General features: G+C 44.0%; 114 protein-coding genes and 6 pseudogenes (2 of these 120 cut by a window edge). 55 read left to right on the top strand and 65 right to left on the bottom strand.

What is annotated here, in order from left to right; all coding sequences use genetic code 11:
* On the top strand, positions 1–727 hold the final stretch of the coding sequence (gene ppk1 / locus M5J74_RS14280) for a polyphosphate kinase 1 (RefSeq protein WP_250017038.1). It extends 1,445 nt beyond the left edge of the window; the window shows 727 of its 2,172 coding nt (coding positions 1,446–2,172); the start codon falls outside the window, past its left edge; it ends in the stop codon at positions 725–727.
* A 226-nt stretch (positions 728–953) separates the two neighbouring features.
* On the top strand, positions 954–1,364 hold the full coding sequence (locus tag M5J74_RS14275) for a response regulator transcription factor (RefSeq protein ID WP_015154756.1): 411 nt from the start codon (positions 954–956) through the stop codon (positions 1,362–1,364).
* Between the two features lie 115 nt (positions 1,365–1,479).
* Here M5J74_RS14275 and M5J74_RS14270 read toward each other — a convergent pair whose 3' ends face one another.
* From M5J74_RS14270 to M5J74_RS14260, 3 genes are all read right to left on the bottom strand, one after another.
* A complete protein-coding gene (locus M5J74_RS14270) occupies positions 1,480–1,662 on the bottom strand; it encodes a hypothetical protein (RefSeq protein ID WP_015154755.1) in 183 nt (60 codons plus the stop codon).
* Between the two features lie 113 nt (positions 1,663–1,775).
* Entirely contained in the window at positions 1,776–2,303 is a 528-nt protein-coding gene (locus tag M5J74_RS14265; protein ID WP_250017037.1) for a hypothetical protein, read from the bottom strand.
* A gap of 178 nt (positions 2,304–2,481) precedes the next feature.
* The gene (locus tag M5J74_RS14260) at positions 2,482–4,617 is read right to left on the bottom strand and encodes a cation:proton antiporter (RefSeq protein WP_106166244.1); all 2,136 of its coding nucleotides are present in this window, start codon (positions 4,615–4,617) and stop codon (positions 2,482–2,484) included.
* Positions 4,618–4,752: 135 nt separating this feature from the next.
* Between M5J74_RS14260 and M5J74_RS33455 the strand changes: the two are divergent.
* Positions 4,753–4,863, top strand: a pseudogene (locus M5J74_RS33455) (M48 family peptidase); the annotation flags it as partial.
* A 2-nt stretch (positions 4,864–4,865) separates the two neighbouring features.
* Here the strand turns inward: M5J74_RS33455 and M5J74_RS14255 are convergent.
* The 7 genes from M5J74_RS14255 to M5J74_RS14230 all read right to left on the bottom strand — a co-directional run bounded on the left by M5J74_RS14255 (position 4,866) and on the right by M5J74_RS14230 (position 11,122).
* Positions 4,866–6,956, bottom strand: coding sequence for a cation:proton antiporter (locus M5J74_RS14255; protein WP_250017036.1), 2,091 nt, complete (start codon positions 6,954–6,956; stop codon positions 4,866–4,868).
* Between the two features lie 46 nt (positions 6,957–7,002).
* Positions 7,003–8,283, bottom strand: a complete 1,281-nt coding sequence (locus M5J74_RS14250; RefSeq protein WP_371934042.1) for a DUF2254 domain-containing protein — start codon at positions 8,281–8,283, stop codon at positions 7,003–7,005.
* Positions 8,244–8,351, bottom strand: coding sequence for a hypothetical protein (locus M5J74_RS33450; protein WP_342669322.1), 108 nt, complete (start codon positions 8,349–8,351; stop codon positions 8,244–8,246). The genes M5J74_RS14250 and M5J74_RS33450 overlap by 40 nt, the downstream gene beginning before the upstream one ends.
* A complete protein-coding gene (locus M5J74_RS14245) occupies positions 8,317–8,646 on the bottom strand; it encodes a hypothetical protein (protein ID WP_250017034.1) in 330 nt (109 codons plus the stop codon). The genes M5J74_RS33450 and M5J74_RS14245 overlap by 35 nt, the downstream gene beginning before the upstream one ends.
* A gap of 9 nt (positions 8,647–8,655) precedes the next feature.
* A complete protein-coding gene (locus M5J74_RS14240; protein WP_250017033.1) occupies positions 8,656–9,102 on the bottom strand; it encodes a hypothetical protein in 447 nt (148 codons plus the stop codon).
* Between the two features lie 2 nt (positions 9,103–9,104).
* The gene (locus tag M5J74_RS14235; protein WP_250017032.1) at positions 9,105–10,259 is read right to left on the bottom strand and encodes a hypothetical protein; all 1,155 of its coding nucleotides are present in this window, start codon (positions 10,257–10,259) and stop codon (positions 9,105–9,107) included.
* A 140-nt stretch (positions 10,260–10,399) separates the two neighbouring features.
* Positions 10,400–11,122: a signal transduction histidine kinase LytS gene (locus M5J74_RS14230; RefSeq protein ID WP_106547683.1), complete on the bottom strand. Its 723-nt coding sequence runs from the start codon at positions 11,120–11,122 to the stop codon at positions 10,400–10,402.
* A gap of 17 nt (positions 11,123–11,139) precedes the next feature.
* Here M5J74_RS14230 and M5J74_RS14225 point away from each other — a divergent pair, with 17 nt between their 5' ends.
* From M5J74_RS14225 to M5J74_RS14210, 4 genes are all read left to right on the top strand, one after another.
* Entirely contained in the window at positions 11,140–11,292 is a 153-nt protein-coding gene (locus M5J74_RS14225) for a hypothetical protein (protein WP_181824330.1), read from the top strand.
* A gap of 647 nt (positions 11,293–11,939) precedes the next feature.
* Positions 11,940–14,360, top strand: a complete 2,421-nt coding sequence (locus tag M5J74_RS14220; protein WP_250017030.1) for a DEAD/DEAH box helicase family protein — start codon at positions 11,940–11,942, stop codon at positions 14,358–14,360.
* A gap of 55 nt (positions 14,361–14,415) precedes the next feature.
* Complete coding sequence (locus M5J74_RS14215) at positions 14,416–14,583, top strand: hypothetical protein (protein ID WP_250017028.1); 168 nt, start codon at positions 14,416–14,418, stop codon at positions 14,581–14,583.
* Positions 14,568–14,906, top strand: a complete 339-nt coding sequence (locus tag M5J74_RS14210) for a XisI protein (protein ID WP_106166249.1) — start codon at positions 14,568–14,570, stop codon at positions 14,904–14,906. The genes M5J74_RS14215 and M5J74_RS14210 overlap by 16 nt, the downstream gene beginning before the upstream one ends.
* Positions 14,907–14,930: 24 nt before the next feature.
* On the opposite strand, the gene M5J74_RS14205 is transcribed toward M5J74_RS14210, so the two are convergent.
* Both M5J74_RS14205 and M5J74_RS33445 read right to left on the bottom strand, forming a co-directional pair.
* Entirely contained in the window at positions 14,931–15,470 is a 540-nt protein-coding gene (locus M5J74_RS14205) for a DOMON-like domain-containing protein (protein WP_250017027.1), read from the bottom strand.
* Positions 15,467–16,605 (bottom strand): annotated as a pseudogene (locus M5J74_RS33445) (phosphotransferase enzyme family protein). The gene M5J74_RS14205 and the pseudogene M5J74_RS33445 overlap by 4 nt, the downstream one beginning before the upstream one ends.
* Before the next feature lie 222 nt (positions 16,606–16,827).
* On the opposite strand from M5J74_RS33445, the gene M5J74_RS14195 reads away from it, so the two are divergent.
* Positions 16,828–17,490, top strand: coding sequence for an NUDIX hydrolase (locus M5J74_RS14195; RefSeq protein WP_250017025.1), 663 nt, complete (start codon positions 16,828–16,830; stop codon positions 17,488–17,490).
* A gap of 93 nt (positions 17,491–17,583) precedes the next feature.
* Here M5J74_RS14195 and M5J74_RS14190 read toward each other — a convergent pair whose 3' ends face one another.
* Both M5J74_RS14190 and ald read right to left on the bottom strand, forming a co-directional pair.
* On the bottom strand, positions 17,584–18,456 hold the full coding sequence (locus M5J74_RS14190) for an MBL fold metallo-hydrolase (protein ID WP_250017023.1): 873 nt from the start codon (positions 18,454–18,456) through the stop codon (positions 17,584–17,586).
* A gap of 316 nt (positions 18,457–18,772) precedes the next feature.
* Positions 18,773–19,864: an alanine dehydrogenase gene (gene ald / locus M5J74_RS14185; protein WP_015154742.1), complete on the bottom strand. Its 1,092-nt coding sequence runs from the start codon at positions 19,862–19,864 to the stop codon at positions 18,773–18,775.
* A gap of 50 nt (positions 19,865–19,914) precedes the next feature.
* Here ald and M5J74_RS14180 point away from each other — a divergent pair, with 50 nt between their 5' ends.
* The 3 genes from M5J74_RS14180 to M5J74_RS14170 all read left to right on the top strand — a co-directional run bounded on the left by M5J74_RS14180 (position 19,915) and on the right by M5J74_RS14170 (position 20,925).
* Complete coding sequence (locus M5J74_RS14180; RefSeq protein ID WP_146138866.1) at positions 19,915–20,112, top strand: hypothetical protein; 198 nt, start codon at positions 19,915–19,917, stop codon at positions 20,110–20,112.
* A 152-nt stretch (positions 20,113–20,264) separates the two neighbouring features.
* Positions 20,265–20,438, top strand: coding sequence for a chlorophyll a/b-binding protein (locus tag M5J74_RS14175; RefSeq protein ID WP_015154741.1), 174 nt, complete (start codon positions 20,265–20,267; stop codon positions 20,436–20,438).
* Positions 20,439–20,625: 187 nt separating this feature from the next.
* Positions 20,626–20,925, top strand: a complete 300-nt coding sequence (locus tag M5J74_RS14170; protein ID WP_015154740.1) for a hypothetical protein — start codon at positions 20,626–20,628, stop codon at positions 20,923–20,925.
* 83 nt (positions 20,926–21,008) lie between these two features.
* Here the strand turns inward: M5J74_RS14170 and M5J74_RS14165 are convergent, their stop codons facing one another.
* From M5J74_RS14165 to M5J74_RS14140, 6 genes are all read right to left on the bottom strand, one after another.
* A complete protein-coding gene (locus M5J74_RS14165; RefSeq protein ID WP_250017022.1) occupies positions 21,009–21,596 on the bottom strand; it encodes a TetR/AcrR family transcriptional regulator in 588 nt (195 codons plus the stop codon).
* A 95-nt stretch (positions 21,597–21,691) separates the two neighbouring features.
* A complete protein-coding gene (locus M5J74_RS14160) occupies positions 21,692–22,561 on the bottom strand; it encodes an ABC transporter ATP-binding protein (RefSeq protein WP_015154738.1) in 870 nt (289 codons plus the stop codon).
* A 112-nt stretch (positions 22,562–22,673) separates the two neighbouring features.
* Complete coding sequence (gene ntrB / locus M5J74_RS14155) at positions 22,674–23,510, bottom strand: nitrate ABC transporter permease (protein ID WP_250017021.1); 837 nt, start codon at positions 23,508–23,510, stop codon at positions 22,674–22,676.
* A gap of 8 nt (positions 23,511–23,518) precedes the next feature.
* Positions 23,519–25,120 (bottom strand): CmpA/NrtA family ABC transporter substrate-binding protein, encoded by a 1,602-nt coding sequence (locus M5J74_RS14150; protein WP_106169485.1) that lies wholly within the window; start codon positions 25,118–25,120, stop codon positions 23,519–23,521.
* Between the two features lie 258 nt (positions 25,121–25,378).
* Positions 25,379–26,533 (bottom strand): acyl-CoA dehydrogenase family protein, encoded by a 1,155-nt coding sequence (locus M5J74_RS14145; protein WP_250017020.1) that lies wholly within the window; start codon positions 26,531–26,533, stop codon positions 25,379–25,381.
* 198 nt (positions 26,534–26,731) lie between these two features.
* A complete protein-coding gene (locus M5J74_RS14140; RefSeq protein ID WP_015154734.1) occupies positions 26,732–27,274 on the bottom strand; it encodes an OsmC family protein in 543 nt (180 codons plus the stop codon).
* Positions 27,275–27,327: 53 nt separating this feature from the next.
* On the opposite strand from M5J74_RS14140, the gene M5J74_RS14135 reads away from it, so the two are divergent.
* From M5J74_RS14135 to M5J74_RS32725, 3 genes and pseudogenes are all read left to right on the top strand, one after another.
* Positions 27,328–27,519 (top strand): hypothetical protein, encoded by a 192-nt coding sequence (locus tag M5J74_RS14135; RefSeq protein ID WP_250017018.1) that lies wholly within the window; start codon positions 27,328–27,330, stop codon positions 27,517–27,519.
* Between the two features lie 158 nt (positions 27,520–27,677).
* Positions 27,678–28,444 (top strand): annotated as a pseudogene (locus M5J74_RS33440) (peptidase).
* A 198-nt stretch (positions 28,445–28,642) separates the two neighbouring features.
* Positions 28,643–28,777: a hypothetical protein gene (locus tag M5J74_RS32725; protein ID WP_015154731.1), complete on the top strand. Its 135-nt coding sequence runs from the start codon at positions 28,643–28,645 to the stop codon at positions 28,775–28,777.
* 53 nt (positions 28,778–28,830) lie between these two features.
* On the opposite strand, the gene M5J74_RS14120 is transcribed toward M5J74_RS32725, so the two are convergent.
* Together M5J74_RS14120 and M5J74_RS14115 are read right to left on the bottom strand one after the other, a co-directional pair.
* Positions 28,831–29,814, bottom strand: a complete 984-nt coding sequence (locus tag M5J74_RS14120; RefSeq protein WP_106167690.1) for a Rieske 2Fe-2S domain-containing protein — start codon at positions 29,812–29,814, stop codon at positions 28,831–28,833.
* A gap of 80 nt (positions 29,815–29,894) precedes the next feature.
* Positions 29,895–30,164, bottom strand: coding sequence for a hypothetical protein (locus M5J74_RS14115; protein ID WP_015154729.1), 270 nt, complete (start codon positions 30,162–30,164; stop codon positions 29,895–29,897).
* A gap of 56 nt (positions 30,165–30,220) precedes the next feature.
* Between M5J74_RS14115 and M5J74_RS14110 the strand changes: the two genes are divergently transcribed.
* The 5 genes from M5J74_RS14110 to M5J74_RS14090 are packed head-to-tail and all read left to right on the top strand — an operon-like array spanning position 30,221 to position 31,944.
* Positions 30,221–30,487 (top strand): type II toxin-antitoxin system ParD family antitoxin, encoded by a 267-nt coding sequence (locus M5J74_RS14110; RefSeq protein WP_015154728.1) that lies wholly within the window; start codon positions 30,221–30,223, stop codon positions 30,485–30,487.
* A complete protein-coding gene (locus M5J74_RS14105; RefSeq protein ID WP_015154727.1) occupies positions 30,484–30,789 on the top strand; it encodes a type II toxin-antitoxin system RelE/ParE family toxin in 306 nt (101 codons plus the stop codon). The genes M5J74_RS14110 and M5J74_RS14105 overlap by 4 nt, the downstream gene beginning before the upstream one ends.
* Before the next feature lie 5 nt (positions 30,790–30,794).
* The gene (locus M5J74_RS14100) at positions 30,795–31,424 is read left to right on the top strand and encodes a TetR/AcrR family transcriptional regulator (RefSeq protein WP_250017015.1); all 630 of its coding nucleotides are present in this window, start codon (positions 30,795–30,797) and stop codon (positions 31,422–31,424) included.
* A 57-nt stretch (positions 31,425–31,481) separates the two neighbouring features.
* Complete coding sequence (locus tag M5J74_RS14095) at positions 31,482–31,733, top strand: type II toxin-antitoxin system HicA family toxin (protein WP_199755403.1); 252 nt, start codon at positions 31,482–31,484, stop codon at positions 31,731–31,733.
* Positions 31,726–31,944 carry a type II toxin-antitoxin system HicB family antitoxin gene (locus M5J74_RS14090; protein WP_015154725.1) on the top strand — a complete coding sequence of 73 codons (219 nt, stop codon included), beginning with the start codon at positions 31,726–31,728 and terminating at the stop codon, positions 31,942–31,944. The genes M5J74_RS14095 and M5J74_RS14090 overlap by 8 nt, the downstream gene beginning before the upstream one ends.
* A gap of 1 nt (position 31,945) precedes the next feature.
* On the opposite strand, the gene M5J74_RS14085 is transcribed toward M5J74_RS14090, so the two are convergent.
* Entirely contained in the window at positions 31,946–33,199 is a 1,254-nt protein-coding gene (locus M5J74_RS14085; protein WP_015154724.1) for a VWA domain-containing protein, read from the bottom strand.
* Positions 33,200–33,461: 262 nt separating this feature from the next.
* Here M5J74_RS14085 and M5J74_RS14080 point away from each other — a divergent pair, with 262 nt between their 5' ends.
* The 3 genes from M5J74_RS14080 (at position 33,462) to M5J74_RS14070 (ending at position 35,244) form a co-directional block, all read left to right on the top strand.
* Positions 33,462–34,121: an ATP-dependent Clp protease proteolytic subunit gene (locus M5J74_RS14080; protein WP_015154723.1), complete on the top strand. Its 660-nt coding sequence runs from the start codon at positions 33,462–33,464 to the stop codon at positions 34,119–34,121.
* Positions 34,122–34,201: 80 nt separating this feature from the next.
* Positions 34,202–34,795, top strand: a complete 594-nt coding sequence (locus M5J74_RS14075) for an ATP-dependent Clp protease proteolytic subunit (RefSeq protein ID WP_015154722.1) — start codon at positions 34,202–34,204, stop codon at positions 34,793–34,795.
* Between the two features lie 137 nt (positions 34,796–34,932).
* Positions 34,933–35,244, top strand: a complete 312-nt coding sequence (locus M5J74_RS14070) for a MoaD/ThiS family protein (protein ID WP_250017014.1) — start codon at positions 34,933–34,935, stop codon at positions 35,242–35,244.
* Here the strand turns inward: M5J74_RS14070 and M5J74_RS14065 are convergent.
* Positions 35,241–35,936 (bottom strand): 2,3-bisphosphoglycerate-dependent phosphoglycerate mutase, encoded by a 696-nt coding sequence (locus M5J74_RS14065; RefSeq protein WP_015154720.1) that lies wholly within the window; start codon positions 35,934–35,936, stop codon positions 35,241–35,243. The two genes, M5J74_RS14070 and M5J74_RS14065, sit on opposite strands and share 4 nt — an antisense overlap.
* Positions 35,937–36,020: 84 nt before the next feature.
* On the opposite strand from M5J74_RS14065, the gene M5J74_RS14060 reads away from it, so the two are divergent.
* Complete coding sequence (locus M5J74_RS14060) at positions 36,021–36,704, top strand: Uma2 family endonuclease (RefSeq protein WP_106167687.1); 684 nt, start codon at positions 36,021–36,023, stop codon at positions 36,702–36,704.
* A 111-nt stretch (positions 36,705–36,815) separates the two neighbouring features.
* On the opposite strand, the gene carB is transcribed toward M5J74_RS14060, so the two are convergent.
* From carB to M5J74_RS14030, 6 genes are all read right to left on the bottom strand, one after another.
* Entirely contained in the window at positions 36,816–40,187 is a 3,372-nt protein-coding gene (gene carB, locus M5J74_RS14055; protein ID WP_250017013.1) for a carbamoyl-phosphate synthase large subunit, read from the bottom strand.
* A 161-nt stretch (positions 40,188–40,348) separates the two neighbouring features.
* A complete protein-coding gene (locus tag M5J74_RS14050; RefSeq protein ID WP_250017012.1) occupies positions 40,349–41,605 on the bottom strand; it encodes an argininosuccinate synthase in 1,257 nt (418 codons plus the stop codon).
* Between the two features lie 49 nt (positions 41,606–41,654).
* Positions 41,655–41,897, bottom strand: coding sequence for a hypothetical protein (locus tag M5J74_RS14045; protein ID WP_015154716.1), 243 nt, complete (start codon positions 41,895–41,897; stop codon positions 41,655–41,657).
* Positions 41,898–42,035: 138 nt separating this feature from the next.
* Positions 42,036–42,554 (bottom strand): GNAT family N-acetyltransferase, encoded by a 519-nt coding sequence (locus tag M5J74_RS14040; protein ID WP_199755404.1) that lies wholly within the window; start codon positions 42,552–42,554, stop codon positions 42,036–42,038.
* A 104-nt stretch (positions 42,555–42,658) separates the two neighbouring features.
* Positions 42,659–44,050 carry a malic enzyme-like NAD(P)-binding protein gene (locus M5J74_RS14035; protein ID WP_250017011.1) on the bottom strand — a complete coding sequence of 464 codons (1,392 nt, stop codon included), beginning with the start codon at positions 44,048–44,050 and terminating at the stop codon, positions 42,659–42,661.
* Between the two features lie 254 nt (positions 44,051–44,304).
* The gene (locus tag M5J74_RS14030; protein ID WP_250017009.1) at positions 44,305–44,466 is read right to left on the bottom strand and encodes a hypothetical protein; all 162 of its coding nucleotides are present in this window, start codon (positions 44,464–44,466) and stop codon (positions 44,305–44,307) included.
* An 83-nt stretch (positions 44,467–44,549) separates the two neighbouring features.
* Here M5J74_RS14030 and M5J74_RS14025 point away from each other — a divergent pair, with 83 nt between their 5' ends.
* The gene (locus M5J74_RS14025) at positions 44,550–46,697 is read left to right on the top strand and encodes a response regulator (RefSeq protein WP_250017008.1); all 2,148 of its coding nucleotides are present in this window, start codon (positions 44,550–44,552) and stop codon (positions 46,695–46,697) included.
* Positions 46,698–46,751: 54 nt separating this feature from the next.
* A complete protein-coding gene (locus M5J74_RS14020) occupies positions 46,752–48,980 on the top strand; it encodes a PAS domain S-box protein (protein WP_250017007.1) in 2,229 nt (742 codons plus the stop codon).
* 262 nt (positions 48,981–49,242) lie between these two features.
* Here M5J74_RS14020 and M5J74_RS14015 read toward each other — a convergent pair whose 3' ends face one another.
* The 7 genes from M5J74_RS14015 to M5J74_RS13985 all read right to left on the bottom strand — a co-directional run bounded on the left by M5J74_RS14015 (position 49,243) and on the right by M5J74_RS13985 (position 57,776).
* Positions 49,243–49,713 carry a hypothetical protein gene (locus tag M5J74_RS14015; protein ID WP_015154710.1) on the bottom strand — a complete coding sequence of 157 codons (471 nt, stop codon included), beginning with the start codon at positions 49,711–49,713 and terminating at the stop codon, positions 49,243–49,245.
* Positions 49,714–49,824: 111 nt separating this feature from the next.
* Positions 49,825–50,754 carry a hypothetical protein gene (locus M5J74_RS14010; RefSeq protein WP_015154709.1) on the bottom strand — a complete coding sequence of 310 codons (930 nt, stop codon included), beginning with the start codon at positions 50,752–50,754 and terminating at the stop codon, positions 49,825–49,827.
* Between the two features lie 610 nt (positions 50,755–51,364).
* On the bottom strand, positions 51,365–51,679 hold the full coding sequence (locus tag M5J74_RS14005; RefSeq protein WP_371934041.1) for a hypothetical protein: 315 nt from the start codon (positions 51,677–51,679) through the stop codon (positions 51,365–51,367).
* Between the two features lie 37 nt (positions 51,680–51,716).
* Complete coding sequence (locus tag M5J74_RS14000) at positions 51,717–54,323, bottom strand: EAL domain-containing protein (protein WP_250017005.1); 2,607 nt, start codon at positions 54,321–54,323, stop codon at positions 51,717–51,719.
* Positions 54,324–54,606: 283 nt separating this feature from the next.
* Positions 54,607–55,647: a DUF1611 domain-containing protein gene (locus tag M5J74_RS13995; protein WP_015154706.1), complete on the bottom strand. Its 1,041-nt coding sequence runs from the start codon at positions 55,645–55,647 to the stop codon at positions 54,607–54,609.
* Positions 55,631–56,677, bottom strand: a complete 1,047-nt coding sequence (locus tag M5J74_RS13990; RefSeq protein ID WP_250017004.1) for a dipeptide epimerase — start codon at positions 56,675–56,677, stop codon at positions 55,631–55,633. The genes M5J74_RS13995 and M5J74_RS13990 overlap by 17 nt, the downstream gene beginning before the upstream one ends.
* 250 nt (positions 56,678–56,927) lie before the next feature.
* Positions 56,928–57,776, bottom strand: coding sequence for a fatty acid desaturase (locus M5J74_RS13985; protein ID WP_015154704.1), 849 nt, complete (start codon positions 57,774–57,776; stop codon positions 56,928–56,930).
* 133 nt (positions 57,777–57,909) lie between these two features.
* Here M5J74_RS13985 and M5J74_RS13980 point away from each other — a divergent pair, with 133 nt between their 5' ends.
* Positions 57,910–59,100: a TetR family transcriptional regulator gene (locus M5J74_RS13980; protein WP_250017003.1), complete on the top strand. Its 1,191-nt coding sequence runs from the start codon at positions 57,910–57,912 to the stop codon at positions 59,098–59,100.
* A gap of 157 nt (positions 59,101–59,257) precedes the next feature.
* Here the strand turns inward: M5J74_RS13980 and M5J74_RS13975 are convergent, their stop codons facing one another.
* From M5J74_RS13975 to dndC, 4 genes are all read right to left on the bottom strand, one after another.
* Positions 59,258–60,730 (bottom strand): DNA phosphorothioation-associated putative methyltransferase, encoded by a 1,473-nt coding sequence (locus tag M5J74_RS13975; protein WP_250017001.1) that lies wholly within the window; start codon positions 60,728–60,730, stop codon positions 59,258–59,260.
* Positions 60,717–61,115: a DNA sulfur modification protein DndE gene (gene dndE, locus M5J74_RS13970; protein ID WP_015154701.1), complete on the bottom strand. Its 399-nt coding sequence runs from the start codon at positions 61,113–61,115 to the stop codon at positions 60,717–60,719. The genes M5J74_RS13975 and dndE overlap by 14 nt, the downstream gene beginning before the upstream one ends.
* Before the next feature lie 93 nt (positions 61,116–61,208).
* Positions 61,209–63,203 carry a DNA sulfur modification protein DndD gene (gene dndD, locus M5J74_RS13965; protein ID WP_250017000.1) on the bottom strand — a complete coding sequence of 665 codons (1,995 nt, stop codon included), beginning with the start codon at positions 63,201–63,203 and terminating at the stop codon, positions 61,209–61,211.
* The gene (dndC, locus tag M5J74_RS13960; RefSeq protein WP_106216089.1) at positions 63,200–64,786 is read right to left on the bottom strand and encodes a DNA phosphorothioation system sulfurtransferase DndC; all 1,587 of its coding nucleotides are present in this window, start codon (positions 64,784–64,786) and stop codon (positions 63,200–63,202) included. Before dndC ends, dndD begins: the two co-directional genes overlap by 4 nt.
* A gap of 325 nt (positions 64,787–65,111) precedes the next feature.
* Between dndC and M5J74_RS13955 the strand changes: the two are divergent.
* Together M5J74_RS13955 and M5J74_RS13950 are read left to right on the top strand one after the other, a co-directional pair.
* Positions 65,112–66,685: pseudogene (locus M5J74_RS13955) on the top strand (DGQHR domain-containing protein).
* Positions 66,686–66,933: 248 nt separating this feature from the next.
* The gene (locus M5J74_RS13950) at positions 66,934–67,980 is read left to right on the top strand and encodes a DNA sulfur modification protein DndB (protein ID WP_250016999.1); all 1,047 of its coding nucleotides are present in this window, start codon (positions 66,934–66,936) and stop codon (positions 67,978–67,980) included.
* Between the two features lie 21 nt (positions 67,981–68,001).
* Here the strand turns inward: M5J74_RS13950 and M5J74_RS13945 are convergent, their stop codons facing one another.
* The 6 genes from M5J74_RS13945 to M5J74_RS13920 form a co-directional block, all read right to left on the bottom strand.
* The gene (locus M5J74_RS13945; RefSeq protein WP_250016998.1) at positions 68,002–68,481 is read right to left on the bottom strand and encodes a DNA phosphorothioation-associated protein 4; all 480 of its coding nucleotides are present in this window, start codon (positions 68,479–68,481) and stop codon (positions 68,002–68,004) included.
* A gap of 271 nt (positions 68,482–68,752) precedes the next feature.
* Positions 68,753–69,322, bottom strand: coding sequence for a Uma2 family endonuclease (locus M5J74_RS13940; protein ID WP_106216085.1), 570 nt, complete (start codon positions 69,320–69,322; stop codon positions 68,753–68,755).
* A gap of 6 nt (positions 69,323–69,328) precedes the next feature.
* Positions 69,329–69,979: a Uma2 family endonuclease gene (locus M5J74_RS13935; RefSeq protein WP_250016997.1), complete on the bottom strand. Its 651-nt coding sequence runs from the start codon at positions 69,977–69,979 to the stop codon at positions 69,329–69,331.
* Positions 69,972–72,041, bottom strand: a complete 2,070-nt coding sequence (locus M5J74_RS13930; RefSeq protein WP_250016996.1) for an AAA family ATPase — start codon at positions 72,039–72,041, stop codon at positions 69,972–69,974. The genes M5J74_RS13935 and M5J74_RS13930 overlap by 8 nt, the downstream gene beginning before the upstream one ends.
* Positions 72,041–72,196 carry a hypothetical protein gene (locus M5J74_RS13925; protein WP_181245259.1) on the bottom strand — a complete coding sequence of 52 codons (156 nt, stop codon included), beginning with the start codon at positions 72,194–72,196 and terminating at the stop codon, positions 72,041–72,043. Before M5J74_RS13925 ends, M5J74_RS13930 begins: the two co-directional genes overlap by 1 nt.
* 476 nt (positions 72,197–72,672) lie before the next feature.
* On the bottom strand, positions 72,673–73,290 hold the full coding sequence (locus M5J74_RS13920) for a lipopolysaccharide assembly protein LapB (RefSeq protein ID WP_106544519.1): 618 nt from the start codon (positions 73,288–73,290) through the stop codon (positions 72,673–72,675).
* A gap of 332 nt (positions 73,291–73,622) precedes the next feature.
* On the opposite strand from M5J74_RS13920, the gene M5J74_RS13915 reads away from it, so the two are divergent.
* The 4 genes from M5J74_RS13915 (at position 73,623) to M5J74_RS13900 (ending at position 77,847) form a co-directional block, all read left to right on the top strand.
* A complete protein-coding gene (locus tag M5J74_RS13915; RefSeq protein ID WP_106216083.1) occupies positions 73,623–74,513 on the top strand; it encodes a hypothetical protein in 891 nt (296 codons plus the stop codon).
* Positions 74,514–74,689: 176 nt separating this feature from the next.
* The gene (locus M5J74_RS13910) at positions 74,690–75,181 is read left to right on the top strand and encodes a 2TM domain-containing protein (RefSeq protein WP_015154688.1); all 492 of its coding nucleotides are present in this window, start codon (positions 74,690–74,692) and stop codon (positions 75,179–75,181) included.
* A 544-nt stretch (positions 75,182–75,725) separates the two neighbouring features.
* Complete coding sequence (locus M5J74_RS13905; RefSeq protein WP_250016995.1) at positions 75,726–76,526, top strand: hypothetical protein; 801 nt, start codon at positions 75,726–75,728, stop codon at positions 76,524–76,526.
* A gap of 235 nt (positions 76,527–76,761) precedes the next feature.
* Entirely contained in the window at positions 76,762–77,847 is a 1,086-nt protein-coding gene (locus M5J74_RS13900) for an A/G-specific adenine glycosylase (protein WP_250016993.1), read from the top strand.
* Between the two features lie 46 nt (positions 77,848–77,893).
* Here M5J74_RS13900 and M5J74_RS13895 read toward each other — a convergent pair whose 3' ends face one another.
* Positions 77,894–79,408, bottom strand: coding sequence for a family 10 glycosylhydrolase (locus tag M5J74_RS13895; RefSeq protein WP_015154685.1), 1,515 nt, complete (start codon positions 79,406–79,408; stop codon positions 77,894–77,896).
* A gap of 399 nt (positions 79,409–79,807) precedes the next feature.
* Complete coding sequence (psb27, locus tag M5J74_RS13890; RefSeq protein ID WP_041462465.1) at positions 79,808–80,203, bottom strand: photosystem II protein Psb27; 396 nt, start codon at positions 80,201–80,203, stop codon at positions 79,808–79,810.
* A 105-nt stretch (positions 80,204–80,308) separates the two neighbouring features.
* Here psb27 and M5J74_RS13885 point away from each other — a divergent pair, with 105 nt between their 5' ends.
* Entirely contained in the window at positions 80,309–80,905 is a 597-nt protein-coding gene (locus M5J74_RS13885; protein ID WP_015154683.1) for a nucleoside triphosphate pyrophosphatase, read from the top strand.
* Positions 80,906–80,991: 86 nt separating this feature from the next.
* On the opposite strand, the gene M5J74_RS13880 is transcribed toward M5J74_RS13885, so the two are convergent.
* The gene (locus tag M5J74_RS13880) at positions 80,992–81,249 is read right to left on the bottom strand and encodes a hypothetical protein (protein ID WP_015154682.1); all 258 of its coding nucleotides are present in this window, start codon (positions 81,247–81,249) and stop codon (positions 80,992–80,994) included.
* Between the two features lie 231 nt (positions 81,250–81,480).
* Between M5J74_RS13880 and M5J74_RS13875 the strand changes: the two genes are divergently transcribed.
* Complete coding sequence (locus tag M5J74_RS13875) at positions 81,481–82,233, top strand: phycocyanobilin:ferredoxin oxidoreductase (RefSeq protein ID WP_015154681.1); 753 nt, start codon at positions 81,481–81,483, stop codon at positions 82,231–82,233.
* Between the two features lie 50 nt (positions 82,234–82,283).
* Here M5J74_RS13875 and M5J74_RS33435 read toward each other — a convergent pair.
* The 3 genes and pseudogenes from M5J74_RS33435 to M5J74_RS13860 form a co-directional block, all read right to left on the bottom strand.
* A pseudogene (locus M5J74_RS33435) lies at positions 82,284–82,637 on the bottom strand (DUF5615 family PIN-like protein).
* Positions 82,634–82,936, bottom strand: coding sequence for a hypothetical protein (locus M5J74_RS13865; protein ID WP_146139684.1), 303 nt, complete (start codon positions 82,934–82,936; stop codon positions 82,634–82,636). Before M5J74_RS13865 ends, M5J74_RS33435 begins: the two are co-directional and overlap by 4 nt.
* Positions 82,937–83,039: 103 nt before the next feature.
* Positions 83,040–83,558 (bottom strand): adenine phosphoribosyltransferase, encoded by a 519-nt coding sequence (locus tag M5J74_RS13860; RefSeq protein WP_015154679.1) that lies wholly within the window; start codon positions 83,556–83,558, stop codon positions 83,040–83,042.
* Between the two features lie 360 nt (positions 83,559–83,918).
* Between M5J74_RS13860 and M5J74_RS13855 the strand changes: the two genes are divergently transcribed.
* The 3 genes from M5J74_RS13855 (at position 83,919) to M5J74_RS13845 (ending at position 86,167) form a co-directional block, all read left to right on the top strand.
* Positions 83,919–84,545, top strand: coding sequence for a DUF3038 domain-containing protein (locus M5J74_RS13855; RefSeq protein WP_015154678.1), 627 nt, complete (start codon positions 83,919–83,921; stop codon positions 84,543–84,545).
* Positions 84,542–85,519 carry a DUF4335 domain-containing protein gene (locus M5J74_RS13850; protein WP_106216079.1) on the top strand — a complete coding sequence of 326 codons (978 nt, stop codon included), beginning with the start codon at positions 84,542–84,544 and terminating at the stop codon, positions 85,517–85,519. The genes M5J74_RS13855 and M5J74_RS13850 overlap by 4 nt, the downstream gene beginning before the upstream one ends.
* Positions 85,520–85,600: 81 nt before the next feature.
* Entirely contained in the window at positions 85,601–86,167 is a 567-nt protein-coding gene (locus M5J74_RS13845; RefSeq protein WP_015154676.1) for a Uma2 family endonuclease, read from the top strand.
* A gap of 42 nt (positions 86,168–86,209) precedes the next feature.
* On the opposite strand, the gene lnt is transcribed toward M5J74_RS13845, so the two are convergent.
* Both lnt and gyrA read right to left on the bottom strand, forming a co-directional pair.
* On the bottom strand, positions 86,210–87,892 hold the full coding sequence (gene lnt / locus M5J74_RS13840; protein WP_371934040.1) for an apolipoprotein N-acyltransferase: 1,683 nt from the start codon (positions 87,890–87,892) through the stop codon (positions 86,210–86,212).
* An 82-nt stretch (positions 87,893–87,974) separates the two neighbouring features.
* Positions 87,975–90,554: a DNA topoisomerase (ATP-hydrolyzing) subunit A gene (gyrA, locus tag M5J74_RS13835; RefSeq protein WP_015154674.1), complete on the bottom strand. Its 2,580-nt coding sequence runs from the start codon at positions 90,552–90,554 to the stop codon at positions 87,975–87,977.
* Positions 90,555–90,824: 270 nt separating this feature from the next.
* On the opposite strand from gyrA, the gene M5J74_RS13830 reads away from it, so the two are divergent.
* From M5J74_RS13830 to M5J74_RS13820, 3 genes are all read left to right on the top strand, one after another.
* Positions 90,825–91,064 (top strand): hypothetical protein, encoded by a 240-nt coding sequence (locus M5J74_RS13830; protein ID WP_015154673.1) that lies wholly within the window; start codon positions 90,825–90,827, stop codon positions 91,062–91,064.
* A gap of 110 nt (positions 91,065–91,174) precedes the next feature.
* On the top strand, positions 91,175–92,089 hold the full coding sequence (locus tag M5J74_RS13825; protein WP_250016991.1) for a histone deacetylase: 915 nt from the start codon (positions 91,175–91,177) through the stop codon (positions 92,087–92,089).
* A gap of 198 nt (positions 92,090–92,287) precedes the next feature.
* Positions 92,288–92,440 carry a hypothetical protein gene (locus M5J74_RS13820; protein ID WP_015154671.1) on the top strand — a complete coding sequence of 51 codons (153 nt, stop codon included), beginning with the start codon at positions 92,288–92,290 and terminating at the stop codon, positions 92,438–92,440.
* Positions 92,441–92,583: 143 nt separating this feature from the next.
* Here the strand turns inward: M5J74_RS13820 and M5J74_RS13815 are convergent, their stop codons facing one another.
* On the bottom strand, positions 92,584–93,216 hold the full coding sequence (locus M5J74_RS13815; RefSeq protein WP_106216076.1) for an FMN-dependent NADH-azoreductase: 633 nt from the start codon (positions 93,214–93,216) through the stop codon (positions 92,584–92,586).
* A 182-nt stretch (positions 93,217–93,398) separates the two neighbouring features.
* Between M5J74_RS13815 and M5J74_RS13810 the strand changes: the two genes are divergently transcribed.
* From M5J74_RS13810 to murF, 3 genes are all read left to right on the top strand, one after another.
* Positions 93,399–94,295, top strand: a complete 897-nt coding sequence (locus M5J74_RS13810; RefSeq protein WP_106216075.1) for a helix-turn-helix domain-containing protein — start codon at positions 93,399–93,401, stop codon at positions 94,293–94,295.
* A gap of 142 nt (positions 94,296–94,437) precedes the next feature.
* Positions 94,438–94,815, top strand: a complete 378-nt coding sequence (locus tag M5J74_RS13805) for a hypothetical protein (protein ID WP_015154668.1) — start codon at positions 94,438–94,440, stop codon at positions 94,813–94,815.
* A 103-nt stretch (positions 94,816–94,918) separates the two neighbouring features.
* Positions 94,919–96,277: a UDP-N-acetylmuramoyl-tripeptide--D-alanyl-D-alanine ligase gene (murF, locus tag M5J74_RS13800; RefSeq protein ID WP_106216074.1), complete on the top strand. Its 1,359-nt coding sequence runs from the start codon at positions 94,919–94,921 to the stop codon at positions 96,275–96,277.
* 59 nt (positions 96,278–96,336) lie between these two features.
* Here the strand turns inward: murF and M5J74_RS13795 are convergent, their stop codons facing one another.
* Positions 96,337–96,690 (bottom strand): DUF4288 domain-containing protein, encoded by a 354-nt coding sequence (locus M5J74_RS13795; RefSeq protein ID WP_106216073.1) that lies wholly within the window; start codon positions 96,688–96,690, stop codon positions 96,337–96,339.
* 78 nt (positions 96,691–96,768) lie between these two features.
* Here M5J74_RS13795 and M5J74_RS13790 point away from each other — a divergent pair, with 78 nt between their 5' ends.
* The gene (locus M5J74_RS13790) at positions 96,769–98,295 is read left to right on the top strand and encodes a tetratricopeptide repeat protein (RefSeq protein ID WP_250016990.1); all 1,527 of its coding nucleotides are present in this window, start codon (positions 96,769–96,771) and stop codon (positions 98,293–98,295) included.
* A pseudogene (locus M5J74_RS33430) lies at positions 98,286–98,399 on the top strand (DNA polymerase III); the annotation flags it as partial. The gene M5J74_RS13790 and the pseudogene M5J74_RS33430, both read left to right, overlap by 10 nt.
* 46 nt (positions 98,400–98,445) lie before the next feature.
* Here the strand turns inward: M5J74_RS33430 and M5J74_RS13785 are convergent.
* On the bottom strand, positions 98,446–99,027 hold the full coding sequence (locus M5J74_RS13785; protein ID WP_015154663.1) for a Crp/Fnr family transcriptional regulator: 582 nt from the start codon (positions 99,025–99,027) through the stop codon (positions 98,446–98,448).
* A gap of 393 nt (positions 99,028–99,420) precedes the next feature.
* Positions 99,421–101,340 (bottom strand): 4-Cys prefix domain-containing protein, encoded by a 1,920-nt coding sequence (locus M5J74_RS13780; protein ID WP_250016989.1) that lies wholly within the window; start codon positions 101,338–101,340, stop codon positions 99,421–99,423.
* 142 nt (positions 101,341–101,482) lie between these two features.
* Between M5J74_RS13780 and M5J74_RS13775 the strand changes: the two genes are divergently transcribed.
* From M5J74_RS13775 to M5J74_RS13755, 5 genes are all read left to right on the top strand, one after another.
* Entirely contained in the window at positions 101,483–102,460 is a 978-nt protein-coding gene (locus M5J74_RS13775; RefSeq protein WP_250016988.1) for a Gfo/Idh/MocA family protein, read from the top strand.
* A 214-nt stretch (positions 102,461–102,674) separates the two neighbouring features.
* Complete coding sequence (locus M5J74_RS13770; protein WP_371934039.1) at positions 102,675–104,123, top strand: AmpG family muropeptide MFS transporter; 1,449 nt, start codon at positions 102,675–102,677, stop codon at positions 104,121–104,123.
* Between the two features lie 85 nt (positions 104,124–104,208).
* Positions 104,209–104,442, top strand: a complete 234-nt coding sequence (locus M5J74_RS13765) for a hypothetical protein (protein WP_015154659.1) — start codon at positions 104,209–104,211, stop codon at positions 104,440–104,442.
* 1 nt (position 104,443) lies between these two features.
* On the top strand, positions 104,444–104,986 hold the full coding sequence (locus tag M5J74_RS13760) for an N-acetyltransferase (protein WP_250016986.1): 543 nt from the start codon (positions 104,444–104,446) through the stop codon (positions 104,984–104,986).
* Between the two features lie 146 nt (positions 104,987–105,132).
* Positions 105,133–106,470 (top strand): hypothetical protein, encoded by a 1,338-nt coding sequence (locus M5J74_RS13755; protein WP_106166060.1) that lies wholly within the window; start codon positions 105,133–105,135, stop codon positions 106,468–106,470.
* A 75-nt stretch (positions 106,471–106,545) separates the two neighbouring features.
* On the opposite strand, the gene M5J74_RS13750 is transcribed toward M5J74_RS13755, so the two are convergent.
* The 3 genes from M5J74_RS13750 to M5J74_RS13740 all read right to left on the bottom strand — a co-directional run bounded on the left by M5J74_RS13750 (position 106,546) and on the right by M5J74_RS13740 (position 109,884).
* Positions 106,546–107,895: a DUF3370 domain-containing protein gene (locus tag M5J74_RS13750; protein ID WP_250016985.1), complete on the bottom strand. Its 1,350-nt coding sequence runs from the start codon at positions 107,893–107,895 to the stop codon at positions 106,546–106,548.
* Between the two features lie 99 nt (positions 107,896–107,994).
* Entirely contained in the window at positions 107,995–109,371 is a 1,377-nt protein-coding gene (locus tag M5J74_RS13745) for a serine hydrolase (RefSeq protein WP_250016984.1), read from the bottom strand.
* A complete protein-coding gene (locus M5J74_RS13740) occupies positions 109,372–109,884 on the bottom strand; it encodes a hypothetical protein (RefSeq protein WP_015154654.1) in 513 nt (170 codons plus the stop codon). It abuts the gene before it with no gap.
* Positions 109,885–110,017: 133 nt separating this feature from the next.
* On the opposite strand from M5J74_RS13740, the gene hisH reads away from it, so the two are divergent.
* On the top strand, positions 110,018–110,653 hold the full coding sequence (hisH, locus tag M5J74_RS13735; RefSeq protein WP_250016983.1) for an imidazole glycerol phosphate synthase subunit HisH: 636 nt from the start codon (positions 110,018–110,020) through the stop codon (positions 110,651–110,653).
* Positions 110,654–110,737: 84 nt separating this feature from the next.
* Positions 110,738–111,313 carry a 16S rRNA (guanine(966)-N(2))-methyltransferase RsmD gene (gene rsmD / locus M5J74_RS13730; protein WP_015154652.1) on the top strand — a complete coding sequence of 192 codons (576 nt, stop codon included), beginning with the start codon at positions 110,738–110,740 and terminating at the stop codon, positions 111,311–111,313.
* 68 nt (positions 111,314–111,381) lie between these two features.
* Here rsmD and petG read toward each other — a convergent pair whose 3' ends face one another.
* The gene (gene petG, locus M5J74_RS13725) at positions 111,382–111,498 is read right to left on the bottom strand and encodes a cytochrome b6-f complex subunit V (RefSeq protein WP_015154651.1); all 117 of its coding nucleotides are present in this window, start codon (positions 111,496–111,498) and stop codon (positions 111,382–111,384) included.
* Positions 111,499–111,754: 256 nt separating this feature from the next.
* On the opposite strand from petG, the gene M5J74_RS13720 reads away from it, so the two are divergent.
* The 3 genes from M5J74_RS13720 (at position 111,755) to M5J74_RS13710 (ending at position 113,018) form a co-directional block, all read left to right on the top strand.
* Entirely contained in the window at positions 111,755–112,129 is a 375-nt protein-coding gene (locus M5J74_RS13720; RefSeq protein ID WP_015154650.1) for a cytochrome c, read from the top strand.
* Positions 112,130–112,245: 116 nt separating this feature from the next.
* Positions 112,246–112,656, top strand: a complete 411-nt coding sequence (locus M5J74_RS13715; protein ID WP_106166066.1) for a putative toxin-antitoxin system toxin component, PIN family — start codon at positions 112,246–112,248, stop codon at positions 112,654–112,656.
* A 29-nt stretch (positions 112,657–112,685) separates the two neighbouring features.
* Positions 112,686–113,018, top strand: coding sequence for a YlcI/YnfO family protein (locus tag M5J74_RS13710; RefSeq protein WP_015154648.1), 333 nt, complete (start codon positions 112,686–112,688; stop codon positions 113,016–113,018).
* A gap of 22 nt (positions 113,019–113,040) precedes the next feature.
* Here M5J74_RS13710 and M5J74_RS13705 read toward each other — a convergent pair whose 3' ends face one another.
* Complete coding sequence (locus M5J74_RS13705; RefSeq protein WP_015154647.1) at positions 113,041–113,499, bottom strand: hypothetical protein; 459 nt, start codon at positions 113,497–113,499, stop codon at positions 113,041–113,043.
* A gap of 134 nt (positions 113,500–113,633) precedes the next feature.
* Positions 113,634–115,343: the 3' portion of an ABC transporter ATP-binding protein gene (locus M5J74_RS13700; RefSeq protein ID WP_250016982.1), read on the bottom strand. Its footprint extends 27 nt past the window's final position; only the last 1,710 of its 1,737 coding nucleotides appear in the window; its start codon lies off the right edge, out of view; the stop codon is at positions 113,634–113,636.

The raw sequence follows: 115,343 nt of genomic DNA, 5'->3' as shown, positions 1-115,343 counted from the left end.
CCGACGTTACGTCCATATCGGCACTGGTAATTATAATCCCAAAACAGCCAGAATTTATACTGACATGGGACTCTTTAGCTGTCGGGAGGAATTGGGAGCCGATCTGACAGACTTATTTAATTACTTAACTGGATATTCGCGCCAACAATCATATCGCAAGCTATTGGTTGCACCAGTTAATTTGCGCGATCGCATGGTGGCTTTAATTAAGCGCGAAACTGAGTGTTGTAGAAATGGTGGTACTGGTCGGATCGTAGCGAAAATGAATGCTTTGGTCGATCCGCAAATTATTGCTACCCTCTACGAAGCCTCTCGCGCTGGCGTGCAAATCGATCTAATTATCCGAGGAATGTGCTGTTTGCTACCCGGACTTAAGGAAGTAAGCGAGAATATTCGTGTTATAAGTATCGTTGGGCGCTTTTTAGAACACTCCCGTATTTTCTATTTCCACAACAATGGGGAAGAAGAGATTTATATCGGCAGTGCTGATTGGATGCCACGCAATCTCGATCGCCGGGTTGAGGCTGTCACCCCAATTGACGATCGCCATCTTGCCAAAGATTTACAAGAAATTCTCGGAGTCATGCTTGCCGATAATCGCCAAGCTTGGGACTTACAGCCTGACGGACGTTACATTCAGCGCCGTCCTGCCCCTAATACTCCCCAATCGAGTTCTCAGAAAATATTTATGGAAATGGCTCTCAACCCAGGGACAACCAGTGACTAGGTATGAGTGGTGCATGATGCGTGGTTTAATTATGAATTGAATCGTCTTCCTTGTCTTCCTTGTCTCCCTTGTCTCTTACTAACAATCAACAACTATCAACCATTAACTATCAACAGTCCTCCCTACATTCCACCATAGGACAGAGGTAATTTTACCTCGAACAAAAATATACTGTGAAAATCAATAATTTATAATCGTCCGCCCTGGTAATCTTATTCGGTTTAAAATGCTGATGTTATCTTGCGAACCTTCCATTGTCAGAGTCTTGGTTGTAGACGATCACGAACTTACTCGTCTCACTCTGAAGCTAGCGATCGCTCACCAGGAAAATTTAGAACTAGTAGGATTAGCCAGTAACGGCAAAGAAGCTGTTGAAATGACGCAGCGCTTTCATCCAGATGCGATTGTGCTTGACTTGCAAATGCCAGTTATGGATGGTTGGAGTGCTGCTGCCAAGATTAAAGATATTCAGCCAGAAACTCAAATTATCGCCTATTCTTCTGTAGAAGATCCAAAACTCCACGACCGTCAAGCAATTGCCTGCTTTGATGCAATCTGCAAGAAAGACATCGCTACTCCAGAACTAATCAACATCATTAAAGAATTAAAACAACAACAAGAAATAAATCGCTCGTAAACAATGGTTTGAAAAAGATGAGTTTGTAGCGGGCAAGAAGATTTGTTAGCACTGGAAAGCGATTCTAGAAATCGGCTTCCGGTGCTTTTTGTTTAGAAGGGGGGCAAATAATAGATTAGTTAGTCGCGTTGTCAGGAAAAGTGCGCTTAAATTCATCAAGTAAGTCGTCCATTTCTTCTAAAGCTTGATTGACATCTATTCTGAGCGTACCTAAGTTAGGTTGTTCTAACAAGCGCAACAATGATTCGCGTTTTTCTTCAACTAACACAATTCTTGCTTTCAAAGTTTCAATATCCATCGTTGAGTCCTTATTTGATTCTGCCCTTATTGTAGTAGAAATCAAAAGTTAAAAGTCAAAAGTTAAAAGTTAAAAGCAGAAGTTGTTTCATCTCATCTGCACCTGAAGCTCCCCTACTCCCGACTCCCGACTCCCGACTCCCGACTATTTGATTCACCAGATTCTAGTCGTTTGGCAGTAAAAGCAATTTCTCTAGCTGTCGTACCTATATCGAGTTTACCTACTATCCTTTCTGACTGAAACTGACTAGAAATTGCGATCGCATTTACAACTGCTGCTACAGGTCGGCGACAGATTGTCGCTAAAGGGACATTACCAGTTAATTGCAAGGTGCGATCGCTTAGTTTTCCTGTGAGAGTCGGTCTTTTTTCTCCAACCCTAGCCTTATGCGAACTACTCTCTGCTAACAATAAAGACCCGTTTAAGTAAATACCAGATTGCTGTATGTCTAACACCAAGTTTGATAATTCCAAACAATCAGGTAAATTTTGGTCGAGAGACAACAGATAACGCCCTTGAATTGATGTTTGTGCTTTAAGATTAGCCTCCCCATAGGCAGAAACAACTTTAAATAACAGTAAAACCGAACTAATTGCAACACCGTAAAAAGCTAAAGATTTGAGATTGAAATGGTTTTTCATTGTTACTTGTCATTCGTCATTGGTCATTTGTTATTTATGAATAGCTAGTCACCGAATTTTTATCTAGTCACTAGCCACCAGTCACTAACCACTAAGTTACTTGTCATTCGTCATCGGTCATTTGTTATTTATGAATAGCTAGTCACCGAATTTTTATCTAGTCACTAGCCACCAGTCACTAACCACTAATAACATCAAGGTGAGAACTGACTTGACTGTGGCGACGGGCAATTAGTAAAGAAGATTGACACTGGATTGCTAATTCATCTGTGTACCTGCCTAGAGTTTGTCGTTCAATTCCCCAAGCACGACTCATGCCAACTATAGTTAAATCGACACGGGCTGATGCTTCTACGACTGCGAGAATCGGTTCAGAAGTTTCTTTTGGTTGGATTATAGAAATGCGATCGCGCACTTTCTGCGGCAGTTGTTGCATGATGTTGCGTAACTCGTTACTGAACTCGCTTGGCGCTGGTGTTGCTTGCAGCACTGACAAACATGCCGTGTCGCAATTCGCTAGCAGCCGCAGGGCGATGACTAATGCTAAGTCGTCGTGAATATTGCCAATATAAGGCACTAGCAGCGATTCTAAGTTTTGTTTGTCGCGATCGATGTATACGGCTACGTCTACTGGAGCAAGGCTGAGAATTTGACCGACACGCCCGCCTAATCGATTGTTACTAAAAGCCGGACGATGCCAACCGACAACGATTAAACTAACGCTGTCAAGTTTGGCAATCTCGGTTGTCGCTCTGGCAACGTCGTTGCTGACGCGAACGATGGGATGAATCAGAGAACGAATTGACGGTGGTTCTAAAGTTTGGATTAATTCTTCTAGCTGTTGATAGCGCTCTTGAATTAACCTGTCAGCGGCTTCTGGCGTGCTTTGGAAAGCGTAGTCTTCTTCGATTTCGATCAAACTGAGCGGATGGACGATCGCAGCAGCCGATCGCCCGCCAGCGATCGCTGCTGCTAATTGCAACAGTCCTTGTTGAGTACTGGGATTTGCGACTGGGACTAAAATTCTATACGCCGGAGTTACAGGCTCTATATCACCTGCTTGTGGTGGTTCTGGTTCTACCAAATCTAATTTAATCAGTCGCTTCGGATACGTCCATTCCAGCAGTGGTGAGGTCATAAACGTTGTCACCAATGCCATAATCACCAGCATGGTAAACAGTAAAGGCGAGATGACACCTAAGCTCAAACCAATGTTGAGGACGATCAACTCTGTCAAGCCACGGGTATTCATTAACCAACCCAAGGCTGATGCTTCTCGTTTATCGATGCCACTGACACGCGCCGCTACATAAGTACCGATGTACTTTCCGGCGATCGCCACTACCAAAACTAATAAACACAACAGCCACAATTCCGGACGATTGAGCAAGCCAATTTGGGTTCTGATCCCGCTGTAGGCAAAAAAGACGGGGAGTAAAAAGATTAAAACGAAGTCTTCTGTCTTTTGGGCAATCTCCCGCACCAGATCGTGATCTTTGGGCATGACTGCACCGACTAAGAACGCCCCAAAAATCAAGTGGATACCAATGACTTCGGTAATTAAAGCAGAGATTACCACTCCCATGTAAATGCAAGCTAAGAGCAATTGCGTCAAACGTCCAGTACGATGAAAGAGTTTGGCAAGATACCGTAAACACCAGCGCCCTGCTGTCACCATCAAGCCTATATAGACGATCGCGGCAATAATTGTCGGGATAGCCTTGACAAAATCACCCTCTTTTGCAACTGCGATCGCCACTGCCAAAACGCACCAAGCCGTGACATCATCTACTGCGGCGCACGTCAGTGCCAAAGTTCCCAAGCGCGATCGCTGTAAGTTATTTTCGGTAATAATCCGCGCTAAGACGGGAAATGCCGTAATTGACATTGCTGCGCCTAAGAACAAAGCAAAGGCAGTAAAGGAAACACTCCCATCAGAGACTAGAGGATAGAGGATGATGGCTGAGAGCGTCCCTAAAGAAAAAGGGACTAAAATACTGACGTGAGAAGTAAGAATTGCTATATCTAACTGTCCGCTCAAGTATTTAGGATTTAGCTCTAAGCCAATCAAAAACATGAAAAATATCAGTCCGATCTGAGACAGCACGTTTAAGTAAGGAAGTGTTTCAGAGGGAAACAATGCTGCGGCAAGATCTGGGGCAATTAAACCAAATAGCGAGGGACCAAGCATAATTCCCGCGATGATTTCACCTATGACCAGCGGTTGCTTGATCCAGCGGCATCCCATTCCCACAATCCGCGAGAGTGCTATGACGATCAGCACTTCAATTAAAACGAGAATGACTGCGTGCATAACTTCCTCCAGCAGCAGATGCCCCTACGATGATCTTTTAATCATCTCTGTAGTGTCAACTAATTTTGAATTTTGGATTTTAGATTTTGGACTGGAGATTAGACTAGTTTTCGGTGCGAAACCTAGTCTAATCTCCAGGCAGTTAACATTGGTGTAGAAGTAGCACTGCGCCGTCCTAACAGTCGTCAAGCTGAATTTGAAGCCGATGATGTCGGACTGCAAGCTTTAACAAAGGCTGGTTACGCTGATTAGATCCGTTGGGGAAAATGAATCACAATAATCGAAACTTCTGGATGACTCCGAGCGATCGCCTCTGGTGCAACCCCCAACGCTGGTAGACCTCTAATATCTGGATGAGTTCCAGCCGTTAAGATTAATAAGTCATCCTGCTGAAGCATTTTGGAAACTCGACCGATAAAGTTGCCCCTGACTTGTTGAATTTGAGTGTCTGGACTCAATCCTAATTCTTCTGGATTAAAGGACGTGCGTTTGCGGGGACTGGCTGTTACCTGCAACAGTTGTAGCGATGCCTTGAGTTCGTCAGCGAGAGACTTAGCAAGCGACACCGTTTGTCCAAAAGTGGACGCTGATTTTTCAATATCGGCTATTGCCAAAAAGACGCGATGAGTATTTTCAATTGGCTGGGCAAATCGGGCAATTAATACAGGGACTGTAGCGCGACGTATGACGTTATCGATCGCACTACCAAAAAAATTTTCGCGATAAGTTGAAAACCCTTTCCAGCCACAAACAATCAGATTGGCATCGCGTTCTAAGGCAGAGCGTAAAATTCCTTTATCGACTGAATCATCAATGCGTCCGATCGGTTCGACTGCCGTTACAGCTGCATGAGCGATTGTTTCTGCTGTGGCTAATAACTGGCTTTGCTGAATTTTTGCTTCTGGCGCGATCGTTCCCTGTTTATCTGGCAAAATATGTAAAGGTAGTAAAGTTCCCGCTGTTTTTTTGGTTAGAATTAAAGCTAAATGAAGTAAATTATCTTCCGTACTAGGGTTAGCAACAGGGACTAAAACGCGAAGATTTTGAGCTGCGGCAAAGCCTTGTTGTACTTGCTTTGTTCTCCCCTTGCTAGTAGGATTTGCTGCTTCAACTTTCACTCCTTGACCCCAACGACTAGTAACCCAAGGAGAAGCAATACAGGTGACTAAAATCATGGCAACAGTGCCGTTAACAGTTGCTTGGTCTACAAGTTGAATCTGAAAAGCAACTGTAATTGCTGCTAGCGTCGATGCAGCTTGAGCAACAGAAAGACCGAACATGACCATAATGCCAGAGGACTGAAAGCCAAATAGCTTACCACTGCCCCAAGCTGGAACAAATTTGGCAACGAGCGCCACGACAATCATCACTCCTGCTACCAATAGCGATCGCGGATCGCTAACTAATAGCCTCGGATTAATCAACATTCCTACTGAAATTAGAAAAAATGGCACGAATAAAGTATTACCAATAAACTGAATGCGATTCATTAGCGGACTCAGTTGGGGAATCAGTTGAGTAATGGCAATTCCCGCTAAAAATGCCCCCACAATTGGCTCAATATCAATTAGTTCTGCCGCATAAGAAACAACAAATAAAGTTGCGACGACAAACGTAAACTCAGCCCCTTCGTCATGCCCAAAACGGCGAAAGAACCAACGACCGATTTTAGGAACTCCCCATAAAGTAGCAAAGGTATAAATAGTTAAAGCCGGAATCAGAAATAACCAAAAACTGAGGGAGAGGCTGCCTTGATGTGCCTGGACAACAACGGCGAGAACGAGTAAAGCTAAGACATTGGTAATTAAAGTTGCTCCCAAAGTCGCCGTGACTGCCTGAGTCCGCATAATTCCCAATTTAGTCGCTACTGGTAACGCCAAGAGCGTGTGGGAAGCAAAACAGGAAGCAACGAGTATCGCTGCCAAGAAACCGTATCCGATTGCCAGCATCGCCACCGTACCCAGTGCCATCGGCACGATAAAGGTAGCAATGCCAAAAATTACTGCTTTGTCTGCGTTGTATTTTAGGTCGTCGAGGCTGGTTTCTAGCCCAGCCATAAACATGAGAAACAACAAACCCACAGTACCGAGCAGGATAATCGTGCTATCTCGCTCTAAAACTCCTATTCCGTAGGGTCCTACCACCACTCCCGCTAAGATTAAGCCGACAATTCCTGGTAGCCTCACCCGCTCGAATAACAGCGGTGCAACCAGCATAATCGCCATAATTGTCAGGAAAACTGGTACTGGATCGGTAATTGGACCAGCGAAGACTGAGGGAGTCAAAAATTCACGAGCGCGATCGCCCCACATTTGCAATTGTTGCCAAAAATTTGTCATAAATTTGGAGATAATGCAGACAATGACGCTCGAAATAGCAACGTGCTTATCCCGATCGAAGTGATTTTTCCACTACTAAGTATTGCTCATCGATATCTTGTTTATCCAACTTATCCGATACGTTCTCGTAGCTATCGCGTTTAATCGCCGCCGCATGACGCAGCAACACTGCACGGTCTTTGCGATCGCAGGTATATTCAGCTATGGTGGCGATCGCTTCTAGCAAGCGAATTATCACTGCCACATCTTGTTTACCATACTGGCGAATTTGGTTAAAAGCAGCATCGACTAGACCTTCAAACGTGACTGGCTCAGCAATGACGCGCAACTCGTGCCGTTCGTCGTAGCGGTAAGGAGAGGGAAACTGACGCTGAACCAAGCGAGATAGCCCTGCACTCAGTTGGTCGATACACCGGATTGCGGTAAACGGATCGTTGACAGAGGGAGAAATGGCGCGTAAAGTAATTTCTACTAATTGGTTGATGGGAAACTCTACATCCTGCTGTTCGGTGCGTTGTTTACCTAAAATAAAGGCATCGTTAATTTTATTGGTTAATTGGCGATTTACCCGCTCTGGAGGATATGCCGTGACTAATGCCTGGTCTTTTACGACAAATTTTCCTGGGCGATAGTTGATGCGTAGCAATAGCCGCTCCCGACAGGCAATTTTCATTAATTCTTCGTCGTCGATCGCTTGCACGTAGCCACTGTTATTCGCTTTAATTTTGCAGGCTTCGGTATCAAAATTATCTGGAATTTCTGTTAGTGGTTGTTTGAATTCCGGCTGGTTAACACCAATATGTTCGGGAAATAAGCGATCGACTGCGCGGTCTAGATCGGCTCCAGCTTCAGAAATAACGTGCGATGCTTGAATAATTGTCGAGGCATGATGGATGAAGTAAATTAACATCCCGATACTAACTAATGCTAGCCCTGTAGCAACTGTAATCGAGATTTGCGGTATGAAGCGATCGTAATCATCTCCATCGCCGCGAATCGTTCGCAGCACCAGCAAGCAGTAAATAAATGTGGCAATAAACGTGCCGAGAACCACCTGATTGCCAGTGTCTTGCATGAAGTTACGCAGCAATCGCGGTCCAAAATTGGCAGCAGCTAGTTGAAGTGCGACAATCGTAATCGAAAAAGCGGTTGCCGCAACTGTAATCATCGAACCAGAAACAGCTGAAAGTACCTCTCGCGCTCCATCTGTGCTACCAACGTAAATCCAACCCCAACTTTCTAGAGGTCCATAATAGCCTTCGCGATCGAGCGTTAGCATCGTCACTGCTAAGGCGATTGTGCTACCAGGGAAGTCATTTCTAAAAATGGCAAACGGTGAGAATTTACCCAAAATCTCACCTCAATATTGACTGTACTCGCTCCTAGTTCGCGCACAAAAATGTCTGGCTGGGGTTCTGCTTCGACTCCGGCAACTCCCAAAACGGCAGCAAAAATACACTAAACGACTGACCAAAATTTTAGAGTTGCGATCCACTTCCCAACGTTGCGCCCCTACCAAAGTCAGACGACGCAAGCTAGCAGCAATCAACCAAGCAACAGCGATCGCTAGCAAAGCTCCCAAAAAGGCAGGTAAATTGTCGATCGCATCCCGCTGAAACTGTCGTAAAGTAATCCAAAGCCGTTGTCCGACATCAATCGCTAATGGCGGACGCTCGAACGCTTGATTCAACTCTGCTGCCTACTGCTGCGCCAGCTTGTCTACAGGCAGATTAAAATCTTGGGCATCCTGTTGCGTTACGGTCATCAATACCCGATTATTCACCTGCAAGGTGGCAATACCTCTTCCAGGATCGGGAACAACGGTGACGGCGCTGCCAGTTTGTGACTGCGCCAAAATACCAGCAATGCGCCGATTTACAATTTGCGCTCGTTCGGTGGCGCTAAGTTCGCCCAAACTGCCAATTTGAAACACGGGCTGTCCTCTGACAATAACATCGGCAAAAAACAGCCCGTCGCTAGGAATTTCTTCTGGAGTGCTGGTTTGGGGGGTGACAGGTAAAGGAGAAATTTCCTCCTGCACTAATCCTTTGCTGGCTGGTAAAAGTAGAAAAATTGCGATCGCGATCGCAGTTGGAATGTTACGGGTGATGATGGAACGATTACCTGGTAAAAACAGAGTTGGCATTTCTAATAACGCAACACCGCAGCTAAAGAATTATTCCCAGGCACTTGCTCTGGCTCTACTGCATATACCGTACCGCCGTTAAAAAGTGTATGTAAAGCCGCTAAATCCATCAAGTCCTCATCCCCAGGCTGATGTTCTTCGTGTAACTCTACCTCGCTGGTATCGGGATGAAAGCGTCCCCACTTTTGCAACCCTACGGGAACAAACAAAGACTCAACTCGTTGGTAATAAGCAGAAGGAACGACTTCCCGAATGTTAGTTGCAGTTTTTCCCGTTCCGGCTAGTTCTTGATAACGGGCTGCGGTTTCTTGTTGCGATCGCTCGAAATGAGGCTGGACGATCTCCCACGCCTGTGCGTGTAATTCCTCTGCTTTGAGTTGGTCTGGATTTCCGGTCACGCCTTCATCGAGCAAGTAGGGATATGTGTTTGCCTGCTGATAAATTGGCAAGAGATAGTCAACACCTGCTAAAACTAAAGGCGATCGCCGATCTTTGAGCAATTCCTGCAAACCACTATCTACCTTGCGGAAGTAGCGCAGGATGTTTTCTTTTTGGTCGTCATTGCCAGCACCTTGACCGTGAAACATGGCAGCGCGATCGCCTCCTTGCCCTCCAGATGTCCCTGTATGGAACTGGAGGCTCTTTTCGGGGTCGTCGTACCGCAATGCCTCAGCAATACTAGTTGGCACGTCCTCTAACTCAATTTCGCTGACGCTGTAGCGCGTCCCTTGGAATAATCTCACTTGGTTTTGACTCAGTGCCAAGATGTAGAATTGTCCATCACCTGAAAGTAAAGGTAATATGGGCTTGAAGTGAAAGCGATCGGTGACTACTACAAGTTCGTCAAAATTGAGCGGCAAGCAGTAGTAACCAAACATATCTGCCGAGATGAAAATTGCCAGTCCATCACTCTGATGTTGCCAAAACTGGAAATCATCGAGCTGTTGCGCTCTTGCGAGTAAATCTCTGGCATCTTGCGCCCGCATTCCAGTGGCAATCAATTTTTCTTCTGCTTGGCGCATCAGATTCTTGAATCGAATCGGGTCTTGTTGCGTCTGCGTCCCCAGCTTATGAGTTGGCATGTAAATGGAAACGCAAGTCCCCGATTTATCAGATGCCAAAGTCAATAGCTCGTCAACTGAAATTAGTGAATTCATCTTTCCCCAAAATTGCGATCGAGCTGTAAATTTTACGTAGATGTAAATTGGTTGAGTTCGTGTAGAGACGCTATACGTAACGTCTCTACTTGAGATTGGTGCAGAACGAGAAGGCTAAATCTTAGCAGTAGAGATTTAAACTATCGAATCTCTTCACGTCGATCGACAATCTTTACTTCTGGATCGCCCGTCGTTGTATCGATAACATCGCGATCGGTTGTGGTTCTATCTACATATCGCTGCGTATCGCGATTGACAGTGGCGGAACCAACACTAGGCTGGGAATCGGATCCCCCAGCGGCATTGTATACCTTCCACTCATGAATGCCGCGATTCCTTAAGACATTGCCAGCTCGCTCGATCTGGGCTTGAGTACCTTCTAATATCACTAGGTAGTCCCCTTGGGAAATCCGCTTGTCATAAGCTTTGGCATCTTCTTCTGGAATACCCAACCCAGTCAAAGCTCCAACTATTGCCCCTCCTGCCGCACCGATGCCAGCACCAGCTAGAGTAGCTGCGATCGTCCCGCCTGCCAAGAATGGACCTACCCCAGGAATAACTAAAGCTTCCAGACCGACGAGTAAGCCACCGATACCACCCAACGCCGTACCAGTAACAGCACCAATCCCAGCACCTTCTTGAGCTTCAGTATTACCGCGTTCCGCTTCGGTGCGATTTCTTTTCAGCTCGTCACGATCTCGAACATCAACCCCAGAGATTGCTTCGTTACGGTCTGCATCTTTAGCCAGTAGAGAAACTTTATCCATCGAGAAGCCTGATTCTCTCAGTCCATTGAGAGCTGCTTCTGCTTCGTTTCTGCTAGAAAACGTACCAACAGCACGCTTGTATTGTTGAGTTACCATTTTTTCTCCTGAAACAATTGCAATTGTGCTTTCGCGAACTTAATTTTCTCAGTGGTGGCTTTCACGCGATCGCGCTGATTCGAGCAGATTTATTGCTCAAAGCGATCGCGTTAAACAAACAGTTATCCCACCTACTTCTAGCTTCAAACCTCAATGTGACCAGAAAATGACATAAGAGCGATCGAGATTGAGATTGAGATTTGAAAAACTCCTCAATTCGAGTGAACATCTAGCTTCGTCTGAAAATGGCTTAGAGAATTTAACGAAATTTAGACTTAGGGGTGATGCAACTGCATACGTTCAATTTATTCTATTAGTAAAGTAATAAATCCTTGGTTTTATATCAGTTACAAGCATTGGATTCAAGCCAAAATCTCTTTAGTAGTTGCTGCATGACTAGTCGAAAGCTAATGAATTAGCTTCTCATTTCCACTCTTTTGGCAAAAAGTATTGGTCAGTTCGAGCGGATTTAGATTACCGAGCTTTAGGTATTGAGGTGGAAGGTGGTATCTTGTGGTTTTGGATCGGGAGCCATGTAGAGTACGACAAGTTAATCGATCGGCTATAGTCAGCGCATAACAACCGTGTTGTAGCGAACAGAACTCAGATTCTAGCGACAATCGTACAAAGATTACTAGCAGCCGCTCAACCGCACTCGTTCCTTCATTCTGCTAATTGCGATCGCGGGATCGAACACGAGTTTCAAGGTTACTTACCTCTAGATGCTCAACTGCAAACCACAACCATCGTAATTGTAGGTCTAGTTGTAGGACATCTATCAATGTGGGAATTTGGTAATGGGTAATGGGTAAAGTGTTTGTCTACGTTTGTCTACTTTAAGTCTAGCGATCGCACTAAACTTGGTGTTGATTACATGCAATTTGGGAATACTGGGATCGAGGGTGCTGAAAGGTTATCAACACTTGGACAAGCCCCAGATTTCCAACTATTTTTATGTTCCAGTATTATGCAAACTGTTCAAGTTGAGTACTCAGGTCAAATCCAAGTCAATACAGGCAAAAACCCTAGAGAACTTTACGCTCATCAAAACGAGGCAATCAAGGCATTGGATCAAAAAAATAAGCTTCCTTTTGAAGGTTTATTGGTTTTGCCTACAGGTGGTGGAAAGACCTTAACAGCCGTTCATTGGTTACTACGTAACTTTATTGATAAGCGCAAAAAAGTTTTGTGGATTGCTCATCGACATGAGTTACTCGATCAAGCATTGGAAACATTAAAATTTAGTGCTTATTCCTCGTTATTGAACGATATCGAAAAATTTAGATACCGCGTGATTTCCGGTCATCCTAAGCACGATCGCCCTGTCAACATCAAACCAACTGACGATATTATCATTGCTAGCAAAGATAGTCTCAATAGTGGACTGGATTATCTTATAAATAATTGGGTTAAACACTCTGATACAATCCTCTTGGTAGTTGATGAAGCACATCACGCGACAGCAAAAACCTATCGCAAATTAATTGATAGCATTAAGCAGAACTTTAAAGATAGAGGGAGAACAGATGGCTTTAGAATGCTGGGATTGACAGCAACCCCATTCAGAACGGATAAAGGCGAACAAGGTTTACTTAAGAAAGTCTTTCCTGACGACATCATCTTTTCAGAACATTTAAGGACACTCATTACAAGAGGAATTCTTGCTGAACCAATTTTTGAGAATTTAGAAACAGAACTAGACTTTTATCGTGAACTAACTGACAAAGATATAAAAGCAATTGAGAATTTTGATAAATTACCTACGAAGATAGCTGAAAGAATCGCAATGTCTAGCATCCGCAATAAACGGATTGTTGATTGTTACATTGAAAATAGAGAAAAGTACAAACCACTCTTAGTTTTTGCAGTTGATGTTCAACATGCAATTGAATTGAACGGCTTATTTAAAAACCGAGATATACATTCTGACTTTATAGTAGCAAAAATTATAGATGAAAAGACAGGAGCTACAGTTTCTCCCAAGGAAAACTCAGAGAAAATCAAGAGATTTAGAGCAGGAGAGCTTGAAGTTCTTATCAATGTAGAAATGTTGGTTGAGGGAACTGACTTGCCAAATGTTCAAACTGTTTTTCTAACGCGCCCAACTACTTCTACAATTTTAATGACTCAAATGATTGGTAGAGGTTTGCGCGGACAAACAGCAGGAGGTACAGAAAAAGCCTATGTTGTAAGTTTTATTGATAATTGGGAGGATAAGATTAACTGGGTTAACCCTGAGAAACTGATTGACATACCAGGTGTAGAATTTGTTGACAGAGACATCGAGACAATGAAAAGAATTGCTCGACTTATCTCAATTGAGAAAATTGAAGAGTTTGCTCGTATGATGGATGATTCCATCGATACTACTGTTTTAGAAAAATTAGATTTTCTAAAGCGAGTTCCTGTTGGTATTTATCGCTTCTCTATTCTTGAGCCTTCTGAATTCGATGAGCCTGTGTCCAGAAACTATGACGTGCTTTTATATAGCGATACTGAAGAAGCTTACGATAGTTTCGTCAATGACCTAGAGGCTATATTTAAAAGCATTGATATTGAAAATAGAGAAATATTAACTGAAGAAGAATTAAAATATTTGCTAGAACTTACAAAAGAGCTTTATTTCCCCGATTATCCTTTCCTACTTGGTTATAGAGATGCTGATGTTGAGAATATTTTGCGTTTCTATGCTCAGAAACAAATGGAACCAGAGTTTATTGCATTTAGCGAACGTAGAAAGTGCGATGTATCAATTGTGGCAAGGCACATCTATGAGAATGATTTAACGCTTAAGCAAGTAACTGAGTATCTCACTTCATTGTGGAACGATAGCAAATCTTTTTGGCAAGTTTTATTTGGATACAATTATCTTTATTTTAAAAAACAAGTAGACATTGAAATTAATAAGCTAATTGGAGCCTACCCCGATCTCATAGTCACTCCCCCGATTATAATTCCTGACACAGTTCCACTGGAAAGTCTTTCACTTATTGGAATTCGAGAAAAAGATCCAGCCGAGTACCGAGATATTAAGGATGCTGTTTTTGCTAAATACACAGATGCAAAAGGATTCATTACCTGTGCAATTAGTGGGTTTAAGAGCCAGATGAGAAGGGATTTTCAAGTAGATCATATTATACCAATGTCAAAGGGTGGTTTAACCACATTGGAGAATCTTCAAGTGCTTTCCCGTAAAGCACACGCAGAAAAAACTCGGTTAGAAAATCTAAAGAGATAGTAGATTGTATGCCTTGAGTGAACTTGCATCATGACAAGCACTCTGTAGCGGACGGTTGAAATTCATTGGTAAGAATGCCAAAATTATCTACCGTCGCTCAACAGACTTGTTATCCCACTTAGTTCTCTGTGGGGTAGGACAAGTATTACTCAAAAATCAGACTGTTAAGTTAATTGTCTTTGATGCTGAAAATGAGGCGATCGCGCAATGGATACCCAGTTAAAATACCGAAGCATCATTAAGAATATTCTCAAAAATCATGCTGACTATCGTGCAACTCTACCTGATGGTTATACCTCTCAAGTTATATTTGATGATGAACGAGGGCAATATCTAGTTCTGGATATAGGCTGGAACGGCGATAAATATCTCCACGCAACACCTATTCATCTGAGTTTAATTGGTGATAAAGTCTGGGTGCAGTACGATGACACGGAAGAAGGCGTAGTCACCGATCTAATGGAAGCAGGTATTCCTAGAGAGAGTATAGTGCTTGGATTTCGACATCCAAAAGTACGACAGCATACAGGTTTTGCTGTGGCATGACGATCGCAAGTAGCGATCCATGAGTCACAATTTAATAGTAAAACTGTCACGTTGATGAAAATCGGCTTGCGTACCGCAATGAGTTAATGCCCAATATGTCGTTTCACCAGCTTTTGACTGAATCACAGACGCGATCGCAATTTCTATTTTCTGCTCTATTTCTACAATTTTATCTAAATTGAGTTCGAGATTCAACAATAAATAATTGGGTCGATTATGCACGACAAATGGTAGTGATGTAAAGGCTGTTTCTGGTTGCATTCCTTGACGATAATCTTCAAAATGATAGATGTTCCAGTTTCCAGAAGGTGAAAGGTTAAATTCCCAATATTGGGAAGAATTTTCAATTCCAAGAAAAAACTCTAAGCACGTTTGCTGCCATAATTCGTCTTTACGAGCAGGCGAATCTGTTACTGCTGGAATGGCTAATTCTACCAACTGTCCCAAAATCTGGTATTGGATAGTAAGTTTATTGAATTGCCGATCTACAATACCTGAGATTTCAAGCTGAAGCGGTGGATTATCAGAGGGGAATGGCTTCAGAAAAAAAGTGCGATCGCTCATTTTAAACCTTGTTTTAAATCTCGCACGATCGCGCAAATAGGCGATTGTTGAGTTTCAATACTTTGAGTCAGCTGAAATTGTACCAGTGCCCTGACCAAATTATGTTCTGCATATTTCACCTTAGAGAAGTGAACGTTACCTACTAAATAGTCGGTAAAAAACCGCAATCCTAATTCAAAAGCTAACAATCGGATTGAGTCGTATATATATTCGTAATCTTTTTCAGTTAAAAAGTTTTTTGCTTGTGAAATATAGCCTTGTAAAATAGATTGGGCGAGTTCTGTTTCAAATCGTACTTCTTGCCATTGTTGAGTTTCTTCACCCAAAGAATTACAACTCGATCGCAGGCAATCACCGATATCGTAGTGGATTAAACCAGGCATGAGTGTATCGAGATCGATAACACTGACGGCTCGTCCTGTATTGGTGTCAAACAGAACGTTATTAATTTTAGGATCGCCATGCATTAAACGCAAAGGTAATTCTCCGCTGATTTTTGCATCTTCTAAAACACTTACCCAATTTCTACGAGTTTGAATAAACTGCAAACAAAAATCTATTTCAGAGGATTTGCTTTTGTCATGTTTTGCCAGCGCTGCATCATATTGTTGAAGGTAGCGCGGTGTAATGTGAAATCCTTCCAGCGTGACAGCTAGCTTTTCAGGGGTAAATCGCTGATGAGATTATGAAACGTACCAAGGGCGTAACCAGCCTCTCTAGCGCGATCGCAATCTGTAATAGTGTCAAAAGATTGTGCGGCTTCGATAAAGCTAATTGCGCGCCAGAATGCTCCTTCAGCATTCATCCAATATTCCCGATTATCCTGCGTTAGGATGACGCTCGGTATTTCCCAACGGCGATCGCTACTCCAATCTTGCAAGCGCTGGGTCGCATGGTCGGTAAAGACGCGCACATTCTGCATTACCAGTTCTGGCTGGCGAAATACATGCGTGTTAATGCGTTGTAGAATAACGTGTTTTTGAGTTGAGTTTCTCAGCGTGACGAGAAAAGTATCGTTGATATTACCATTACCAAAAGCTTGAATCTCTACAATTTGACCTTCTACGTCAAATTGGCTGGCGATCGCCACCAGATTATCTATAGTTTTGCTTTTTAGATCGATCTCTTTTATCATATGTGTTCCGATTGTTGGTGCGTTTCGCTTATCGGTCGAATCACACCATTTGCCTTGCACTAAGACAAGCTGACAACCGGATATTATGCATCTATCTATAGGCTGAAGCAGGTAGCTTTTACTAAACTTTGCAATGTCAGTTAATAGGGAGCAGGAGCAGGGGGACAAGGAAGCAGGGGGTAGAGCAACAATTGTCAACCATCAACTAACAACCAACGATTAATGACCAATGAGAAACAATTAACTACAGACAGGATTATGGGTTCCCCAGAATATAAATGGCTGGAATGGGCAAAAAAGCTAGAGGCGATCGCGCAAACTGGTTTGACTTATACCGAAGGAGTGTTTGACAGAGAACGCTACAAATCCCTACGGGCGATCGCGGTGGAAATTATGGCAACTTATAGTCATGTCGAGCCTAGCTACGTTCTCGATTTATTTTCTCAAGAGGTTGGTTATGCTACCCCAAAAGTAGACGTGCGGGCGGCGGTTTTCCAAGAAGATAAGTTATTACTGGTAAAGGAAAAAGTAGATGGTTGTTGGTCGCTACCAGGAGGTTATGCTGACATAGGCAACTCTCCTAGTGAAGTTGTGGTGCGCGAAGTTCAGGAAGAATCAGGATATCTCACCCGCGCTGTCAAATTACTTGCTGTCTACGATCGCGATAAGCAGGGACATCCACCTTTCCCTTATGCTGTTTACAAGTTACATTTCTTATGCGAACTTATTGGTGGTTCTCCATCATCTAGCATTGAAACTGACGAGGTAGCTTTTTTTGGCGAAGATGAAATTCCTCCCTTGTCTTTGACACGGGTAATGCCTACTCAAATTACTAAAATTTTCCACTACCATCGCCATCCAGATTTACCAACTTATTTTGATTAACCTCGATGTAGAGACGTTACATGTGTAGAGGCGTTACATGTAACGCCTCTACACTGTCTTATTTTGCTCTAGTCACCAGTCACCAGTCACTAGTCACTGTTGTTCCATCCACTCAATACCTTCTTTGACTTTATGCCGCATTGTTGCTGCATCTGCATGATAGCGGCGACCGTGACCGGGTAATACCCATTCAAAAGAGTAATCTAACAAGCGATAGGTAGACTTAATCAGTTCTGACCAAGAATACCAGCAGACACCTGGAAAACCTGCTAATATTTGGTCGTCATCATCCCAAGCGATATGATCGCCTGTAAATAGAAACGTGTCTTTGTAGAGTAAAACTGTATGCCCTTTGGTATGACCAGGAACGGGAATAACTAACAAATCGGGCGCTAATCGATCGGGTTCTGTACCAGCAATCTTAATTTCTACGTTGCGCGTACTGCTAGAAATTTCGTCTGTATGAATAACGCGATCGCAACCAAAACGATCGTGATATTTTTGATGATCGGCAACATCATCGCGGTGGGTGAGATAGATATACCGAATTCCCCCCATTTCTTCGATTCGTTTTACCAACGGCGGCGTAAAACGGGGCGAATCTACTAATACGTTGCCCTCTGGACGCACAATCAAATAACTCGCTGCCCCATAGGAATTTTCAGCATGATAGCCGCAGTGATAGACATTTTCAGCTACTAAAATTGGAAAACTTTCTTGTGCAGATTTGATATCTTTTGGCTTTTCTACCGTACCAATTGAACTGGTAGGACAAGCAAGTAAAGCTTGTAGCGCCTTCAGTCTTTCTGTTTCATTTGTTGGTTGATGGAAAACAATCGATTGTTCGCCAGTACGGTTAAATACTTCTGGAGTCATCCAACGACAGGTATCGCAATCAATACAGGTGGTATCGACGTAAAAATCCCCATCTGTATTTTGAGGGCGACGCAAGTTTATATGAGCCATATCAAACCTCTTTACCTATAGCCCAATTCCTAGCTAGGTCATGGCGGTTAATTACATCATAGTCATTATGAGTATGAATTAACATTGATTTGTAGGGGCGCACAGCTGTGCGCCCTTACGAATTGATTGCGCCCCAATACATCGCAGGTTTTGATTCGATCCCCCCTAGCCCCCTTAAAAAGGGGGAATCATAGCCCCCTTTTTAAGGGGTTGGGGAGATCTCCAAGGACTATGCGCTCTAACCGAGAAGTATTGGATTGCGCCTTACAAATTGATTGTGCCTTTACGAATCGATCGCGATCGCGGAAAATTGCTACTAACTGACCAAATCAGGAAACACCTGCTGCACGGCGGGATGGACTAGGCGATGATTTTGCACGTTAACACCAGCCGCTAAGAAAGGATTAACTTCCACAGCTTTCAGACCCAAATTTGCCAATTGCAACACGTATGGTAGGGTACTGTTATTTAATGCCTGAGTTGCCGTCCAAGGGACAGCCCCAGGCATGTTAGGAACACCATAGTGGACGACTCCCTCTTCTACATAAACTGGGTTGGTGTGAGAAGTTGGGCGTAAGGTTTCAATACAACCGCCTTGATCGACAGCAACATCTACAATCACCGCACCAGGATGCATTTGTTTGACTAAGTTGCGCGAGACGAGAATTGGCGCTTTACGTCCAGGGACTAAGACAGCACCGATGAGTAAGTCAGCTTGAGAGACAACAGCTTCAATCTGAGCGGAATTACTGTAAAGCAGCTCTACTCTAGAACCAAATATAGTTTCTAAGTAGGATAGGCGATCGACGTTGACATCTAAAATTTGTACGGCTGCACCCATTCCAACGGCAATTCGCGCCGCTTCCGTACCGACAACACCACCACCCAAAATGACAACTTTACCAGGTCTTACGCCTGGTACGCCGCCTAAAAGAACGCCCCGTCCCCCCTGCTGGCGTTCGAGAAACCGAGCGCCAAACTGCACCGAAAGGCGACCAGCAATAACACTCATGGGAGTGAGTAAAGGAAGTTTATTATTACCAGGTTGTTCTACAGTTTCGTATGCGATCGCCGTTACGCCACAATCAATTAAATGTTCGGTCAAAGCGCGATCGGCTGCTAGATGCAAGTAGGTAAATAATAATTGCTCTTTTTGCAAAAATTTATATTCCGGCTGGAGTGGTTCTTTCACCTTCACCACTAATTCTCGATTCCATGCAGCTTCTGGAGTGGAAACGATCTGCGCTCCGGCGAGCTTATAGTCTGTATCGGTAAAGCCAGCCCCCGTTCCAGCTTCAGTTTCAACAAAGATAGCGTGACCGTTTTCGTGCAGTACTCGCACGCTAGAAGGACTTAAACCCACCCGAAATTCTTGGTCTTTTGTTTCTTTGGGAACGCCTATTTCCATGTGCTTTTCTTTTTGCTTTTCTTTTGGTTGGATACTCCTATATCTAGCTTATGCTTGACAACTCTCATCTTGTGTGTAAAACATTGCGATCGGCTTTTTCAGTTGTCAGGAAGCAGGGAGCAGAGGAAGCGCAAGGTCGCGCTTGGGAGAATTTAATTCCGAATTCCGAATTCTCCTCACGCACCACTCACCACTCAACTACCAACTACCCATTACCCATTCCAAACTCTAAGTTACGATTTTCTTAACACTAGCTTGCAGAAAAAAGTGTCAAAATATATGTAATATGGTTAAAAATTGTAAACAAACATCGCGCTAGCTTCTCCAGAAGTTGTTAGACTTTCGAGGCTATTATCAACCGTGAGCTTTAGTAAATTCGTGTAATTCAAAGGATAAAAACATGACTGCCCAACCTCAACCAACAACTACACCTAGACTAGAAGAACCGAAGTTTGGCTTCAATGAGTATGCCGAGCGTTTGAACGGACGAGCGGCGATGATCGGTTTTTTATTGATGGTGGCGATCGAAGTTGTTACCGGACACGGCGTACTAGCTTGGCTGGGCTTGAAATGATTATCTAGCAGAAGTGCCGCTTGTATTGCTAGATATAGCGTTGACAGCAATAAGTTATGTGGGTGAGGTATATTGGTAGTACCTACAGAGCAAGATAGTACCTTAAAATACAAGCGGCTTTGAGCAGTAGGTCTTAGAATTATATCCAATCTGAGATAATAGCTGAAATAAAAGTAACCATATTGAAATGAACGCCGCACTACCTAGATTTTTGAAGTCAGCATATAGGAAAGAGCCGCTACCTGCCTTTTTGATCACGATTGGGGTAGTTAATGCAGTTATCGGCGGGTTTGGCGATCGCTGGTCGCTATTCACGCTCGGATTGGGAACTGTAGGAGTTGCGATCGCCCTCCGATGGTGGATAATTTCGCAGAAGCGACAGCCAGAAGCACCTCAACCCGTGGCTCAGCATTACTTACCCTACCACTCTTCTAATTCAGAACTACCACCATTATCTGCACCCAAGCAGAGAAGACGCAGGGAATAAGTCAAAAGTTAAAAGTCAAAAGTCAAAAGTCAAAATTTACCTCTTGTCTCTCGCCTGGCTCACTGACCACTGATAACTAGTCACTATTTAAGTGCTGCTTTTAACATTTGCCGCACGTTGTCAAAACCACGTTGTAGGCGATTGGGATGATTGTATAAGCGTCCTAACAATAAAGTGCCTTCGATCGCATTCATCAGTTGTTCGGCTAAATTATCGGGATCGATATCAGAACATAACTGAGTTTGTCCTTGACGCAGTAATTGAGCGATCGCGAAATGCCATTGGTCAAACACCTGGATCAGATGTGTTTGAAATGATGTATCATATTTTGCTAAATCGACAATTAAGTTACCTAAGAAACAGCCGCCACAATCTGGTTCGGTAAGGTGTTTTGCTTCTAGGCGGTCGATTATCCACACCAGTTGTGCGATCGGATCGCTAGTATGTTCGGCAGCAGGCTTGATGATATGAGTCTTAATTTGCTGCCACTTATAATCAATCAGAGCGTGGGCTAATTCATCTTTCGACTGAAAGTAATTGTAAAAACTTCCAGATGAAGTACCGCTGACGCTAAATAATTCTTTGAGTCCCGTAGATTGAAACCCTTGATGATGAATCAGATCTAAAACCGAGGCTAAAATATCTTCGCGAGTCCGTTTCAGGTTAACCATTTAATCAGTTATCAGTTATCAGTTATCAGTTGTCGGTTACTTACGACTTACGCTTCTCCCTTGTCCCCCTTGTCTCCCTTGTCGTTGTCATAAACCTACACCCGCAACTCCTCAACAGCGCGGGTTTCGCGAGATAGGTGTAATTCTAGTTCGGCTTTGAGTTCGTGATAGGCAGGGTAGCGATCCAGACTTTCGCGCTTGCGGGGACGGGGGAAGGGAATATCGAGTACTTCGACAATTTGAGCGGCGGGACCCCGACTCATCATTACGATTTGATCTGATAGTAACAAAGCCTCTTCAATACTGTGGGTAATCAGAATTGCGGTTTTGTGTTGTTGCTCCCAAATTCGCGCAATTTCATCTTGCAAAAAACCCCGCGTTAATGCGTCTAAAGCACCAAATGGCTCATCCATCAACAGAATTTGCGGATTAATTGCCAAAGCTCTGGCGATACCGACTCTTTGCTTCATTCCTCCCGATAATTCATGGGGATGTTTCTGTTCTGCACCCCGCAACCCGACTAGATCGATATATTCGCGCACGATCTGTTTTTGCCGATCGCGAGACATCTTAGGATAAACCGTTTCAATTGCAAAGCGGATATTTTCTGCTACAGTCATCCAAGGCATCAGAGAATAATTTTGGAAAACGACACCGCGATCGGGACCTGGATGATGAATTGCTGTCCCATTCAGCATTACCACACCGCTAGTAGGTGGAGTCAAACCAGCAATAATGTTTAGTAAAGTTGATTTACCGCATCCAGAAGGACCGATAATTGAAACAAAGGTATTCGCTGAAATTTCTAAATTAATCTCAGCGATCGCAATATAATCCGGCGAAGTACGACGCAATAGCCGATCTACTAAGCTCTGTCTCCCAGGAAAGACCTTAAACACATCCTTCAGCACCAACTGAGTCGTGTCTTTAAGCGTAGGATCGAGTGTATCAGTATAGGAAATCATATTTGTAATGGGTAGTTGGTAGTTGAGAGGTGGCTGGTGGCTAGTGGCTAGTGGCTAGATTCTTTTTTTCGGTCTAGTCACCAGTCACTAGCCACTCTCTATTGGTAACTGGTCACTGACCAAAAGACACCCAACTGTGTAATAGTCCCAAGAGGCGATCGAGGAGAATTCCTACTAATCCGATAACGACGATCGCGGTAATGATGCTGGTGACATTGAGGTTGTTCCACTCGTTCCAAACAAAGCTGCCAATACCCGTACCACCGACAATCATCTCGGCGGCGACTATTACTAACCAGGAAATACCGATACTAATTCGCAATCCTGCTACGATTTGAGGTGCGGCTGCTGGTAAGATGACTTTGGCGATCGTCCGCCAGCGAGATGCTCCTAGAGTCCGTGCTACGTTGAGGTAGTCGCGAGAAACGTGGCTGACACCAAATTTGGTATTAATTAACGTGGGTGCAATGCTCGTAATTGCAATTACGAACAAGGCTGTTGCTTCAGAACTTTTGAGGATTGCTAATCCTAATGGCAACCATGCTAAAGGAGAGACGGGACGTAGCAGTTGAATAAACGGATCGACGGCTTTGGAAACGACTTCTGATAATCCGATCGCAATACCTAGAGGAATAGCGATCGCGGAACCAATGAGAAACCCGATCGTGACTCGTTGTAAACTTGCTAGTAGGTGCAACCCAATGCCCTTATCGTTGGGACCGTTATCGTAAAACGGATCGACGATCCAACTCCAAAAGTCGGCGATCGTCCGACTGGCAGCAGGCATCACAGGAGAAAATAGCTTCAATTGCACTCCCAATTCCCATACGAGTAACAACGCAGTTAGCAGTAAAAAGAATAAAATTGTGGCTTGTAAATTGGGATTTTGGAGCCAAAGATGAGCTGAGAAATGCGATCGCTGCTTGGATAATCGTCGGGAGTTGTCCACTATTACCTCTAAACCTTGAACTGTTTTTTCTGTTCTTGTAAATAGGCTTCAACTTTACCAGGGTCAAAGTCACCATTTTTCAGTTTTTCGATCCGCGTAGACTCCGCAGGTGGATTTTGTCCCAATTCTTTCGCCAGTTCCCTTGCTAAATCTGTCATATAGACTTGGGTGGCAATTTCTTCATATTTTGCCTTTTCTGTCGGCATTAAATCCCAGCGTACCATTTGAGAAGAAATCCACTTGGCAAAGCTTTTCCACGGATAGGGATCGAAGCCAATCCGATCTGGTACGTCTAGTGTTTGTCCTAAACCATTGTCAAATTTACCCGTCAGCACAGCTGTAAGAACTGGTTCCGGCTGGTTGAGATACTTGCGTTCGGACATTGCCTTGGCGACTTCCTGACGGTTTTCGGCGGCGTTGGCGTGTCCGGCGCTATCGATAATCGCTTTGTTAACGGCGCGGAAGGTATTCGGGTGGCGATCGATCCAACTTTGGCTAGCGGCAAACGCACAACACGGGTGTCCTTGCCACAGATCTTTGGTGAGTAAGTGAATGAAACCAATTTTCTCAAAGATTGCCCGTTGCCCGAAATTATCAGGCATCAGGAAAGCGTCAATTTGTCCTGCTGCCATTTTTGCGACTGAATCTGGCGGGGGAACGATTTCTAGTCTTACGTCTTTGTCTGGATTCAATCCCCCCGATGCGAGGTAGTAGCGCAGTAACAAATTATGCATCGAGTAGGGAAAAGGCAACCCGATAGTCATGCCTTTAAAATCTGCCGCAGTTTTGACTTTATCTTGATGTTTGCCGGCAACTGCGATCGATTGTCCGTTGATGTTTTCAATACTGGCAAGTCGAATCGGGAAGGCAGAAGAACCCAAACCCAAAGTCATCGCAATTGGCATCGGAGACAGCATATGATATGCATCGAGTTCGCCGGCGATCGCAGATTCTCTTACTGCTGCCCAGTTTGGCATTTTCTTCAGCGTTACGTTTAACCCATGTTTTTTAAAAAATCCCAGCGGTTCGGCGGCAACGATGGGAATCGAACAGGCGATGGGAATAAAACCAATTGTTAAATCGGTTTTTTCTAACTTACTCGTAGCTGCGGCATTTGTAGAAGTTGCGTTTGGTGCTTGCGAGTTATTGTTACTGACGCAACTTGCAGCCGTGACAACTGCGGCGGCGGCGGCAACTTTAATTAAAAAATCGCGGCGGCGAAACTTGCTTAGACGGAGTGCATCGTTAAAAAACTGGGTTGAGCGATCGCCAAAGGCAGCCGCAAAAGCCTCTTCTAATCCTCCGGCAAGCTGGATCAAATCGTAGCAGATCTGGCGTTGTCCTGGTTCGGCGCGATCGAGCATCTGGAGTACCAGAGTCTTTCTGATTTCGGCTTGAGTTAATGCCCGTGCAAACTCTAAAGTTTCTCCTGAGTAGTGTCCCATTTTACACAGGTCGTCCACCAAATCTGCTGGATCTTGGGGCATTCCTTCTAGAAATTTTTGATGATCTGCAGCGATGTGCGAACCACCACAAGGACAGTTAGCGTTAGCGGAGCTTAACGAAGTTATCGTATCTAAATAGCTAAAAGACTCTAGTAGAGCCATCATAATTTTTTGTTGTTGGTTGTTGGTTGTTGGTTATTAGTTGTTAGTTGACGGTTGACGGTTATTATCTTCCTTGTCTCCCTTGTCTCCCCCTCTCCCTTGTCTCCCCCCTCTCCCTTGTCTCCCCCTTCTCCCTTGTCTCCCCCTCTCCCTTGTCTCCCCCTCTCCCTTGTCTCCCCCCTCTCCCTTGTCTCCCCCTCTCCCTTGTCTCCCCCCTCTCCCTTGTCTCCCCCCTCTCCCTTGTCTCCTATTTTTTGACTTTTAACTTTTAACTTTTGACTTCTCCATGTCGTGTAACATTTTTTTCAACTGTTTTAATGCTGGGGTGACGATCGCGACGAAGTATGATTCGCGTAGTTTTCTTTCGGCTATTCCACCGTGTAAGTAGCCTCTTGCGCCTACATGTAGCATGGCGGCGTTTGCTGCCCGTAAGGAGAGTTCTGAGGCATCAATTCGGGCTTGAATGACTTGTTTTAGTAAGGGGCGATCGCATCCTTGTTGGCTCATCTGGGTGGCGATCGCGTAGGTTTTCTCGCGGGTCGTTGCTAGACTAGCAGCTAGGTCTTCTACTTGGTCGTCTAGAAAGCGGTTGACGTGTCCGTAGCGTTGATTTGCCCGTTCCATAATTTGGATGCAACTAGCTACTAGACCTAAGCCCATGCCAACTTGCGTCAAGATAAACCCAGGACGGATACGATTGACGTATTCTTCACAGGGGGCGGCGAGAATTAATTCATCGGGTACGAAGACATCGCGGAAGATACAGCTGTAAGTATTGCTACCCTCTAAGGCGATGAAATGGGCGTTGCAACGCAGAGTCAGTCCTGTGAGTTCGTCGGAAACGATCGCCATGAGGTAGTCATCGCTATCTGTTAGTCTTGCAGCAATGCCAAAGTGATGTCCTGCACCTAAGTTGGAAACCCAAGGTAGCATCCCGTTGAGTACGTAACCTCCAGGTTGACGTTCGGCAACCAAAGCGATTTTCTCAATTCCAGCAAAGTGTTTCATTGGGTTGGATAAACCCGTGCCACCTAAAACTTTACCTGTAGCGACTAAGGGGAGAAGGTGCTGTTTGAGGTAGGTATTGTCACTATTCTGCATGTACCAGGTGCAGGCTATCTGACACCAAGTCATAAACCCAGTACACAAGCACTCTTGGGATATAGCTTCGATCGCTTGGACTGCTGCTTTTAAGCCGTTGCCAGCACCGCCATATTCTACCGCAACCGCCTGCCGATAACCACCCAATTCCCCTACTAGGTGCATGAAGTCACGGGGATATTGTCCTTTGAGATCGATGTCTGCAACTTGCGGTGCTAATTGGGTCGCGATCGCTTTATGCAATTCTGCCAGCATGGTTTCGGGTGCTTGCGTCTTTGCTACTGCGCGATCGGATAGATTTGAAACTGCTTGCATACTAGATACTAGAATTCCTGAGCGACAACACAAACTCATGTATATTTAAATTTCTTAACATTATGACTTGCTGAGATTGGCAAGTCTGTCTTCTCAGTATCAATTTGCGCTCAATTCAGAGTAGAGACGCAATAACTTACGTATGCATCTCTACACAAATATCTGCTACCTCTGTGACTGTCCTCTGTGTTCTACTGCTCACTTAAGAGCAACATCTACATTTACGGGTAAGCGAAATGTGTTGGCAACTGGCGACCAAAAATTTGCATGAGCCACTAGATCTTCTAGTTCCTCTTTGCTAGCATCTCCTTCTAAATCCACTTTGACGCGGACATCGGTGAATCCCAACCGCTTCTCTGCTAAGTCACCAATTCCCCAGACACCCGTGATATTGATGTCACCTTCTAGTTCCAGTTCTAGTTTTGTGAGCGTAATTCCCCGCATGACTGCGTTAGCATGAATACCCACTGATAAGCACGAACCCAGACAGGCTAGCATTGCTTCTGATGGATTGGGTGCTGTGTCTTGCCCTAGCAGGGTGGGAGGTTCGTCAATAACGTGTTCTGGTAAGTCTCGAACGTAGGTTAAATTGCGAAATTGTCCTTCACAAACCGTCTTCACCTTCAAGGACTTGACAACATTAGGATTTGCCTTAGCAGTCACCGCTAATTTCTCTAGCCCTTCTTTACTCACCGGACGCAGCGGCGCTTTTACTTCTGCCTTGACAGTAGTTTCAGTCATAGCCCTGACTCAATTAGAATGTTCTATCTAATTCAACCAGACTTTGTTTGGTAATGCAGTACACTAAGTTACCAAATGAGGGGAGCAGGGGGACAAGGGGGACAAGGGAGAGGGGGACAAGGGGGACAAGGGGGACAAGGGGGACAAGGGGGACAAGGGGCGAAGGGGGACAAGGGGGACAAGGGGGACAAGGAAGCAGAGAGCAGGTGGGCTTTGTGTGCAGGTGGGCAGAGGAGATAAAATAACTAACTGGTCAGGAGTCAGGAGTCAGGAGTCACCCCACACCCTACACCCTACACCCCTTCTTCACGCACCACTCACCACGCACCACGCAATTACCCATTACCCATTACCACTTACAATTACTGTAAAATTTTATAGTCAAAAATGACCCAAAACTATTGTGACTTACTGCCTGGGCATCATTACCAAACACGGTTTAGTTATGGCGGCGGACTCGCGCACGAATGCCGGGGTAGACTACGTATCTACATATCAAAAGCTATTTGATTTTTCCCAGCCAGGAGAACGGGTCATTCTGCTCTGTACGGCAGGAAATCTTTCGGTGACGCAAGGCGCGATCGCGCAGATGCATAGAGATATTAGAATTCCAGAAGAGGCTAATTTACATACCCTGCCAACACTCTACGATGTCGCCCGCTACATTGGAGCTAAAATTCGGCAGATTCAAGAACAAGACCGGGTATGGCTGAAGCAAGATGGTATCGATGTCCAATGTACTCTGCTTTTGGGGGACAAATTCAGGGACAACCGCCAGAACTATACATGATTTACAGTCAAGGCAACTGCATTCATGCCACTTCAGAAACTCCATTTATGCAAGTCGGCGAGACTAAGTACGGGAAACCCATTCTAGACCGCATACTGGATTTTAACACGACATTGGAAGCAGCAGCTAAGTGTGCGTTGTTGTCGATTGACTCTACGATGAAGTCTAATATTTCTGTGGGACCGCCAATTAATTTAGTGGTGTATGAAAAGGACTCTTTCAAAGTCCAACACGATTTGCGGTTGCGGTTGGGTGCGCCATATCTCACTAAAATTCGCAAGCAGTGGGAGACTTCGTTGCGGGAAGCCTTTGAGCGAATGCCTGATATTGATTGGGAACGCGATACGGGTGGAAATGTGGAAGAGTTTCTCGATCCTTAAATTGATTATGCGTTTGCGGAATCAAGGTGTGTTGTCCTGTTGTAAAATTCAAGAGAATTTGGCGATCGCAATTTAATCCACGTCACCAATTCTTCACATTTTCACAAACTATTCACCAAAGATTTCTGCTTTCTTCACAAACTATTCACCATTTTGGTTTAACTTCAAAATTAATCAGTAACAGAGGAGATTCACACCATGACTTCCTACATTCCTTTTGAAAACGCACTTATATTCCTAGCTGCTGCTTATTTGGCTTCTGTTTTCGGAATTATGGCTGTTTCTCAATTCTGCTTAGCAGTTATTGAAACTTCTGAAGAATCAGTCAAATAATTTGACAAATAGTATGTCTTGATACAGTATTTTTTAAAGCAACGTGCATACTGTTATCGAGAAAAATTTGGCTCTACAATTGCTGGAAAGTTAGCATAGTTGCGCCGCACCCAATCCATACCCACCTCGTTATTGAGTTTAATGTGTTGAGGTGTGTTGGTATAAAGTTTACTTAAGATATCTGCATCTTGCTCGATGACGACTTCTACTAGTCGCAAGAGGTTTCGTTTAATTAAATGAGCAATCGGGTGATGTGCTTTCACGAACATCAGAACGTAGACGCGAGAGTGAGTTTCTGATTCGGGAAGGTAAAAATGGCATTCTTTTAAGCTTAAAAGTGGACTCTCGCCGTGTACCATGCCCATGAATGGAAAGAAGTTTTCTAAATGAGCTTCTAATACTTGAGGCATTGCCAAGAGTCCAGGGTTTTTGAGAATATCTTGTAGATTTGGTTTTTTTCGCAGTTGTGCAATGTAGGCATGGGAATGCAATCCATCGTCAATAAACTGCTTCAGTTGAACTTCCTCAATTTCAAATAGCGATCGATGAGTGCCGTTTTGGTGGTTGTAGTCGTGCATATTTAGCAGTAGACTGAGAAAGTTGGTCTTAATACTGCGATCGCCCGTGTAACCGACAAATTCATACTCTGCTGCAATTTCGTTTAAAATTGTCGGAATTGGGATTATAGGCTCAAATCCACCGTAAGACCAAATAAAATCGCCTTGTACGATTAATTCTAACGGTTGTAATAAAGATTTAGTCGGTTTGTTAGTACCTGGTAAAACCGTACAGCCAGTATTATCAAATTCTAAGGCATGAAACGGACATGCGATCGCGCTACTACCATCAGATTTTTTCACGCACCACCCTTCCGATAACATTGCACCCATATGCGGACATGCATTCGGCAAGCAACAAATGTTACCCGTACTATCCTGCCAAAGTACGTAGTCTTTACCGTAAAGCGACACCTTCATCGGCTGATTCGGCTTGAGCATAGAACGGTGCGCTAGCAGCCAGGGTGCGCCTTGTAGCATGATGCAAACTGCCTTGAAAATAACTTACTAATTAATTAGTAAGTTTAGAGAGATGAAGGGGCGATCGTCAAGCAATTTAGCTATTCTGATAACAGCTCGACAATTGGAAGATCTGCATAAGCAGCACGAATATCTTCTAAATTGCCAGGATTATAAGTATCCTGCCAAGAAAGCAAAAAGCGAGAGCCGATGTTTCTCAAGTTTGGTGGAATAGAAGATGTGGAGATCTCCCAATACCATTCTCCATCTAACATCCCTTTTCTAACTAGACGCTCAAGAATAACTCTTGTATAGCCACCATCTAAATGAAAATCAACCCTGACAGGTTCAAACCGCCAATACAGGCTCATAGAGTAAGTTAGGCTCGGCAGATACCTTATGATAAAGGTAAACAAAAATATTCAGTATGAATATCACCTTAAAACCAGAGCAAGAAAAGATAGTCCAGACTTTGCTGGCATCAGGTAAATTTAAGAATGTTGATGAAGTCATTCAAGCAGCACTGCACCTGCTAGAAGAAGATGATCGTGAATACCAGCAGTGGATGATTGAAACTCGCGCTAAGGTTGAGGAAGGAATCGCATCGCTCGAACGTGGGGAAGGAATCGATGGTGAAACATTTGTCAACCAGTTGTTAACAAAGTTCAAGCAGGCAAGAGAAGCTCAGCAATGAGTCAGTATATTATTTCTCAACCTGCCTCCCGCGATTTGCAAGACATTCTAAACTATTTTGCAGTAGAAAATGTAAATGCTAGTGAGCGCTTTCTACAGTCGTTCAATAAAAAATGTCAGCAGCTCGTTAGTTTTCCTAATATGGGACGACAGTATGATAATTTACGTCTCGGCTTACGAGGACTACCGTTAGATGGGTATATTATCCTCTATCAAGTTGGAAAAGATAGAATTGAAATCGTCAGAGTTGTGAGTGGTAAACGCAATTTAGAAACTCTGTTTGCAAATCCAGAAGAGGAATAGCAAACATGGCGCGATCGCACCCTATTAAAAAACAATTTCGAGATGCAGAAGCGACACAAAAACAGATTCTTGATGCCGCAGAATTAGAGTTTGCCAGACACGGAATTAAAGGTGCTAGAATGAGCGATATTGCCGATCGCGCTCAAATTACAACTGCGACAATTCACTACTATTTCGAGAACAAAGAAGGTTTATACAAAGCAGTTTTACAGCGTCCAGTTAACGAAGTTCAGGCGATGGTAAGTCAACTAAAACTAAACGATTTATCACCAGAAGAAGCACTCAAACAAATTATTCGAGTTGCGATCGCCTACGAAGCAAAAAACCCTCATCGTCAGATGCTTTGGTTTCAAGAAGCTAGTCAAAATCAAGGTTTTTATTTTAAACAAAGTAACGTAGAAAGTCTACATGAACATTTAATCCAAGTTCTGAATCGTGGTATGAAAGCAGGTTGTTTTCGTCCCCTCGAACCATTTTTAACATTAACTCATATTTTAAGCGTTTGTCTTTTTTACTTTACCGTACACGAAAATTGGAAACATTTAAATTCTGGGAGCGATCGCCTTAGTCAGGAAATGGTAGAAAAACATACTGAGGCAGCAATTGAATTTATTTTGGCAGCGGTAAAAAACTAATCTGAATCTGCCGAACAATATTTATCTATCTCAAACGTCATGTACATTTTATAATAATTGCTTCCTGAGAGTATACTTAAAATAACGCCAAGAAAAATTAGGGAGCTGAAACAAACGCTACGCCGAGCAGGTTTTACAGAACTTCCAGGCAAAGGAAGCCATACAAACTGGATACATCCTTTATATTCGGGAAAATTAACTATTTCTGGCAATGACGGAGCAGATGCTAAACCATACCAAGAAAAAGAAATTCAGCAAGCTATTCAAGAAATAGAAACTAGACAACAGGAATCGCACGAAGATGAGTGAAATGAAGTATAAGATGGTGATTCAATGGTCGAATGAAGATAACTGCTTTTTGGTAGGTTTTCCTGATTTTCCCGGGCAGACTTGGCGGACTCATGGAGCTACATATGAGTCAGCTGTAGCAAATGGTAGAGAAGCCTTAGAATCCCTGATAATGGCTTATGAAGCAACAGGCGAACCACTACCACAACCGACTATTCATCAAGCTGCATAGTTCATCCTTCTTGATCCTGCAACACTGTTTTTGACACGATGCGAGTTTTCTTGCGATCGCTTTCTGAAAGTTCTTCTCCCGACTGCAAGCGCGTGGCGTTATCTTGCAACACAGTAGCGGCACTGCGATCGCCCATTTGCAAGGCAGTTTTAGCCGCAGTTTGTAACATTGTCGCCGCGCCAGCGCGATCGCCTTGTTGTAATTTCAATTCGGCTAGCTGTGTTTGACGATATTTAGCCAATGCCAAAACATATTGCTGTACTTGCGGATTATTTACAGGTTTATAATCCCGTACCACGTTAATTTCTACCGGAATATTGTCAGAGAGCAAATTAGTTTGGTCAACCGCCGGATCGTCATAGCAGATTTGGACGCTAGCAATCGTGTGTTTGCCTTCCGGTAACTGACTGATATACATATTTGCTAACACCACCCGTTCGGAGTCCTTCATCAAGTCTCCCAAGCGCACGGTGTAACGTCCGTAGGTATCTTGTTGTATGGGTAATTCAATTGCATCTGGCGCAACTTGGGCAATCGGCTTGAGTTCGGCGAGTCGTACTTTAGGAATAAACGATAATAGCAGGTAAGCATTTGTCAATTCCACGGCTTGAATGCGATCGAATAACCGCCCGAACTCCTCTAGAATTTGCTCTGGGTGTTGGATGTAAGATAAACCGCCACCGCCCGCATCGGCAATTTTTTCTAAAATATCTTGGTTCCAATAATCGCCAAAGCCTAAAGTGTTGAGGGTTAAGTTGTAGCTAGCTGCCAGTTGTGCCAATTTCAGACAGCGATCGTTGTCACCGTGTTCGTTTTCTCCATCCGTAAGTAAAAACGCCTGGGAAATGGCTTCTTTCTTGCCTTTCCCTAGTTCTTCAATTCCCAATTTCAGCCCTTCATCGATCGCCGTGCCACCTTCAGCATATAAACGGTCGATTTGCCGTTTAATATAGTCAGGATTGTTAACCGTTTGGTTGGGTACGATTACCTTGGCGCGGTGATCGAAAACGACAATTGAGAGGCGATCTTCTGGCTGGAGTCGATCGACTAGTGTTTGTGCCGCTTGTTTCACCGTTTCAATCGGTTGTCCCTTCATCGAACCACTTTGGTCGAGAATTAAGCAAAGATTAAGCGGAACTTGCCGCTGCGAATTATTTGCGATCGCAGAAATTGATACAGCCAATTGTCGCTGACTTGTAGCTTGATGTGCGTCTAAATTGACATCGTTCAGGGTAGGCTGCAAGCTAACCTTCATACCTTTCGTCCTATCTAACCAGATGTGATATCAACTGCTCCACAGCCCCATACTGTTGCTACGGAAAAGTTATGTTAAGTCCATCTCTATTGTCAATTACAGAATATCCTATGTGCTTCTATCTCGGATGCGATCGCAACCTCAAATCCATACCTGAGATTTCCGGGTGAGGAATCCGTACCCCTTTTCAACTCATCCTCAAGCTAGGATTACACTATCAGATAATGTCATTATTGCATTATTGTAACCGTCTGGATTTGCTATGGTTTCACCGATTAAAGCCGTTCAAGCCCCCTACTATGGCGATAACTTCTACCGCACGCCACCGCCAGACTTACCCTCTTTACTACTCAAAGAGCGGATTGTCTATCTTGGTATGCCCCTCGTACCCGCCGTCACCGAATTAATTATTGCCGAATTACTCTATTTGCAATCTGACGATCCAGACAAGCCGATCAAAATCTACATCAACTCTACAGGTACGTCTAGCTACAATGGCGAACCCATCGGCTTTGAAACTGAAGCCTTTGCCATTTACGACACGCTGAGATACATTAAACCCCCCGTTCACACCATTTGTATCGGCTCGGCGATGGGAATGGCAGCAATGCTGCTTTCAGCTGGAACTCCAGGTTGTCGTGCTAGTCTGCCCAATGCCAACATTATTTTGCACCAACCCAAAAGCTACGCCCAAGGACAAGCTACAGATATTCAAATTCGAGCGAAAGAAGTGTTGGCAAATAAGGCAACACTGTTAGATATTTTGGCAAAAACGACTGGACAGCCGATTGAAAAAATTGGCAAAGATATGGATCGGCTATTTTACTTAACTCCTCAGCAGGCGAAAGAATACGGTCTGATCGATCGCGTCTTGGAGAAACAAGACTTAGCCAATCCTCCCCTACCAGCTGGAGTCATCTAGCTTGTCATTTGTCATTGGTCATTGGTCATTTGCGAACAACCAATAACCAACAACCAACAATCAACAATGGAGTAGCTCATATGCCTATCGGTGTACCAAAGGTTCCCTATCGGATGCCAGGGGAACAATACACTCAGTGGATTGATATTTACAACCGCCTCTATAGAGAACGAATCATTTTCTTAGGACGCGATGTAGACGACGAAATTGCCAACCAAATTATTGCGGTTATGCTTTATTTGGATTCGGAAGATCCAGGCAAAGATATTTCCTTATACATCAATTCCCCGGGGGGAATGGTGACATCTGGGATGGCAATTTATGACACGATGCAACACATCAAATCTGATGTAATTACAATTTGTGTTGGCTTAGCTGCATCAATGGGGTCTTTCCTACTTGCTGCAGGTACAAAAGGCAAGCGTCTTGCCTTACCTCACTCGCGAATTATGATCCACCAACCATCAGGTGGGACTCGCGGACAAGCATCAGATATTGAAATTGAAGCGCGGGAAATCTTACGAATTCGCGGTCAGTTAAACCAGATTTATGCTAACAATACAGGTCAACCTCTAGAAAAAATTGAAAAAGACATGGATCGTGACTTCTTCATGTCAGCAGAGGAAGCCAAAGCATACGGTCTAATCGATCACGTAGTCGAAGAACGTCCGTAGTAGTTAGTAATTAGCCATTAGCTGTTAGCAAATAACTAATGGCTACTCTCTTTTTTGCGCCTACTCTACTCTTCGAGAAGGGCTTCGCCCTACGAGAACGCTTTGCGCCTTTGCGTCTTTGCGTGACATAATCTAATATGACTAACACCCTCAAAGTCACAATTAAACTTTTCGCCGCCTATCAAGAAGCATACGGCAAATCGGAACTGGCACTAGAATTTCCTCAGAATACACCAGTTGCAGCAGTACGCGAGCGCCTGATCTCCGAACATCCACAGTTATCTCAGTGGCGCGACGTGACTCGCTTTGGGATCAATTTACAATTCGTCGAACCCGATACTCTCCTTCAGGACGGAGATGAGGTGGTGTTGATTCCCCCGTCAGCGGTGGTTAGTGAGAGAAGTCAAAAGTTAAAAGTTAAAAGTCAAAAATTTAATTTAAAGATTTAATTTAAAATAATTTTATTTGTTGCCTGTCCGGTGTTATCCACATCATAAATAATTGGTACACCTGTAGCGAGTTCTAGATTCGGAATTAGTTCGGGACTGAGGCGATCGAGTTGCATAATAATAGAGCGAAGAGAATTGCCGTGGGCTGCAACTAAAACATTATCTCCCTGTTTTAGCTGGGTAAGAATGCGGCTGTGGAAAAAAGGAAGAGTGCGCTGCATTGTATCTTCTAGACTCTCGCCGCCAGGAGGACGCATGGAAAAAGATCTTCGCCATGCTTGTACCACATCCGCACCATATTTTTCGGCTGTCTGCGCTTTATTTAATCCCTGCAAATCCCCATAAAAACGCTCGTCCAGTGCCATGCTGGGAATAATAGGAAGTTCGCAACTTGAATTACCTTCATACTTATCCCAACCGTGCCAGTGCGGATCGTCGGCTTCGTGTTTCAGTACGGGATTTTTCCCAGCACAAATTTCTTCAAATTCCGTCAGGCAAATAATCGCAGTTTCAATTGCCCGAATTAATAAGCTGGTAAAGCAAATATCAACTCGATAATCTCTCAGTTTATAAGCTGCCTTTGTTGCCTCCAATCGCCCTAATTTACTCAAAGGCACATCTACCCAACCTGTAAATTTGTTGGCAGCATTCCAGATACTTTGTCCGTGTCGGATGAGGATGAGTTTGGACATATTATTGTCTGTAAGTGGTAGAGTCAAAATGACTCTATATTCTCGCAGTAGAACCACAAAAGGAAACGCGATCGCTCTGCCGCTATGTTAACCAGTATTACTAACTATGAAATCACCTGGGAAAAGTTACCAGATGACTTTGTTTTAGACGACGAACCCGTGGATAACATCAACCAGCCGTCTCTAGCTGCGGCTTTGACTGAAAGCTTAGAAATAGCTGGGAAGGTTCCTCCCAATGCTTTAACTACCACTAATTATGGTATCTGTGCCGCAGTAAATCAAAAGTTTGTCGTCAAAGCTCCAGATTGGGCATATATACCCGCAATACGAGTTCCTAGAGAAGAAGTTAAGCGCAGTTACACTCCTCAACTCCAAGGGGAAGTTCCAGTCATTGTAATGGAATTCCTTTCGGATACCGAAGGCGGTGAATATTCAATTAAACCTACATATCCGCCCGGAAAATGGTTTTTTTACGAACAAGTGCTAAGAGTTACCCACTACATTATTTTTGAACCAGATACAGGAGAAATAGAAGCTTATCAGTTAGATGATGGGCGATATCAAATCCGCACTCCAGATGAAAATAACCGTTACTGGATTGCTCAAATTGGTTTATTTCTGGGAGTGTGGCAAGGAACGAGAGAGAATAGAACGGGTTATTGGTTGAGATGGTGGGATGAAAACGGGCGGTTGTTACTGTGGGGGCTTGAGAAAGCCGAAAGATTAGCCGCTCAACTTAGAGCAGCAGGGATTGAACCAGAAGTATGAGCGTAGGCGAGGAGTAAGGAGTGAGGGTAATACTAGTTTGCTTTTTGACTACGGCAAAAGAGATCCCCCAACCCCCCTTTTTAAGAGGGGCTAGGAAAGCTGCTTGTGCCTCTAGGCTGAAGTAGAAGAGACAAGAGAATCATTTTTCTGCTTGTTTTGAGCTGCTCCCTGGCTTGCTTCTGCCGTGTAATCCTGAATTGCCTTTACGGTGAGAGACTGAGATTTGAGCGCCCGAATAGCTGCTGCTGTAGCCCGCGCCCCTGCGATTGTCGTGATAATGGGAATCTTGTAGGTGAGCGCCGATCGCCGAATCAATTTAGCATCAGTTTGCGCCTCTTCACCAGAAGGCGTATTGATAATCAACTGAATGTTGTGATTCTTAATCGCGTCGAGGACGTGGGGTCTACCTTCATGCAACTTTAGAATTAACCCCACCTTTAGACCGTGTTCTTGCAACACTCGACGAGTGCCATCGGTGGCAATGACATCAAACCCTAATTCAATCAAATCCCTAACTACAGGCACGACTAGAGGCTTATCGCGCTCGTTACAAGTCACAAATACAGTTCCTTCTAGGGGTAGGACTTCTCCAGCTCCCAATTCAGCTTTAGCATAAGCTAAGCCAAAATCGCGATCGATTCCCATCACCTCGCCTGTCGATCGCATTTCGGGACCGAGTAACGTATCTGTCCCAGGAAACTTCTTAAATGGTAATACCGCTTCCTTAACCGCAATATGATTTAACTTCGGTTCCTCGCTCAAGCCCAATTGTGCTAAGTTTTGCCCTGCCATCACTAACGAAGCTAACTTAGCAAGTGGGACTCCGGTTGCTTTGGAGACAAACGGCACTGTCCGCGAAGCACGCGGATTTGCTTCTAAGATATAAACTTGCGGGTTATAGGTGTGCGCTCCCACTACAGCAAATTGAATATTCATCAAACCAACAACTTTGAGCGCTTTGGCTAGTTGTATGGTTTGAGTGCGAATTTTCTCTAATACCGGAGTTGGTAAGGAAATCGCAGGGAGAGTACAAGCCGAATCGCCAGAGTGAATTCCTGCTTGCTCGATATGTTCCATTACCCCACCAATGACAACTTTACCTGTAGTATCGGCGATCGCATCGACATCTACTTCGATCGCATTTTCTAAAAACTTGTCGATTAAAATCGGATGCTCCGGCTCTACCTGCACCGCAAAGGTCATGTAACGCTCTAATTCAGTGTCAGAATAAACAATTTCCATCGCCCGTCCGCCCAAAACGTAACTCGGACGTACCACCACCGGATAACCAATCTTCTGAGCCACTATCAGGGCATCTTCATAACTGCGGGCAATACCATTAGGTGGCTGAGCAATATTTAAAGAATGCAGAATCTTTTCAAATTTTTCCCTATCTTCTGCCGTATCTATATCTTCGGGAGAAGTTCCCCAAATTTTGGTAGTTGGTAGTTGGTAGTTGGTAGTTGCTCCCTCAGCTCCCTGGGCTCCCTCAGCTCTCTTCTTCCCTGCTCCATGCAAATACTGCTGCAATGGTAATGCCAACTTCAGGGGCGTTTGTCCGCCAAATTGGACGATGATGCCGAGCGGTTTTTCGACTTCGATAATGTTGATGACATCTTCGAGTGTGAGGGGTTCAAAATAAAGGCGATCGCTGGTATCGTAGTCGGTGGAGACGGTTTCGGGATTGGAGTTCACCATAATCGTCTCGTAGCCAGCCCCTTTGAGGGCGTAGGCGGCGTGACAGCAGCAGTAATCGAATTCAATTCCCTGTCCGATCCGGTTGGGTCCGCCGCCCAAAATCATCACCTTGGGACGGTCTGAGGGACGAACTTCGGTTTCGCCGTCGTAGCTGGAGTAGTGGTAGGGAGTTAAGGCTTCAAACTCAGCAGCACAGGTATCGACAGTTTTGTAAACGGGAACGATACCGAGGCTTTGGCGATATTGCCGTACTCGATCTTCGCTAGTTTTGGTGGCAAAGGCAATTTGTTTGTCGCTAAATCCCTGCTGTTTGATGGCGTATAGTTGTTTGCCGTTCAGCGATTCTAAGGGAGTGCGTTTGAGCAGTTTTTCTGTTTCGAGCAGTTGTTGGAAAGAATCTAAAAACCAGGGATCGATCCCCGTAAGCTCGTAAATTTCTTCATTGCCCATGCCCAAAAGCATCGCTTGGCGCACGGCAAAAATGCGTTCTGGGTTAGGAGTACGCAAGTTGGCGCGAATTTGTTCGAGAGAAGGCAGTTTTTCTTGCTTGTCACAACCCCAACCGCTTCTACCCGTTTCTAAAGAACGTAAGGCTTTTTGGAAAGATTCGTTGAAGGTGCGCCCGATTGCCATTGCTTCTCCGACAGATTTCATTTGCGTGGTGAGTGTCGAATCTGAACCGGGAAATTTTTCAAAGGCGAAGCGGGGAATTTTGGTCACTACATAGTCTATCGTTGGTTCAAACGAAGCAGGAGTCTTTTTCGTGATGTCGTTGGCAATCTCGTCGAGAGTGTAACCGATCGCGAGTTTAGCAGCAATTTTGGCGATCGCAAATCCGGTGGCTTTGGATGCTAAAGCTGAAGAACGCGACACGCGGGGATTCATTTCGATCGCCACGACATCGCCGTTAGTGGGATTAATTGCAAATTGGATGTTAGAGCCACCCGTCTCCACTCCGATTTCGCGGATGATCCGTACCGAGTAGTCGCGCAGCCGTTGGTATTCTTTGTCAGTCAGAGTTTGAGCCGGAGCGACGGTGATGCTGTCTCCGGTGTGGATGCCCATCGGATCGATATTTTCGATGCTGCAAATAATGACGACGTTATCGGCACAATCGCGCATCACTTCTAATTCGTATTCTTTCCATCCAATTAAGGACTTGTCGATCAAAATTTGCGAGACAGGGGAAGCATCAAGTCCAGAGGTGGCGAGTTCGAGAAATTCTTCTTGGTTGTAGGCAATACCTCCACCCGTACCACCTAACGTGAAGGCAGGACGGACGATGAGAGGATACGAACCAATTTCTTGAGCAACATTTTTGGCTTCCTCTAAGTTGGAAGCAATACCACTGGGGCAAACAGCAACGCCGATTTTTGCCATCGCTTCGTTGAATTGCTGTCTGTCTTCAGCCTTTTCAATCGCGGCGAGGTTAGCGCCAATCAATTGTACGCCGTATTTTTCTAACGTGCCGTTTTTGGCAAGGCTAACGGCGAGGTTGAGGGCGGTTTGTCCACCCATCGTAGGTAAGAGTGCGTCGGGACGCTCTGATTCAATAACTTGGGTGACCAGTTCGGGGGTCAGCGGTTCGATGTAGGTGCGCTGTGCGGTTTCGGGATCGGTCATGATCGTGGCAGGATTGGAGTTAACCAAAATCACTTCGTATCCTTCTTCTCGCAAGGCTTTACACGCTTGCGTGCCTGAGTAGTCGAATTCGCACGCTTGTCCGATGACAATCGGTCCTGCTCCCAATAGTAGGATTTTTTTGATGTCAGAGCGCCTTGGCATAGTCCTTTCCTTTGAAGTGAGTAGTGAGTAGTCGGGAGTCGGGAGTCGGGAGTCGTAAAGAGGGCGTGGGGTGTGGGGTGTAGGGTGTGGTGCGTGGTGAGTCAATTCTCTCCCTCAGCTCCCTCAACTCCCTCAGCTCCCTCAGCTCCCTCAGCTCTCTTCTAGCCTCTCGTTTGTTGCGACCAAATGCGCGTTGGTAGCCCCCAGACGTAGATGAAGCCTTCAGCGGCTTTGTGGTCGAATTGGTCTTCGGCTCCGTAGGTTGCTAGTTCGGTGTTGTAGAGGGAGTTGTCCGATTTACGTCCGACAATGGTGGCGTTGCCTTTGAAGAGTTGGACGCGCACAGTACCGGAAACTCGCACTTGAGTTTGCTGGATAAAAGCATCGAGTGCGGCTTTGAGGGGACTATACCACTGTCCGTTGTAGACGAGTTGGCTGTAGGTTTCTTCAATTCCCCGCTTGTAGCGAGTGACATCAGCAGTCAAGGTGAGGCTTTCGAGGTCGCGGTGGGCTTGAATTAAAACTGTCATGGCAGGAGATTCGTAGATTTCCCGCGACTTGATTCCCACTAGGCGGTTTTCTACCATGTCAATGCGTCCTACGCCGTGGCTACCAGCGAGTTGATTGAGTCGATCGATCAGCATGACTGGCGCTAGGGTTTCGCCGTTTAAAGCGACTGGAACACCACCTGCAAAGGTAATTTCTACATATTCTGGCTGATTGGGAGTGTCAGCGATCGCCTTCGTCATTTGATAAATTTCTTCTGGCGGTTCTGCCCAAGGATCTTCCAAGATTCCAGCTTCGATCGCCAATCCCAACAAATTTTTATCTAAGCTGTAGGGAGAAGATTTTTTAACTGGAAAGGGAATATCGAACTTTTCGCCATAGGCGATCGTTTCTTCCCGACTCATACCCCATTCTCTAGCAGGGGCAAGAATTTTTAAATTTGGATTGAGCGCGCCAATGGAGACATCAAACCGTACTTGGTCGTTACCCTTACCCGTACAACCGTGGGCGATCGCATCTGCACCGTACTTTTCAGCCACTTCTACTAAGACTTTCGCAATTAACGGACGTGCTAAAGCTGTAGCGAGGGGATAGCGATTTTCATACAAGGCATTTGCTTGAATCGCTGGGAAGGCATACTCTCTCACGAATACATCTTGTACGTTTGCCACTAACGATTCATCTGCGCCCGATTGCAGTGCTTTTTGGCGGATTGGTTCGAGTTCGTCGCCTTGTCCTAAATCGACTGCTAGGGTAATGACTTCTTGCACGCCCCATTCATGCTTCAAGTAAGGAATACATACCGAAGTATCAACGCCCCCAGAATATGCTAGTACGGCACGCTTAGCCCGACCTGTGGAGTTATTGAGTTGGGAGCTGGTATTTGCTTTGAGATTAACTGGGGTTGTCATTTGTCGCTATGAGTGAGTAGTGAGTGGTGAGTGGTAAGAGAATTAATAATTAGCGAAGTGAAAGTTCGTTGCTGAATTCTTGCAATCTAGACAAAATTTCCCAGCGTTGAACTTGTAAGCGATCGCGATCGGCTTTGACTGCTTGTTTGGCTCGGTCAATTTTTAATTGCTCGATTTGCAGATTTTTTGCTTCAATCTCTAAAGCATTTTCCCTATCCTGAATCGTATTGAGTTCATCTACAAGTAGAGCAGTCATTGTATTAACGTTTACCTGATAGGTGAAGCGATTCATAATTCACATCCTTTAAAAAACGTCTTTTTAAAAGTCAAAAGGTAAAAGTTAAAAGTCAATCCTTGGGAGCTGCTATTGGTTTTTGTTTGATTAACAGTGAAGATAAGCTAAATGAGTGAAGATTTTGTGAACCGAGTTTCACGCCGAAAAATTTTGTTCCAAAGAACTCATGAAAAGCCGATCTTTCAATACCATTGTGGTACTGCTGTTGCATTCAAATCCAATTCGTTCGTAGAACCGTTGCTGATGCGTAGTCATTAAATAAACTCGTTCGACTCGACTCATGCGGGGATGACTCAAAACTGTTTGCACTAGTTTTCGCCCTAGTCCCCGTCCTTGATAATCGGGATGAATCGCCACATCCCAAATCGTAGCGCGATAAATTCCATCAGAAGTCGCTCTGGCAAAACCAATCAGCCGTTCTTCATCCCAAACACTCACGACTGGTTCGCTATTGGCAATTGCTATGCTCAGATCTTCTAAGCTGCGTCCTTGCGCCCAAAATGCTGCTTGCTCGAATAATGTTTGTAACTGGAGTAAATCGTCTTGCGATTGCTGCGGTTGGCGTAAAGCGGTGCCTGTAGCAATACAGAAACAAATTTGACTGCTATCTGTTTGTGATGATGCCTCTTTAGTTGGAGATACGGTGGATGTCATTCTCGAATGGTAATTGGTAATTGGTAGTTGGTAGTTGGTGAGTGGCTGGTGGCTGGTGGCTAGAATTTTTATCTAGTCACCAGTCACTAGTTACTAATATCTAGTTACTGTTTCGCAATCCCTTCTTCGCGGGCGGCTCTTTGGACGGCAGCTGCAACGGCTGTGGCTACGCGATCGTCAAACACGGACGGGATGATATACTCTGAGTGCAAATCGCTGGGTTTAATTAAAGAAGCGATCGCGCTGGCTGCTTCTAAACACATCGTGGTTGTAATTGTGCTGGCACGACTGTCTAAAGCACCGCGAAATACGCCAGGAAAAGCTAAGACATTATTAATTTGATTTGGATAGTCGCTGCGCCCTGTTGCCATAATTGCGACATCATTCATCACCAGTTCCGGTTGAATTTCAGGGATGGGATTTGCCATCGCCATCACGATTGGGTCTTTTGCCATCGATCGCACCATTTCAGGAGTGACTACACCAGGGGCGCTCACGCCAATGAAAACATCGCTGCTTATCATAGCATCGGTAAGAGTTCCAGCTTGACTAACGGCAAATTCTTGCTTTTCCTGATTCAAGTCTGTTCGATTGGTAGAGAGAATGCCTTTAGAGTCACACATGAGTATATTCGTTGCACCAGCTTTTTGCAGTAAGCGGGCGATCGCGACTCCAGCGGCTCCCGCACCGTTGATGACAATCCGAATTTGCTCGATGGGTTTGTTGACAATTTTGAGCGCGTTGAATAAAGCCGCCAGCGTGACAATTGCCGTACCGTTTTGATCGTCGTGAAATACGGGAATATCTAATTCTTGGCGCAGGCGCTTTTCAATCTCAAAGCAGCGTGGAGCCGCAATATCTTCTAAATTGACTCCCCCAAATACAGGGGCAATATTTTTGACTGTAGCAATAATCTCTTCTGTATCTTGAGTCGCTAAACAGATCGGAAAGGCATCAATTCCGGCAAATTCTTTAAATAGCATGGCTTTGCCTTCCATGACTGGTAATGCTCCGGCTGCTCCAAGATTACCTAACCCTAAAACCGCACTGCCATCCGTGACGATCGCTACAGTATTTTGTTTGATCGTGAGATTATAAACTTGTTCTGGATCTTGAGCGATCGCCGTACAGACTCGACCGACTCCAGGCGTATACGCCATTGCCAGATCGTCTTGACTTTTGAGCGGAATTCTGCTAATTACAGTAATTTTGCCACCACGATGCAAATTAAAAGTGCGATCGTAAACGCTCATCAACTTGACATCTGCCAATTCTTTCACTGCCTGGACGATCGTTTCGGCATGTTCTGTACTAGAAGCATCAACAGTCACATCGCGAGTCGTGAGTTGGCGAGTTTGAGCGATTAAATCGATTTGACCCAAATTACCACCACTGTTGGCGATCGCTTGAGTCACAGCTGCCAGCATTCCGGCTCGATTGGGAATTTGCAAGCGTAAAGTCAGACTATAACTTGAGTTCGGCGTGAGAATTACCATAGATGGAAGTGAGGGATCGGGATAGAGAATCGAGGGAACCGGGAGAGCATGGAAGCTGAAAGAGCCATTACCAATTACCCATTACCAATTACCCAGTAATAATAAACAAACTGTAACGATTTTGAAATATATAGTGTATAAGTGAAAATTTTGTGAATAGGTAAAAAATTATCCATCGCCGCAAACCCTCAGAACTGTCACCAAATCTACCAAGTGAGATCGAATCTTCCTTTATGCTGGCGGAAATACTGTTGTCAGTTGTCAGTTATCAGTGAAGAGTGGTAGTTGGTAGTTGCACCTGAAGTTCCCCTGCACCTGAAGCTCCCCTGCTTCCTTGTCCCCCTTGTCCCCCTTGTCTCCCTTGTCCCCCTTGTCCCCCTTGTCTCCCTTGTCCCCCTTCGCCCCCTAATCCCCACTCCCTTCGGTCGTGGGGTCCCCTTGTCCCCCTTGTCCCCCTTGTCCCCCTGCTCCCCGACTCCCGACTCCCGACTCCCGCATCATGAAAATTCTGCTTGTAGAAGATGATGAAACTATAGTTCAACTGCTCCAGCCAACGCTTGCCAGTCAACGTTATTTGGTGGAGCTAGCGACTGATGGTCAAGCAGGATGGGAACTGGTAGACAGTTTCGAGTACGATCTGATTTTATTGGATGTGATGCTGCCTAAGCTAGATGGAATTAATTTTTGTAAAAAGCTACGGGCAAAAGGCGATCGCACTCCGGTTTTGTTACTGACAGCTCAAGATTCCAGTACTGACAAAGTTAGGGGATTAGATGCTGGTGCGGATGACTACGCGCTCAAACCGTTTGACATAGAGGAACTATTAGCTCGCATTCGTGCTTTATTACGGCGTAGCAGTGCCACACCATCTCCGGTGCTAGAGTGGGGTTTCTTACGGCTCGATCCTAGTAGCTGCGAAGTCACCTATGACGGTAAACTCTTGCATCTGACGGCAAAAGAGTACGGCATTTTAGAATTACTACTACGTAACACCCATCGCATCTTTAGCCAAAGTGCGCTACTCGATCGCGTGTGGTCGTTTGACGAACCCCCTACGGAAAATACTGTTAGAGCGCATATCAAAAGTTTAAGACAGAAAATTAAAAAAGCCGGAGCGCCAGACCCGATTGAGACAGTTTATGGATTGGGATATCGGTTGAAGGCGGAAGAACGGGAGTCGGGAGTCGTAGGGGCGGGTTTATCAAAAGATTCACAGCTTACATCAATAGATCTTTGCTCAAAACCCACCTGTACAGGGGAGTCGGGGAGGGACAAGGGAGACAAGGGAGACAAGGGGGACAAGGGAGACAAGGGGGACAAGGGAGACAAGGGAGACAAGGGGGACAAGGGGAACAAGAAGGACAAGGGAGACAAGGGGGACAAGGGAGACAAGGGAGACAAGGGGGACAAGGAAGCAACTACCAACTACCAACTACCAACTACCAATTACCAATTACCAATTACCCAATCCCAAATTCCAACAGAATTAATCCCTTTATGGGAACGACATCGAGAAAAATATATCAATCGGATTGAAGTGATAGAACAGGCGATCGCATCTGTCAAGCAAGAGTGTCTCGATCCTCAACTACAATCCCAAGCAGCGAAAGAAGCGCATACTTTAATCGGCTCTCTCGGTAGTTTTGGTTTAATTGCCGCTTCTCAATTGTGTCGCCAAATTGAACGAGAATTATCTGATGAAACTCAATTAACTCAAGAGCGTATAGAGCATCTTTCAACACTTGTCGCCGCATTACGGCAAAATTTGAACGCTGTAGAAGAAGTCAAAAGTCAAAAGTCAGAAGTCAAAACTCAATTTTCCCCACCAACTACCAACTACCAATTACCAATTACCAAATTACTAGTTGTAGACAGCGATCCCGAGATCGCGCAAGCTGTAACAACAGAAGCTACAGCGGCGGGAATGGAGGTAGTTGTGGCAGGGGATTTGTCTCAGGCACGCTCGGCAATCGCCTATACTAAACCTGATGCAGTACTGCTCGACCTCTACTTTTGCCAAAATCGGGTGCATGGTTTGCAGTTTTTGTCAACTCTAGCAAACGCACAGCCACCGATACCTACGATTGTCCTGACTGCGCCACAGAGTTTTGCCGATCGCGTGGAAGCAGCTCGGTTAGGGGCGCGGAGTTTTTTGCAAAAGCCAGTACCACCAGCTCAAGCGATCGCGGCGATCGCGCAAGTTTTGCAAGCATCCACAACTCCAGAAGCAAAGTTAATGCTTGTGGATGACGATCCGCAGTTACTGGAAAGATTGCAGGTATTACTAGAACCTTGGGGATTCAGACTGACCTTGCTTACAGATCCTCAGCAATTTTGGCATTATTTGGCAAACTTTCGCCCCGATCTGCTAATTTTAGACATAGAGATGCCACAATTGAGCGGTATCGACCTCTGCCAAGTGGTACGCAACGATCCCCAGTGGAGCGAACTGCCAATTATATTTCTATCCGCTCGTACTGATGCTGAGACAATTCATCGAGTTTTTACGATTGGTGCTGACGATTACGTAAATAAGCCAGTTATCGGACCCGAACTCGTTGCCAGAGTACTAAATCGCTTAGAGCGTAGTAAAATTCGTCACCAAATGTTACAGCTTCAGAATGCACAATTAATGAAAAGCGAGTAGTGCGTGGTGCGCGATCTGAAGTACAAATGACAAATGATAACTGATAGCTAACAAATGACAAATGGAATTACCAGTCGATTGAGTTTAGCGCTGTTATATTTGCTAACTCTATTGTGTTTAGGCTGGGTTTCTTTCTACTCCTTAACAGAGTGGAGGGTAACAGTCGATCGCCAAGTCAATCTGCAAATGGAAGTAGCAGTATCGACTACACCAGCAACTGCACCAGAGATCGTTGCCCAACAACAATTGTTGCAGCAGACAGCGTGGGAAGCTAAAAAACGGGCTGACAATGCGATCGCCGTGTCTCTAGTTAGTTTCGGTTTCAGCGCAATCGGATTTTTATTAGTCTATTACCTCTTAAATTTACAACTACAGCGAGAACTTGCCGAACGCCAGCGTGCAGAAGAGGCTCTACGTCAAGCTGAAACTAAGTATCGTAGTATTTTTGAAAATGCGATCGAAGGAATTTTTCAAACAACACCAGATGGGCGATATTTGACGGCAAATCCCATGCTGGCAAAGATTTACGGTTATTCCTCTCCCGCCGAACTGATGGCGCATATCTCTGACTTGGGGCAACAGCTTTACGTCAATCCCAACCGCCGGACTGAGTTCATTCGCCTATTACAACAGCACGACACCGTAGCGGGGTTTGAGTCTCAAGTCTATCGTCAAGATGGTCAAGCGATTTGGATTGCAGAACAGGCAAGAATTGTCAGAGATGACGACGGGAAGCCGCTTTACTATGAAGGTATTGTCGAAGATATTACCGAGCGCAAACATGCAGAAGAAGAACGGGCAAAGCTGATTGCTATCCTCGAAGCAACTTTAGATTTTGTCGCTACTGCCGATCTAGACGAACGAGTAAATTATTTAAATAGCTCTGCTTGTAAAGTTTTTGGTTGCGATCGCGATCGCGATCTCACGAACTTGCATCTGAGCAATCTCCATCCTGCTTGGGCTTACGACCTCTTGCACCGCGAAGCAATTCCCACGGCAATTCAGGATGGCGTTTGGGTAGGTGAAACAGCAATTCTGAGTCACGATGGACGCGAAATTCCAGTTTCACAACTATTGATCGCCCACAAATCCTCGCAGGGAAAGGTGAAGCTACTATCTACCATCGCCCGCGATATTACTCAGCGCTTGCAAATTGAAGCCTCGTTGCGAGAAGCAGAAAGACGTTGGCGGAGTTTGTTAGAGAATGTCCGATTAGTCGTGGTAGGACTCGATCGCCAAGGAATTGTCGAGTATGTCAATCCATTCTTTCTTGAATTGGTAGAATATACCTCAGAGGAGGTTTTGGGCAAGAATTGGTATGAAGTGTTCTTACCACCTCATCAGCGTCAGCGCGTGCAGGAGCATTTTCTGCAATTACAGCAACAAGGCTTGCACAACTACTATCAAAATTCGATTTTGACTAAATCTGGGCAAGAAAGGTTAATTGCTTGGAATAACACGATCTTGCGCGATTTACAGGGTGAGGCGATCGCGACTCTCAGTATTGGGGAAGATATTACGGAACGTTACGCGATCGAACGCATGAAAGATGAGTTTGTTTCTGTTGTCAGTCACGAACTCCGCACGCCTTTAACCTCAATTCACGGGGCGCTAAATTTATTATCTAGCGGTCTAATTGACGCTCATAGCGATCGCGGACGGCGCGTGATTGATATAGCTTCTGAGGGAGCCGATCGCTTGGTGCGACTGGTGAACGATATTCTGGAGTTGGAACGCTTGGAATCGGGAAAAATTAGTTTATTGCAGCGATCGTGCAACGCGGCTGATTTATTAGAAAAAGCAACGGATTTGATGCAGGTGATGGCAAATCGTGCCAAAGTTAATCTATCTGTTTATTCCCAAGATATTCAACTCAACGTCGATGGCGATCGCATTATTCAAGTCTTAACTAATCTCCTCGGGAATGCAATTAAATTTTCTCCAGAAGGCTCCACAGTTGAGTTAAGTGTTGAAGCGATCGAAGGTGGTGAGAATTCGGAGTTCGGAGTTTTGAATTCAGAGTTAAATTCTGCCTCAGCTTCCCTATCAACAAATATTCTCTTCACCGTTAAAGATCGGGGGCGTGGTATCCCAGAGGATAAGATTGAAAGTATCTTCGAGCGTTTTCATCAAGTTGATGCCTCCGATTCCCGAAAAAAAGGTGGCACGGGACTCGGGTTAGCAATCTGCCGTAGCATTATACAGCAGCATGGTGGACGAATTTGGGCAGAGAGCGTGTTAGGTGAAGGAAGTCGTTTTTATTTCACGCTACCAAGTAAGTAAAGTGGGCGATGCCCACCTTGCTATTGTTCCTACCAAGTAAGTAAAGGGGGCGATGCCCACCTTGCTATTGTTCCTACCAAGTAAGTAAAGGGGGCGATGCCCACCTTGCTATTGTTCCTACCAAGTATGTAAAGTGGGCGATGCCCACCTTGCTATTGTTCCCCCCTTTATAAGGGGGTTAGGGGGATCTCCAAGCGCTTTCTTGGCATCACCGACGAAAAGTATTAGGGTGGGTAATGCCCTACTAGACTAGGTCTTTTAACTAGATCGAAGCACTGGCAAAGGGATTTTCTCCACCAGCGAGACTAGCAAAAAAGTCTTGATAATTACCGGACAAGGAACTGCTATCACCAGTGACAGGTGCAGCTCCACCAATATCAAAGGTGAATAATGGCTCTGTTTCTCCGTTGACTACAAGACTGAGTTGACCACCAAATAAACCGTCAGTTGCGGGTTCAAAATTGAATTGAAAATTGCTATCGCTGTTACCTTCATTGACGTTAGTTAGGGAGTCATTGCTTAAATTAGCAAAAACATCCTGTACCCCAGTTCCAATCAGGTCTGCTTGTGCGTCAATGCTTGCTGCAACATCATCTGGAAGTTCGGGTGAATTTCCTTCTGTTGTATTCGCATTTGCAAGAATTTCGTTCAGTGCTTCTGCAAACCCCGTACTAGCAGACGAGCGAAATTCATTAATAGTATCCTGGGCAAATTGTGGGAGTTCAAACTCCATGATTTATCTCCTGATTTTTGGACAAATTGGCAACACAACCTAAGCGCGATCGCATTGCCAAGCCTGAAGTTGTTTGCCGAAGATGTTCTGAAAATGTTCTACGGCAAAGCTTTAGCCCAAGCCCTCGAACGTATAGTTTGGGTTGTTATAATCTGGAAGGTTCGTAGCAGTATCTATGGTTTCTTGAGTCGCGCCCCCAGAACCAAATAAACTGCTCACGCCCGTGCTAATATCAAAGCCGATCTCTTGGCTGGGTTGGCTGCTACCAAGTGAAATCGGTTCGCTGTCACTACTAAGAGGGAAAGCCCAGTCTTCATTACCGATCGCGCTGCCATCACTGCCGATCTCAAGACGATTTCCTAGAAGAGTGCTGTTACTAACATCGGCAGTGTTACCACTACCGAGGATGTTGTTATTGCTGCCTTCGGGCATATTGGCATTGCCAAGAACGGTATTGCTCTCACCTAATTGCCAGTTGCCGTTACCGTTGGTTTGGTTATCAGTACCAAAATTCCAGTTCCCGTTACCAGTACTTGTATTGCCATCGGCATAATTCCAGTTGCCATTACCATTGGTTTGACTGTCACTGCTGAAATTCCAGTTACCATTACCATCGGTTGTGTTGTTACTTCCAAGGTTCCAGTTCCCATTGCCGCTACCAGTGTTACCAGTAGAATCTGAATCGGACTCTAAATTATTGACATCTAAGATAAAGTTGTCACTGTCAAAGGGTACGGGTTGGTCGGTTTCAATTTCTGGTAAGGAGGGAAGAGTATCGCCAAACGGCAAATTATCGGGGAGATTGCTAGCTTGGGGGTTGTTTTCAGCATTGCCACCAGCAAAAGGATTATTATTATCTGATTCCGTATCTCCACCAGAAAAGGGATCGCTACTACCACCAGAGAGGTTACTACTTTCATCTAAGGTATTGCCTTCACTGGATTGTAACTGACCGTCTTGAAATGCCCAGTTACTATTACCTGTAAAGTTGTTAGAGCTAGTTTCCGGTTGCGATGTGGTTTGATTATCTGAAGTTGCCATCAAAAAACCTCCGACTGTTTACACCAATTGCTCAATTCCCTCGAACATCAAGCAGACTAATTAAAGCCCTACTTAAAAAAATGTTCGTCTTCAATCAATTTGCGAACGGATATCATCAATTCATTCAAAATATTCGCTTCTTAAAGACCAAGAAAATACTGCATCAATCATTAGTTTTCACTGAGAATGAACTCGCGACAAAATTGATGCGATCGATACATCAAAGTGCAATATTCGCTATGTTAAGTTAAATGATTTGCAAAACGATTCTCTTAGATTTTTCGCGCTGTCTTCTTGAAAAAGAGCGACCTTCAAAACTTGCTTCTACACTTAAACTTTTTGTTGCAAGAACTTAGCGAATAAATTTGGCAAAATATCGATCTCATAATACTTTAAAGCCGCACTCTATTAGTAGGCAGATGCCCATTATTCAGAGAGCAAATTCAACAAGACAACCTAGTGGCTATCAAGCATATGTCTGTTAGTTTATAAAATTTATAAACTGTGTGAAATGAGTAAAGTTTGGATTGAGTTGTTAATTTTTTCGATTTGAGAAGTTACTTCAGATTGGCTTAATTGATGAGATTGAGTAGTGCTTTGGGGTGATTTACTATTGGTTTAGCAATCCATCATTTGCTACTTTTGTCAACAAGCTTTTGGTGATTTCTTCCCACTCGCGATCGAGATCGATATGAGCGGGCGATCGCCCGCTGCGCTTATACCAATAACGAGCATTACTCAAGTCACCTTCTTGACGATGTAAATGAGCGTGAACCCAAGCACTATCAGCGTCAGCTTCATTTTGGATCAGTACGTGCGCTCGTTCCCAATCCCCTTGCTTAGCGTACCAAAGTGCTTGCAAAGGTAAAGGGAGATCTGGACAATTTTTTTCTGCTAAGAATTGAGCCAAGCGATCGGAACTCATAATCATTTATCAGGGAGCGCACGAGCAGTTAGTTGACTTACGACTTACGACTTACAACTTCGACTAGCCTATCAAACTGCTGGGCGAGTAATTCTCCAGCTGCGGTACTATCTACAGGTTGAGAGAAATAATATCCTTGCCCAAATTTACATTTGAGTCCTCGCAGACGGGCAAGCTGTTCTAAAGTTTCTATTCCTTCAGCCACGACTTCCATGTCTAGGGCGCGGGCAAGCATGATTGTAGCGCGAACGATCTCCCAACTTTGATAGCATTTACCAATTCGGCAAACGAAGGAACGGTCTAGCTTGAGGATATTTATCGGAAACCTTTGTAAGTAACTTAAGGAAGAATAACCCGTGCCGAAGTCATCTAGGGCTAGGGAGACTCCCAAAGCGTTGAGTTCTTCCATCAAAGCCGCGATCGCTTCAGGGTGTTCCATCAGTACGCTTTCAGTCAGTTCTAGTTGCAAACTCTTAGCATCGAGTCCAGTGGCTTGTAATATTTGAATAATCTGTTTTCCTACTTGCGGTTGAGTAAACTGCGGTGCAGAAAAGTTGACACTCATTTTGAACGGCACGTTCAAGGCAAATTGTGCTTGCCAAAGTTGCATTTGCTGGCAAGCTTGCTGCAATACCCACCAGCCAATCGGCACAATTAACCCTGTCTCTTCGGCAATTGGAATAAATTCTGCTGGAGAGATTGCACCCCTTTGGGGATGGTGCCAACGTACGAGTGCTTCAAAACCAACAATTTTTTGGTTGACTAGCGAAACTATCGGTTGATAGTGTAAATGCAATTCCTGGTTGTCAATTGCCCGTCGCAAGTCAGTTTCTAATTGAAATAGTGCTACGACGCGATCGCGCATGGAGGTATCGAAAACTTCATACCGTGCTTTCCCGCCAGCTTTGGCGCGGTACATAGCAGTATCGGCATCGCGCAATAAATCTTCTGGTTGGCGATATTCTCTGGTATTGGCGATCGCGCCAATGCTTGTGGTGGCAAAAATCTCATTACCATCTAACCGAAAAGGTAACTTAAGTGCCAGTTGTATCCGTTTGATCATCTCAGTGGGATCGCTACAATTCTCTAGCACCATTGCAAACTCATCGCCGCCTAGACGAGCCAGAGTATCTCCCGTGCGGATCTGCGCTCTTAGTCTTTGAGCGATCCCAATCAACAACCGATCGCCAAGCATATGTCCCAAACTATCATTGATTGCCTTGAAGCGATCGAGGTCTAAAAACAAAACTGCAAAACTATAGTCCGCTTGCTGTTGTTGCAACCTCAGTGCTTGCTCCAACCGCATCATAAATAGGGCGCGATTTGCTAGACCCGTGAGGGAATCGTGAAAGGCTTCGTGTTGTAATTGTTGCTCTATTTGTTTGCGCTTAGTAATGTCGTGGACGATGATACAAAAAACATCTTTGCCGTTGCGAGTAATTAAGTTCGCGTTAATTTCAACATCGACTAGTATTCCATCCTGACGGCGATATTGTTGTTCGCCTGTAAAGTAACGCTCTACCTGCAATGCTAAGATAAAGCGCTCTACAACTGCTTGATTTTCAGCAACTAAATCGAATAGTGTCAACTGGAGTAGTTGACCGGAATGATAGCCGAGGAAATTTTCAAATGTAGCATTGGCTTCAATAATTTGTTTGGTACTGGCATTGACTAAAAAGATACTTTGAGAAGCCTTGGCAACTAAATGACGGTATTCTTCACTTTCTTGCCATTTACGCTCGGAGGCTACTAATTTTTCTATAAGTTGAAAAATAATTGTTGCAAAAATTATTGCAACGATCGCTAGTAAAATTGTTAAATAATACCAACTTGTCCGACCTTGATGATATATTTCCCTGGCAATAGCAACGCGCAAAATTGCCGCAGGTTTACCGTAAATATCTGGTAGCAAAGCGTAACCAGCAATTGTATTTTTGTCGATCGGACGTACGAGAATTTTGTTAGTTGGTGATAATAAATTTCGCATTGCCTGAAAATCAGTAGGCAGATCGGCGCGATCGATTGCACGTACGGAAAGCGGCAGGCGGGTAGACTTGGATAAAGTGGCGATCGTTCCAGCATTGAGATAACGCCCAAAAATGAGCGAACCGCGAATCGGTCCTTTATCTTCACTAGACAAAATTGGTTGCGCTCCGACTAAAATTAATCCTTCTGGTAGATTGACAATACCTACCGTGCCACTTTCTATAGTCTTGTGGCGCACCAGTGGAGATTGTGGCACTAGATGAGGTTTCAATGCTGGAGAAATTGACTTGTATTTCTGAGCGTTTAAGTCAAAACCAGTTCCGTAAACTATTTTGCCTGAAGGCTGAACGTAGAGAACTAAATTGAGTTTGAGTGCTAGCAATCCTGCTGGGTAGAGATTAGAGTCGATATAATCTTGGTTCCGATCTAGGACAAAATTATAAGTATCGTTCCAGCTTGCCCAATCATCAATATGAATGCTCAAATCTTTTTTGGATTGAGTAAAAGCACTTAAAACTCCTTCTACTGCTTGGCGAGTATGCCGTTCTTCTGCTTGGTGCAGATTCTTGAACAAAATAACTGATGCTGTCGCATACAATACTCCAATCAGACTGGTGAATGCTACACCGATGGGGAATAATGTCTTTTTGGATTTCATGCGATCGCTTTACTGAGTAAAAATATTTCGTTCGGGTTAAGTAAAAATTGTTTTAACTGCTACAAATACTACAATCATAAGCCTATCTAGATCTAGCTATCAAGCGTATAATTGCGAAGTTCATAGTTAATTTACTTGTCTTTTTACGTATGTTTACTGAAAGATATGTTGCGCAAAGATGCAAAAAATTGCTAGCGGCTTTGCACGAAAACTTTCCCACGGTGGGGGAACCCTCCCACGGAAGTGCTTAAATTTTGACGCGCTCTCAATTGGGCGAACCGCGTTATTTTACGATTGCATCTAGAATATTCTCTGTTCCAAAGCGTACCACATCAGTACAGAGTAAACCAGTCTCGGCTTGAGCTTGTTCGATTGCCTGTCGTGCCGTGGCAAGATCGAGATGAAATGTGTTGAGCGCGATCGCGGCAACTGGAACATCGGCAAATGCTCCTGCTGCTTTAGCTACCATTTCGTATAGTTGTACTACATCTGTTAAAGCTGGAATCGGTACGTGAGGATGGTTGCGAATGTGAGTTTGTCCGGCGCGATGGACTAACACTAAATGCGTCGGTTGCGTTCCCCGAATCAGAGGTAAGGTTGCGGTCGAACCTGGATGCAGTAACGATCCCTGCCCTTCTACAAAGACAATATCGCGATCGCTGCCGTGTTGCACGACCATTTGTTCTACTGCCCCTGCGGCAAAGTCAACTCGAATTGCATCTAGGGGAATACCATCGCCAGCAATCATCAGCCCTGCTTGTCCGGTCGCGATAAACTTAGAACGCAAGCCCCGTTGTTGACAGGCACGATCCAGTTCCAAACAAGCAGACATTTTACCTACACCCATATCCGTACCCACAGCCAGCACTCGCCGACAAGCTAGCGTTTGCGCTTGTCCGCTGGCGATGGGTAAGTTAGGCGGTTCTTGTCTGACATCCCAAATCCACTGTCCTGGGCGTAAGTTTTGAAATTCTGGGATTGTGGCTAAGGGTGTGTGCAAACCATTCGCAATTGATAAACCTGCAAATACAGCTTGCTTGACTTCCTGCTGCCACTCTGGCGGTAAAATGCCTCCAGAAGGAGCAATACCAATGGCTAATATGTCTGGATTGTAAGCTAATGCTTCCTCAACGGAACCGACAATCGGGATGTCGCGGTTGATGCCAGAGACTACAGGTAGAGACTCTCCGGCACATTGGCGATCGATAACGGCGATAATTTGAGCCTGACTGTAGCGCAACAGAGCAAGTCCGGTTTTACCTTGACTGCCTTTAATACCGTCGTGCAAGAGAATGGCTACCCTACTTTCAGCCTGCAACCGCACTGCGTTCTACCCCCAATCCTGGTTTGCAATTTGGCAACAACCGCCCCGATCGGATTATTGCACCTACAAAGGGTTCTGCGGTTAAATTCAAATGACTATCTAAATCGAGATAGTCGGCTAGGGGTGCAAGGTGGGCGGCGGCTGTATTTGAGAGGGAACTGTCAGAATAGCAACCAAACATGACCTGTAACCCTAATGCTTTTGCCACTTGTACCATCCGCATTGCTTCTGACAAACCACCAGCTTTCATCAGTTTGATATTGATTCCGCGCACGCAGTTGGATAACTGAGGAATATCGCGACTTGTCATACAGCTTTCATCGACAAAAATCGGTAGAGGCGATCGCTGTTTTAATTGGGGTAAGTGTTTCTCTTCTCCCCGCGCTAGCGGTTGTTCTACATATTTAACATCATAGTCGGCTAACCACCGACACATGGCGATCGCGTCATCTAAATTCCAGCCGCCGTTGGCATCGACAAATAGCTCTAAAGTCGGAACTTCATCGCGGATTGCTGCTAACATTTCCCGATCCGCCTCAATTCCGGCTGGATTGCCCAACTTGATTTTGAAAATCTTGACTTCGATAAATTGCAACCAGTCTCTTACCCTTGCTACGGCTGCTTCTGGGGTATTAATCCCAATTGTGACTGAAGTTGGCACGATGCGATCGCAATCTAACCCCCACAACTGCCACAGGGGTAATCCCGCCTTTTTCCCAATCCAATCGTGCAGCGCCATATCGATTGCAGCTTGGGCAGAGGATGGCATTTTTTGTAATATCGAACCAACTCGCTGCCGTTCCCAAGGATTCATGCTTTGTAACTGCGGTGCAATTGTTTGTATTGCCTCCAACAGCGTTTCGGTAGATTGCGGACGATCTCCGAGAGAAAATGGCGATGCTTCCCCCCAGCCTTCAATTCCATCCTGTGCGACTTTCACCCACACATTTGTCGTTTGGGCTGTCGTTCCCCGACTAATTGTTAAGGGAAAGCGCTTGCGGACGGTGAAAAGTTCGGCGCTGACGTGCATATGGGCGATCGCGTATTGTAATTAAGTCGCACTCATGCAGTGTAGCGTTAAATCAGGGAGCAGTTAACAGTTAACAGTTATCAGTTATCAGTGACCAGTAAACACAATAATTTTTCATATCTTGAGTTAGAGGCGATAGAGGCGATCGCATAGTTCGTGGTAGGTAGCTAAAAAGTAAATTACAAAATTCGTAGGGGCGCACAGCTGTGCGCCCCTACATAGATTATGCGTTCTTACCAGATTGCGATCGCTAAGCCTTTGCCTTTTGTGTTGGTGGTAGCACGACTTTTTTAGCTAAACCTAAAGCTTGTAAAGCCTGAATTGCCCACCATGTCATATCAATTTCCCACCACCGCCGTCCGGCTGGTGCTACATTAGGCTGAGCGTGGTGGTTGTTGTGCCAACCTTCCCCATAAGTTAAAAGTGCTGCCCACCAAAGATTGCGAGAATTGTCCTCTACCTCAAAATGACGATAACCGTATAAATGAGTCGCCGAGTTGATCAGCCAAGTGCTGTGCCAGAGTAATACGGCGCGGAGAAAGACACCATAGATGACAAAAGACCAGCCGCCGAGAAGGTATAGCAACACCGCCAATGGAATTTGCAACAGTAAGAAGTAGCGATCCAACCAGCGATAATACGGGTCGCGATCGAGGTCGGGGGCAAACTTTCGGTAATTATCGTAGATATAGAACTCCGATCGCGGGTACAGAATCCACAGCATGTGACTCCACCAAAAACCCCGCTTAGAAGAGTAAGGATCTTTGTCCACGTCTTCTGTATGAGCGTGATGTTGTCGATGTCCCGCTACCCAAAAGACGGGTCCTCCCTGCATGGCAAGCGCCCCGATGAAGGCGATCGCATATTCCAGCCACTTCGGTGTTATTTGCAAACTGCGGTGACTTAAGAGCCTGTGATAGCCTAAACAAATCCCAATGCTGCCAAATAGCCAGTGAAGAAATATCGTCACTCCCAAAGCCGACCAAGAAAAACACCAGGGAGCGAGCATTGCTACAACATGAAACGTGCCGAAAAACACCACATTGATCCAGCTGAGAGCAAGCGGCTGTTTACCCTCTGCAACTGAGCCTATAGTCATAATCTCTACTTTCAGTACTCAGCACTTAACAAACCTTTTGTCAGGAAATGCAAGTGCTACTTACAACCCCAGCTTAACAACGCAAAAATATAATTGCAAGTACTGCTTGCACGATTTGATAAATTTCTATCTTATGGCTACTCAACTAACTTCCACTCGACAGCGATTGATTGATGCGGCTTTGCAGTTGTTCTCGATTCAGGGAATCACCGAGACGACAACGCGGCAGATTGCCGAACTAGCGCAGGTGAACGAAGTCACCCTGTTTCGGCATTTTGGCAACAAGCAAGGGTTGTTGCTAGCAGCAATCTCAGAATCAGCAGTATTTAAAGATTTTGGCGAATCTCTGCGCGAGAAAGCGAGTCAAACAAGCAGTTTGCATCAGGCACTCAAAGATTATGCTAGCGATCGCTTGCAGGCTTTAGAGCAAGTGCCAGAGTTGGTATTATCTGTGGTAGGTGAATCCAGGCGCTATTCCAGCGAACACCAGCAAGTGATTGGCGAATATTTAACTCAAGCCAATCAGTATGTAGCTGAGTATATCGTCACTGTCATCGAGCGGGAACAATTACAAACTAATTTACCAGTTTCCCAGCTAGCTAGCTTACTCAATAGTTTGCTATTAGGATATGCCGCGATTCAATTTACAACAGGATTCCAAGCACTTTGGCAGAGTAGAGACGAGTTTTTAGAAAGTTTGGTTGAGTTATTCTTAAACCAGGTTGAAGCTGAAAGTAGTGTAGAGAAAATTATAGATTTACCTGCAAATTTAGTGCATACAATCCTCCAAAAAGCTAAGAAAATTGAACTACGAGATTATGCATTAATGTATGTCTTATTTGCCACGGGTTTATCAGCGTTAGAAATTGCAAACTTAGAAAGAGTTCATCAAATAATCGATCGCGATCGCTATTTATTGCAAATTACTCAAGGTTCCGTGCGACAAGTCCCCGTGAATCAATGGATTTTGGGAAAGCGATACGGTTCCTATACTCGCAACCCCTTGACTCAGTGGCTCAAAAGCCGTAAAGACAATGAAGCAGCATTATTTTTAAATGATGCTGGTTTACCACTATCAGAAATAGAAATTCAGCAGCGCTGGCAGATAATTACTCAAGGATTACTCACGCCAGAAGGACAAGCACCAGTTATCGTCCAAACTCAACAAACATGGTGCGTGGAAATGTTGATGAAAGGCATGACTTTAGAAAATTTAAGTATGCTGACAGGACAGAGTTTAAAACAACTGAAACCTTACATTCAAAGAGTCAAAGAAAAAATAGCTATAGAACAAGCCATTCAACGCGATCGCGATTCTCAATAAACAAAACTTTACTCCCACGCACATTACATCTTTAGCGTTCCTCTTCGCGCCTTTGCGTCTAACGCTACGCTAACGGCTTCGCCTTCGCTATCGCTAACGCCTACGGCTGATGCGTGACATAAATTCAGCCTTAAATTTTAAATCAACCAAAACTCCCCTACGAATTCACAAAAACCACGCGATCGTTCTGAATCTCCACCCCATATTCCTCCAACCGCCTATACCATCCATCCCGCGTTCCAATCTCGCGAGAATTCTTCAACAAACCCAACTCTTCCTCTTGTCGAGTCAAATTAGCAAACTGTTCGGACAAAGGATAACGTTCGCTGACAAAAGTTTCCTTACGGTGCAGAATTGGTGGATTAGCAGCGCGATCGTAATCGCGATAAAATACCTTCAAATCCGGCAAATGAATTTGCATACTTGTATGTAAAGTTGGATGAGGATTTGTATCGAAATCTGGATAAAATAAATAAGAAATCTTTGGCTTATCCGTACAAAATTTGACCAGCGTTGCATCTTCCAAACGTCCGATAGTCCGACTCGCACAGCCTTCATAAATCCGCAGCAGCGGATCTAATTCTTCAATTGCCGAGACGTGAACGTATAAAGCTGTTGGTAAACGCTTTCCTATCTTGCTTTGCTGGCAGATTTTAGTAATAACTCCAGGCTTACCCAAACTGAAAAGCTTACGATCTGCTACCTCACAAGCTTCTTGATAACTGCCAAAAAAAGCTTTGATATCGTGGCGCAGTGCGGGTGATAACTTATTAAAACTGGGACGCTGACTGAATTGAGTTAACGCAAGATATACCAGAATATCTAAAGAACGACGATAGGCGATCGCATCCCATTCTGCTTCATCCGTGGCTTGTAAGATAACATTATAGGCGCGGCGGAAATTACCAAACTCAGTTATTAATTCTGCTTCCTCTGCTAACTCACCCTTGACAGGTAATCGTCCCCTTTCCGTGACAAAAGCCATCAAAGGCGCGAGTTGTTCTTGATAATCTTCAAATCGCTTGCTAGGAATGCGTATTCTTGGTGTGGTAGCGCGAGAACGAAAGCGTAAAGCTTTGAAACTCTCCCGTTCTTGTTCGTTACGAAAGACATAATAGATTCCTAATGCGACTGGAACTGCATCGACGTTCAGGACTTCATCAATATATTTTTTCAGTTCCTCTTGGTCGTAATATTTTTGAAATGTATTGCGACTCGTAACAATGCCATCACCATACGCCATTTGATTGCTGCTGCGATCGTTAATCAGGACTTGCGCTGAGACGAGTAAAACTTTGCGGGTGAGTTCCCAGGCGTAAATTAAGGCTTGGCGGCGTTCCTCCAAATCTTCAATCACGTTGAGAACGTAGCCTAAATTTACAATATCTGCGGCAATACGGGGAGCATCGGCACGGTAGTAAGGATCCCAACCGCTGCTAGTGTATCCTAAGTTGGCAACGCGATCGATATCTCCCCCATGACCGCAACCGTAATCGAAAAACGTGGTATCGTTATTTAAGATTGCAGATTCTATTGCCGATCGCACGGGACGAGATATTTCTACACGATAAATAGCCGCCCGATGGCGTTCGATCTCTGGTAATGTTGCGAGGTAGTTAGACTCGACCATGAGGTTGTAGGGCAATGGCAGTTAAGTCTTCTATCTTCTTTATATTAGGATCTCCTGCCAGATAACCGATACCCCGGTGTAGGTGCAAGCGGAATTGAGTTGCCAGGGTTTCTTTATCTATACCCAGATTATCGTTATAACAGCGTTGTTTAAGCGCGATCGCTAGGACATCTGACATTTCTCCCCCAAATACACGCCACGTCATCTCTACGTTGCTATCTGTAGGAATTGGTACGGGTGAGGGGGTAGTTGGTTCGGCGAGAGAACGACAAAAAGCCCAACGACACAATATATTCCATTGGTCGATCTTGGTATTGCGTTTGAGTTTGATCAGTTGTTCTTTTGCTGTTTGGGACAGGCGGATGCGATCGATTGGTGACTCCATAGCAGTAGATGGTAATTGGTAATTGGTAATTGGTAATTGGTCGCCTGTAACCCTTAAGTTTTGACTTTTGACTTTTGACTTTTAACTTTTGACTTACCAGAAGTAGCCAGGTTCTATCGTTGTTTGTCGTTCTGTTGGATCGTATTTTAAAAGATATTCGCGGGCGATCGCTTCGTTTTGGCGTAGGGTGTGGACTTCTTTTTCCCCAATTTCGGTGTCGGTGGAAAGGAGGATGACTTGGTGACTGGCGGAGGGGAAGTAGCGTTCGACGAGATTTTGGCGGTGGGAGGAGTCTAAGCGTCCGAGGGGGGTATCGATGGCGATGGGTAAGCGTCGTCCAGAGACTCTGGCGAGTCCCCACAAAAATGCGATCGCTAGAAGTTGTTTTTCTCCGGCTGAGAGGCGATGTTTGGGGACTGGTTTCCCTTGTAAGTCGTAGAGGGAAAGGCTAAAGGTATTGGTAGCGATCGCAATTCGATGTACTAAATCTGATTTATGCAATAAATAGCGGAAGCATTCTGTTACTTCTACTTCTAATTTATTTAGTTTCCTTAAGGTTAAACGTTCGCGAAACAGTTTTAGGGTTTCTTGGACTTTTGATGCGGATGTAATAACGTGTTCGGTATTTTTGCGATCGATGGTTTGTTCGGTATATTCATCTAAGTCTTTTTTCGTTTGTGCGATCGCGGTTTCTAATTCTAGAATGCGGCGTTTGGCTGTTTCACAGTTTGCTTTTATATCTGTAACTCTATTTTGTGCTGTTTGTAGCGTTTCTACTAATTGCTGATAAGCTTCTGGCGAGGCTGCTGTTTGTAATTGTCTTTCGAGATCGACGATTTCTGCTGCTTGTTGTTCGAGTATCGTTTGCTGCTGTTGTGCGGAGTTTTTTGCAATTGGTAAACCAGAGTTGAGTAAATTAGTGAGGTAATCTAGCGTTTCGCGATCGCTTTGCAACCAGGAAGATTCTTGTAGAGACGTTCCATGGAACGTCTCTACATCTTGTTCGAGCAATATTTTGATTTTATCTAATTGTTCCGCTGTAATATTTATGTTAGAAATTTGTGTTAATAAACGTTGGTTTCGTTCTAATAATATATCTTGTGCTACTTGCGATCGCGCTCGGTTTATTTCAGTTTCTGCTTGCGATCGCGCTTGTTCTAGGAGTGGTGTAATTAAAGCAAGAGGTAACACGTCAGATGCTAATTCTCTCATAGCTTGACGCGCTGTTTCTGCGGTTGCGTTTTTGGTTTGATGCTGTTGTTCTAATTGGCTGCGATCGGCTGCTATTTTACCACCTTCAGCGAGAAATTTGTTAAATGTTTCTTGCTGTTCTTTTTCTGCTAATGTTAAGTCGTCTTGCAAAGATATTAACTGTAAATTTTCTGCATTTTGTTTATCTTGCAATACCTTCAATTTTTCTTCTATTTCTTCTAAATTGACTACATCCTTTGCATCAGCTATTTCTTTGCGTTTGCGATTGACTAAAATTTCTAAATCTACCGCTAATCGTTCCGACAACTCCAATCCTAACAATCCGCGAATAGCCTCAACTACCACAAGTGGAGGTGTTTCTTGTTCTGCTAATTCTTTAATTTGTTCGCCATCGAATAGAAATAAATTAGAAATTCCTAGAGGTAGTAAGTTTTCAATATATTCGTCCCAGATGCTAACTAAACCACTATTTAGCCATTCATCATCATTCAAAATCCCCAAAACATCCTTGCCATCTTTAGGGTTTTTCTCCCAAGTTCTAACGATTCGATAAACTACAGGTTTGTCATTTTCAATATGTCCGAAAGCTAATTCAATCCGAGTTTTTTCAGTTGGTGACGTATGGCTGTTAACGCACTGAGTTAGAAAGTCACTATAGCTTAAACTACCTCTGGTAGAACATTGGGCGCGATGTCCATAAAGTGCGAGGCGAATCGCATCCATTAAAGTTGTTTTTCCACCCCCATTCATTCCACCTAAGAGGAGAATTGGGCGTGAGATATTCTCAGTTTCAGTTTCACTAAATGGACTTAAGTTGATGACTTGCGTGCCTTGATATGGACCGAAGTTTTGTAATACGAGTTCGAGTAAAATCATTTCTTAAACTTAAAATTCCCCCAACTCATCGGCTTATCGTCCTCTACATCCACTGCATCCCCTAAAGTTAGCTGCTTTACCTTATCGACATCGCCTTTACCAACAGCATCCTTTAAATCTCGCTTGAAATGAGCATTTTTAATTGCTTCATCTTGAGAGCGAGAACTACTTTTAAAACATTTCTCTAGCGCGTCGTAAATACCTACACGCCTTGCCATTTTGCGAAATTGACGTTCTGTATCGAGAAGCTTTGCCATTAATTCTAAATGCATGGCATCCCCGTCACAAATTTCTTCTAGCACGTTCCATTCATCGCTACCCAAAAGGCTATAATCTGCACCAGGACGAATATCAATGAAACTTTCGCCCGTCACTTCTGCATAAATCCGAGGTAGGCTATCATCAAATTCGTGTTTCTCTTCCAGCCAAATTCTTCTAATTTCGCTTAATTCTTCAGTAGTAATTAGGGTGATATCACGCATATTTTCTGGTGCAGTACAGCGAACTTGGGTTTGTGCTTCTAGAACTCGTCTCAGCCAATGTTCTCGCCAATATTTAGTGTAGGGACCAGGTATGGGTTCAACTGAGAGTTCGCCATTGTGATTGCGTTCAAATAGTTGCACTTCACCCCAAATTCGGCGAAAATCTCTTTTATCGCGATCGTCTTGTACATCCAAGTCATTGCGGATATCTAATAGAGGCTGCATCCATTCTTTTTCTTCATCGTTTTGGATCATTGCCTCCATTGATTTATCTTTACTCACCATCGTACAAACCCAGCAGCCAAAGCGGGAATCGCCACAACTGGGAGTGGAGGTATCGACAACTAGGGGACATTCGTTATCTGCTGTCGCGCCTCGGTACATGGTAAATAAGTCTTTGTTGCTATATCCCCAAGGGTTTTGCCACTGCATGAGGTATAGCCAAACTTCATCTGTACGCCAGTCTTCAATTGGCAAATAAATTAGTGAGTTAGGTCTATTGGGGTTGGTGTTGATGCGATCGCGTACCCGCCACTCTCTATGTCTTGCCATATTAGCCGCCCGCTTTACGCTTTCAGCTTTGCGCGTACCCAGGACAAGAATTACTTCACCACTAGACCGAATAACTGCACGAATGAAACTATCAGCGGGTTGAATCTTCAAGCGTTCCGTACACCATCTAAATCGGTTGCGCGGTGCTGGATAACCTTTGCCGATAAGGTTTACCCAAAAAGTATCTTTGGTAGCAGGGTGAAGCAGATGGGGTTCAACTGGCATTTGTTGGTCTTTAGCAGCAACCTTCATCTGTTCTAAAGAATTACCCACCCAACTAGAAACTAAAGGATTTTCTACTAAAGTATCATTTGTAATTACATGAATGGCTTTAGTACGCTTTTCAATTGGCAGAGAAGCGATCGCATTCCAGACTAATTGTAAAGTAGCAGTAGAATCTTTACCACCACTGTAGCCAACACACCAGGGTATCGCATCAGAACAATACAATTCTTGTATTTCAGCCGTCAGTAGCTCGATCTCTTGGACTAACTCTGCTACATTACGTGCTGGCTGATTTTTTTGGTCTGGCTGATTCGCTATTGTCATCCTCCCTACCTCTGGAAATACGGACGAGTATGGGTGCGATTATAAGTCACAGAACCACACAAACCAAATCTGCTACGCGAATTTCTAGTAGTTAACTATAGTATTGTAAGGTCTAGAGGTTTTTAAAAACTATCATTTAAAAGTTTTTAAAAACTTGACAATAGAGCCAAGTTCTTTTAAGAAATTAACCTATGCACTGATGCAAGGGTGAAAAAAACGGCAATGAAAGATAGTGTAGCAAAGATTACGGGCGAATAGAATTCGCGTCTACACAGGCAAAGTCCGCGAAGGCGGACTCTAGAATCACCGTCGTTAGGTGCAAAGTATGGGGAAACGAGAAACTCAGGAACAACAAACTCTGACAACCCTGCTGGATAAGTTTTTGCAGCAGCAGGATCGAATACTGGTGCAGAAGACAGAAATGGGCGGGACTGAGGCTTATGTAGGTTCTGTGACGCTGGAGTGGTTTGCCAGTCGGGTACATTTTGCCTCTGCTTTACCCCTACTGCGACAAAAATATAATCCTGAAACTGACAATATCGAGATTGACGCAGACACTATCGATGAAATTCAGCAGCGTCCTCTGGATTGGTCGCGACAACTCCCGTTAACACAGTATTTAGCCACGCGGAAGCATCATAAGTTCCCACCTGTATTGGTGGTGATTAGCCAACCTTGGGTAGATAATCCCAAAGCTGCTGAGTGGGATAGCCACGGTAAAGCGATCGCATCGACTACAGATTTTATCACGCTAGATCGAGAAGGCAAGGTTGGTCTACTAAATGTTGCTGAGGCGGATGTCACCATATACGCCCTGGATGGACAACATCGGCTGATGGGGCGCAGGGGCTAATGGAGTTGCTGAAAACTGGTCAACTCCCACGCTATCGCAAAGATAAATCTCCTGATGGCACTTCCATCAAGCTAGCCGATTTAGTAGAACAATCTCATAGTCAAGACGCGAATAATCTCGTCTCTAACAATTTGCAGGACATCCCTCAAGAAAAAATTGGTATCGAGTTCATCTGTGCTGTTGCAGCTGGGGAAACCCGCGAAGCAGCAAGGCGAAGGGTAAGGTCTATTTTTGTCCATGTCAATTTGATGGCTGCACCCCTAACGAAAGGTCAGTTAGCCCAGTTGAATGAAGATGATGGCTTTTCGATTGTGGCAAGAAAAATTGCTGTAAGTCATCCACTACTGGAACAGCGATTGAACCGGAAGCCGCGTATTAATTGGAATAGTGCGACAATTGCCAGTAAGTCAACGGTTCTGACGACGCTGCAAGCCCTCAAAGATATGTCAGAACGCTATTTAGGGCAGAAGTTTCCGCACTGGAAACCGTGGGAAAAAGGATTAATTCCCATGCGCCCAGAGAATAGGGAACTTGAGGCAGGAATTTCTGATTTTTGGCAGTTATTCGATTGTTTGGCAACTCTTCCCAGTTACAAATTATTGGAGGATGAAGATACACCTAGCCTGCGGCGATTCAATTTTGAAAAGGATGGGGGTGAAGGAAATATGCTGTTCCGTCCTGTAGGTCAAGTAGCTTTGGCGCAAGCTTTGGGAGTTTTGGTTTTCAAGAAAGGGTTTAAGTTGAAAGAGATTTTTAAGAAGTTGCGAAAATTTGATTTGGAAGGCGGATTTAGCAACATGGAGTATCCGCAGTCTCTTTGGTATGGCGTTTTATATGACCCAAATAAGAAGCGAGTGCAAGTTGCTGGGAAAGATTTAGCGGCGAAATTACTAGTTTATATTTTGGGTGGAATTGAGGATCGGATGGAACGGGCAGAACTGCGAAAAACTTTGGCTGATGCAAGAAGCGTGGAGGATAAAACTGTAGGTTTTGATGGTCAGTTTGTCGAACCCAAAGAAGTAGGACTTCCCTCGGTTCTGAATTAACACAAACACTTATTTTTTTTCATTGTAGTTTTCACCGATGCCACATTCTCAAACAATTGCATATTATATTAGCTGACCTTTGCTAATTTATATAAATACTTTGTGGTAAATATGCAAGAGGATAATACTAATAACTCTCAATCCGAATCAAACCAGCCGCTTGACCTCTGCTTGAATCGTACTACTCAAAGTACCGTCGCAAGTATCGGTGCTATCCAGGATTAATTTTTCATCAAGGGAAGCGGGAAATGCTACAAATTAATGTTCCTGCTGGAGACTTACCTGTTCTTCTTCAAGCGAAACCTGCTACTGATAACGATCCAAATTCAGGTAAAAATCGCCCGGTAATAAAAGGTCATGCAGATGAAATTAAAAAGTATGTTTTAGATCGTGCGCGGATTGGCAAACCTTGGGTTTTAGGTACATTGACAGCAAATGTAGCCAGGGAAAAAATTACAATTATTGAGTTAGGTGCAGGAGTTTGTCTAGTAGCTATTCCAAATGACGTTGCTTTAGATATTACAGATGGACAGCACCGAACTCGTGCTATGCAGGAGTTAATATTGAGTGCAGAACGACATTTAATTGGAAATGATGAATTTCCAATTACTTTAGTTTTAGAAGACAGCGATCGCCAATGTCAAACAGATTTTAGAGACATGGCTCAATCAGCACCTCTAGCTAAGTCTCTTTTAGTTTCTTACGGGGAGTTTTTAGGAAGAGATGGCATCACTCAAAACTTATTAGATAGAGTGATGATGTTTCAAGGAAAAACCGAAAAAATTAAAGCATCTGTTGGAGTAAAAAATAAATTAATTTACACAACTAATTACATAGCAAAATCTGTTAGTTGTGCATTTGTAGATCATCCTGACGATGAGATTCTAGAGTACGATGTCGAAACTTCTGCTGAAGCTTTGGCTGTAGCCTTCAATCTATTTTTTTCAAACTGTTCTGCTACCAAACTAATAGCTGAGAAAAAGTTCGAGCAACTGACAAGTGATGAAGTTATGAATTTTAAAGAAGATTACATTATAGGTTTAAGTTATGGTTTGGAGATACTAGGACGTTTGCTGAACTTTACTTACGATCGGTCAAGCAATCACTTCAATGAAGCCATGATATTGAGGTTAGCTGAAATTGACTGGTCAAGAAGTAATAGCGTTTGGAGAGATAATATTGTTAGATTAGATCCAAAACCTAAAAATCCAGCTAAACCATACAAAATATCATTTGGTACAGGTGTCATATCAACAGCAGTCAAGATTGTAAAAATGGAACTGGGCTGGACATGAGCTATTAAAATTGAATAATACTTACATTTGCGGGATGAATTTGCTTAAATCGAATTCCTCTTCTTCTTTTTTCTGCCTCACTACTTCAGAAATAAGAATTAGTAGAAGCCTTTCTGTATAATCAACTGCACCTCGTAGTTCTATCTGTAACATTTCCAGTCCACCGTTAACATACTCTTCAAAAATATCGTTACGGTTCTCATTAGTATGATTTTCCGTCAAGGACAAAATTTTTAATTCTTCGGTTTCATTAACCGCAATTAAATTTATTACTGCATCATACCCTCTGACTAAAAATTGTTCTTGAGGAATCGGTGCTGGTTCTTTTTTAGAAACCTCTCCCAAAGGAACGCGCTTTTTGTGCTTTGCACCTAAAGCAGCAGCAAATACAATGACATCAGCATAAGTTGGAAATGGACCCGTCGCACCGTCTGCTGCTGTTAAGGATTTCACTAATTCGGCTTTATCTTTAGCAACTCTAATCCTACCAGTTTCTACCATTCTGCCAGTACCTAATTCTTAGCTATATTAACTCAACAATTTATTTGTATCTCTACAACTTCCCAAAAACCGATCGCACCCCCAATTACACAAACATTTGACTCACCTCTACCTCAATTTCAGGAAAAGCTAACAGTGACAACTTAGCGCCTTCACCTAAAATTGTTTCCTGTTGATAAGTTTCCTCACCTAGTTCTCGCAGTACATAAACCTGTCGTACATTACAAGCAGGCTTTGTTTGTGTAAACGCGAATTTTATTCACCCAATATTCTAATTAGGAAATTGCACGTCTTCGTAAACTAAGGAAACAGGAAAACAAAAATCGATACTCGCGAACTCGACTTCATCCCCCGTTTCATATGGATGCAATTCCCAAAAACCGCGATCGTTTAATCGAAAACATTCTACACTGACTTTTTCTGCATCAATTAAAACGTATTCGCTTAAAGTTTGAATGCGACGATATTGAGTAAATTTTCCGCCGCGATCGTAAGCTTCTGTACTAGGCGAAAGAACTTCTATTATTAGAGAGGGATATCGAAGAAATTTGGTTGCTTGTCTATCTCTTTCGTCACAACTTACAACTATGTCTGGATAATAACATGGTCCCTCCTCAGATACGCAAACTTTTGCATCAGCCATGTTGACACGACAACGGCTTCCTCGTAATTGATTTTTTAAGGCAGTAATTAGGTTAACAGCAATATCATTGTGAGGGATAGTACCCCCAGTCATGGCATAAACTTCGCCATTGAGATATTCGTACTTGAATTCTTGGCGTTCTTCCCATTCCAAATATTCTTGGAGTGACATATATTTGTAATCTGGATTCGCAATCATACATTTTTATCCTTGACTAAAACTCTGCAATAGCCAACGGTTAATCTCGCCGTCATCTTGAGTTAGACTGCGTTGTAATGCTTCTTTCACTAAAGCTATTTCTAATCCAGGTAATATCCTAGATTCTTGAATTTCTCCACTACTTCCTTGAAAAATTCTAAATGCAATAATATCTCCAGCATTCACGTCAACTACCCAATATTCTCTGACTCCTGCGGGTTTGTAAATTAATCGTTTGCGTCCTATATCATCATTGAAAGAAGTCGCACCTAATTCTATGACTAGAGTAGGTGGTGGAAATTCGTCTAAATTAATCGGTGAGTTGGAACGCGGTGGAAATCTAAATTCTGCACCAATGTAAAAAGCTAAATCCGGTTGAAATTCTCTAATACCTGCTCTCCAAAAACTACAATTAATTAGACTTTTGATTCTACTATTTTTAACAGTGGCATACAAACTCACTACATTATGAGCAATGCTATTATCCTGGCTGTGGCTAGAACCAATTGGTGGTATTTCAATCCTCATGTAACCGCGATCGTAATAAAAATTAGCTTTCTCATACTCTGGGTTATCGGCTATTGCCATAAATTCTTCCCAGGTAGCTTTCACCCAAGTATCTGCCACAAAATTCTGTGTAGGAGACGAACTAGCCATTGTCCTCTACCTCTACTGCTACGGTATATTCAAACTCGTTCGGACTCTGCCTAACTAAAGGATAACGCCTGCTACCAATACTAATAGAATCCTCTTCACAGTCAGGTTTAGAAGAATAATAAGTCAGCACATATTGCTTCCCAATTCTGCTTGACATTTCTGCTTCTACTTCCCCTCGCCATTGAGTTTTTGTCACTAAAACAATTAATTGATTAGCTAATTTAGGAATCACTTTGGCAATTTGACGGCGATAAATTTCATCCAAACTACCAAAGGGGGAATCCATCACGATTGGAAAAGTACTGGTATCGGGAACCATTAGCATTTTCTTCTCGCTCCATTCCCGCACTCTGTCAATAATACTGCCAATAAAAGAAAGGCTGAGAATTTGATTTTCTCCCGTAGACGCAGCGACAGGCATTTCTATACCAATTGTATTTTCTACTAATGTTAGTTCATAGCGATCGCTAATTTTAGGAATATAAGGAGTAAAAGAAATCTCTCGAAATATTTCTTGAACTCGTTTTTCTAACTGTAAGCGAAACTGTCGTTCTTGTCGCGATCGCACTTCAGCTAAACGCTCGATCGCATCCTGAGTAGCAGCAATTCGTCTTTGAGCTAATATTTGTCTTTCTTCATTGTATTTTTGTTTGATAATTTGCTTAGCTAAATTCTCAGCTTCGGCTTGAAAATTAACGATCTGCTGTTGATTTGCTCCCTGTTCTAGGATTATTTCTCTGATTTTTACTTCAATCGCATCTACACGTTTTTGCAAACTCCGAATTTCTTCACTTGGATCTTTACGCAATCGTTCCTGAATAGAATCTAATTCAGTTTCTATCTGTGAAATTGTCTGTCTTAATTGCTGAATTCTAGCTTGCTCTCTATCTACTTCTTCCCAGAAGATAGGTGCTTGTTTATCAATTTCATCTACTTGTGCGCTCATGCGAATAGCTGTCTCTTCTACAGTAGAGGAACCTGCTCTTTCTAACCAGTTTTTCACACTTTCGCAAGCGAAATCTCCTGCATGTAAATCTGCACCGCAAATACAACGTTGGGAACTCAGTAAATCGCTAATAAATTCCCGCGAAATTCCTGCCTTCAATTCTCCTCGCTGTTTTAATTCCGTAACTATAGATCGAAATTGATTTGTGGCTTCTGATAAAAGTACTGTATATCCTTTCGTAGAAATAGCTCTTTTTAAAAGTTCTCGGCTTTGTTTAAGACTATCTTGATTCGTCTTTTTCAGTTGCTCTAACTCCTGCCGTCTTTCTTGTAATTCCTTTGCCGCACTAAGTTCCCGTAGATAATGGCTCGTTTCTTTCTTCAGCGTATCTTGATACTCTAATTCTTGCTCGATTTCTATTTGCCTACGCTTGATTCGCTCTATTTCTTTCTCGGCTTTACTCTGCTGCCTAAGTAGTTTTTGTGTCTCGCCGTCCCCAATTGCTTTTAACTCATTATCTAGAGTTTTCTTTGCTTCTCCTAAATGCCGAATTGCGCGATTTAAGACTTCAACTCCCAGAAGCATTTTAGTAGCTTCAGCAATTTCTGTTTTTTTATCAGAACGAACAATTTGCTCGATGCGTTCGCCATCAAAAAAGAAATACTGATGTAAACTACTGGGGAGAATTTGATGAATAATTTCCTCTGGATGTTCTGGTGGAATATACCAACGTCCATCATCTCCAGACACATACATAAATAATTCGCTTTTACCTGCATCTATATCTAATTCATTTTTATAAACTCGACAATTGCGCTTAGTGCGGTAACGTTTTCCTTCATGTTCCCAACTGACTTCTACCCAACATTCTACTGCTGCACCTAATTGTACTTCGGCGATCGCGCGTTTATTTACTAATTGCTCGACAGAAGCAAAAGCTGCACTAAATCTCTCGTACAATACCCACGTAAAGGCATTTAATAAACTCGTTTTTCCCGCACCATTGTTTCCATGAATAATTGTAGTGTTTTGTTCGCTTCCAGTCGCTAAGATTATTTCTGGTGTTTTCCCATAAAAAGAGCGAAAATTACATAATTGGATAGAAGTGAGCTTCATTACTGCACCTCTTCTTTGATAATCTTCACAATATCGTCATTAATATGACCTTGGCTTTTTCGGTCTAGTCTATTTTTCTCTAGTTGACAGACTCGCTCGATAATTTGCCTAATCTCTGGCGCAGCAGTTACTATCGGCTCCTGCACGTCACTCATATTTGATTCTGTTATCATGCTAGTACAAATGAATGCTATGCAATATTTTATACATGCGTACTCCCGTTTGGCTACTGATAAGTAAGTCAAAAGTCAAAAGCTAAAAGTCAAATAAAGTAAGCCTCGTAGCTGCTCCAGCTTGGGCTGCTGCGCAAATACAATCTTGATGTAAAACAAGCGTTAAGAAACTTATGGAGCGTAACTGCACTACCCTTGTCTGCGTTTAACTAAATCTCTTTGCAAGGGTGTAATACTGCCAGAAAAATTTAAGCTGGAAAAATCTTGTATTTTTACTTTTCTGATGATACTATTGCTTTAACCAAAAGGGTTTTCTTAATAATCGAAGCGTAAGCATTTCAAAAAAATAAATTATATTTCTATTCTAAATAATAAATATCACGATCGCAGATTGAAAGTCAATCCACCATAGCCAAATAAATTGATTTTTGCGATCGCAAGTAAAGAATAATTAAAATTTACTTTTGTTTTTGCTGGGGAACTGCGGGAGCAGGGGTGGGTTGAGGATTAGCCAAGTTGTTAATTTGCTCTTTTTCTGAGGGACTAGGTGCAAGGGCAGCAGCTTGCTCGAACAAGGGCTTAGCTTGCTCTGGCTTACCCTGTTCTTTAAGTAGCAGTGCCTTGCCTAAAACAGGACGATAATCTTTCTGGTCGATTTGCATCGCACGGTCAAAAGCGGCATTGGCGCGATCGCTATTTTTCTGGGCAGCATAAACTTGACCCAATACTAAGTGATATAAACCTTCATTGGGGTTGAGAGCAATCAGTTTTTCTAAAGGTGCGATCGCACCCTGAAAGTCTCTCTGGCGGACGCGAACTTCTACTAATCCCTTCAGTGCTGCTTGGTTATCTGGCTCCTGTTTTAGAACGAGTTCGTACTCTTGTGCCTGATTCACCAGTGGAGATGAAGATTGCGTTCGCGCTGTCTGGCTAGCAGTGGGCGTAGCTTCCTGCGCTGGCTGACTATCTTTGACTATGCCTTCTAACAGGGGTAACATCGAAGCCCCAATAAAGAAAACGGCTCCTAGCGCCAAGACGAGATTGATGAACCAACGACTGCGGGATGGCTGTGACACGATATCGCTTTGAACTCTACTTCCATATCTTAAAAGCTAACATTCAGAATGCTAATTGCTCGTTGCCAAGCGAAAGGGGGTTAATTTACCTAGTTGCCTGCACGAGTGCAGATTTTGTAAAATAGCGATTTTCCGATCTAGGGTAACATCACAACCAATTGGGGTTGTAGTGATATGTTATGCTGCGCTCACGCTTAGTTTACTTCTTGCCAATGAGCTACGCTTGCCGACAGCATACAAAACGTAACTTAAATTATCCGCCGCTCGAATTTGCGGGCAGCAGGATAAAAATAGTCCCAAATGGGATTTGTCTCCGCCGCTAAGGAGTTTTTATGAATTCCGACCTGATTCCGTCTTCCCAAGTTTCCGATTCCGATTCTCAACAGCCTCCAACCGAGACTGTAGCAGAGGAAAACCAAGCAAACCGCCAGCAGCCAATTCCACCCCCAAGCGAACCAATGCAGTATCGTGCCATTGGTCTAGTACGCGGTCGCTATCAAGCCAGCGCCGAACAATTCACGCAAGGAACATTACTGGCGCATGATGGTACTCAACTGCAAGCCGTACTGCTAGGGCGAATTATTAGCTTAGTCAGAAAGCACATAGATTTAGAGGCAGAACACCTGTGGGTGGTTTACCCGCGCACGGGACAAAAAGATAATCAATTGCACCTTCAAATTGTCGGAGTTTGGGAACCAGAAACCCTAGCAAAGCAACCAACCCCAGAAGAAACTCCCACCAGTGAAGCAGCACCCTCAGAAGCGGATTCTGCACCGATCGACAACGCCGAAGATGGTTATTTTTCTGTACGCGGTGAAGTCGTTTTTCAGTCTGCGGGGGATAGTCGGCTGGTCGTGAAAATCAAGCAAGCGCCACGCAAAGAATCAGATCGACCCAAGTTTTTTAAAGTCAATCTTCAAGGCGTGCTGAAAACAAAAGCTGTAGGTCAGTTTTGGGAGTTTCACGTTCTCAGACAAGCTGACGATCTCGTCGTACAAGAAGGTACATCGATCGCTACTTTGCCTAAACCCTTCCGAAAACCGATGAAAAAACCCTTCGGCGCGCGATCGGGAGGAGGATATAACAAAGGTGGAGGTAGAGGTAAATTCGAGACCCCACGTCCCGTCCGTAAGACTGATAGCTCTACACCCATGCCTCAAAAACCCATTCCCAAAGCCCCCATTCCCAAACCGACCAAACGTCCAAAACCACCGCAAGAGTAAATAGTAGTTGGTGACTGGTGATTAGCAAAGAGGAAAAAACACCAGTCACCAGCCACCTCGCTAAAACGCCACTAACGACTCATCGACCAACGACAACTCACTGAATTCCGAATTATCATAGAAACAGTGAAGCTATCTGGATTGAGTCAAAATTTTCTGGGAAAGGCATAGGTGAGATGAAAACAGTGGTTGACAACAAGCTAGTGCAGACTTATCACCAAGAAGATATTCAACAAATTCTCCAAATAGCGATCGCTCGTCAAGCCTATGAAGGAGAATTTTCTCGCCAACAATTATTAGAAATTGCCGCTGAATTAGAAATTTCCCCAGAATGTCTGCAATTAGCAGAACAAGAGTGGTTGAATCAGCAATCTGATAGTCAAGAACGGCAGAAATTTAATCTGGATAGACGGAAAAAGCTGCAAAAAAGATTTGGTAACTATGGTTTAGTTAATATCTTTTTTATCCTTTTAGATCTGGTCAGTGGCGGTGGTCTGTCTTGGTCGCTCTATATCTTATTATCTTTAAGTTTTCTTTTAGGTCTTGATGTATGGAATAAATCACAGATTCAAGGCGAGGAGTATGAAAAAGCCTTCCAGAATTGGAAACGCAGGCATCAAATCAAGCGTTCGATTAACTCTTTGCTAGATAGACTGCTTAAAGCTTAGTTTCTCAATTATATTTTCACCTGTAGTATTTATTAGCGATCGCCTGTGCCTATTCTCGCTTTCAGAGGCACGTTTAGAGTGCGAGTGCTGGTTTGTGGCTATATAATTAAAAAAATTTTATCTAGCGTAAGATAGACAAATAATCAGAGTTACAAGATTAAATTTTCTAACTTAAGTAGAGTTGATTTTATTTTGAGTATCTCTTTAGAAATACTCTAATTTTTGCTTGTTACCACTATTGATATATAGTTGCTCTTAATCCAACAAAAATTAAAGTTTTTTGGTAAAAATAGACGTAACGACAAATTTTTATCATTTTTCTGAGCTAAAACTACAAAATGCAGAAATCAAACATAACTTCTGAGAATTAATTTTTCTAACCTAAGTCTAACCTAAGGTAGATATGCGAGCTTTAGGACTAACTATACAAAGCGCAAGTTTACCAGTAAAAGACGATTAGAATTCTGCTGGGAGTGCCAAATCTGGTGCAGAAATTCGTGTAATAGACTCCAAAAAAAGCAAATCGTATGTGAGGATGACAAAAATGAATGTTAAATTTTTCCATTCGACTGCCATTGTGTTTAGTTTTGCAACTGTTGTAGCAGTTGCAAGCGAACTGCCAGCATCAGCGCAAACTGCAAACCCTAAAATTTCTACTTCTGCTGCTGCTTTGAAGGATAGATCGAGAGTTAACACGATCGCACAAGCCGATCCAACGTATCCCAGCACTCAACCATCTACTCCCACTACAGATCCAACGTATCCCAGCACTCAACCATCTACTCCCACTACAGATCCAACGTATCCCAGCACTCAACCATCTACTCCCACTACAGATCCAACGACTCCTACTACAGAACCAACTACCCCAACAGAACCACCAGCAACTAATCCAGATCCAATTGAACCAGGATCGTCTACCCGTGGTGGTTCTAGCTACGTAGGCGTGGGAGCGAATATTGGGATAGACGGTAGTACAGCTTTAGGTGACACTAACTTCACCGTCATCAGTAAAATCGGATTAACCAATGCTGTCTCTGCACGTCCGTCAGTCATCATTGGGGACAATACAACCATCTTGATTCCTGTGACCTACGACTTTAACTTGCAACCTACAGGAATCGATACAGGTTCGGAAGCTGGTTCGATTTTTGCACCCTATGTCGGCGGTGGTTTGGGTATTTCTACGGGAGATGATAGCGATGTAGGACCAATGTTAACTGCTGGTGTAGATGTACCAATAGGTGAGCAATTTACAGCTAACGTAGGTGCGAACGTAGGCTTTTTAGATGATACAGAAGTAGGTATTCAAATTGGTGTTGGCTATAACTTTGCTGGCTTTTAATCAGTGGCTAGTAACTAGTGGTTGGTGGCTAGAAAAAAGTCCAGCCACTAGCCATTCACAAGCAACCAGTTATCGCAATAGCTATAGCGCCTGGAGAATTGTCTTCTACAGGCGCTATGCTGGTTAAGTTATAGAGTTTCAACTAGTTATCTTCTGTATATAACCATAGAATAATCTTTAAATTTAGGTTTTAGGTAAAGCCAACGTAAATATCTACCTAACTTATGTGAAAAAAGTGTTAAAGGCTCGAGGTATAAGACAACTCCTGACTTGGTACGATCGCGATCGCAGACCGCTACCGTGGCGACAGCAGGTCAATATTTATCATACTTGGATCTGCGAGGTTATGAGCCAACAGACGACTCTAGCCGTTGTCTTACCTAAATTTGCTCAATTTGTTCAACAACTGCCTACGGTAGACGATTTAGCCAACTGCGATGAAGAGACACTACACCGACTCTGGGCTGGATTGGGATATTACGCACGAGCGAGAAACTTGAAAAAAGGTGCAGAGTTCATCGTCAACCGCCTCAACGGTCGTTTTCCCCAATCTTATCGCGAATGGTTGCAAATTCCAGGTTGTGGCGATTATACTGCTGCCGCGATCGCTAGTATTTGCTTGAACGAAAAAGTTCCTTGTATTGATGGTAACGTCATCCGGGTGGTGAGTCGCTTGCTAGCCTTACAAGATGTGTGGAATACAGCAGGGCGATCGCGCATTCAAGATTATCTCACGCAAGTCATTCCTAGCGATCGTCCTGGTGATTTTAATCAAGCGATGATGGAGTTGGGTGCAACAATCTGCCGAAAAACGAAACCCCGTTGCGATATTTGTCCTTTACAAATGCAATGTTTGGCTTACGCTAACAATTGTATTGAAATTTGTCCTCCTAAAAAACCCCGCCGCGTTTTAGTAGATACGGAATTATTCGTGCTAATTTTTTGGCATCGACAAACCGATACTTTGGCAATTGGAGAAAGAACAGATGGTTTTTTAGCCAAAACGATTGGCTTTCCTTTGACGCTCGCTCATCAATTATCAAAGCTCGATCGTTGGCAACCGCTTCAACTACCAGGAAAATTTACCCATGCGATCGCTCATCATCGTATCACTGGAAGGATTTGCGTTATTCAATTAAATAGTAATGACATTGATATCTCCATGCGGCAGCATTTAGCTTTATCGAAAACACTACACTGGATGAATCGTCTAGACCTCAGTGCAAAACTCTCAACCGCACTCGATCGAAAAGCTTTTCAGTTATTTCAAAATTACACTTATTCTGATTCAATTTGCGAACAACTCGCACTAAATTTATAGCATGAAATTTAAGTGTAGGGTGGGCAATGCCCACCTGATGATATAACTATTTCCAGCGACAAGACTTCCGCAAATTTTCAATTTCCGGTTCTTGCCAAGAAAAAGCAAAATGGCTAATTCCTTTAACTTGAGGTGCAGCACGCTCGATCGCGCTCATTTGAGCTTCAAGAGAGGGGCGATTGCTGATAGACTGTCCCCATGTACCAGCGATCGCCGGAATAACTTTAGCTTCAGGTGGCGCGTATTTAAACACTCTTTGCACCAAAGCCGCAATACAATCGGCATTACCGCAAGCAGCATAGGACATGGGATGCCATTCTGCACTGGTAGGAAACCGATCCCAAGGCTGTAAGCGGGAATCATACCCCTCACCCACAACTTGGTTGCCATCAGGAAAAAACACTAACCCTGTCTGTATTCCCTGTTGTTGTACTGGTGAAGCTGCCAAGGCGACAAAATCGAGAATTCCTTGTAGGGCATGGGCTACACTCAACCGCCATAACTCTAACTGTAGCAGCGGACGACGCGCCGCAGCACTCGGTAACACTTTTTTCTCCTCTTGAGTGGGTGGAGTGCGTCCCTGCCAAAGTGGTTCTCCTTCATCGGGATAAAGCTTATCGACCTCATCAACATCTGAGGCTGACAATGCACCCTTAGCAACATAGCGTTTAATCAGTTCTCGCCCCTTTTTGTTCAACGCCCGTTGTTCTAAAGCTTGACGGGCTGCTTCGCTATAAATCCATAAATCTTGTACTTTAGAGACTACAGAAGCACCACCCAAACCGCGTGGATAACGCACGTAGTCAAATAAGACTCCGTCAGGGCGGCGGCGTACCACTTGTTGCACCAACTGATAGAAGTCGCGCTTTGCCTGGACGTTGTAAGGATCGATAAATACTTGACTGGCGTTATCTACAACATTTAAGCTCGTATCGCCTTTAAAGTTCCTGGCTAATACCGATTGGCGATCGCTACGTTGCCCGTAGGAATAGCCGAAGTTCATCATAAACATCCAAGCGTAGACTTTCAAGCCTCGTTCGTGGGCTTTTTGAATAGCTTCGGCGAGTAAATCTGTATTTTCCGTGCCAGGGGTACGCACCATCGCGGGCCATGCTGTCGGGTTAGCCGATGCGGGTAATAGGACTTGCCCATCCGCAAATGTCTCGATGTAAACGTAGTTATAGCCTCGGCTGACAATCCGATCCATAATCTTGTCTAATACCCCAGGCTGAGTATCGCAGGGATAAAGGCGCAACCAGATCGCTTGATGTTGAGGCGGAGTGCGATCGCGGCACTCTGCTAATTGCTGTGCTTGTTGGTTTATTAGCTGTTTATAGCGGTTTTGCGCCTCTGTGTCACCTTGTAATGCTTTCTGAAGTAAGCTTTCTTTCTCTTGCCTTACTGCTTCTGATTCCTGACAGTAGGCAGTTGTTTGGGCTATTACAGGATGGTTCCCCAAGCTCATTACCAGTAAGCTACTCGTAAAGGCGATCGCCGCTAGGTATCGTTGTAATAGGCGCAGTTGCAAGAATTTTAATTGACTTAATTTGCAATCGGACATTCCTAAAAACAAGAAATAGGACAAAGGAATTCAGAAGTCAGAAGTCGGAAGTTAAGAAAGTATTATGGATAGCCTTAAAGAGTTGACAAACGATTAAATTTGCTGACTTTATGTTCTAGAGTGCAGAAGATAACTCTTCCACTTACAACTTACGACTCATAACTTCCGACTTAGTTTGACGTTAGTATTCGACCTTTGGTTGCTACCATCACTCAGAATAATTCGGAATTTGTCCTGTGTAATTCGTAATTATTCGGAATTCCTGCCACTGATGTTTCCTTTATCCGTTTCCCGGTAGGCGATCGCCTACTTTATTTGTGTAAAAAAATACTGGCAAGCAGTAACCTGCTTGCCACCAGCAAAGATACATATTTCTTAAATATGCGACTGTAACTAAGCTTAATTTCCCCGAGCCACCGCCATCTCTACTTGTTTGAATTCTAATTCCAGGCGTTGCTTCAGTTTTGCCGGTAGAGGACGGTTAGGATAAGAACTGTAGTGACCAGCCAGGGAATTTAAAGCGGTGCGCATGGTGGTAAAAGAACTTAAACCTGTCAAACTACCATTACGCTGATAGCGAGCGGCGAAATCATTAATTTTTTTGCGGGCTTCTGCTTGGATTTCGCCTTTGTTCGGTGCATCTTGCGGTAGTTCGATTGCGTTGCGCAATACACCTATCACATCCAAGGTATCTTGACGATAATCTCCAGAAAGCCCACCGCCACTAGAGCAGCCCATTAAACCAATAACGACTACCAAAACCAGGGCAAGTAGACGTGACCAATAGTGCTTCATATACAATCCATTCACATTCATACTTAAATCACAGTCAATCCTACCGTGGAATGGGATCATCTAAGAAGCCGACTGATAACTGATAACTGATAACTGATAACTGACATGGGTTTACCACAATTTGTTTTGGCTTCCGCTTCTCCGGCGCGGCGGCGCTTGTTACAAATGGTTGGCATCGAACCAATTGTGCGCGTCAGCAATTTTGATGAGTCTCAAATTCAAACCGAGAATGCGACTGAATTGGTAGAAACTTTAGCGCGTTGTAAAGCGGAAGCGATCGCACCTCAATTTGATTCAGCTTTAATTGTGGGCTGTGATTCTGTCTTGCTGTTAAATGGAGAAATACATGGTAAACCAGAGAATGCAGAAGTCGCGATCGCCCGTTGGCAGCACATGAGCGGTCAAGTGGGGGAACTGTATACAGGTCATGCTATTATCGACCAGCCGCAACAACAAATACTTGTCCGCACTCAAGTCACGCGGGTTTATTTTGCTCAAATGAGCGATCGCGCTATTAGAGCCTACGTTGCTACCGGAGAACCCCTCAAGTGTGCTGGTGCTTTTGCTTTAGAAGGGCGCGGAGGTCTATTTGTCGATAAAATTGAAGGCTGTCACTCAAATGTAATTGGTCTCAGCTTGCCCCTACTGCGCCAAATGCTATCGCAACTTGGTTATGAGGTGACGGAGTTTTGGGATAGGTAAGTCAAAAGTCAAAAGTTAAAAGTTAAAAGTCAAAACTACATTTGCAAAAGATTAGTGACTGACAACTAATAACCGACAACCAACAACTACCAATTACCATCCACCTCAAATTGATCCGCGTGCAGTACAGCTTCTCCACGATCTGGAATCCAAGCTAACCACTCGTCTTTTCCCACTTGGCACAGGAGCAATGCTTCATCATGACTGTAAGTACTGGGAAGTTCTCGCAACTTGACCCAACCATTGCGTTGACATTGCTCTAATGAATTGTCATAAATTTTGTTCAGCCAGTTTGAATAGGTTCTATCGGCGGTTTTGTGTTGTTTGTGAGAATTTAGTTGCACTGCCTTTGCCCTCTTTACTCAGAAAAGTCGATCGGCAATCTGTAAAAATTGCATTTCTGTAGTTTATGCTACAGAAACTTCGAGAGAAGCTGCATCTATCGTTGGATAACTTTACGTTTGTTCCAGCCAGATATACGATCGCCTTTTAAGTTCCGAGCCACATAGAGTAATAGAATGAGGAGTTGTAAGTGATGAATTCAGCATTCACAGTCCGGTATTGAGTATTTTTCCATGACACCTGCTTCTACTCCTTCACTGCGATCGCAACAGCACTCTCTAATTCGGCAACTAGCCGACGCGATCGAATCTGTTTGGCAAAACCACTTAGAACTTTCACCCTACGTCATTCCCGCAGAGTTAGGCTATGTCGAAGGCAGATTGGAGGGAGAGAAACTGACAATTGAAAATCGTTGTTATCAAACACCCCAATTTCGCAAACTACACCTAGAATTGGCGAAAGTGGGAACGACGCTAGATATTTTGCACTGCGTCATGTTTCCCCGCATAGAATATGCTCTACCCATGTTTGGCTGTGACTTAGTCGGAGGAAGGGGACAAATTAGTGCTGCGATCGCAGATTTATCGCCTTTAAATCGAGACCGAACTTTACCATCTGCTTATACTGCTGCACTTTCTGCTTTACCAAATCCGAATTTCTCTCAACCCCGAGAACTTCCGGTTTGGGGAGATATCTTTTCACCGTTTTGCACGTTTATTCGTCCTGGTTCTCCAGAGGAAGAAGAGAAATTTTTGGCAATGGTACGAGGATTTTTAGAAATACATTGTACCCAGGCGATCGCATCTCAACCTGTTTCTAAAACGCAACAAGCCGAAATTTTCGCCGCGCAACAATATTACTGTACAAAACAGCAGCAAAATGACAAAACTCGCCGAGTGTTAGAAAAAGCCTTTGGTGTAGAGTGGGCAGAACACTACATGACGACGATATTATTTGACTTACCGGAGGCTACTAATTTAGGCTAATATTCGGTAGCTAAGACCTGCATCTATCCGATCGCCAATTCACAAATCAATTAAAAAGGAATAGACATAATCTGATTTATCCATTCTTCTGCTTCAGATGCTTCCCAAATTAGAATAAGAGATTCAATCGCATCACTAATTGACAGATTTTGAGAAATAATTATAACTCCAGTACTAGTTTTTGTAGTAATAAACTTACCAAATTCAACTGGCATAGTTTTGCGATCGTGAGTCACGAGTACTCTCTCGTCTCGCGCAGCTATAGCTAATACCTCTTGGTCTGTCTTACCTTCTCATCCTGCTACATAAGCTGATTGAAAATCAATATTTGTTTCTCTTCAGAGTGTACCAGTCACAATTGCCTGTTTCAAGTCGGCATTTGCTTGAAATCGAATTTTCGTCATGCTTTGCCCTGCTTTTGGGCTTTAGCAGCTATTAGTTTTTGATACAGAGCTGGATTTCTTTCTCTTAAAGAGAGTCGCAGCTTTTCAAATTCTTCTTCTCCCTTTTCAAGATAGCGATTAATTAGTTCTTGATTAGCAAGATAAAAAGTAATCGCTCCATAAATTTTGCTCAGAAAACGGAAACTGGCAAAGGTCGCAAGTATGAAAGCCTGCTGAAATGAATGGTTGCCAAGGATTTTCTGCTGATTCACATAGCTTATTAAAGAACTGCTGCCCAACTCTTCCAGTTTGGAATTCAAGCTCTTTACCTAGCCAGCCTATAGCCTGTAGGAGAATATCATTTCCTACAGGGAAATAATCGATTGGGTCAAGATCTTTGTAACAAGTCACAAGATAATCTCATTAATACTCCACTAGCGCCACAATTGGCACGTCGGGCAAATTCCGCCGCCCTGCTAAATCTCGTAACTCGACGATAAACCCAAAACCAACCAACTCGCAGCCGATTTGCTGCACTAACTTAGCCGTGGCGCTGGCGGTTCCCCCAGTGGCGATCAAGTCATCTACAATCAATACCCGACTACCAGGCTGCAAGGCATCTTGATGCACTTCTAACTTATCCATGCCATACTCTAGTTCGTATTCAACCGAGTGAACCAAAGAGGGTAACTTCCCAGGTTTACGCACGGGAATAAAGCCAATGCCTAATTTATAAGCCAAAGCTGCACCAATGATAAAGCCGCGTGACTCAATTCCTACAATATATTCAGCATTTAACCCCGCACCATCCAGCTTATCAGCCAGACTATCTATGGCATGGCGTAGCCCTGCGGCATCGCGCAGCAAAGTGGTAATATCTCGAAACAAAATACCAGGCTTGGGAAAATCGGGAATATCGCGAATCAGGGACTTGAGATCCATAGGTTGTCAGCGAGACTGGCTGAGTATAACGGCAACTATCTATATTGGCAGACTTAGGAAGACTTTGAAAAATCGTACACTAGAATTCCAGATGTTTTAAATTGTTACGTGCGATCGCTAATTTCGAGCGAGAATCAGGGAAACCTTATTATCAGTTACCAGTTATCAGTTATCAGTGACTAGTGGCGGGTGACTAGTGACTAGAATTGCTCCCTTGTCCCCCTTGTCTTCCTTGTCTCCCTTGTCCCCTTCTTCCCGACTCCCGACTCCCTTCTATGCTAAAAGTAGACAGTCAGTCGCCAATTTTGCCAATCTAGTGAAGGCTGGTTTTAGTTATTTACTCGTATATCTTTGGTTAAGATGAATGTCTCCGCAAGCGCGAATCCGTTAGATAGTTCAACCGTCCCATCCCTCCCCCTGATGCTGGAAAGTTTACCTAACCCACCTGTTGATGAAAGGGCTTGTCCTCAAAGGGTGAGGTTGCAAATTGATTTGATGTTACTGGCGATTGAAGCCCTAGAACTTGGTGGTTCGGAATTATTCTTGGCAATAGCGCAGGAGCTAGAACTACAAGATATTGTCAAAAATCGGGTAAACTTGTGGCGAATGCGCTGTACGAACCCATTGAGGCGATCGCACGCTCGGCGCGACCTCAGTTTACTAGAGGCTAAAGCACTTGTCGTCATCGCCGCCGATTTAGCCCGCAGGTTGACAGCTGTGATTCGACAGTTGCTATTGACATATCAGCAAATGCGTGACAAAGGAATTCCACTTGAACAAAATTTACGCTTGTCTAATTATCTCGAAAGGTTTCGATCGCATTTTCGCAGTCGGATGAATCCTCGTCGTTCTGGGGTACTGGCTTACAATTCCCCTGAAAAGTTGGATGAACTAGCACTGACACTGCTGCAACAATTGCTATTTTGTACGGGGACAGCGGGAATGCAGCGGTTGTGGATTAGTTTGTTTGATGGGGAAGTAGAATGACGACGATTCAACGTAAGTATAGCCTGCCCAATTGCACGCTGGTTTTAGAGGGATTGAGCGATCGCGCGACTGACTCCCAATCCTTTGACGGGCGACCCGTACTCACAATTTTGACCTATGTTGAGTGTCAGCTGATCCAGGCAAAACAAACCTTGACTGGTGGTAGAGATTTTTTTGAAAGTTTAGTGACAGCTGTTAGCGGTTACGCCCAAGAATTTTTGAGTCACGTCACGCACCCAGAAGCGCACAACAAAGAATCTAGCTTGGTACATCTGCAAAAAATCGATCGCGATCGTCATCGTTTGACCGTCCAGCCAGAAAGTCATAAAGAATCAGAGGCAAATAGCCACACCGAAGGCACGACGCAGGAAGTCGAGCTGACAACAGTACAGTTATTTGACTTAGTAGAGGCAATCGATCAGTTTTTTGCCGATACCCAAACCCTACCAGATTTAACGCTGCAACTAGCTCCAGTTTCGCGGCGCTACGTGCGATCGGGACAGCAGTTAGTCAAGCAAGCCGTACCCGCCACCGTAGGCGCATCAGGATTAGCCCTAGCCGCGATCGCCTTTTTCTTAATTCCCATTCCCGAAGCTGTCCGCCGTCCTACAGAAGCCACCTCTCCATCCGCCCAATCTACCAACATTGCTAACGCACCACCCATCACCGATCCGTTGCAATTGGTGCAATTACAGCAAAAACTCACCGACCAACTCCGACCGGCGTGGAAGCCTAACGTAGCCCTCGGTCAAGATTTAGTTTACCGCGTTGGCGTAGCTGCTAATGGAGCGATTAAAGGCTATGTTGCGACTAACGACATATCCAACGGGCAAGTCCAGCAAACTCCCCTACCTCGCCTGCTATCCCAACCTGCTGCTGGTAGTGCTACGCCACCAGAATCCTTAGCTCAATTTCAAGTCACCTTTACACCCAAGGGAGAAGTGCAAGTTAAGCCTTGGGAAGCGAAGAAATGAGACAAGGGGGACAAGGGAGACAAGGGAGAATAAACTGTCAACCAACAATTACCAACTACCCATTACCCATTACCATTCTTTATGGATACGGTGATATTAAATCTAGAACCAATCGTGCATTTGACTCAGGAACAGTTTTATCAACTGTGCATGGCAAATCGCGAGTTGAATTTAGAGCTTAATGCCAAAGGAGATTTAATTATCGTGCCACCCGTAGGAGGAGAAAGCGGCAATCAAGAAGCAGATCTGATAACAGATTTGAATAATTGGAATCGTCAAACCAAGCTAGGAAAAGTCTTTAGTTCCTCCACAATTTTTCGTCTCCCCAATGGTGCTAACCGTTCTCCTGATGCAGCTTGGATAAGATTGGAACGATGGGAGGCTCTAACTCCAGAAGAACGAGAAAAGTTTCCTCCCATATGCCCAGATTTTACAATTGAATTGCGCTCTCGCACCGATACGCTAAAACCATTACAAGAGAAAATGCAAGAATATTTGGCTAATGGTTTGCGTTTGGGTTGGTTAATTAACCCTCAAAATAGCCAAGTAGAAATTTATCGCGCCAACCAGCCTGTAGAAGTCATATTTTTACCTTCCGTCCTCTCTGGAGAAGATATTTTACCTGGATTTGAATTACCTCTAGAATAGAGCGATCGCGACCTTCTCATATACGATCTAAAACCCTAAAACCTAAACTTGTCCAACAAGCCTTACCAGCCAAACGACAACAGCCACAACCATCAACATCGGTGTCAGCCAATCGCCCCAACGCACGTATAAAGTTTTGGTTTGACGGCGATAAATAGTTTCGGAATGGATTTCATAAGTATTGTGTCCCGATATCCAAACTGTCTTACCGTGAGGATCGACAAAAGCAGAATATCCGGTATTGACAGCACGCACAGCCCATCTGTCAGTTTCGATCGCCCGCATGATATCTAAAGCATGGTGCTGAGCTGGCATCGCAGCGCTGTAATGGGCATCGTTGGAGGGACTGAGGATAAATTGCCCTCCAGCAGCAGCTTGGTAGCGAAATCGTTCGGGAAAGGCAGATTCGTAACAAATTCCGACAATTGCTCGACCGAAAGGAGTATCGAATAACTGATTTGGCGCACCTGCTATTTGATGCTCGTCAAGCGGTGAAAGTCGAGAAACAATCCCACCTAAAATTTCTTGGAATGGAACGTATTCGCCAATCGGTACTAATTTTGATTTGTCATAACGACTAAAAATCTGTCCGTTACTCAGTAGGGTAAAAATACTGTTCGTATAGCCTCCTTTTTTGTCGCCAAACAATCCCAACCAAGCAACTACGCCCCTTTCTTTGACAGCGGAGTAAAAAGAAGTGCGTTGAACGTCATTCCAGCGAAAAGGTAAAGCTCCTTCTGGAGTTAAAACTGCATCAACTCCCCGATCTGCTAAAGTTTGGTAGCCAGTCGTATAACCTTCGATCGCCTTCCGAAAACCTTCGGGATAAAGTTTGATTTTATTCGGGACGTTACCCTGGACGATCCCAACTTTGAGAACTGTGTCTGGAGACTGAATCAGGGGACGGCTGTACAAGCTGTAGCCCAAAAGGTGTAATAAAAGGCAAAAAGCAAAAGGCAAAAGGCAAAAGACAACAGATGTTTTTCGACTCCCCTGAATGGGCGCACGGCTGTGCGCCCCTACAACTGCAATCCAAGCTTCGGCAAACAATCCATTGACAGCGACGATCGCAGCTGTAACAGCACTTGCTCCAGAAAGTTGTCCGAGATGGAGAATGGGTAGGTTGTGGGGGCTTTGGGTGTAGGAAAGCGAAGACCACCACAAGGGTCCGGCACTCCACAAGCTTTCTAAGCCGCACCAAAGAGCAACGCCGATGAGGAGGCGGACGAGACTAAGAGGAATTTTGTCGCGCAAAGACGAGCCGGTGCGTTGCGGAGCCAGCACCGTGCGGGGGTTTCCCCCGTTGAGGCGACTGGCGTGAGGTTCCCTCCGTTGTAGCAACTGGCGTGCGAAGGCGCAAAGGGTTTTTTGTGTTTTTGCGTTTGGGAGTAGGGATTTTAAAGTGGGAATTCGCCAATTTAGCAGTGCTTTCATGCCAACACCCCAGGCAACCACTAGAGCGGCTCCCCAGAGGGTGATGAAGATCCAGCAGAAAAGGGCGATCGCCAGACTACTCAACCACGGTACACCCATCCAAGTCATAGGATGAATGCCTGTAATCCAAAATAAAGCGACACCGTGATAGCCAATGCCCCAAAGGAGGGGTAAGGAGTGAGGAGCGAGGAGTGAGGAATGTTTGGGGGTTGTAACTACCAATACCCACAGAGGAGCTAGGGCAATCCAGGCAAGAAACCAAGCTCCTACAGGGGCAACGGTAAGCCCCATTAATATACCGCTAGCAAGAGCAATAAGCAGCGAAAAAGGAGAGGCGATCCCCTCACTCCTCACTCCTCGCTCCTCGCTCCTCTTAGCACGCAGCCGCTTCATCGCTGACATCAGATGGAACTAGAGCTACAGCCGCGATCGCATCGTCTTCGTCCAAGCGTTGTACTCTTACGCCTGTCGCACTGCGCGATTGGCGGGGGATGGCATCGGTGGATTGACGAATGATAATGCCGCGAGTCGTGATCAGCATTAATTCGTCGCCTTCATTGACTACCATCAAGGCTGCTAGCTTGTCTTTGAATTTGCGATTTTGCTTGAATTTCGTCGCAATTTTGCCTTTGGTGGCACGATTGTACAACTTGAATTGGGAGACGGGGACGCGCTTGCCATATCCTGCCATTGTCACAATCAATACCCAAGGACCTTGAGTAGCATTAGCTATTTCACCATTCTCCTCAGTTTCGGTTTCGACGATTTCGGTTTCTTCGACTTCGGCTTCAGCGGGGTCGGCTTCTTCCATATGGGAAGCAGCAAGTACGGCACTGGCAATGATATCCATGCCGATTAGTTCGTCTCCCTCTTTGAGTTTCATGGCTTTCACGCCCCGGGTGGCTCTACCTAAAGGACGCAATTGTTCGTGACTGGTTCTAAAGTGAATTGCCATGCCAAAGCGAGAACCGATGATAATACTATCTTCGACTCGCGCCCTACGTACCCAACGCAATTGATCGCCTTCTTCTAGGGAAATTGCAATTAATCCGTTTGCCCGAATATTGGTGAAAGCTGCGAGTTCGGTTTTCTTGATGTAACCGCCTTTAGTTAGCATTACCAAGTATTCTTCGCTAGTAAATTCACTAACTGGGACGATGGAAGTAATCCTTTCTTCTTTAGGGATCGGCAGCATTTGCACGATTGGCACGCCCCGACTGGTACGCGATCCCACGGGAATTTGATAGGCTTTGAGGGAGTAGACGACACCGCGATCGCTGAAGAATAAAACGCTGTCGTGGTCGCAGCAGGTGAGGAAGTGATCGACACCATCATCCTCTTTCATTCGCGTCCCCGATTTACCTCGCGTTGCCCGACTTTGAGCTTCAAAGGTATCTAAGGGCATCCGCTTGATGTAGCCTTGTTCCGTCAACAGAATTACTGCTTTCTCGTTGGCGATTAAGTCAATCGCATCGAATTCCCCTTCAGCAGGTTCGATTTCCGTGCGGCGAGGGGTGGCGTGGGCTTGTTTGATTTGGGTGATTTCAGTTTCGATGATTTCTAAAATCCGCTCTCGCCGTGCCAAGATATCTTTTAAATCGGCAATTTGGACTTGTAAATCTTCGTGTTCTTGACGAATTTTCTCTGCTTCTAGTGCTGTCAGTCGCCGCAACTGCATTTGTAAAATTGCATCAGCTTGGGCTTCCGATAGTCCATGAGTATCGATTAATTGCTGTTTTGCCGTAGTTGTATCGGCAGCACTGCGGATTGCAGCAATGATCTCATCTAGGTTGAGTAAGGCAATCAGTAACCCTTGCAGGATATGATCCCGTTCTTCAGCTTTCCTCAGTTCGTAACGGGTGCGGCGGGTAATTGATTCAACGCGAAACTCTAAGAAGACGTGAAGAAACTGTTTTAAAGTCAATAGCTGGGGTTCGTTGTTGACCAACGCCAGCATATTCGCACCAAAGTTAGCTTGAAGCGGAGTTTGCTTGTAGAGGTTGTTGAGAACGACGCGGGGATAGGCATCGCGCTTAAGTTCGATCACGATTCTCATCCCATCGCGATCGCTTTCATCCCGAATATCGGCAATCCCTTCAATCCGCTTGTCATTAACGAGTTCGGCAATTTTTTCAATTAAGGCTGCCTTGTTAGTTTGGTAAGGCAGTTGAGTAATGATAATTGCTTCCCGTTCCGGTCGTCCTCGTTGTTCGACCGTTTCGATCTCCGCCACGCCGCGCATCGTAATTGAACCGCGACCGGTGGTAAACGCTTCGTGAATCCCCGACGTTCCCAAGATTTTTCCACCCGTAGGGAAGTCGGGACCAGGGATATATTGCATCAACTGGCGATCGCTAATTTCTGGATTGTGAATCAGCGCCACTACACCGTCAATTAATTCGCCCAAGTTATGCGGCGGAATATTTGTCGCCATCCCCACGGCAATTCCCGAAGACCCGTTGAGCAAAAGTTGGGGAATTCTCGCAGGTAAAACAATCGGTTCCTGCTGGGAACCGTCGAAGTTGTCGATAAAGTCTACAGTTTCGGCTTCAATGTCCTGTAACAAAGCATTTTCAGTTAATGCCTGCAAGCGACATTCGGTGTAACGCATTGCCGCTGGGGGATCGTTATCCACCGAGCCAAAGTTACCATGCCCTGCAATCAGGGGCGATCGCATGGAGAAATCCTGCGCCATCCGTACCAAGGCATCATACACAGCCGTATCGCCGTGGGGATGATATTTACCTAGTACCTCCCCCACAACACGGGCGCATTTACGGAACGGACGGTCTGCCGTTAATCCCAACTCATGCATGGCGTAAAGAATTCGGCGATGCACGGGTTTCAGACCATCCCTGGCATCTGGTAGCGCCCTACCTACAATTACGCTCATGGCGTATTCCAGGTAAGACCGCGACATTTCGTTCCGCAGATCGGTTGGAATGATGGTCATATCTTTGCAAAAAACTCCAAATTTGTCGATTTCCGGCAGATAATGCCCAAGATGTTGCTAAATCTTCGGTTTAGCTGCCAAAAAGCTGTAAATTATATCAAAATTTTATCATATTTTGCTAGGGATTGGTTGGTAATGGGTAATGGGTAATAGGTAGTTGGTAGTTGGTTACTGATAACTGAGAACTGACAACTGAATTTAAGCCTCAAGATAGTGTGTGCCTAAAGGCGATCGCTTTTAAGCTGGGGCGTGTAGAGGTGAGAATTAGATATGAGCAGTGAAACGGCTCCAGATCGAGCAGAAAAGCAAAATCCCCCAGGAGATCCATCGCAACTCGATCCAGAGGTACTGGATAAAATTAAACACCCGCCTTCGATTCACGACCAAATGAAGCAACTCAGTCCTGAAGAATTGCGGGCAAACCAAGCCGTGTCGCCAGAAATGCTCAATAGTGGCGAAGATTTACGCGATGATATTATGCCAACAGATGAGCCTGAAGAAAGTGACTAGTGGTTAGTGACTAGTGGTTAGTCTCTTTTCTAGTCACCAGCCACCAGCCACTAGCCACTCACGAATGACAACCATATCGCGCTAATCTGAGAATCAATTAGGATTTAGATATGTTGGCTGTCATCTATTCTGACGAGTTTCTCGAACACAAAACGGGACGGTTTCACCCAGAAAAACCAGAACGCATCAGCGCGATCGCATCTGCTTTACAACATACTAGCTTTGCTCACCAACTAGAATGGCGATCGCCTGTGACAGACCCCCAAAGGGCGATCGCGTGGTTGGAAAAAGTCCATTCACCCCATCACATTCAATCTGTTCGAGAACTTGCCACCCAAGGCGGCGGCTATTTGGATCTCGATACTCCTGTATCTCCCCGTAGCTACGATGTAGCGCTATTAGCAGTTAATGCATGGTTGGACGGGATCGATTACACGCTAGCAACAAATAATCCTGCTTTTGTCCTGTCTCGTCCCCCTGGACACCACGCCGAAAGCGATCGCGGTATGGGATTTTGTTTATTTTCTAACGCGGCGATCGCCGCTCATTATGCCTTAGAAAAACCCAATATCGAGCGCGTGGCAATTCTAGATTGGGACGTACACCACGGTAACGGGACTCAGGCGATCGTCGAGAATCACCCCCAAATCGCTTTTTGCTCCTTACATCAGTCTCCCTGCTACCCTGGCACTGGTACAGCCGCCGAAACAGGCGCGCACAACAACGTCCTCAACCTACCCCTCCCCCCAGGTAGCACGATTGCTGACTACCAACCAGTGTTTGAGACTCAAGTGATGCCATTTTTAACTCAGTTTCAACCCGATCTACTGATTGTCAGTGCTGGATACGACGCTAACGCCGCCGATCCTTTAGCAGAAATGTACCTGCAACCGCAAGATTACGGATTATTTACGGAATTTTGTCTTAAGATTACTCACCGGATTGTCTTCGGTCTAGAAGGAGGTTACGATCTCCCTGCCCTGTCTCAATCTGTAGTAGCTACAATCGAACGGTGTCTTTTTTAGGGAGTCAGGAGACGGAATTAACTAGTCACTAACCAAAGCGCCACTAGTCACTGTCAGCTTCCCTCCGTACAATCACAGAGGTGGTATCTAAAAAGAAAATTAATTACAGTAATCTCTCGGTGGAACTCTCACCTAGACAAATGGGTAAATAGAAAAGTCAATCGCATCAACTCCTAAGTTGAGCCAAAGCAAGTAAAAATGACTACGTACATTTTTTTCGATACAGCCTTACGCATTTTTGTCAACGCCTATCTGGTTTCTGTAGTACTGCTTTTATCGGCTTCTGCCATTGGATTAGCAGTTATCGAATCAATTGAAAAAGAGCATCATCCATTCCTTAAGTCAAGATAATCTCTTCCCAGCATGGGTGTAATGGCTGTATAGTATTCGTCTGATGCGATCGAGTTGGGATCGGCTCAGACACTTACAAAAAGGCTTCGACTCGATCGCCAGAATTTAAGCATGTTTGTGACTCAAGAGCTGTAAAAGCTCTTCTATGCTGCAACTAACTCGGCAATTTTTGCTTGAGCGTTGGCGATCGATTTAGCCAAACTCGTGCCACCAAACTCATCATTCTCAACAGAAATAAAGCTGATGTCGGTGATGCCAATAAATCCAAAGATCGTTCTTAAATAAGGGTCTTGATGATTCAGCTTTTCATTACGTTCGCCACTTCCAAAGCCAGAATCACCTCGCGCCGTAATGATAAACATTTTCTTACCTAGTACTAGTGGTTTGTAAGGATTTGCAGCATCCTCTGGTTCAAACACAAATGTTCGTCTAGGGCGTACAATTTGGTCAATGTAAGCCTTGAGCGTGCTGGGAACGCTGAAGTTGTACATGGGAATACCAATGATATAGAGATCGGCGGCTAAGAATTCGTCCACTAGGCGATCGCTAATCCGAATTGCTTCTTGTAATTCAGGGGTTCGTTGTTCTGGCGGTGTAAAAGCAGCTGCAATCCACGGTTCGTCAACATGAGGAACGGGATTGCGCCCGACATCGCGATAGGTAACAATATCATCTGGGTGAGTTTGTTTCCAAGCCTCAACGAATTCTCTGGTGAGCCTGCGAGAATGGGATCGCTCTCCTCTCGGACTGGAATCAATGTGTAGAATACGTGCCATCAGATCTCCTAATGCTCTATTACTGTAGTAGTTGCTCGTACCCTACAATTTAGCCAAGTCGAAAATTCTGGACTACTCAAACCTTGCGCGACTATCACAATCTTGCGGCGACTTTGAATCAGTTATTCAGTTATCAGTGACCTGTGACCGATAATTGAAGGTGTAAGAGATTGGGTAACTAGATGCCAGGTTTAGAGAGATCGCCGACGCGGATCGTTCAGCTTAACACCGATCTTTATCCGCCAATCTATTCCAGTCAAGCGTATGGTTGGAAAAATATTTTGGTTGAGGAATTTCGATATCCTCCAGGGCAAGAAACCTATCAAAATTTAACTAGTCATACCCTTTGTGTATCTTTAAATCGTCGTCCGTCCCGTCTGTCACTAACACTTGGAGATCGTCGTCATAGCGGTCTTTTCAGCCAAGGCGATATTTCTATTACCCCTGCTGAAGCCGTACTAATCTGTCAGGGAAATGACGAAGACAGAATTTTAAGAATTCAGCTAGCATCTCAGTTTTTCCAACAGGTTGCCCAAGATACACTCAAGCTCGATCCCGATCGCGTTGAGCTATTGCCTGAGTTCCGCGCTCGAAATCCTCAGATCGAACAAATTAGCATGATGCTGCTTGCCGAACTCACAACTGGGGGACTGGCAGGAAAACTTTATGTTGAGTCGCTGACAAATGTATTAGCCGTACATTTACTCAGAAATTACGTGGCTGTCGAGCGTAATATAGCTCTATATGATGGGGGATTGAGCGATCGCCAACTGCTGAAAGTCGCGGACTACATTAATGCTCATCTGGCTGACGACATTACCTTATCCGATTTAGCTCAATTACTCGGTATGAGTCCATTTCATTTCAGCCGCCTCTTCAAGCGATCGATACAAGTTACCCCTCACCAATACGTGCTTCAGCAACGGGTGGAACTGGCAAAGCAGTTACTCCAACAAACCGAACTATCCATTATGGACATTGCTTTGCAGTCTGGTTTCAGCAGTCACAGTCATTTAGGCAAATGGTTTCGGCAGCAAACAGGAGTCACTCCTAAAATGTACCGCATCAATTTTCGTTGAAGCTTGGACAAATAAATTTCGCAGCTACACAAATTAATCATCTATCTTAGGGTCTATTTGTCTCCTAATTTGGATATACTTAGCAAAACCATCAGCACGTTTTTGCTCGGTTTAGCTTCAGCTCTATATCCCAGGAAGTCAAATGCTCGATCGCAACCCTTTACAATTGGAAACAGAAATTGCCAGAATCGCTAGAGTCATGATGACTCGTAATTCAGAGATTGGCAGCGATATCATTGACGATTTGAGAACAAAACTGACAAGTGAAGAATTAGCTGGTTTGTTGCTTGTCGGTATTGAGCGTATCCTCTGGTTTGATGTCGATGCAGTTTTCTGGACTATAGAACAGATGATTCCTGCCGATCTCATGCAGGAAATTAGAAAAATTACCAATTTAGCGTTTTACAAGCAGTTAATTAACCAAAAATTTATTCCTGGTGTAGACTTTAGCATTGATGCCGATGGCAAACTGTTATTAAATCACAATGCAAAAGCAGCTTTAGTGAAGAGTAAGGGGTAAGGGTTAGGGAAGAAGTCAAAAGCCAAAAGCTAAAAGTCAAAATTTGCCTACACCCCCTATAACCTTTCCCAACTTACGACTTACGACTTACGACTTCTCCAATATGTCTTTCCACGCCACTCTCGCTCGACTCATTTCTCTATTGGCTGCTAAGCCACAACATCTTTCTGACAATGCGTTAGCTTCAACTTGTACGGGAATTAACACCGATACGCGCAGCCTCAAGCCTGGAGATATATTTGTGGCTTTGCGAGGGGAAAAGTTCGACGGACATGGATTTGTCGCAACGGCAGTTGAAAAAGGTGCGATCGCGGCAATTGTTGACGGACACTATCAAGGTGATTTACCTGTATTGCAGGTACGAGATACCCTTCAGGCGTATCAACAAATTGCCTCTTGGTGGCGCAGTCAGTTTCATATGCCTGTTATTGGTGTGACTGGTTCTGTCGGTAAAACCACCACTAAGGAGTTAATTGCAGCTGTCTTGGGAACTCAAGGCAACGTCCTCAAAACCCATGCGAATTTCAACAACGAAATCGGCGTACCAAAAACATTGTTGGGACTGGATACTCAGCATGACTTTGCCGTCATCGAAATGGCAATGCGAGGAAGGGGTGAAATTGCCCTATTAACTCAAATTGCTCGTCCTACTATTGGTGTCATTACTAATGTTGGCACGGCACATATTGAACGCTTGGGTTCTGAAGAGGCGATCGCGCAAGCAAAATGCGAACTATTAGCCGAAATGCCTCAAAATAGCGTGGCAATTCTCAACTACGATAATTCTCGCTTAATTTCTACTGCTAACACCGTATGGCAGGGAAAAACTATTACCTACGGTTTAGAAGGGGGAGACATTCGAGGGGAATTACTCGATTCTCAAACTTTAAAAGTAGCAGGATTAGAGTTGCCTTTACCCTTACCAGGACGACACAATGCCGTCAATTTCTTGGCAGCTCTGGCAGTAGCAAAGGTGTTGCAGATCGATTGGTCGGTGCTAAAAACAGGTTTAACTGTCGATATGCCATCAGGGCGATCGCAACGTTATGAATTAGCAGATGACGTGGTAATCTTAGATGAGAGTTATAATGCTGCACCAGAAGCTATGCTAGCAGCGTTACAACTACTAGCACAAACACCAGGAAAGCGACACATTGCGGTGTTGGGTGCGATGAAAGAATTGGGAGAGCGATCGCGAGAATTACATCAGAAAGTTGGGGCAATGGCACGGCAGTTAAATTTAGATTTACTGCTGGTTTTGGTAGATGGTACGGATGCAGAAGCGATCGCGCAGAGTGCAACGGGTATACCTGTAGAGCGTTGTGCTACCCATGTGGAATTAGTTGAGCGGTTGAAAGGAGGAGTGAAAGCAGGCGATCGCATTTTATTTAAGGCTGCTCATTCCGTAGGTTTGGATCGGGTGGTAGAACAATTTCGAGCGGAATATTGTTGCAATCCCTAGTGTAGAGACGTTACAAGTAACGTCTCTACAGAGGATATAACGTTTCTACAAGCAAGAAATTAAAGTTCTTCGCCTGATAATAACGGCTCGAATTGACAATATGCTTCGTAATTCCGAAAATGTCGGGCATAGATTTCCGTAACGTTGCTAAAATTATCGTACAAAACTGAATTTACATCAATTATCTGCTTGCAAGTCCAAGTGATAGTGTCATTGTACTGATTCTGATAGCTGCATTCTTGTTGGCGGCTGTAAAGCAAAGCCTTTTCTCTAGCTTCCTCTAAAGAATTCGCTTGGATAAGTATAAAACATTCCTCGTACAAAGGTCGATCGTTTGTCGTGCTTGATGATTCAAATAAAACCACGGCGATGTAGAAAGAAGTTTCTTGGGTATGGCTGCTATCAACTGTCATTAATATCTCCTCTCGCAGTTTCTAACTAAACATATGGCATAATACTCTAAGTAATTATTTATACTTTGTATTTAGGTAATGACTCTAGTATTCAACGCGATCGCCTCTGCGGGAATAGCGACGATCGCTTTTGGGCAAATATTACCCATGAGTAACGCTCCATTACCTTCTACTCAAGAGAATACTGCTGCTAAAACTTATCTCAATATTGCTCGATCGGTTTCTAAAAACTCTAAAAAACCTGTTTCTATGGACGCTGAAACTTTTTACCAACGAGGTTTGGTAAAGGCTAAGCGAGGAGATTATGAAAGAGCGATCGCTGACTTTACGGAAGCGATTCGACTCAAACCTCAATATCCTGAAGCTTATTATCAAAGAGCATTAACTCGTTATCAACCAGATGAAGATGGTGAGTATGAGAATTCCGATAGTGAAGGAGCAATTCAAGATTTAACTCAAGCAATTCAACTCAAACCCGATTATGCTGATGCGTACTACGAGCGAGGCGAGATTCTCAGCAATAGTGGTGAAGTGGAACAAGCAATTGAAGATTTTAACCAAGCAATTCGACTCAATCCCAATCATGTTGCAGCTTATTTCAGCAGAGCTAATCTCCGCGAGAGCGAACTACAGGATAAAAAGGGAGCGTTAGCAGATTTCGATCGCGTCTTACAACTGAATCCAACAGATGCCTTATCATATCTACAACGGGCTAGACTCCGATCTGCTCTAGGAGATCCACAAGGAGCTTTAGCCGATGAAGTACAGGCTGCTAAAGTTCAACCGAATAACGCCGACACATATCGCTATCGCGCTCTTAACCGCGAAGGAAGAGGAGATTTTCAAGGAGCAATTGAAGACTACACGCAAGCAATTCGCCTCAATCCTAATGATGCCATGCTCTACTTTTATAGGGCATTAACACGTCAAAACATGAAGGATTTTCAAGGAGCAGTTGCCGATCTCAGCCAAGTCAGGCGGCTTAAATTAACTCATCCCGATAACGTTCATCCCGATGCAGCTGGTACTTATACGTATCAAGCTCAGATTCATGAAGCAGCCGGAGATTATCGAGCAGTTATAGAAGATTATACTCAAGCACTTAAGATGAAGCCGAATGACAAAGCTGCATATACGAACAGAGCTGCTGCGCGTTTGAAAATTGGCGATCGCCAGGGAGCAATTGAGGACTATTCTCAAATTATTCAGTTAGATCCTTGCGAGCTTTCAGCATATAGCAGTCGCGCTTGGTTGAGATACAAGTCGGGAGACAAGCAGGGTGCGATCGCCGATTATACGCAAGCAATTACATTTAGTAATGGAACGATTTCCTCTGCATTTAATTATTACGGTAGAGCCGAGGCGCTGTTTGCGATAGGAGATTATCGAGGTGCGATCGCTGATTATACAAAAGCCATTCAACTCGATCCAGAATCAGCTGCTACAACATATGCTAAAAGAGCTATGGCACGCGATCGCATTGGTGACAAAAAAGGTGCAGCCGAAGATCGAAAAGCAGCAGCTAGTTTACCTCCAGAACCAGAACAGCAAGTATTTCAAACCATAGGTTTCAGCTCTAGACAATGCGAAGATAAGAAGCATTAGAAAAACTCAATTTTCCCCTCGAAGGCACGCATCATCGCGGTGGGGATGATGCTTGGAATATTGCCTTGATTTTATCAGAACTGTTGTTGAAAAGTAGAGGTTAATATGGTGGGCAATGCCCACCATAAGCTAATCATAAATCGTTATAGATCAGGCAAATTTAGTTTGACGATCTAATAAGACAATGAAATGGCGGCGGGGGCGATCGATGATACCTTCTTGTTCGAGCTGAGATAGCAGGCGCGTCACGGATACGCGAGTCATACCAATAAATTCTGCGATCTCTTGATGAGTCAGGCGTAGGTCAATTAGCCGTCCGCGTTCCACAGGACGGGCAAACTTACGCGCTAACCACAGTAGCATTTGTAGCAGGCGATCGCGGGCGTTGGTTTGGCGAATAATACTTAGTAGTTCCTCTGCTTGTTGTACGTGATGGCAAATTGCCGTCAATACCCATTCTCGTTGGTACGAGGGAACGTAACTGACTTCTACACTCGTAATGCACTCAACTTGATAAGGTTGGATATTCGACAAAGGCTGACCGATGACATCACCTGTACCCCAATACCCCAATGTCATTACTGTTCCCTCCTCACTCCAAGTGACAGTGCGAACAACTCCCCGCTCGATATGCAATAGCATCTCCGATTTTAGGGGAATTGAGTCATGACGCTTGAACATTTGCTGAGATAAATTCTCAGCTATAGTAATCGTTGGTGAGAGAGATGACATAAGCATTTCCAGGTGTAGGTTTCAGATTTTAGGTATGGTAGATGGCATTATTGACGAGCGTAAGATCTATATTTCAGAATGTAATTAGGTAGGTTTGCGCTTGAGCGGAGGTCTGAAAAACAAGAATTGCCTCACAAGAGAGTATAAAGTCATTCAAACATTGTTGCAAGCTAATTGAGAATTTCTATCACTTGTATCAAGAAAATTGAGGAAAGTTTCTTCTCCTTTGGTTTATCTTCCCTGACTAATTATTTCTAGGGTAGAAATACCCAAAATATACTGAAAATATACTAAAAAAAATGTACTCCTTGTCAAATGACGAGCTGTCAGGGACGGGGACAAGTCAAAAGTCGCAAGTCACAAGTGCATAATTCAGAATTCCGAATTCTCCCCTCATTGCGGTACGCGCCACACCTTAACTGTTTTGTCCTCGCTCGTACTTACCAACGTGCGTCCATCGGGGCTGAATGCTACAGCCCAAACTGCTGCTGTATGCCCTTTAAACGCGGCGAGTTCTGCGCCTGAAATGATGTTCCACAGCTTTATTGTCCGATCGTCGCTACACGTAGCGATTGTTTGCCCATCTGGACTCACCGCAACGAGATTGATATCGGCAGTATGACCTGCGATCGTCCGAATTGCTCTACCAGTGTTGAGATTCCAAACTGCGATCGTCGTGCCGTCGCTGACGCTGTAAAGTTTCTGGCTATCTGGACTAATGGCAACAGACCAAACCGCACCTTTGTGTCCTCTGAGGGTGCGCAATTCTTTGACTGGATTATGGTTTAAATCCCAAATTTTCATAGTCTTATCGCCGCTTCCAGTAACTAGCTTCTGTCCGTTGGGGCTGATGGCAACGGTGAGAACTTCTGCTGTATGCCCTGTAAGGGTAATATTTTTCCCTGTCTTCAGATCCCAAATTTTAGCCGTCTTGTCATAACTGGCACTGGCAATCTTTTGTCCGTTTGGGCTAATGGCAACGGAATTGACATAGCTTTTATGCCCGCGTAGAGTTTTGATTTCTCGCCCAGTGTTGAGATTCCAAACTTTTACTGTATTATCTTTACTGCCACTGACAAGGGTTTGATTGTCATTAGCAATCGCCACCGAATAAACCCAGTCTAAATGTTCCTCAAGCGAGCGAATTTCTCGCCAGCTATTTGCATCCCAAATTTTGACAGTGCGATCGTCGCTACCAGTAGCAAACTTTTTACCGTCAGGAGTAAAGGCAACACTATTCACTTCATCTGTATGCCCTGTTATGGTATTGACTTGCTGTTGTTGCCAGTAATACAAATATGCTACTAGCGCCAGCAATAGTAGAAAGCAGCCACCTAAAAGCCGACTCCGTTTAGATGGTTTTGCTGATGGAGTTATAACTGTGGGTTGAGGCGATGTGGCTGAAGTGTTTGCCTGCGGGGATACTAAAGCTGCGGTTTCTACTGCGGTTAACGGGGTTGTCAGTGCAGGTACAATCGGCTGAAGCGATCGCGCTACTGCAAGATAGTTTTGCTGAGGTTTTTTTTGTAGTAACCGATCGATCGCCTGCGCGAGTTCCTGACTAACTGCTTGTAATAACGGGTGACGTTGCCAATTCGCACTCCAGTTGCGATCGCCTTGAAGCCAAGAAAAATAGGGGTGTCCAGATAATAAATGCAGACAAGCTACACTTAAATCGTAGAAATCGAGATTTGTTTGTAATGCCCAGTCATCGTCAAATGAGTTGTTTGGATGTAAATTATTTGGATGAAATAGCTGTTTGGTCAGATCGAAGTTAATTAACATCAACCTGTCATCACTATTACGGCGGATAATACTTTCTAAGTTTATATTTCCGTGAACGATCTGGCGCTTGTGGATGAAATAGAGTAACGGCAATATTTGACCTAAGACATCCCAAATTTGTTGCTCGCTAAATGTTCCTTGCTGAACTAATTCCTGTCTTAAGGTTTGCCCCGCAATTGCTGGTTGAACTAAATAAAAATAGTTTCCTTGGGTAAAATAAGCCGACAAAGTAGAAATTCGATCGTTTTCGCCAATTTGTGCTAACTTCTTCGCTAGAGAGTAAAAAATATTCGAGACGGAATAGTATTTATTAGATCCAGGTAACGCTAATTGTTGGACCACGTAAGATTCTCGTGCATCTCGATCTTGAGCGAGAAATATTTGACTAAAGCCACCACCAGCTAGGGGGTAAACTGGACGGAAGCGATCGCCTAAACTCGGAACGAGCTTTGTGCCACAACTAAAGCAATATTCCCGATCGTCAGGGTTAACTGGATTTTGGCAGTTGGGATTGAGGCAGCAGAGCATAACGTCAGCACCTACTAGCCGTTTCGGAACATCATAAACAAGTTAAAAGTCAAAAGTCAAAAGTCAAAAGTCAAAAGTCAAAAGTCAAAAGTCAAAAGTCAAAACTTTTCTTCTTATCCCTTACCACACAACAATCGTCACAATGCTCGATGACCAAATTCAGATCGGAATAGTAGGTACTGGCTATGCAGCGAAGTTAAGAGCAGAATCTTTTGGAAGAGACGAGCGATCGCGTGTCGTTGCAATTGCTGGGCATACTCCTGAAAAGACAGCAACTTTTAGTCAGATGTATCAAGCCCAAGCGGTTGATTCTTGGCAACAGTTAGTAGCAAGGGAAGATATAGATCTCGTTGTTATCTGTACGATTAACTCAGATCATGGAGCGATCGCCAAAGCTGCTTTACAGAACCACAAGCACGTCGTTGTAGAATATCCTTTGGCTTTGGATGTAGCGGCAGCAGAGGAAATTATTGCTCTAGCTAAAACTCAAAATCGGTTATTGCACGTCGAACATATCGAGTTACTGGGTGGCTTGCACCAAGCCTTAAAACAGTATTTACCGCAAGTTGGTAGCCCGTTCTACGCCCGTTACAGCACGATGAATCCCCAACGCCCCGCACCTCGACGTTGGACTTACAATCAAGAGATGTTTGGCTTTCCTCTATGTGGTGCGCTATCGAGAATCCATCGCCTTACAGATTTATTCGGTACGGTTGAGACTATCAGTTGTCAAAATCGTTATTGGGGTACAGATCCCGAGTCATTTTTTCAAGTGTGTTTGTGTACTGCACAAATTCGATTTACTAGCGGAGCGATTGCCGAAGTTAGTTATGGTAAAGGGGAAACTTTGTGGCAAAACGAGCGCAAATTTGAGGTTCACGCCGATAAAGGTGGTTTAATTTTTGATAAGGATGATGGCGTTTTAATTCAAGCAGAGGAAACAACAAAAATTGACATTGGTTCTCGACGTGGATTATTTGCTAAAGATACAGGTATGGTATTAGACCATTTACATATGGGTGTGCCTTTGTATGTGTCTCCAACTGAAAGTTTGTATGCTCTGAAAGTTGCAGATGCAGCGCGGCGATCGGCTCAGATAAAAGAGACGATTGTGATGTAGGGGCGGGTTTGCTCAAGATATTTAAGAAAATTAATGTCGCGCAAAGTCGCAAAGTCGCAAAGAAGATCGCTAAAGGTCTTTTGCGTGAGATTCTAAAGGTTTGATTAAGAAACCACCAGAAAAGCGATCGCTGATTTAATGCTGTTGTATCTGATAGGAGTCTTTGAAAGTGACAGCAATGCGATCGCTGCTACAAGTTTTTCAAAGTCGCAAGATGGCGGCTTTGCTACTGCTGGGTTTTGCTTCGGGTTTGCCGTTGTTTTTAACGAGTCGAACTTTACAAATCTGGATGAAGGAATCAAATATCGATTTAGGGGTCATTGGCTGGTTCAGCTTGGTGGCTTTACCCTATTCTTTAAAGTTTTTGTGGTCGCCTGTTTTAGATCGATTTGTACCCCCTTTTTTGGGGCGTAGGCGGGGGTGGTTGGCGATAACTCAAATTGGGTTAATTGTCGCGATCGCTGCTTTGGCTTTTCAACAACCTACTCAAGATGTACGAGTCTTGAATTTATTGGCAATTACTGCTTTGATTGTTTCTTTTTTCAGTGCAACTCAAGATATTGTTGGCGATGCTTATCGCACTGATGTTCTGAAGCCACAAGAATTAGAAACTGGGGCATCTGTTTGGGTACTCGGTTATCGCATGGCTTTGTTAGTCACGAGTTTTTTAGCTTTAGTTTTAGCTGATTATTTACCTTGGCAAGTTGTTTATTTGTTAATGGCGGCTTTGATGGGAGTTGGACTATTTACAACTTTTTGGTCGCCCCAACCAGAGAACGATATTTTAGAGGAGCGATCGCCTCCTACTGTTAAAGATATAGTCTTTTTAATTGGCGGAATTGGATTAATTGCAGGACTACTCTTAGCGGTTGGTACGGGTTATCTACCTTTACCTATATTTTATTGGATAATCGCAGCTTTAATTGTAGTGTGGTTAGCTGCATCATTTGTGTTACCAACAAAAACTAGGGAAATAGCCACAGAGAGATCGCCACAAACATTACAAGAGGCAATTTACTTACCTTTTCAAGAATTTTTTCAGCGTCAAGGAATTGGGGCAGGAATTCTAATTTTACTATTTATCTTGCTTTATAAGTTGGGAGATGCCTTAGTGGGAAATATGGCAAATCCATTTTTAGTAGATTTAGGTTTTAGTAAAAGCGCAATTGGCGCAATTCAAGGAGGAATGGGATTTTTAGCCACAACTGTAGGAGTATTAATCGGTGGCGTAATTTTAACCAAAATTGGCATAAATCGCGCCTTGTGGGGATTTGGAATTCTGCAACTGATGAGTAACTTAGGCTATTATATTCTAGCGATCGCCGGAAAAAATAGCTCGTTACTCGTCATAGCAATTAACATCGAAAATTTCTGTGCTGGCTTAGTCACGGTTGTAACTGTTGCCTACTTAATGAGCCTGTGCGATCGCCGCTTTACCACAACTCAATTTGCCTTATTTTCTAGTTTAATGGCAATGAGTAGAGATATTTTAGCTGGACCTGCTGGTGAAATTGCCAAAGCAACAGGTTGGGCAACCTTCTTTTTACTAACAATAATTGCTGCTATACCAGGATTGCTACTTTTACCCATCGTCGCCCCTTGGAACTCGAAGTATATACTACCCAGACCAGGACTAGATGAAGAAGACTGGCAACAGTTGTAGGATGGAATAGGTAATAGGTAATAGGTAATGGGTAATTGGTAACAACACTCAACCAACAACCAACAACTAACAACTAACAATCAAAATGGCTATCTTCCGTCAATACATCGCTCCATTATTAGTCGTACTCGTATTCTTAATTGCCTTGGTTGCAGTCAGCGCCCGTATATTCATTCCTGCTGATATGGCTGCACCCGCACCTACCGAAGAAGTCAATTCCCAGCCAGATAATGCCCAAGTTAATTTGACAAACGCGATCGCCAGTGGATCGGATGTGTTAGCGAAGCTGAACGAAGTTATCGCCCCGTGCCTAGTTTGAAGTGACTCAACAGCTACTACCAGGCTACTCAATCCATTCTGGCACTAACCAGGATAGAACTCTGCTGCTCCAATTCATGCAGCAGAGTTACCAAGAAATTTTTCCCAAACAAAACTTTGCTCATCTCACCCGCACAGTCGAGCAATATTTTTCTAGGGATACGCCGTTATGGTGGGTGGAGGAAAGTCAAAATTCAAAAGTTAAAAGTCAAAATTCAAAACTTGCCGACTCCCGCCAAAAAGTAGCTTGCTTGTGGGTAGGAAACGCCGTAGATCAAGTCAAGGGCGATCGCCATACATATATATTCTTACTCTACGTCAAACCAGAATACAGACAACGGGGTATCGGTAAAGCATTGATGAGATATCTCGAAGATTGGGCGCGAACAAAAGGCGATCGGCAAATTGGCTTACAAGTCTTTCAATCTAATACCCTAGCCTTAGACCTATATCACAAACTAGGCTATCAAATTCAGTCACACTGGATGATCAAAACACTAGAGGAAGGGAGCAGGGAGCAGGGACGAGCTGGGAGCAGAGAATAGAGAACGGGAAACAGCAAACAACTACCAACTACCCATTACCCATTACCGCATCTGCAATTTAAATTCCTGTCAATCTCACACCAGTCAGATCCTCAAACTGCCATACAACCTTTACCCTAGTAAAAGCCATACAATCAAAAAACCTCATGGTAGAAGCAATCCTAGAGCGATCGCGCCAACTCAAACAAGACTTAACCGATTTCGTCCTCGATGCAGAAGGAGAACTCGCTGAGGCTTTAGAGGCTTATGCTGCTGCCAATGCGCGTAAAGACCGCTACGATGCGGTTCAGCAAGAAATAGTCATCGATACATTTATTACTGAAGGACAGGTCGGCGACAAAACACCTATAGACTTATTTATTGAAAGCCAGCCTGAGTTGACTAAGAGCGATCGCCAATTGCTAAATAGTTGGAAGCGGAGTTTTATCGGTTTATTTACTATTACTAAAATTCTTCCCGATGGTTTGGAATTGATGAACTGGCTGACGGCAAAACAATACACTGTGAAGCCAAACAACGAGAGAACATTACAAGAAATGTCTCGCTGGAAAGAGGGAGAAATCTTACTGACTCGCATCGCACCCGTCACCGATGATTATTGGACATTTTCTTGTGCTTACACGCTGATGGGTAAATTGGGAAAACCCAAACTTGCCGTAGCAATTGGTAATTTTAAAGACAACCATAGAAAACATCTTTATAGCGATGCTCCAGATTTATTAGCAGAAGCTTGGCAATCTGTGGCTAACTATCATCAAGAATTTATAGATTTCTTTGGAAATGAAGAAGTGACGATGCCTGGTTATCAACTCAATAAAAAAGTCGCTGAATTTCAAGAAATACTAACTCAACAACGCCTCAAAGCAGCCGGAGTTGATGAATCTAAAAGTTTGTCAGAACTAGCTGAAGAAGCGGGAGTAGGAGATGAAGAAATTGAAGCAGCCGCTAAGGAAGCAGGTGCGGACTCGCAAGCAATTTCTCAGATTCTTGCAGATAAAAGCAAGACTAAAATGGTAGCACCAAAAGTAGAATTACCAGCAGATCTGAAAAAAGCCGAACAGGTGACGGCGATTTCTCATCCTCGTTGGGGACAAATGTTTCTACCTACGTATACTAAGTTCGTAGAGTTGTTAGAAGCTGAGGATTGGCGATCGCAAGAAGGTGCGGAAAAATTAGTTAAGTATTATTTAGAAAATGCCACTATCAACACTTTTATCTGGCAGAAATTAGCACGACAATACCCCAAACAATTAGAAAAAGTATTGCAAACGGTCTTAGAACGCCCTCAGTTCAAACTTGACAGCGACTTAGAACCGCTATTACAAGAATACAATAAACCGATAGAACCGGAATTACCAGAAATTGCTAGCGTTCCTATTCATCTACACAACTTATTTGAAGAAGCTTTTGTAGAGGTGAATAAATCTAGTTCTAAAACCAAAGGTGGAAGTAAGAAGAAGACGGGTTTTGGTTTAAAAAAATAAGATTGCAAATCTTGTTTGCATCTATGACATGTGTAGAGACGTTACATGTAACGTCTCTACAATTATGTAATGTCTCTATTTTGTACCAATCGTTAAAACCTGCGGAGGGGTTGCATCTGGCGGATAAAGAAAGTCTAACTGTATCAAACGGCGATCGCCTGGTTTCATCTGTAAAGTTACTAATGCTTCTCCCTGCTGTCCCCTCGTCTGAACCAAATGCACGTACTTCGTCCGAGGTAAGTTTTGGTCGTCGTTATAACGCAACCTTACCGTACCGCGAAAGAATACCTGCTTGGCTGGCGAACTAAAGAAACGCAACCCGCCTTGACTGAGTTTGTCTTCCTTCAGGGGTGTTTCTAGAGAGACGGTAACAGTTCGATCGCGATCGCTATTGTTTTGTAGTGGCAAACTCAGACTATATTGGATCCCATAGTTACCGTGGGCGCGATAAGCTGTATCTGGGTAACGAATCAGCATTGGCGCACTTTGAATTTGACTCGTTCCCAACGTCCCTTGGTTCAACATACTCAAACCATAGGAAAAAGCTTCACCTGGCGACGGGATACTTAAAGAAGAAGCACCCGACGAACTATCAACCAATTGCGATCGCCATTGGGAACCCTGTGCCACCCCAGCAACGCGACCGTAAACAACTTTACCGCTCGTTTGTTCTGGTGGTGTAGGAGTTTTATCGCGGGGTCCAGCTAAATTCCCACGCTCTAAGATTTGCTGCCATTCTTCTAGAGTAGGCGATCGCTCTTGACCAGTAGAATCAGTAGGCGCGTACATTGCCAAACTTGCAGCATATACCGTTCCACTACTCCGCAAGCGCATGAATGTAGACCGTCCGTTAATCGGCGGTTCTAAACCTTGTACTGGAATTGGCAAGTTAACTAACATCTGGCTTTGTCCGGGGGGAATAATCAGTTGCGGCGGAAAACTCGACTGTCGCTGTCCGCGCAAAATCTCATTCATGACGCGATCGCCTGGTCCCGCAAATATCGTACCCAAGTTATTTTCAGCTACAGGTGGTAATTCTGCAAACGGTGCATCCGGTTGGCTGAGATAACTGGCTGCTTGCAAAATATCTACCCGTACCGCTTGCTTGCCAGGATTATGTAAGATGACTCCTAAATAGAGCGATCGCAGATCGTCCGGTGTAGTCGGTTGAAAAACGTGATGAGCAAACAGATCGAATCTACCCCTAAAAGGAAAATTCAGATGAGCGGATTTAGATTTTTTTCCAGCAGGCGGAAAAGTGGAAAGTAAGATTCCTTCTGCCTGTACTTTTTCGGGACTATTACTATTAAATACTGGCACTGTATCCAAACTGCCAGCTAAAGGACGCACAATTCGCGGTTGTACAATTTCTTGTGGTGGGGGAGTGGTTTGAGCAATGGGGAAAATTGGCAACAAAGGCAGCATAAGCAAGTCAAAAGTTAAAAGTCAAAAGTCAAAAGTTGTAGAGGCGGTTTCACGAAGCATCTTTGACTCCAACAAATATTTCCTGTAAACCCATCCAAATTAATTAGCAAAAGCCGCTAAAACGCGAGGAATAAATTGTTGGCGCGTTCTGTTTTTATTCCTACCAAGATGAACGATAACGAGTTGGTGTGAAGGAATAATAGCAGTGTACTGATCTTGAAATCCTTGAGCGGTCATAATTTTGCTGTGTCCAGATGGTGTAGAAACATTCATTAACCAAAAATGAGCGCCATAATTTTTCTTGGGTGCTGCTGGAGCTGGCGTGCGACTATATTTCACCCAGCCTTCGGGCAAGATGCGTTGCCCTTCCCACATGCCATCTTGTAAATAAAGCAAACCAAACCGCGCCCAATCCCTTGCCGTAGCATACATGAAAGCAGAACCGATAAAGGTTCCCGATGCATCCGGTTCGATAACTGCACTAGACATCCCCAGAGGATTGAATAGAGCGCGACGGGGAAATGTGAGATAATCGGCATCGCGATCGCCGACCGCACGGCGCACAATCCGAGAGAGAATGTTGGACGTACCGCTGGCATACTGCCATTTACTACCTGGATCGGCTTCTAAAGGCTGATTTGCCGCATAAGCAGCTACGTTACTCTGACCGAATAGCATTTGAATTAGATTACCCAGAGGGTTGCCCTCGTTCTCGTCAAACTTCAAACCGCTACTCATGCGAAGCATTCGATCGAGTGCAATTTGACTGCGGCGATCGCCTGGATGATTCCACTCTGGCATGAGATTTTCGTCTGTTAGCGACAGCTTACCCTGCTTGACTAAAATGCCTACTAGTGCATTCATTACACTCTTAGTCATCGACCATCCCAACAACGGCATTTGCGCCGAAAAACCTGGGGCATAACGTTCTGCCACAATCTCGCCTTTGTAGACAATGACAACAGCCCTAGAGTCATGTTGAGGATTGAAAATCCAATCCATAGCTGCTGCAAGTTGTTTTTGGTTAATTTCAGCCGGAATTTGGTTTGTCTTTCCTTGCAACCAACGTCGATCTTGTCGTGGAGTTAAGTTGAGTTGCTGAGTCTGCGATCGCAACTCTTGTACAGAGCGATCGATAACCAAAGTACAACCAAGCCCAGGACGAAAGGTCGCTTGGTGTTTTGCCAAGCCCAAAATACTTGCGGTGACAGATTGCTGCGGGCGATCGATATTTACTTGAATTGACTTAACAATTGACTGTTCCAAGGTTGGTAAATCTGCAATTTCAGCCAAGACATCTCGATTGAAAATAGATTCTGGAGTGCGTTGAGAGACAAACACGCCCGAACAAAATTGTTTTGCTTGATAAGCCGTGCCAATACTCAAGACTCGCCACAGGGTAAAGCTAATATAGCCAATAATACTGACGCTAATTAAGCCAAAGCTCCACAAGATATACTTAAAGGCTGGTTTCATTTAATAATTACCCAGTCGTTGCAAAATAACTTCAAAATCATTTAAAACAATATTTGAATTTTGCTCTGTCAATATCGGAACGTGAATAAAAACACAATTTACTGGCAACTGATGGCGTTGAATCCACTCTAAAACTGAATAATAAAGTCCTTCACAGACAAACTTCCCTGCATCGTGACTAATTTTTACTCTGTCATTCTCCTGTACTAAATTTCCTAAATCGATGTTTGTCTGTAAAATACTACCATTCCAAGTCGCATTAGATTCAATCGTCAAATGCTGTCGGCGTTCTGCCATCCCGCAACAAATAATTGAATTAGGTTCTAAAGCCTGAGCTTTTTCCATCACTATATTGCTGGCAAGTTGAATATTAACAGGCAACTGACGCAAAAAGTTGAGAACAGCAAATGTATAGTTAAGTTGAGATATTTTTTCTAGAAGGTCGTCAGAAGAATTCGTTGTGTGATGGGGTAGCCAAGTTGTAAAGGAAGTTAGCAAGATCTTTTTTGTCATATGCAATGGTAGGGGCGGGTTTACCAGCCATATTTGTCGGAGTCAGAGTTGTTCCGCGAAGCCGCCCGTACACAGTTTCGTATAAGCAGGTGTATTGACCTAAAATAATAGAGTGCCGAAATGAGGATCGATTATGGCAACGATCGCAGTTGTAGATTATGACATGGGAAACTTGCACTCTGCCTGTAAAGGACTAGAAAATGCAGGCGCAACCCCAAAAATCACGGATTCCGCCAGAGAAATACTACAAGCAGATGCGATCGTCTTGCCAGGGGTTGGCTCATTCGATCCAGCCGTGCAACATTTGCGATCGCGGGGTTTGGAAGCACCCATCAAACAGGCGATCGCTAGCGGGATACCATTTTTAGGAATTTGCCTCGGTTTGCAAATTTTATTTGAAAGCAGCGAAGAAGGCAAGGAACCAGGACTGGGAATTATTGCTGGTACTGTCCGCCGCTTCACCTCCGAACCAGGAATTACAATTCCCCACATGGGTTGGAACCAACTGCAATTTACCCAACCAGAATGCACGTTATGGCAAAAGTTGCAACCCAATCCCTGGGTTTATTTCGTTCATTCCTACTACGTCGATCCCGTCAATCCTCAAGTTCGCGCTGCTACAGTCACTCATGGTAGCCAAATCGTAACAGCGGCGATCGCCCAAGATAACCTCGTAGCCGTCCAATTTCACCCCGAAAAGTCTTCTACAGCAGGTTTACAAATTTTATCTAACTTCGTGGCGCAGGTAAAGGTTGGTGTTGCGTGTTAGTAGGGGTGGGTTCAACCAAAAATCTTTGGTTTGTTCGCACAGATGTTCGATAAAACCCGCCCATACAAGTTTTCGTACCCTCCGATGAGTCTCAGAATCTCCGGGAATCGCCAACTAAAATCTCTCCCAGGTAAAGATACGCGCCCTACTAGCGGTAGAGTGCGGGAGGCAGTATTTAATATCTGGCAAGGAAAAATTGCTAATTGTCGCTGGCTTGATTTATGCGCCGGAACTGGCTCGATGGGTGCAGAAGCTTTATGTAGGGGCGCTAGTTGTGTAGTCGGGATCGAGCAATCCAACCGTGCTTGCAACGTTATTCAACAGAATTGGCAGAAAATAACCAAACCAGAACAACAGTTCCAGGTATTGCGCGGAGATGTCGTACAAAAATTAAAAACTCTAGTCGGACAGCAATTCGATCGCATCTACTTCGATCCACCCTATGCCAGTGGATTGTATCAGCCAATATTAGAGGCGATCGCTCGCTATCATCTCTTGCACCCAGAGGGAGAACTCGCTGTAGAATACGATTCTGCGCTCTGGCAACCGCAAGCCATCTCTAGCTTAGAAATCTGTCGTCAAAAAGTTTACGGTAATACAACTCTGACCTTTTATACTAGGGAGTCGGGAGTCGGGAGTCGGGAGTCGGAAGAAAAATGAGAAAGGTAGTAGTACTCTCTTCCTTGTCTCCCTTGTCCTCCTTGTCTCCCTTGTCTCCTGAAACGTTCTTAGTCAATTCCCAGCTTTTTACCGCGCTTGAATTGCTCGTAAGCTTTGAAAAACAGCCCTGCCAGGGTAACAAAAATTAGACCTAGTACCATGCCATCGAGTAAGGGTTCAACCACGTCAAATCTCCTGAATGTCAGATGTAGTAATATGTTTGCTTAGATTAAGTTTTTCTGCACGTCTTTAATCATACCTCTGTTTAGTTGTATGTAGGGGGCTGAGTCAGAAGTCTTTAGCTGACTAAATGTCAGTCGATTTTAACAAAAATTTAATGGGTATAAATTAGCGCTATTTGCTTGCCGATAAGGTCAAGAACTTTTAAGCTATGTGTAGGATATAGAAAAGATTTGTCAATTTGACTTTTAGTGAAACCTTTTGGATAACCAGCACGTCCTCAGTCAAAATTCGCTCCAGCGGTTCGCGACGATCGCTCTAGCGCTGTTATTGGCGATCGCCATAGCGATTGTGGGCGCTTACCTACTCAGTCCCGCCGATCCTTATATTAAGGGTGTTTTATCTTTATCTGGCGATCCGATGCAAGGTAACGCGATCTTCCAGATGAACTGCGCTGGTTGTCATGGTTTTCAAGCAGAAGGTAATGTTGGTCCCAGCCTGCAAGGAGTTTCTAAACGGAAGTCGGGTTACGGTTTAATTCATCAGGTGATTAGTGGGGATACACCACCAATGCCAAAATTTCAGCCTAGCGAAAAGGAAATGGCAGATCTGCTGAGTTATTTGGAAACACTCTGAGTAGCAACGTTCAGCAGTACTCAGATTGTCAAAGTTGGATTTCACCAGAATCTTAAATCTCTAAAAATAATGACACTAAATATGGTGCTATAGTAGTGCTATATTTTAGATATTTCATGTTACGAGTAGTTATTGATACAAATGTTGTCTTTGCAGGATTAACTCAAAGGGGTAATGCAGCTAGTTTAATTGTTGATGCTTGGTTAGCTGACTTACTTCAAGTCTATGTCTCAAATGCTCTAGCTTATGAATACGCAGATGTTCTATCTCGTAAGCTTTCAGAAACTCGTTGGCAAAGCATGAAACCCGTTCTAGGAACCTTGCTATCTCAAGCAAATTTTACAACCATTTATTACTCGTGGCGACCTACTTCACCCGATCCAGGAGACGAACACGTTATCGATTGTGCAATGAATGCAAGTGCGATTGTTGTCACATCAAATATACGAGATTTTAAAACTGCAAAAGAATCATTAGGATTGCAAGTGATGACACCTGTAGAGGTTGTTATTGCTCTATCGAGTTAGACATATTTTGATTTTGCCAGGAGTTGAAAATGAGTAGATTAACAGTACGCTTACCCGAAACGTTACATCAGCAATTAGTGCGATTAGCCGAAAGTGAAGGTGTCTCTTTAAATCAGTACATCGTGTATGCCTTGACTCGTCAAGTGACATCAGCTTACACGGTTGAAACTCTAGATGAAACAACAAGCGATCGCCAAAAAGAATCTTTTAATACTCTATTACAGAATTTAGGACAAGTCTCGCCTGCTGAAATTGAGACATTAATGGCTGAACGAGAACTTGTTGAACCAGAAGAAAGTTTAACGCCTGAAATTATTAGCTGCTTGCAAGAGCGTATAAAGAATAAAAAATTGTCAAGCTAGTTCAATAAAATGTTGTATCATCTCAATACTCGCGACACTCGTGGATTAATTCTTGATTTCTAATAATTCCAGGGAATACTCTTTTCTGTCTGACCCAAGCTCCACAAATATGTCCGTTGTCCAGGAAACCATAAGTTGTATACTTGTAGACGCTAATAATATTAGCTTCTGATTCTTGGATTCTACGTACAAGTTTTCCACTGCCAGATAAAATACTCGGTAAAACAATATATGAATATAGTAGGAGAGTGATGGTACTAGGAACTATAAATACCGCTATACTTAAACTTTTTGTTTCAGCATCTTTAAATAAAAAACTATTAAAAAATAAAAGCAATGGGATTAAAAATGCAAAATTGTAAAAAATCAGATTTAATAATTCTACTTCAAAAACAAATCTGCCATTATATGACTGAAAATAATTAATACACAAAACAAATAAAATGAATAGCAATATCAATAAATTTTGTTTAGGATTCATACTTGTATTAGTCAAAGAATTCTAAAAATAATGTCTTATATTTATTACTAAGAGTAAGAGGAAAGCAATTATTTTTACATCTTTTATTTTTTATCATTTTTAATTAAATTAAAGCATCAATATATATTCGTAGTTTAACTAAACTGCTGTGCATAAAACCGCGCGTAGCGTCCTTCTAATGCCAACAACTCCTCATGCGTACCCGATTCGACAATTTGCCCTTTTTCCATCACCAAAATGCGATCGCTACGACGTACAGTAGTTAAACGATGGGCGATGATAAATACAGTTCGATTCTGCATCAATCTTTCTAAAGCTTCCTGTACTAAAGCTTCCGATTCTGAATCTAAAGCAGAAGTAGCTTCATCTAATATTAGAATACGCGGATCGAGCAAAACTGCACGGGCGATCGCAATTCTTTGTCTTTGTCCTCCCGATAAATTTACGCCTCTTTCTCCGACTTGGGTGTAATAACCATCAGGAAGTTGCATAATAAATTGATGAGCATTGGCAATTTTGGCGGCTGATTCTACATCTACTAAATTGTAACTAGCCTGTCCAAAAGCAATATTTTCGGCGATCGCACCTGAAAATAAAACTGTTTCTTGGGGAACAATCCCTATTTGTCGTCGCAGACTTTTCAATTGCACGTCACGCACATCAATTTCATCAATTAAAACTTTTCCCGACTGCGGATCGTAAAAGCGTGGGAGTAAGTTAACTAAAGTTGTTTTTCCCGCGCCAGAAGCACCAACTAAAGCAATTCTTTCGCCTGGATGCGCAATTAAACTCAAGTTTTCTAGTATTGGTTGTCCTAGTTTATAGGCAAAACCGATCTGACGATATTCTACTTTACCGCTGACTAAAGGCAGAGCGATCGCATTTGACTTTTCTTCTACTGTCGGTTGAATTGCCAATAATTCAAACACGCGATCGACAGAAGCTTCTGCTTGTTTAAACTCGTTATAATTATTAGTTGTATGACTAATCGGATCGATAATCGATACTGCTGCTGCTAAATAGCTAAAAAATCCGGCTACAGTCAAGTTATTTTGAGAAATTTGCCATGCTGCAAATAACAGAACAAATAAAAAGCTCAATGCTTGTAAAAATCCCACGACCGGAATTTGAATGGCTTTGAGTCGTTCTGTGGAGTATTTAGCTTGTAAAGTCCGTTCTGCTTCGTGACTGAATCGAGCAATTTCTCTATCTTCCGCTGCAAAAGCTTGAATAATCCGAATGCCACTAAACACTTCAGTTAAAATTGCTGATAAATCTGAAATACGATTTTGACTTTTGAGCGAAAACTTGCGTACCCGTTCGCCGAACCAAGTAATTAATATACCTATTAACGGCACGACTAAAATGATTGCGATCGTCAGCTGCCAATTTAGGTACAGCATATAGATTGGAATTACCACCAACTGCAAAAGACAAGGAATAAAATCGTGAAAAATCTTGTTTACGATTTCTCCAATGCGATCGATGTCTTCCGTCAGTCGGTAAGATAAATCGCCTGCTTTTGCAGTTTCAAAATAGCTGAGATTAAGTTTTTGTAGGTGGCTGTAAACTTGTTTACGCAGGTGGAAAGCAACTTTTAAAGCTGCTTTTGCCATATAAATATCTTGGATTGATTGGGCAATTCCTCTGATGAGAAAGACTGCGGCACATAATGTAGAAAGTTGAGCGATCGCAACGACATTACCTTGTCCAAACGGTGTAGTCAATCTTCCAGCTAAATGAATTAAGGCTAACGTAGCGATGACAAAGCCTAAAATTCCTACGCCGCCCTTAGCTAGGTTTTGCCACTGGGGACGGATATATGGTATTAGCTGCCAGTAATA

The sequence above is a fragment of the Chroococcidiopsis sp. CCNUC1 genome (assembly GCF_023546805.1).
GTDB classification, from domain to species: domain Bacteria; phylum Cyanobacteriota; class Cyanobacteriia; order Cyanobacteriales; family Chroococcidiopsidaceae; genus Chroococcidiopsis; species Chroococcidiopsis thermalis.
This window is presented reverse-complemented; position numbering and strand designations above follow the sequence as displayed.

Excerpts from the sequence above, each read along its gene's own strand:
- M5J74_RS14275 (WP_015154756.1), top strand. The coding sequence starts at position 954 with ATGCTGATGTTATCTTGCGAACCTTCCATTGTCAGAGTCTTGGTTGTA.
- M5J74_RS14270 (WP_015154755.1), bottom strand. The coding sequence starts at position 1,662 with ATGGATATTGAAACTTTGAAAGCAAGAATTGTGTTAGTTGAAGAAAAA.
- M5J74_RS14265 (WP_250017037.1), bottom strand. The coding sequence starts at position 2,303 with ATGAAAAACCATTTCAATCTCAAATCTTTAGCTTTTTACGGTGTTGCA.
- M5J74_RS14260 (WP_106166244.1), bottom strand. The coding sequence starts at position 4,617 with ATGCACGCAGTCATTCTCGTTTTAATTGAAGTGCTGATCGTCATAGCA.
- M5J74_RS14255 (WP_250017036.1), bottom strand. The coding sequence starts at position 6,956 with ATGACAAATTTTTGGCAACAATTGCAAATGTGGGGCGATCGCGCTCGT.
- M5J74_RS14240 (WP_250017033.1), bottom strand. The coding sequence starts at position 9,102 with ATGCCAACTCTGTTTTTACCAGGTAATCGTTCCATCATCACCCGTAAC.
- M5J74_RS14235 (WP_250017032.1), bottom strand. The coding sequence starts at position 10,259 with ATGAATTCACTAATTTCAGTTGACGAGCTATTGACTTTGGCATCTGAT.
- M5J74_RS14230 (WP_106547683.1), bottom strand. The coding sequence starts at position 11,122 with ATGGTAACTCAACAATACAAGCGTGCTGTTGGTACGTTTTCTAGCAGA.
- M5J74_RS14210 (WP_106166249.1), top strand. The coding sequence starts at position 14,568 with ATGGATACCCAGTTAAAATACCGAAGCATCATTAAGAATATTCTCAAA.
- M5J74_RS14205 (WP_250017027.1), bottom strand. The coding sequence starts at position 15,470 with ATGAGCGATCGCACTTTTTTTCTGAAGCCATTCCCCTCTGATAATCCA.
- M5J74_RS14195 (WP_250017025.1), top strand. The coding sequence starts at position 16,828 with ATGACCAATGAGAAACAATTAACTACAGACAGGATTATGGGTTCCCCA.
- M5J74_RS14190 (WP_250017023.1), bottom strand. The coding sequence starts at position 18,456 with ATGGCTCATATAAACTTGCGTCGCCCTCAAAATACAGATGGGGATTTT.
- ald (WP_015154742.1), bottom strand. The coding sequence starts at position 19,864 with ATGGAAATAGGCGTTCCCAAAGAAACAAAAGACCAAGAATTTCGGGTG.
- M5J74_RS14180 (WP_146138866.1), top strand. The coding sequence starts at position 19,915 with ATGCTTGACAACTCTCATCTTGTGTGTAAAACATTGCGATCGGCTTTT.
- M5J74_RS14175 (WP_015154741.1), top strand. The coding sequence starts at position 20,265 with ATGACTGCCCAACCTCAACCAACAACTACACCTAGACTAGAAGAACCG.
- M5J74_RS14170 (WP_015154740.1), top strand. The coding sequence starts at position 20,626 with ATGAACGCCGCACTACCTAGATTTTTGAAGTCAGCATATAGGAAAGAG.
- M5J74_RS14165 (WP_250017022.1), bottom strand. The coding sequence starts at position 21,596 with ATGGTTAACCTGAAACGGACTCGCGAAGATATTTTAGCCTCGGTTTTA.
- M5J74_RS14160 (WP_015154738.1), bottom strand. The coding sequence starts at position 22,561 with ATGATTTCCTATACTGATACACTCGATCCTACGCTTAAAGACACGACT.
- M5J74_RS14150 (WP_106169485.1), bottom strand. The coding sequence starts at position 25,120 with ATGATGGCTCTACTAGAGTCTTTTAGCTATTTAGATACGATAACTTCG.
- M5J74_RS14145 (WP_250017020.1), bottom strand. The coding sequence starts at position 26,533 with ATGCAAGCAGTTTCAAATCTATCCGATCGCGCAGTAGCAAAGACGCAA.
- M5J74_RS14140 (WP_015154734.1), bottom strand. The coding sequence starts at position 27,274 with ATGACTGAAACTACTGTCAAGGCAGAAGTAAAAGCGCCGCTGCGTCCG.
- M5J74_RS14135 (WP_250017018.1), top strand. The coding sequence starts at position 27,328 with ATGCAGTACACTAAGTTACCAAATGAGGGGAGCAGGGGGACAAGGGGG.
- M5J74_RS32725 (WP_015154731.1), top strand. The coding sequence starts at position 28,643 with ATGACTTCCTACATTCCTTTTGAAAACGCACTTATATTCCTAGCTGCT.
- M5J74_RS14120 (WP_106167690.1), bottom strand. The coding sequence starts at position 29,814 with ATGCTACAAGGCGCACCCTGGCTGCTAGCGCACCGTTCTATGCTCAAG.
- M5J74_RS14115 (WP_015154729.1), bottom strand. The coding sequence starts at position 30,164 with ATGAGCCTGTATTGGCGGTTTGAACCTGTCAGGGTTGATTTTCATTTA.
- M5J74_RS14110 (WP_015154728.1), top strand. The coding sequence starts at position 30,221 with ATGAATATCACCTTAAAACCAGAGCAAGAAAAGATAGTCCAGACTTTG.
- M5J74_RS14105 (WP_015154727.1), top strand. The coding sequence starts at position 30,484 with ATGAGTCAGTATATTATTTCTCAACCTGCCTCCCGCGATTTGCAAGAC.
- M5J74_RS14100 (WP_250017015.1), top strand. The coding sequence starts at position 30,795 with ATGGCGCGATCGCACCCTATTAAAAAACAATTTCGAGATGCAGAAGCG.
- M5J74_RS14090 (WP_015154725.1), top strand. The coding sequence starts at position 31,726 with ATGAGTGAAATGAAGTATAAGATGGTGATTCAATGGTCGAATGAAGAT.
- M5J74_RS14085 (WP_015154724.1), bottom strand. The coding sequence starts at position 33,199 with ATGAAGGTTAGCTTGCAGCCTACCCTGAACGATGTCAATTTAGACGCA.
- M5J74_RS14080 (WP_015154723.1), top strand. The coding sequence starts at position 33,462 with ATGGTTTCACCGATTAAAGCCGTTCAAGCCCCCTACTATGGCGATAAC.
- M5J74_RS14075 (WP_015154722.1), top strand. The coding sequence starts at position 34,202 with ATGCCTATCGGTGTACCAAAGGTTCCCTATCGGATGCCAGGGGAACAA.
- M5J74_RS14070 (WP_250017014.1), top strand. The coding sequence starts at position 34,933 with ATGACTAACACCCTCAAAGTCACAATTAAACTTTTCGCCGCCTATCAA.
- M5J74_RS14065 (WP_015154720.1), bottom strand. The coding sequence starts at position 35,936 with ATGTCCAAACTCATCCTCATCCGACACGGACAAAGTATCTGGAATGCT.
- M5J74_RS14060 (WP_106167687.1), top strand. The coding sequence starts at position 36,021 with ATGTTAACCAGTATTACTAACTATGAAATCACCTGGGAAAAGTTACCA.
- carB (WP_250017013.1), bottom strand. The coding sequence starts at position 40,187 with ATGCCAAGGCGCTCTGACATCAAAAAAATCCTACTATTGGGAGCAGGA.
- M5J74_RS14050 (WP_250017012.1), bottom strand. The coding sequence starts at position 41,605 with ATGACAACCCCAGTTAATCTCAAAGCAAATACCAGCTCCCAACTCAAT.
- M5J74_RS14045 (WP_015154716.1), bottom strand. The coding sequence starts at position 41,897 with ATGAATCGCTTCACCTATCAGGTAAACGTTAATACAATGACTGCTCTA.
- M5J74_RS14040 (WP_199755404.1), bottom strand. The coding sequence starts at position 42,554 with ATGACATCCACCGTATCTCCAACTAAAGAGGCATCATCACAAACAGAT.
- M5J74_RS14035 (WP_250017011.1), bottom strand. The coding sequence starts at position 44,050 with ATGGTAATTCTCACGCCGAACTCAAGTTATAGTCTGACTTTACGCTTG.
- M5J74_RS14025 (WP_250017008.1), top strand. The coding sequence starts at position 44,550 with ATGAAAATTCTGCTTGTAGAAGATGATGAAACTATAGTTCAACTGCTC.
- M5J74_RS14020 (WP_250017007.1), top strand. The coding sequence starts at position 46,752 with ATGACAAATGGAATTACCAGTCGATTGAGTTTAGCGCTGTTATATTTG.
- M5J74_RS14015 (WP_015154710.1), bottom strand. The coding sequence starts at position 49,713 with ATGGAGTTTGAACTCCCACAATTTGCCCAGGATACTATTAATGAATTT.
- M5J74_RS14010 (WP_015154709.1), bottom strand. The coding sequence starts at position 50,754 with ATGGCAACTTCAGATAATCAAACCACATCGCAACCGGAAACTAGCTCT.
- M5J74_RS14005 (WP_371934041.1), bottom strand. The coding sequence starts at position 51,679 with ATGAGTTCCGATCGCTTGGCTCAATTCTTAGCAGAAAAAAATTGTCCA.
- M5J74_RS14000 (WP_250017005.1), bottom strand. The coding sequence starts at position 54,323 with ATGAAATCCAAAAAGACATTATTCCCCATCGGTGTAGCATTCACCAGT.
- M5J74_RS13990 (WP_250017004.1), bottom strand. The coding sequence starts at position 56,677 with ATGCACGTCAGCGCCGAACTTTTCACCGTCCGCAAGCGCTTTCCCTTA.
- M5J74_RS13985 (WP_015154704.1), bottom strand. The coding sequence starts at position 57,776 with ATGACTATAGGCTCAGTTGCAGAGGGTAAACAGCCGCTTGCTCTCAGC.
- M5J74_RS13980 (WP_250017003.1), top strand. The coding sequence starts at position 57,910 with ATGGCTACTCAACTAACTTCCACTCGACAGCGATTGATTGATGCGGCT.
- M5J74_RS13975 (WP_250017001.1), bottom strand. The coding sequence starts at position 60,730 with ATGGTCGAGTCTAACTACCTCGCAACATTACCAGAGATCGAACGCCAT.
- dndE (WP_015154701.1), bottom strand. The coding sequence starts at position 61,115 with ATGGAGTCACCAATCGATCGCATCCGCCTGTCCCAAACAGCAAAAGAA.
- dndD (WP_250017000.1), bottom strand. The coding sequence starts at position 63,203 with ATGATTTTACTCGAACTCGTATTACAAAACTTCGGTCCATATCAAGGC.
- dndC (WP_106216089.1), bottom strand. The coding sequence starts at position 64,786 with ATGACAATAGCGAATCAGCCAGACCAAAAAAATCAGCCAGCACGTAAT.
- M5J74_RS13950 (WP_250016999.1), top strand. The coding sequence starts at position 66,934 with ATGCTACAAATTAATGTTCCTGCTGGAGACTTACCTGTTCTTCTTCAA.
- M5J74_RS13945 (WP_250016998.1), bottom strand. The coding sequence starts at position 68,481 with ATGGTAGAAACTGGTAGGATTAGAGTTGCTAAAGATAAAGCCGAATTA.
- M5J74_RS13940 (WP_106216085.1), bottom strand. The coding sequence starts at position 69,322 with ATGATTGCGAATCCAGATTACAAATATATGTCACTCCAAGAATATTTG.
- M5J74_RS13935 (WP_250016997.1), bottom strand. The coding sequence starts at position 69,979 with ATGGCTAGTTCGTCTCCTACACAGAATTTTGTGGCAGATACTTGGGTG.
- M5J74_RS13930 (WP_250016996.1), bottom strand. The coding sequence starts at position 72,041 with ATGAAGCTCACTTCTATCCAATTATGTAATTTTCGCTCTTTTTATGGG.
- M5J74_RS13925 (WP_181245259.1), bottom strand. The coding sequence starts at position 72,196 with ATGAGTGACGTGCAGGAGCCGATAGTAACTGCTGCGCCAGAGATTAGG.
- M5J74_RS13915 (WP_106216083.1), top strand. The coding sequence starts at position 73,623 with ATGAATTCCGACCTGATTCCGTCTTCCCAAGTTTCCGATTCCGATTCT.
- M5J74_RS13910 (WP_015154688.1), top strand. The coding sequence starts at position 74,690 with ATGAAAACAGTGGTTGACAACAAGCTAGTGCAGACTTATCACCAAGAA.
- M5J74_RS13905 (WP_250016995.1), top strand. The coding sequence starts at position 75,726 with ATGAATGTTAAATTTTTCCATTCGACTGCCATTGTGTTTAGTTTTGCA.
- M5J74_RS13895 (WP_015154685.1), bottom strand. The coding sequence starts at position 79,408 with ATGTCCGATTGCAAATTAAGTCAATTAAAATTCTTGCAACTGCGCCTA.
- psb27 (WP_041462465.1), bottom strand. The coding sequence starts at position 80,203 with ATGAAGCACTATTGGTCACGTCTACTTGCCCTGGTTTTGGTAGTCGTT.
- M5J74_RS13885 (WP_015154683.1), top strand. The coding sequence starts at position 80,309 with ATGGGTTTACCACAATTTGTTTTGGCTTCCGCTTCTCCGGCGCGGCGG.
- M5J74_RS13875 (WP_015154681.1), top strand. The coding sequence starts at position 81,481 with ATGACACCTGCTTCTACTCCTTCACTGCGATCGCAACAGCACTCTCTA.
- M5J74_RS13860 (WP_015154679.1), bottom strand. The coding sequence starts at position 83,558 with ATGGATCTCAAGTCCCTGATTCGCGATATTCCCGATTTTCCCAAGCCT.
- M5J74_RS13855 (WP_015154678.1), top strand. The coding sequence starts at position 83,919 with ATGAATGTCTCCGCAAGCGCGAATCCGTTAGATAGTTCAACCGTCCCA.
- M5J74_RS13850 (WP_106216079.1), top strand. The coding sequence starts at position 84,542 with ATGACGACGATTCAACGTAAGTATAGCCTGCCCAATTGCACGCTGGTT.
- M5J74_RS13845 (WP_015154676.1), top strand. The coding sequence starts at position 85,601 with ATGGATACGGTGATATTAAATCTAGAACCAATCGTGCATTTGACTCAG.
- lnt (WP_371934040.1), bottom strand. The coding sequence starts at position 87,892 with ATGGGGCTTACCGTTGCCCCTGTAGGAGCTTGGTTTCTTGCCTGGATT.
- gyrA (WP_015154674.1), bottom strand. The coding sequence starts at position 90,554 with ATGACCATCATTCCAACCGATCTGCGGAACGAAATGTCGCGGTCTTAC.
- M5J74_RS13830 (WP_015154673.1), top strand. The coding sequence starts at position 90,825 with ATGAGCAGTGAAACGGCTCCAGATCGAGCAGAAAAGCAAAATCCCCCA.
- M5J74_RS13825 (WP_250016991.1), top strand. The coding sequence starts at position 91,175 with ATGTTGGCTGTCATCTATTCTGACGAGTTTCTCGAACACAAAACGGGA.
- M5J74_RS13820 (WP_015154671.1), top strand. The coding sequence starts at position 92,288 with ATGACTACGTACATTTTTTTCGATACAGCCTTACGCATTTTTGTCAAC.
- M5J74_RS13815 (WP_106216076.1), bottom strand. The coding sequence starts at position 93,216 with ATGGCACGTATTCTACACATTGATTCCAGTCCGAGAGGAGAGCGATCC.
- M5J74_RS13810 (WP_106216075.1), top strand. The coding sequence starts at position 93,399 with ATGCCAGGTTTAGAGAGATCGCCGACGCGGATCGTTCAGCTTAACACC.
- M5J74_RS13805 (WP_015154668.1), top strand. The coding sequence starts at position 94,438 with ATGCTCGATCGCAACCCTTTACAATTGGAAACAGAAATTGCCAGAATC.
- murF (WP_106216074.1), top strand. The coding sequence starts at position 94,919 with ATGTCTTTCCACGCCACTCTCGCTCGACTCATTTCTCTATTGGCTGCT.
- M5J74_RS13795 (WP_106216073.1), bottom strand. The coding sequence starts at position 96,690 with ATGACAGTTGATAGCAGCCATACCCAAGAAACTTCTTTCTACATCGCC.
- M5J74_RS13790 (WP_250016990.1), top strand. The coding sequence starts at position 96,769 with ATGACTCTAGTATTCAACGCGATCGCCTCTGCGGGAATAGCGACGATC.
- M5J74_RS13785 (WP_015154663.1), bottom strand. The coding sequence starts at position 99,027 with ATGTCATCTCTCTCACCAACGATTACTATAGCTGAGAATTTATCTCAG.
- M5J74_RS13780 (WP_250016989.1), bottom strand. The coding sequence starts at position 101,340 with ATGCTCTGCTGCCTCAATCCCAACTGCCAAAATCCAGTTAACCCTGAC.
- M5J74_RS13775 (WP_250016988.1), top strand. The coding sequence starts at position 101,483 with ATGCTCGATGACCAAATTCAGATCGGAATAGTAGGTACTGGCTATGCA.
- M5J74_RS13770 (WP_371934039.1), top strand. The coding sequence starts at position 102,675 with ATGGCGGCTTTGCTACTGCTGGGTTTTGCTTCGGGTTTGCCGTTGTTT.
- M5J74_RS13765 (WP_015154659.1), top strand. The coding sequence starts at position 104,209 with ATGGCTATCTTCCGTCAATACATCGCTCCATTATTAGTCGTACTCGTA.
- M5J74_RS13755 (WP_106166060.1), top strand. The coding sequence starts at position 105,133 with ATGGTAGAAGCAATCCTAGAGCGATCGCGCCAACTCAAACAAGACTTA.
- M5J74_RS13750 (WP_250016985.1), bottom strand. The coding sequence starts at position 107,895 with ATGCTGCCTTTGTTGCCAATTTTCCCCATTGCTCAAACCACTCCCCCA.
- M5J74_RS13745 (WP_250016984.1), bottom strand. The coding sequence starts at position 109,371 with ATGAAACCAGCCTTTAAGTATATCTTGTGGAGCTTTGGCTTAATTAGC.
- M5J74_RS13740 (WP_015154654.1), bottom strand. The coding sequence starts at position 109,884 with ATGACAAAAAAGATCTTGCTAACTTCCTTTACAACTTGGCTACCCCAT.
- hisH (WP_250016983.1), top strand. The coding sequence starts at position 110,018 with ATGGCAACGATCGCAGTTGTAGATTATGACATGGGAAACTTGCACTCT.
- rsmD (WP_015154652.1), top strand. The coding sequence starts at position 110,738 with ATGAGTCTCAGAATCTCCGGGAATCGCCAACTAAAATCTCTCCCAGGT.
- M5J74_RS13715 (WP_106166066.1), top strand. The coding sequence starts at position 112,246 with ATGTTACGAGTAGTTATTGATACAAATGTTGTCTTTGCAGGATTAACT.
- M5J74_RS13710 (WP_015154648.1), top strand. The coding sequence starts at position 112,686 with ATGAGTAGATTAACAGTACGCTTACCCGAAACGTTACATCAGCAATTA.
- M5J74_RS13705 (WP_015154647.1), bottom strand. The coding sequence starts at position 113,499 with ATGAATCCTAAACAAAATTTATTGATATTGCTATTCATTTTATTTGTT.